Source organism: Pseudomonas sp. TCU-HL1 (assembly GCF_001708505.1).
In the GTDB taxonomy this organism is placed as follows: domain Bacteria; phylum Pseudomonadota; class Gammaproteobacteria; order Pseudomonadales; family Pseudomonadaceae; genus Metapseudomonas.
Map to the genome: position 1 here is coordinate 6,061,779 of NZ_CP015992.1, position 111,936 is coordinate 6,173,714.

A 111,936-nucleotide genomic window follows, 5' to 3' on the forward strand; every position below is an offset into this window, starting at 1 on the left:
GCGGCCTGCCTACTATCAGGCCTGCGCAGATGAGTATGGAAAGATCGCCCAAGAAGCGACAGATCTTGACGTTCGTGCAGAGTTGTTGCACCACCAGGGCAAAGCTCTTCGTCGTTGTGGGCAGCTCGAAGCGGCCATGGAGTGCTTCCAGCGCCTGCTAAGTGAAAAGCCGGAATGGCATGCCACTTATGGGCAAATTGCGCACATGGGAACCCAGCAAAACGCAAACAAGGCGATCAAGAGCGAAGGCGAAAACGCTATTGAAGCCCTGATGAAGGACATCCTCGAAAATCCTTATGCCGTGCCGCTTCGTGTTTCTCTAGCTGCATTGAGCCGACTTCGATCCTACGCAGATGTCAGCAAGAACTTGGCGAAGGATCCTGATACCGTCAAGAAGCTTGCAGAGGTGGTCGCTCTGTCCGCACTGGAAGGCTTTGACCAGTTCTATGAGGCATTTCTTGCGCTGACATCCGTGTTTGGCTACCACCACGCAGATGCTTGCCTGGCTGTAGCTGAAGCTTTTCCAGACATGCTCGCGATTCTTCCCGGCTCTGTGGATCGGCGGCAATGGGAGAACGCTTGCGAAGGTTTGACGAACATTGCAAGCGCTGCACGATTCGGCGGCAAAGAGGAGTTGGCAAAGAAGCTAAGTATCGCCGCAGTCGCATTTGCCAGGGAGCTAGGCAGTGTTTCAGGCGAAAGGCCTTACGTGGCGCGTTTGGTAGCAAAAACCTTTCACTCGGCAGGCAACCAGCCGGAGGCATTGGCCGCAATCACGAAGGTTCCAGAAGACTTGCGCGATCACTGGCTTCTTTGTAAGCGTACGCCGAACTCACCTTGCGTGATTCAGGCAGGTATCCACTGATGCGGCAGCAGTTGATCGATCTCACTTGCCCGCTGCGTCGGCAGTCGTGTCAGCACATCCTTGAGATAGGCATACGGATCATGTCCGTTCATGCGGGCCGACTGGATCAGGCTCATGATCGCCGCCGCTCGTTTTCCGCTGCGTAGCGATCCGGCAAACAACCAGTTCGAGCGGCCTAGCGCCCATGGCCGAATCTGGTTCTCGACCGGATTATTGTCGATGGGCACAGCACCATCCTCGACATAGCGAGTCAGTGCCAGCCAGCGTTTGAGGCTGTAATCCAAGGCTTTCGCCGTTGCTGATCCGTTGGGCACCCGATCACGCTGGGCCAGCATCCAGTCATGCAGCGCGTCGAGGATCGGCGAAGCTTTTTCCTGCCGTATTCGCCCGCGTTCTTCATCGCTCATGTCCCGTGCTTGCCGTTCGATTTCGTACAAGCCGCCAATCGCGTGCAGTGCCTGTTCGGCCAGTTGGCTTTTGTTCGCCGCGTGAAGATCGAAGAACTTGCGGCGGGCGTGGGCCATGCAGCCGATTTCGGTGATGCCTTGCTCGAAACCGGCCTTGTAGCCAGCGAAGTCGTCGCAGACCAGCTTGCCATTCCACTGGCCGAGGAAGTTGCGCGCATGCTCGCCGGCACGACTGGGGCTGAAGTCGTAGACCACGGCTTTCAGATCGGCGAAGGGCGTGGTGCTGTAGGCCCAGACGTAAGCCCGATGGGTTTTCTTCTCGCCCGGCGCGAGCATTTGCACCGGGGTTTCGTCAGCATGGATCACGCGTTGGCCCAGCACGGCTTCGCGCAGTGCATCGACCAGCGGCTGGAGCTGCACGCCGGTTTGCCCGACCCACTGCGCCAGCGTCGAACGAGCGATAGCCAGGCCGGCACGGCCGAAGATCTTTTCCTGCCGGTACAGCGGCAGGTGGTCGGCGAATTTGGCCACCATCACGTGAGCCAGGAGGCCGGCGGTGGGGATGCCCTTGTCGATCACCTGGGCCGGCACTGGTGCCTGGATCAGTGTTTCGCACTGGCGACAGGCCCATTTCCCACGTACGTGCTGTTCGACGGTGAACACGCCCGGCGTGTAATCCAGCTTTTCGCTGACGTCTTCACCGATGCGTTGCAGCTGGCAGCCGCAGGCGCACTGGGTGGTGTCCGGTTCGTGATGGATCACGGTGCGCGGGAATTGCGCTGGCAGCGGTGTGCGCTTGGGCTGTTGGCGTGGTTCGGCTGGGGCAACCGTAGGATTGACGGCTTTCAGCTCGGCTTCGATGGCCATGATGTCGGTGTCGAGCAGGTCTTCCAGCAGGCTGCCCTGGTCAGGGCTCAGTTGCTCGCTGCGCTTGGCGAACTTGTGCCGCTTGAGGATGGCGATTTCGTGGGTGAGGTTCTCGATAACCGTTTGGTCGCGGTGGATCTTCTTACCCATCATGTCGACCTGCGTGAGCAGCTGCGCGGCCAGTGCGCGCAGCTGTTCAGGTGTCAGTTGGTCGAGATTGGGCGAGGCAGTCATGCCGCTGATTGTGCCAGAGCAGGCGGTCAGCGGAGATAAACCGATGGGCTAATGGCAGGTGCTACAGCACTGTGATCGCGCCGGCTGCACCGACCCGCTGCCAGGGTAGACCCAGTACCAAAGCCTGAAGTTGCTCGGTGCCGAGTTCGACTTCCGAGCCGTGCCGGATGCCCGGCCAGTGAAACTTGCCCTGGTTCAAGCGCCGCGTAGCCAGCCAGATACCCACGCCGTCATGCACCAGGACTTTCATGCGGTTGGCGCGGCGGTTGGCGAAGAGATAGGCGCAGTGCGGCTTCGCCGCACCGAACACGGCCACCACACGCGCCAACGCGGTGTCGGTACCGGCGCGCATGTCCATCGGCTCGGTGGCGAGCCAGATGGTATCGATGCGGATCACGGGGTGAGCCCACGCACAAAGCAGGCGCAGCCTTCAGGATCGGAGGCTGGCCATTTCACTGTGACCGCTTGCTCGCCAAGGGACAACTCAATGATTGCGAACGCCTCAGTTGTTCGTTTAGGCATGGCCCTCAATGGAACGAACGCCGGCAACGCCGCTGGTGGCTGATCTCGGTAAAGCGGCAGCCACTTGCGAATGACGTTGGCGTTGATGCCGTGGCTGATGGCAACGCTGGAGACGGTCGCACCGGGTTGCAGGCACTCCTGAACAACCTGGGCCTTGAACGGTTTGGGGTAAGAGCTTCGTTGGCGCATGGAAATCCCGGCGATAAGGGCTATCGCGTCCGCTTAAAAATACGCGGACACCATCGCCCTTAATGCTGGAGTTCGGAAGGTGACTTGGCTGGACGCTTACGCTTCTTTATCAAAAGTCAAAGGTGGAGTTGGCGTCAGGGATGCATGAGGAGGCACGGGCTACCGCAGAGCAAGCTCTTGCTCTGGCGACTCAAGATGCTAAGGCCCAGAGACGGCTATCCATCTACCATGAGCAACTGAGTCAATGCTTCGAAGCTCTAGGCCGGTGGGAGGAAGCTATCGACAGTGCGAAGACGGCGTGTGAACTGGCGACTGATGCCAAGTACAAGCCGGTCCTGCAATCCAGACTTGAGAATTTGGCCCAGAAACTGGCTTAAGACTGGCATGGAGCACGTGGTCGGTCTTGCAGTCTGAGAGCGGACTGTCGAGTATCCTTCGTGGCGTTTGGTGGGAACCTGACTTCAGATCACTATCGACATTCACTGCACGGAATTGGTGATTGGTGGGTTCGAGGTGGGCATCCGTGCCCACGACTTCAAACGTTTCAACCTTTTTATCACTTACTGCACGCCAACCCGTTGCGTCTATTCAACGGGAGGAAGGGGGGTCAGACTCCTATGGGCGTGCCAGAGGTGAGCAATGGCGAGTGTTGCGTGGCGGCATCTTGCGGCGACAGCGCAATGTTGTCCGCCACGTAGTCATCCAGGCTCTTGGGCAGCAGTGTGCTTTGACCTCGATGTTCTTCCTGGATGAAACCCTTCATGGCTAACCCTGCTGAGATTGACTCCATCAAATCTCAGCAAGGTCGATGCCAACGTTTTTACACGGCCTGGGCCGACAGCAGCCGGCTCCGACGTCCATTTCAGAGGCCTGAGTTGTCAGTGCGAGTGGCGCGACTCGCCAGCTTCTGCAGGAGTTCGTCGCCGGTGAAGTGTCGGCCGCTCTCGATGTCTTTGTCACCCATGCTGAGCAGCTTTACCAGCGCGATGGCCTCTTGGGTTTGTTGATACTGCTCGAAGGACTGAACGACCATCGTGGGAAGACCGTTCTGGGTGATGCAAAGCGGTTCGTCGAGATCCAGCGTTGCTGCGTGCTGCTTGAGGTAGCTAATCGTTTGGATACGCATTGGAAGAACCCTCTCGAGAAAGCAAACAGAAGTCTGAAAATTAACGGGATTCCTATCCAGGGCACGCTCAACTGACAGCAGGATCATTTCCCTGGATGGCCCCCGTTGCTAGGGTCCATCGGCAACATGGCGATGACCGTTTTCATTAGCTGTTAAGTCTGATTTAGCTGGATAGCAAATCATGCGTTTTTCGCTAATGATTGGGCCGAACGACCGGATCTGCTGGTAGCGAATCGGTCGATTGGGCCTTATCGGCCAAAAGCGGAGCGGTGTGTAACGACCTTAGAGTCTTATAGTGGCGAGCTCGAGAGCATCGAAGAGCTGAACAGCGTTACCCGGCGTGCGCCCTGCAGCGTTGCAGCTTCTGCATCCCCATAGATGTACGTCCTATCGCCTTGGACCTGATAGGAGTACGCAACACCTGCAGCGGACTCAATCCGCTCAATCGATTCCAACGGTTCCATCAACCAGCGGCCTGATTGGTTGAGATGGTCAGGGGTGACCAACAGGACGCTGTCCATTCGCAGCCCATGCACTTGATCTGCCACGAGTGACTGTAGAAGGCGTTCGTTACTCAGCATCAGCATTGGATGGAGATCAAAGTCTTCTGCCAACTCAGTGGTGCCGACGTAGAACCAGGGGCGGTGAATGTTGTGTTCCACGCAGCTCCACGCCGTAGGGTCGTCTCCAAAGAGTTCGTATTGATCGATTTTCGAGTGCTGGTGAGTCAGAAACATGAGCCGATCTCTAAATATACTATTCATAGTATAGAACAAGATGCACCAAGACGGCTTCATCGTTCCTTTTGCGAGCAGTTGAAATGCGATCGGAACTCAAGCGTGCGCTTGGTGCGGCGCTCAAGTCGTATCGGCTCAAAAGGAACATTTCTCAAGAAAGCATGGGACCGAGCCAGCCCTACATCAGCAATCTCGAGGGTGGCCGATGGAGCGCATCACTCGACAAAATTGAGCAGATGGCTGATGTGCTGGGCGTGCATCCAGTCAGTGTCATTCTCGCGGGGTACCTCTCCTCCGACAGCATTGCAAACGCCGATGAAGTGCTGGAGAGAGTCCGCAGAGAACTGAAGGAGATTGGCCTCTAGCCCTAGCTGTGTCGTTCCTCTTTCATTCGTAACCTTTGCGAAAACAATCTACGAGCTCGCGCTCGTGAATACCTCACCCCAATCAGGTGCTTGCGCAAACTCGTAAAATTCAGAGGTTCCCCTTCTGTCGGTGCTGTTTCTCGACGAATTGCCCGAGTTCGATCGCAAGGTCCTGGAGGTCCTGCGCGAGCCCCTGGAGAGCGGCGAAATCGTCATCGCCCGGGCCCATGACAAGGTGCGCTTCCCGGCGCGCTTCCAACTGGTGGCGGCCATGAACCCCTGCCCCTGTGGATATCTCGGCGATCCCGGCGGGCGCTGCCGCTGCACCCCGGAACAGATCCAGCGCTATCGGGCCAAGCTGTCCGGGCCCCTGCTCGACCGGATCGACCTGCACCTGACCGTTGCCCGCGAGGCCACGGCCCTGGAGCCACCCACCCAGTCGGGCCCCGGCAGTGCGGAGGCCGCCGCCGAAGTGGCGCAAGCCCGCCACCTTCAGCTCCAGCGCCAGGGCTGCGCGAACGCCTTCCTCGACCTCAAGGGCCTGCGCCAGCACTGCGCGCTGGATAGCGCGGACCGAATCTGGCTGGAAGAGGCCTGTGAACGCCTCAATCTCTCCCTGCGCGCGGCCCACCGCATTCTCAAGGTGGCGCGTACCCTGGCCGACCTGGAACAGTCTGGAAAGATCGCCCGCCATCACCTCGGAGAGGCGCTGCAGTACCGCCCGGAAAGCCTGACCTGAAGCAATGAAAACTATTGAAAAAATAACACCAAGAGACTTTTTCTATCGATCTTGCTAGAATCCCGCGCCTTCCGCCCTTGGCGGCCATCCGATCAAAAGGAGAGCTAGCTCAATGGAGGCACGTTCGTCTTCGCAATCCACCCTCAACCCGCCGGTCTTTTTCGGCTCCGCCCTACTCATCCTCGCCCTGGTGCTCTACAGCACCCTCGCCCGCGACCAGGCCCAGCGCTTTTTCAGCCATCTCCAGGACTGGATCTTCGTCAATGCCAGCTGGTTCTACGTCCTGACTGTGGCGCTGATCCTGATCACCGTGGTGTTCCTCGCCATCAGCCGCTTTGGCGACATCAAGCTCGGCCCTGACCACAGCCGGCCCGATTACCGCAACAGCACCTGGTTCGCCATGTTGTTCTCAGCCGGCATGGGCATCGGCCTCATGTTCTTCGGCGTTGCCGAACCCCTGATGCACTACGCCAACCCGCCGGTGGGCGACCCCAACACGGTGGCCGCCGCCAAGGAGGCGATGAAGCTCACCTTCTTCCACTGGGGGCTGCATGCCTGGGCGATCTACGCCATCGTTGCGCTGATCCTCGCCTTCTTCTGCTTCCGCCACGACCTGCCGCTGACCCTGCGCTCGGCGCTCTACCCGCTGATTGGCGAGCGCATTCACGGCCCCATCGGCCACGCTGTGGATATCTTTGCGATTCTCGGCACCGTGTTCGGCGTAGCGACCTCTCTGGGCTACGGCGTCCTGCAGATCAACAGCGGCCTCAACCACCTGTTCGACGTCCCGGTCAGTGTGCCGGTGCAGATCCTGCTGATTGCCGTCACCTGCGCATTGGCCACCCTTTCCGTCGCCAGCGGCCTGAACAAAGGTATCCGCATCCTCTCCGAGCTGAACCTGGTCCTGGCGGTGCTCCTGCTGCTGGTCGTGCTGGTCCTGGGGCCGACGGTGTTCCTGCTCAAGACCTTCGTGCAGAACACCGGCGGTTACCTTTCGGAGATCGTCAGCAAGACCTTCAATCTCTACGCCTACGAGTCCAGTGACTGGATTGGCGGCTGGACCCTGCTCTACTGGGGCTGGTGGCTGTCCTGGTCGCCCTTCGTCGGCCTGTTCATTGCGCGCATTTCCCGTGGTCGCACCATCCGCGAATTCGTCTGCGGCGTGCTCTTCGTGCCGGCCGGCTTCACCCTGCTGTGGATGACGGTGTTTGGCGACACCGCTATCCACATGGTGCTCACCCAGGGCATCAGCAGCCTCGCCGAAACCGTGGCCCAGGACAGTTCGCTGGCGCTCTTCGCCTTCCTCGAACAGTTCCCCTTCTCCAGCTTCCTGTCGCTGGTGGCAGTGCTGATGGTGGTGGTGTTCTTCGTCACCTCGGCCGACTCCGGCGCCCTGGTGGTGGACATGCTGGCCTCCGGCGGGCGCGAAGTGACCCCACTGTGGCAGCGTCTGTTCTGGTCGATCCTGATGGGCGTGGTGGCCATGGCCCTGCTTCTGGCCGACGGCCTCAAGGCCCTGCAGACTGCCACCATCGCCAGCGCCCTGCCCTTCTCCGTGGTGTTGTTGGCCGCGACCTGGGGCCTGCTCAAGGCCCTGCGCCGGGACGCCACCAAACGCGGAATCCGCTACCAGGCGCTCAACCTCTCGCGCCCGGCCCCAATCCAGCACGGCGGCTGGCAGCGACGCCTGCGCAACAGCCTGATGTTCCCGCGCCGCGCTCATGTCACCCGCTTCATCGAAGAAGTGGTGCGTCCCGCCTGCCTGGACGTGTCGGAAGAGCTGCGCAAGCAAGGCTATGACGTGGACGTTCAGAACGGTGATGACGGCCGCTGCAAGCTGACTGTTGGTCACGGTGCCGAGGTGGACTTCAGCTACGAGGTACGTCCGCGCGCCCTGCTCCTGCCGCGCTTCGTCACCCGCGACGGTGGCGAGGAAAACGCCGACGCGCGCAAGTACTTCCGCGCCGAGGTATACCTGGGTGAAGGTGGCCAGGACTACGACGTCATGGGCTGGAGCCGCGAGGAAGTCATCGGCGATCTGCTCGACCAGTACGAAAAGCACCTGCACTTCCTGCATGTCGTGCGCTGAGCCTGCGGGAGTTGCTGGCGTCCGGTCCGTAGATACCGTCTTGTTTTTTACTTCGCAATAGCCAGTTTGGGATCAAACGGCTCGCCTGATTTAAGCACGCCATAAGCGATGCATAGCAGCTTGCGCATGGCTGCGCAGACGATCTGTTTGCCGGCCTTACCGGCGCTGCGCATGCGCTCGGCCAGCGCGCGGATAGCTGGGTTGTAGGTCAGGGATACGACGGCTGGCAGATAGAGTCCTGCGCGCAACCTGGCAGAGCCCATCCGCGAGATACGAACATGGCCCTTGAGCGTGCCTGAGTCTTGCAACTTCGGGTTCAGTCCTGCAAAGGCGGTGACCGCTCGACTGTCCTCAAAGCGCTGGATATCGCCAAGCTCGGCCAGCAAGAGTCCCGCGGTTCGGTCTGCAATGCCATCGATGCTCTTGAGCAGGTTCCGCTGCCCCTTGAGATCATCGTTGTCGTCGAAGTGTTTTTCGATCGCCGCCAGCGTGTCCTGGATCTGTTGGCGGATGTGCTTGAGCATCGACTGAATCAATTCAATAGCTTTGTCATCATGCGTCACATCCAGACGGTTTTGCTCCATCTGCTCCAGCTCCTGAAGATCTTTCAGGCGGTGCGTAAGTGCTCTGAGGCGGCGAATCTTCGGCTTTTCAGGCTCCCAGGCACGCAGCTTGTCCTGATGCCTGCGGCCGTACTCTGCAATCATCTTGGCATCGACCTTGTCGGTCTTCACGCGCTGCAACTGGCTACTGGCGTAACGCGCCGTCTGGCTAGGGTTTAGCACGCAGACCTTGTAACCCCGTTCGTACAGCCATTGGGCAAGGGCCTCGTGGTAAATACCTGTCGCTTCCATCACGACCCAGGCCTGCGGCTCTGCGTACTTACTCAACCACTGCTGCAAAACTTCGAAACCGCCCTGGTCATTGCCCAGCTTGGCCTTGGTGCGGTACTTGCCGTTGGCTTGCAAGGTGGCGATATCGAATGTGTGCTTGGCAATATCAATGCCGATAACAACTCCCATCATGTCCTCCTGTGAAGGGCTGATCGTCACTGCATCCGTCCTACCTTGTTGATGCGAGCTCAAAGCTCTGGATACCGTTCGGACTTACTGGATGAGTGCGGAGGAGCGCAGCGCAATCTACGTTACAAGCTCGAGGCTTTAGGGTGGACACGGCTTGCGGTTCCTCCCCCGATGATCAGTCGGGGACTATCGCCTCTGAGGAGGCTCAAGTCGAGATACAAGGGTGGGCTTCAGCCCACCAACAGCGGGGCTGCTGCACTGCCTTTCGCGAATGAATTCACCCCCACAGGCGGGGGGCCAGCTCTGGTAGGTTGGTGTAGAGCGCAGCGAAACCCAACGCTGCGGTGCCTGTGACTGGCCATGTTGGGCCTCGCTGCGCTCGGACCAACCTACGGGGGGCCGCTGCGCGGCCCTTTCGCGGTAGGGTGCGCCATGCGCACCGGTTCGGCGTCAGAAGCGGGACAGTCGTGAGCCCAACTATCGCTGGTGCGCGCGGCGCACCCTACAAACGCCCATCCTCCTTGCGTGCCGTCCACATCCGATCATGGTTTCCCAAGTTCAAATGTAACCCCACTTTCGCTGCAAGCCATTCCAATTAAAACCGTCCCACGCACGTCAAACTAGCAAACTTAAACAAACAACCTGACATACGCCCTTAACTCATCAGAAATTATTGCCAGAATCTACATACAAACCCTAACCAACAAGATCAATCATTAACTCGCATCGCCTGCCGTACAATCAGTCAAGACAGAAATTCAGTCAGAATCTTTCGCGAAAAAACCTACAGGAAGAAAAGGCCAATTCCTCCAGACAGACAGATCTTAACTAATTGCTGCACATTTCAACTTCCTTAAACTTTCCGAGGCTCTTACGGAGCACGATCACGAATCGCCTCAATCAGAAATAAGGAAGCTCAATTTTGACTATCTCCATGAAAGGTCTACTGGCCACGGCTGTAGCCGGCCTCCTGGCCAACTCCGCGATGGCTGCCGACGGCACCATCAACTTCTCCGGTGAACTCACCTCCGCCTCCTGCAAAGTCACCGGCGGCGCCGGCACCAGCGTTACCGGCAACAAGGGCAACCAAATCATCAACGTCAACCTGGGCAAGGTGCCCATCGACGCCTTGGGCGGCACTGCCGGCGGCGGTATCGCCGCCGGTACCGCGATCAACCTGGAACTGGATTGCGGCAACACCGGCGGCGGCCTGACCACCGTCATGCTGCGTTTCGACCCGAAATCCGGCTCCGGCATCGACGCCAAGAATTTCAACCTGCTGAAAACCACTGGTAGCGCCTCAGGTGTCGGCATCGGCCTCTATGACGATGACGGCAATCTGCTGAACCTCTCCGCCAACGAATCCATCGATACCCCTCTGGTCGCGAGTGGTACTACTCCGGTCAACTACAAAGCCTCGCTGTCCATGCGAGCGGGCTACGTGAAATCCAGCGCCGCTGCACCCACACCCGGCATCGCCAACGGCACCCTGCCGTTCACCCTGACTTACAAATAAGGATTGTACGAAAAGTCGTCGAGCGAAGGTCAGGCAAGGCGAGATCGGCCGAAGAAGCGCAGTTTACGCATTGTAAATGAGCATTCTGAGGCCGATTTCAACGCAGCATCACGCGCGAAGCCCGCAGGCACTTTTCGTACAGAGCCGAAGTCCAGCCTCAAGCGGCGGGGTACTTCCATACCCCCCCGCTTCCAGACGCGAGATCAACGTGAAACTACTGTCTTCCAGAACCCTCTGGGCCGGCCTGCTGTTGCTGTCTTCCGGCCTGGCCAACGCAGGCATCACATTGAGTGGCACCCGGGTCGTGCTGCAGGCACCCGCCAAGGAGACGTCGATCCTGGTGAGAAACCAGGCCCCGCAAGACGTCATGATCCAGTCCTGGATGGAAATCGAAGGCCCCGATGACGCCCAGGACTTGCCTTTCGCCATTACGCCCAACCTCAGCCGACTGGGTGCCAACAAGCAGCAGACCTTGCGCATCCTGTTCCAGGGCCAAGGCCTGCCGACTGACCGGGAATCCGTGTTCCGGCTGAGCGTCCAGGAAATTCCGCAGAAATCGGCGAACGACAACACTCTGCAGATCGCCCTGCGCCAGCGCATCAAGGTTTTCTACCGTCCGGCCGGGCTGCCGGGAACCGTTGCAGATGCCCCCAAGGAGCTGAAATGGCGCCTGATCCAGCAAGGCGGAAAACCCAGGATGGAAGTGACCAACAACTCGGCATTCCATGTGTCCTTCGCCAGCGTGAAGTTACATAACGGCAGCAAGTCCTACGACATACCCGCGGACATGCTCAGACCAAAATCGAGCCTTCAGCTCGATATCAAGGAACTGACCGGAGTCACTTCAACCAGTGGCATGAAAATAGAGTTCCAGAACGTGAACGATTTCGGTGGCCTCGATAAACACTCCAGCGCCTTGAGCAACTGATCACCCCTGAACCCAGATCAATCAGCCTCTTCGCAAATGCTGAAAGCTCATCTCCAGTCGACGCCTGGAAGTTATCCAGAGGAACAATCTCGTGTCCATCTCCCGGAAAAAGCCCAACTTCAAGATTTCATCTTATTCCGGGGCGCCCTGTTTCATGGCCCTGGGCTTGGCGCTGCCCACCATTTCCCCGGCGGTAGAGTTCAACCCCGATTTTCTCCAAGGCAGTGACGCCCCTGTCGAACTCAAGTACTTCGAGCAGGGCAGCACGGTACGCCCGGGCTCGTACGACGTCGACGTCTACCTGAACCAGACGATGTTCCGCCGTCAGGGCATCAACTTCAGCGCCAACCCCGAGAGCAGCGAAGTTCGCCCGGTGATCCGGGTCGGCCTGCTCAAGGAACTGGGCGTGGACGTTGCACGGCTGATGCGGGAGAACCTCATCCCGGCCGATGTGGACGACAGCACGCCACTGGATATCGCTACACTCATCCCGGGCGCATCGGTGGAGTTCGATGTCAACGAACTGGCCCTGCTGATAAGCATGCCCCAGGCATACGTGCAGCGGCACTCGCGGGGCTATGTCGACCCATCACTCTGGGACGACGGCATCACCGCACTTTTCACCAACTACCAGGCCAACTTCAGCCGCAACAGCAACCCGGGCCAGACCAGCGACTACCGCTACATCGGCCTGCGCAACGGCCTGAACCTGCTCGGCTGGCGCCTGCGCAACGAATCGTCCCTGAGTGGCGGCACCGGCATGCGCAACCGGTTTACCAGCAACCGCACCTTCCTCGAGCGCGATATCCGCCGGTTGAAGGGCACACTGTCCCTCGGTGAGCTGTATACCCAGGGCGATATCTTCGACAGCGTGCGCATGCGTGGCGTCCAGCTCAAATCCGATATCGGCATGCTGCCCGACAACGAGATCGGCTACTCGCCGGTGGTGCGCGGCATCGCCGAGACCAATGCCACGGTCGAAGTGAGTCAGAACGGCTACGTGGTCTACTCCACCAGCGTCTCGCCGGGCGCCTTCGAGATCACCGACATCTACCCCAGCGGCTCCAACGGCGACCTCCAGATCAAGATCATCGAGGCCGACGGGCGGGAACGAACCTACAGCCAGTCCTACTCCTACCTGCCGGTGATGACCCGCAAGGGCAGCCTGCGCTACGGCGTGGCAGCGGGCGAGTACCGTACCGACGGGCAGTCCTCGCCCACGTTCACCCAGGGCACGGCGGTGTATGGCGCCACCGATAACCTCACCGGTTACGGCGGCCTGCTCGCCGCGCAGAAGTACAACGCGGTGAACCTGGGCGTGGGCATCAACTCGGGCTACGGCGGGTTGTCCTTCGACGTCACCAACAGCCAGTCGAAGCCCCAGCGCGGCGGGCGGAAACAGGGCCAGAGCGCGCGTTTCCTCTATTCGAAGACGGTAAGCGCCACCGACACCACCTTCACCATGGTCGGCTACCGCTACTCCACCGATGGCTACCGCACCCTCAGCCAGCATGTGGAAGACATGGACTACATCAGCGGCGAGCGCGTCGGCCGGCAGAAGAGCCGTTTCGACCTGACCATCAACCAGTCGCTACGCGGGCGCAGCTCGCTGTTCGTCAGTGCGGGCGAAACCAACTACTGGAACCGCCAGGGCAACACCCGCCGCTGGCAGCTCGGCTACAGCGACAGCGTCCGCGCCGCCAGCTACAGCCTGGCCGTCTCCCGAACCCAGGAAGCAGGTTCCATGGGGCAGGCCGATACCCAGTTCACCGCATCCGTGAGCTTCCCCCTGGGCCGCACCAATTCGCATCGTGCCTATACCAGCGCCGTCTCCTCGCGCAACGGCGACTCCAGCCTGCGCAGCGGCGTATCCGGCTTCGTGGACGAACAGGACACAGTCAGCTATTCCGCCCAGGCCGGCTACAGCAAGGACAACAGCGGCTCAGGCAGCGTCGGCCTTGGCTGGGACACGTCCAGGGCCTCGCTCAGCGCCAACTACAGCCGGACGCGGGATAGCAAGCACATGGACCTGGGCGCCAGCGGCTCGGTGGTGCTGCACAGCGGCGGCGTCACCTTCGGCCAGTCGGTGGGCGAAACCTTCGCCCTGGTGGAGGTGCCGGACACCCGCGGCATCGGCCTCGACAGCCACAGCGCGATCCGCACCGACAGCCGGGGCTACGCCGTGGTGCCCTACGTCCAGCCCTACCGCTACAACTGGCTGAACCTGGATACCACCACCCTGGATAGCAGCACCGAAATCACCGAAAACGCCCAGATGGTCGTGCCCACCCGTGGCGCCGTGGTCAAAGGCCGCTTTGCTGCTGCCACCGGCCGCCGCCTGCAGTTCGAGCTGAGCCTGGACACCGGCAAAAAGATCCCCTTCGGCGCCCAGGCCTTCGACGAGGAAGGCAAAAGCCTGGGCATCGTCGACAACCGCTCGCGCCTGCTGGTGTTCGGCAGCAAGGACTCGGGGCGGCTGGACGTGCGCTGGGAAGGCGACAGTTGCTCGGTCAACTACGACCTGCCCCCCGTGAACAAGGAACTCTCCTACGAACGCTTCGCGGCGCTGTGTCAGAGCAATTGAGACACCCCGCTCGGCAGGGCCATGCGCTGCCCCACTTACCTATTCCGGAGTCGATCATGAGTAGATGTACTGACGCACTGTTGTGGGCCAGCCTTGCCATTTCCCTATGTGCCCTCCCCTCTACGGCCATGGCCATTTATTGTCCCAACGGACCTTACAAATTTGTCATGGAAGCCCCGTCGTTCACCTTCGACCCAACGGTCCCCGACAACACTACGCTCTGGTCCGGCAGTATTCGTGTTGTCGGCGGCGAGGGCGCAAAATGCGTGGACGGATACTCTTATATCCACCAAGAGGGCACGGTCCCGCTTGAAAGTTATCAGCGCTACGCTTCAGGTATCCCAGGTATCAGCTTCCGCATTAAAAGTATCGGCACTTGTTACACCGGCTATTGGCCGGGTGAGTGCGGCTTCAAAGACTGGGGCGGACATATCAATGGGCACTCCCTGGCACTGGAACTTGTCAAGACAGGTCCGATTACCGCTGGAGGAAAACTCTCAGGGCAATTTGGCCGTTGGCGCACTCGTAATATGGAGGACATTCTGCACTATTCATGGTCGAGCGCTGGCGGCGAAATCAAGCCCCAGACGCCAACCTGCAACGCCACGCAAAAGACACTCAACGTCTCACTCGGCAAGATCAACGCCTCTGTCTTCTCCGGGGTCAATTCAACGTCGCCGGAAAAATCCTTTGCCATCACGCTGGAATGCTCCGGCGGTGTCGTGGGCGCGACAACGAGCCTGTACATGACGATGACCGACCAGACCACCCCCGCCAATCGGACGGACCAGTTGAGCCTTGCCCCCAGTTCCTCGGCTTCTGGTGTCGCCATCCAGGTGCTCAATGGCTCCAACCTGATCAAGTACGGACCGGACTCGAGCGAGTTCGGCAACGAGAACCAGTGGCCAGTCCCCAATGGCCAGGGGATCGGCAATCAAACACTCACCATTCCCCTGACCGCACGCTTCATCCAGACGCAACCCACGATTGTGCCGGGGTTGGCCAAGGGCCACGCGACCTTCACCCTGAGCTACAAGTAACGGCCTTGCGGGTGAACGGGCTCGCGGTTGCGAGAAACCACGCCCCTAGCCCAGCAACTCCACCGCCGGCAGCGCCATGGCCGCCACTTCCGCCTGCAGGAAATCCCGCAAGCGCCGCAGGCGATCCTGGCCGCTGCGGGCCCGTGGCCAGACCAGGTAATAGCTCTCACCGCTGGCCACCGCCGTGGGCCAGGGCAGGCCGATGCGACCCTCGGCAACGTCTTCCGCGACCATCACCAGATCGCCGATGGACACGCCATAGCCGCGCGCGGCGGCGACTATGCCCAGCTCCAGGGTGTCGAACACCTGACCCCCCTTGAGGGAGACCTCTTCCCCCAGCTCCATGCGCTGCAGCCAGCGACGCCAGTCGCGGCGATCCGGCGTCGGGTGCAGCAGCTCGGTTCCTTTCAGCCGCGCCAAGTCCCAGGGTTCGGCCACCAGCGACGACTCGCAGACCGGAATCAGCCATTCGCTGAACAACAGGGTCACTTCCCAGTCCTGGCTGAAATGGCCGTCGCTCAGCAGCACCGCGCAATCGAAGGGCTCGTGCTGGAAATCCACCTTATCCACATCCATCCACGCGCTGGTCAGTTGCACCTCGATGTCGTCGTTGAGGTGGCGAAAGCGGCTGATCCGCGACAGCAACCAGCGCATGGTGAGCGTCGACGGCGCCTTCAAGCGCAGGGTGGCGTCATCGACGCGCAAGGTGGTGCAGGCCCGTTCCAGGGCATCGAAACCATCCCGCAGGCCAGGCAGCAGCATGCGCGCCGGCTCGGTGAGCTGCAGGGCCCGCCCCTGTCGCTCGAACAGCCGACAGGCGAAGTGGTCCTCCAGCGTGCGGATATGCCGGCTCACCGCGCTCTGGGTAATGGCCAGTTCCTCCGCCGCACGGGTGAAGGACGCATGGCGAGCGGCGGCCTCGAAGGCGCGCAGGGCGTAGAGCGGCGGTAGGCGGCGCGACATATGATTTCACTCATGAGTCAAAGTCATGGATGGCATCATTTTTTTCCTTTTGTGCTGCAGGTTCAAGGCTCGCAGAATTACTGAATCCCACGCTGGTCAATGGAGTTGGCCGGCCCTTCGAGACAGTGAGCCTTACTCATGCCACAGAGCATACGCAATGAACTGGTCGCCATCCTGCGCCTGGCCGGCCCGCTGATCGCGGCGCAGTTGGCCCATGTGATGATGGTCTTCACCGACACCGTGATGATGGGCCTGATCGGCCCCGAAGCCCTGGCCGGTGGTGGCCTGGGTGCAGCCAGCTATTCCTTCGTATCGATCTTCTGCGTCGGCGTGATCGCCGCCGTGGGCAACCTGGTCGCCATCCGCCACGGCGCCGACGACAAGGCCGGCGCCACCCGGCTGACCCAGAGCGGCCTCTGGCTGGCCTTCGCCATGGCTCTGGGCGCGGGCTTGCTGCTGTGGAATCTCAAGCCGGTGCTGCTCGCCTTTGGCCAGGCGCCGGAAAGCGTGGAAGGTGCCATGCAGTTCCTGTCCACGCTGGTCTTCGCCCTGCCCGGCTATCTCGGCTTCATGGCCCTGCGCGGCTTCACCAGCGCCATCGGGCGGCCTGGCCCGGTCATGGCCATCAGCATCGGCGGGGCGCTGGCCAACTTCCTGCTGAACTACGCGCTGATCCACGGGATGTTCGGCCTGCCGAAAATGGGCCTCGCGGGCATCGGCCTGGTGACCGCCGTGGTGATGAACGCGATGGCGCTGCTGCTCGCCTGGCACATCGTGTGCAATCCGGCCTACGCAGCCTATCCGCTCGGACGCGGCTTGCTGCGACCATCCCGCGAGGCGCTGGCGGAGCTGGTGCGCCTGGGCCTGCCTATTGGCGGCACCTATGCGGTGGAATCGGGCCTGTTCGCCTTCGCCGCCCTGTGCATGGGCGCCCTGGGCAGCGCCCCGCTGGCGGCGCACCAGATCGCCATCCAGTCGGTTTACGTCGCCTTCATGGTGCCGGTGGGCATTTCCTACGCGGTGACCTTCCGCATCGGCCAGCACTTTGGTGCCGGCCGACTGGAGGACGCCCGCCGCGCCGGTCGCCTGGGCATCGCCTTCGGTGCCGGCTGCATGCTCGCCTTCGCGGTGCTGTTCTGGACCGCGCCGGAGTGGGTGGTGGGCCTGTTCCTCGACCGCCACGCCCCGGAGTTCCAAGGCATCGTGCAACTGGCCGTGAGCCTGCTGGCGGTGGCGGCCTGGTTCGAGCTGTTCGACGGCATCCAGACCATCGCCATGGGCGCCATTCGCGGCCTCAAGGACGCCAAGACCACCTTCCTGGTCGGGCTCGGTTGCTACTGGCTGGTAGGGGCGCCAACGGCCTGGCTGCTCGCCTTCCCCCTGGGCTGGGGTGCCACAGGCGTCTGGTGGGGCCTGGCACTGGGGCTGGCCTGCGCGGCGCTGGGGCTGACCCTGGGCTTCGAGTGGAAGACCGCGCGGCTGTTGCGGTCTACAGAAGACACCATCGCGGCACGCAGCCTCAGTGTTCGCCTTTAACGCCGTCTGGTGGGTTACGCCGCTTCGCGGCTAACCCACCCCACAAGAGCGATGCCAGTCCCGTAGGTTGGCGCTGAGCGAAGCGAAGCCCAACGCGCAGCCCGACCGGGAGCTGTTGTTGGGGGTGGAGCGACCCTGCACCCAGTTCTTCAGGGTGTGCCAGTAGCAGTAGATGACTCGGATACCGCCGCGCTTGCCCTTGTTGCGTTTGGGATCACCACCACCCGCGAAACCCTGATCCAGATGGCCCTGGATCGTCAGTCCGCAATCAACGCCGAGGCAACTGCGAGCATCTGAACATCAAGCGATACGTCGCGCCTTTCTACCCTCAGCTTTATCCGCCTTTTTGCCCTTATGCTCGAACTCCCAGCCCTTGCAGGCCAAGGCCACATGTTTGGGAATCAGCGCCGTGCCGCTGCTGTAGGCGGTGATGGTGCGGCGGGTAAAGCCCAACTCGACGGCGGCAGTGGTCAACGACAGCTTGTTAGCGGCCATCCAGCGCTTGAATGCCTGAACGGGCATCACCTCACCGGCCTGCTCCAGCGCCAGCCGGTGCAGGGTGGTAGCCGCGAGTTCCAGGTCTTCGCCCCAGGTCAAATCGAAGCCCCACTCACCGACCTGGGCGGTGCTGAACAGCGCCAGGTCTTCCAGTGGCTTGAGGACTGGGAAGCTACGAATGTGCTCGCGCAGGTCAACGCGGTAGCGCTTACCGTTGGCGAACACCACCAGCAAGGCATGCTTGCCGGCAATGGGCTCCACACCGTTGATCTTAGCTTTGCTGGTCATGGGTCAGTTCCTCCGGTTTTGCTCATCCCACACGCGCTGCAGATCAGCCGTGTGGTCAGTCGCCCACGCCAGGGCGGCCTTCAGGGCCTTGGGCTCGGCACCTTTGCCGAAAACCTTGAGCCCGTCGATCTCCACCAGTGACTCTCCGTCGGGCGTTTGCTCATGGAAGTGCGGCGGCGCGTGGTCGTCCGGGTAGATTTTGATTTTCCAGTTACGGTCGCTGTGCACGGTGGCCATAGGCAGGATTGTAGGGAAAATTTTTCTCTAGGAACAGAACACCTATCGAGTACTGCCAGTCAGCCCCCTATAACGGGCCTTCCTCATACGCAGCACTCGGCTGATCTCCGCCACCGTGCCCAGCAGTAGGGTGCGCCATGCGCACCGAGACGGTGGTGGCGACACCGAGTCTGTCTCCCGGTGCGCGCGGTGCACCCTACGGGGCTGCTGCGCAGCCCTTCGCGAATGAATTCGCTCCCACAAGGGAGCGGAGGCTCAGGGTTCCTGGCTGGCAAACAGCGCCTGCCGGGCGCCGAACACCAGGAAGCGCGCCAGCTCCGCCAGTGGCAGCGGTCGGCTGATCCAGTAGCCTTGGGCCTGGTCACAGCCGAACTGGCGCAGCAGGGCGAGCTGCTCGGCGTTTTCCACGCCCTCGGCGACCACTTCGAGCTTGAGGTTCTGCGCCAGGTTGATCATGGCCTTCACCAACTGGCGGTTTTCCGGCCGATCCTGCATGCCCCCGACAAAGCTCTTGTCGATCTTCAACAGGGCAATCGGCAAGCTGTTGAGGTGAACGAAGGAGGAGAAGCCGGTGCCGAAGTCGTCCAGCGAGAAGCGCACCCCCAGGTGACCCAGGGCGTCCATGGTCTGACGGACCTGCTCGCTGCGGCGCATCACGGCGGTTTCGGTGAGTTCAAACTCCAGCCAGCGGGCATCGACGCCGCGCTCGTGGATCAGCCGGCTCAGGGTAGACAGCAACTGGCTGTCCTGGAACTGGCGGAACGACAGGTTCACCGCCATGTGCAGCGGCGGCAGGCCGCGTCCGCGCAGCCACTGCATGTCGCGAAATGCGCGGGATATGACCCAGTAGCCGAGCGGAACGATCAGCCCGCTTTCCTCGGCCAGTGGTACGAACTCATTGGGGGTCAGCAGGCCACGCTCGGCGTGGCGCCAGCGCACCAGCGCCTCCAGGCCAAGGATGTTGCCGGTTTTCAGACACAAGCGTGGCTGGTAGTGCAGCTCCAGCTCGTCACGACGCAGGGCACGGCGCAGCTCACTTTCGAGGTCTGCGCGGCTGCGGGCGCTGCGGTTGATTCGCTCGTCGAAGACATGGAAGGTGCACCCCTGGCTGGCCTTGGCCTGCTGCATGGCGATGTGTGCATGCCACATCAGTGGGTCGGCGCCCTCGCTGGTGCGGGAATAGGCCAGCCCCAGGCTGCAGCCCAGGAGCAGGCTCTCGCCGTCCACCTGATAGGGCTCGGCGAGGGCCTCGGCGATGCGCTCGGCGACCCGTTCGGCTCGTGCAGGATCACGACGGGTGTCCAGCAACAGGGCGAATTCGTCGCTGCCCAGGCGCGCGACCTGGTCGCCGGCTCGCAACTGCGCCTTGAGGCGCGCCACCACTTGCAGGATCAGGCGGTCACCGGCCTGGTAGCCAAGGGCATCATTGGCATGCCGGAAGTTATCCAGGTCCAGGTGGCCGAGGGCCAGACCGCGACCTTCGTACTCCACCAGGCGCGCCGCCAGCAGGGTCTGGAAGCCCTGCCGGTTGGCGATACCGGTGAGCGGGTCCTGTTCGGCAAGACGCTCCAGGGCGTACTGCAGGTTGCGCCGCTCGCGGATATGGCGAAGGGTGCGCCGAAGCACGTCAACACTCAGGTGCTCGCGCACCAGCCAGTCGCTGACTCCCGGAGGGGCATCCTCGGGCTCTTCTTCAAGCAGCAGGATGATCGGCAGCGGACAACGTCCCGCGGCGGGCAGGCGGCACGGCGTGCACAGCACCAGGGCGCAATCCAGCTCTTCCATCAGGCTGCTGGCGGCATCCCAGGACGCGGCGGTGATCAGGTGGGATGCGTTGCCCAGGGTGGCCAGGAGATCGCGAAGACGCTCAGCCCAGGCAGGCGTGTCTGCCAGCAGGAGCATGCGCATGGGCTCGACGAGCGCGGACAAATGACCTCCCAGGGGCCACGAATGCTTCGGCACATTTGCGCCAGACTGCGCCATTTTCGGCGTCGTTCTCTACACACATCCCTGCGTGACCTTCTGCGAAACGCTCGTGAAGACGGAACTATCGTACTGACTACAGGGAAATTTCCAAGCACCACCCATTTGCAACCGGGGTTGCGTCACAGTTGCCCAGAGGTACTTCGGTACAACCCGGCCAGCCTGCTAGAATGCGCGGCCATTCGCCTTGATCCAGCCCCAGCATGTCCCGACTCAACCCCCGGCAGCAGGAAGCCGTGAACTACGTCGGTGGTCCGCTCCTGGTGCTCGCCGGCGCCGGCTCCGGCAAGACCAGCGTGATCACCCGCAAGATCGCCTACCTGGTGCAGCAGTGCGGGATCCGCGCACAATACATCGTCGCGGTGACCTTCACCAACAAGGCGGCGCGCGAGATGAAGGAGCGCGTCGGCACCCTCCTGCGCGGCAGCGAGGGCAAGGGCCTGACGGTTTCCACCTTCCACAACCTCGGCCTCAACATCATCCGCAAGGAACACGCGCGCCTGGGCTACAAGCCGGGCTTCTCGATCTTCGACGAGTCGGATATCAAGGCGCTGCTGACCGACATCATGCAGAAGGAATATGCCGGGGATGATGGCGTCGACGAGATCAAGGGCTACATAGGCAACTGGAAGAACGACCTGATCCTGCCGGAGGAGGCGCTGGCCAAGGCGCGCAACCCGAAGGAACAGACCGCCGCCGTCGTCTACCTGCACTACCAGCGCACGCTCAAGGCGTACAACGCGGTGGACTTCGATGACCTGATCCTGCTGCCGGTGAAGCTGTTCCAGGACAACCCGGACATCCTCGAGAAGTGGCAGCACCGCGTACGCTACATGCTGGTGGACGAGTACCAGGACACCAACGCCAGCCAGTACCTGCTGGTGAAGCTGCTGGTGCAGCACCGCGCGCAGTTCACAGTGGTGGGCGATGATGACCAGTCGATCTATGCCTGGCGCGGCGCGCGCCCGGAAAACCTGATGCAGCTGAAGGAAGACTTTCCCTCGCTGAAGGTGGTGATGCTGGAGCAGAACTATCGCTCCACCAGCCGCATCCTGAAGTGCGCCAACATCCTCATCGCCAACAATCCCCACGTGTTCGAGAAACAGCTGTGGAGCGAAATGGGCGTGGGCGACCCGATCCGGGTGATCCGCTGCCGCAACGAGGACGCCGAGGCCGAGCGCATCGCCATGGAAATCCTCACGCTGCACCTACGCACCGAGCGCCCCTACAGCGAGTTCGCCATCCTCTATCGGGGCAACTACCAGGCCAAGCTGATGGAGCTCAAGCTCCAGCACCACCAGGTGCCCTACCGGCTTTCCGGCGGTACCAGCTTCTTCGGCCGCCAGGAAGTGAAGGACCTGATGTCCTATTTCCGCCTGCTGGTGAACCCGGACGACGACAACGCCTTCTTGCGGGTGATCAACGTGCCACGCCGGGAGATCGGCTCGACCACCCTGGAGAAGCTCGGCAACTACGCCACCGAGCGTGGTATCTCGATGTTCGCCGCCTGCGAAGAAATGGGGCTGACCGAGCACCTGGACAGCCGTTTCACCGACCGCCTGCAGCGTTTCAAACGCTTCATCGACAGGGTGCGCCAGCAATGCGCGCAGAACGATCCTATCGCCGCCCTGCGCAGCATGGTGATGGACATCGACTACGAGAACTGGGTTCGCCAGAACGCGTCCAGCGACAAGGTCGCCGACTTCCGCATGGGCAACGTCTGGTTCCTCATCGACGCCCTGAAGAACACGCTGGAGCGCGATGAGGACGGCGGCATGACGATTGAGGAAGCCATCGCCAAGCTGGTGCTGCGCGACATGCTCGAGCGCCAGCAGGAAGAAGAGGAAGGCGCCGACGGCGTGCAGATGATGACCCTGCACGCCTCTAAGGGCCTGGAGTTCCCGTATGTCTTCATCATGGGCGTTGAGGAGGACATCCTCCCCCACCGTTCCAGCATCGAAGCCGACACCATCGAAGAAGAACGCCGCCTGGCCTACGTGGGCATCACCCGCGCGCGGCAGAACCTGGCCATGACCTTCGCCGCCAAGCGCAAGCAGTATGGCGAAATCATTGATTGCTCCCCCAGCCGCTTCCTCGAGGAACTGCCTCAGGAAGACCTGGAATGGGAAGGCATGGACGACGCACCAGTGGAGGTGAAGGCCGCACGCGGCAATACGGCCCTGGCTGACATCCGTGCCATGCTCAAAAAATCTTAGAGCCTGCTTTTAACGCAGCAGGGCCCACGCGCAGCTGATCGTGAACTGGCTCTAAATCAAAGCACCCCGGCGAAGACCGGGCCATTTATGAGGGTAATGGCGTGGAAGCGCTGAAACAGAAGATTCGTGAAGAGGGCATCGTACTGTCCGACCAGGTACTGAAGGTCGACGCCTTCCTCAACCACCAGATCGATCCACGCCTGATGCAGCAGGTAGGCCATGAGTTCGCTGAGCGCTTCCGCGGCAAGGGCATCACCAAGATCGTCACTATCGAGGCCTCCGGCATCGCCCCGGCGGTGATGGCCGGCCTGGAACTGGGCGTGCCGGTGATCTTCGCCCGCAAGTTCCAGTCGCTGACCCTGAAGAACGACCTGCTGATCTCCAAGGTGTTCTCCTTCACCAAGCAGACCGAGAGCACCATCGCCATTTCGGCCAAGCATCTGACCTCCGCCGACAATGTGCTGGTAATCGATGACTTTCTGGCCAACGGCCACGCCGCCAAGGCGCTGATCGACCTGATCGGCCAGGCCGGCGCCAGCGTCGCCGGGCTCGGCATCGTCATCGAGAAGTCCTTCCAGGAAGGCCGTGCCCTGCTGGAAAGCGAAGGCTACCGGATCGAGTCCCTGGCGCGGGTCGCCTCCCTCGCCGACGGCAAGGTCACTTTCGTCGACTGACCCGTAAACGGCTCGCCATGCTATGGGAGACTCCATGTCAATCAGCCGTGCAGCGGCCCCGTAGGTTGGTCCGAGCCTGCGAGGCCCAACGTGGCCAGTCACAGGCGCCGCAGCGTTGGGTTTCGCTGCGCTCTAGCGGAACGCCGCCCGCACCCACCTACGAAAGGTTGTGGGAGCGATTTCAATCGCGAATGAATTCGCACACAGCAGCAGCTGCGACAACGGGTCGCAGCGAGCAGGCACGAAAAAGCCGCCCTCGGGCGGCTTTTTCGTCGATGGCGGCGCTATTACAGGCCGGACATCTTCTTGATGGCGCCTTTCAGCTCATCATCGGTGCAGTCGGCGCAGGTGCCTTTCGGCGGCATGCTGTTGATGCCGGTGATGGCCTTGGCCAGGATGCCGTCGAGGCCGCCCTGGTGGTCAGCACGCTCTTTCCAGGCAGCGGTATCGCCGATCTTCGGCGCGCCCAGCACGCCAGCGGTGTGGCAGGCGCCACAATGCTTGGCGATGATGTCGTCCGGCGTACGCGCACCGCCGCCCGCAGCGGCTGCTACGGCGCCAACGCCCTTGCATTCCTGACCCTGAACGCAGACCTCGCCCACCGGCTTGATGCGCTCGGCGATGGCGTCGTCGGTCGCGGCCTGGGCGCTAACAGCCCACAGGGCCAATACGGCAGCATGGGCCGCCAGCATTTTCTTGATTAGGTTCACCCTTACACCCTCATCGTGGCTAGTATCGCCCGCGGCCACGGTTTCGCGGGCGGGCGCAAGTATATACGGTTAGTCCGCCACGCTGAAACAACCCAACTTGTCGCAGGGAAATGAGCGTGGCCGTTATCGAATTCAGAAGTTCGCCGGCGTGGTCGCGCTGATGAGCCGCGCAGGGGCGTCGAACGGATTGCGGAAGCGGTGGGGCTTGCTGCTTTCGAAGTAGTAACTGTCACCCGGTTCGAGGATGTACACCTCGCTGCCGATGGTCAGCTCCAGGCGCCCCTCCACCAGCATGCCGGCCTCTTCACCGTCGTGGGCGTACATCTCGTCACCGGTATCGGAGCCTGGCGGATAGGTTTCATCGAGGAAGGCCAGGGCGCGGCTGGGATGGGCCTTGCCCACCAGCTTCATGGTGATGGCGCCGCTGCAGATATCGGTGAGTTCGGAAGCCCGATAAACCACCTGGACCTGGTTTTCCTGCTCGAGATCGAGGGAGAAAAATTCCACCAGCGACATGGGAATGCCCCCCAGCACCTTCTTCAGCGAACTGATGGAAGGGCTGACACTGTTTTTCTCGATCATGGAAATCGTGCTGTTGGTGACACCCGCGCGCTTGGCGAGTTCACGCTGGGACAGGCCTTTCAGCTTACGGATGGCTTGCAGTCGAACACCGACGTCCAATGGCGGGATCCTCCTTTGGGGATCAGGGGTAGTCACGGTCGCCGTATCATGGCAACAGCGTTCAGTATTTACAACACTTCGGCTGTCGATACTGCGCGAACGCTTCCCCGCCCCGCGGAAGATTTTGGCGTCATTTCGATTGGGTAGGAAACGTCGGTGAAATGGCTTGAATCATAGCCATTTCGCTGCGCTCTCAACGCATCAAACGTAAACGAGCGGAACCCGGCGCAGGTTGCAGAAAATCTGGTACGGAATGGTACCGGCGTGGGCCGCCACATCACTGGCCAGGACCTCCTTGCCCCACAGTTCGACACGACTGCCGAGACCGGCATTGGGCAAGTCGGTGAGATCAACGGTGAGCATGTCCATGGACACCCGACCGATCAGACGGCTGGGCTGGCCATCGATGCTCACCGGGGTACCGGTAGGCGCATGGCGCGGGTAGCCGTCGGCGTAGCCCATGGCGACCACGCCCACGCGGGTCGGGCGCTCGGTAACGAACTTCGCGCCGTAGCCGACTGGCTGGCCGGCGGGCAGTTCGCGGACGCTGATGATCTTCGATTCGAGGGTCATCACCGGCTTCAGGCGAGCAGCCAACGGATGGGCTACTTCGAACGGGGTTGCGCCATAGAGCATGATGCCGGGGCGCACCCAGTCGCTCGGAACCTGCGGCCAGCCAAGAAGCGCCGGCGAGTTGCGCAGGCTGACTTCGGCTTCGAGGCCGGCGCGGGCCTGTTCGAAGACGGCCACCTGCTCGGTGCTGCTGGCGCAGTCCAGCTCGTCGGCGCGGGCGAAGTGGCTCATCAGCACGACATTCTCAATCTTGCCGCTGGCTTGCAGGCGCTGCCAGGCGTCGCGGTACTCGGCCGGGTGCAAGCCAACGCGGTGCATACCGGAATCCAGCTTGAGCCAGACGGTCAGCGGCTTGCCCAGACTGGCGCGCTCGATGGCCTCGAGCTGCCAGCTGGAGTGCACCACGGTCCAGAAGTCGTGCTCCTGGATCAGTTCCAGTTCATCGGCCTCGAAGAATCCTTCCAGCAAGAGGATCGGCTTGCGAATACCTGCCGCACGCAGTTGCAGCGCCTCCTCGATGCAGGCCACGGCGAAGCCGTTGGCCTCCGACTCGAGCGCCTGGGCGCAGCGCACCGCGCCATGACCATAAGCGTCGGCCTTGACCACGGCGAGGGCCTTGGCACCGCTGACTTCGCGGGCGAGGCGGTAGTTGTGGCGCAGGGCTTCGAGATCGATCAGGGCACGGGCGGGACGCATGGCGAGGACTTCTTCTGATAATTGATCGGGCGGAAAAAACCCGGCACGAGTGCCGGGCTGAGCAAGAAACTTAGGGAAGCGCGGCGACGACCGTCATTTCCACCAGCACGTCGGGCGAGTACAGCTTCGCCTCGACGCAGGCACGGGCCGGAGCGGCGCCCTTCGGCACCCAGGCATCCCACACCGCGTTCATCGCGGCGTAATCAGCCTCCATGTCCTTCAGGTAGATGGTCACCGACAGGATGCGACTCTTGTCGGTACCCGCTTCGGCCAGCATCGCGTCGATGGCGGCCAGGGTCTCGCAAGTCTGCTGGCCGACACCCTCGCTGTGCTTCTCATCCAGTTGGCCGGCCAGGTAGACCGTGCCGTTGTGGATGACGATTTCGCTGTAACGGGTTTCAGTGCGCAGGCGCTGGATTGACATTGCTCGGGGTCTCCTTGGAATTGCCATAACGGAAGATGTCCAGGCCTTCGGCGCTGATCTGCGGATGCTTGCGCGCCATCAGATCGGCCAGCAGGCGGCCAGAGCCGCAGGCCATGGTCCAGCCAAGGGTACCGTGTCCGGTGTTGAGGAACAGATTGCGGAACGGTGTGGCGCCCACGATCGGGGTGCCGTCCGGAGTCGCCGGGCGCAGGCCGGTCCAGAAGCTTGCCTGGTTCAGGTCGCCACCTTCCGGGTAGAGATCAGCGGTGATCATTTCCAGGGTGTCGCGGCGAGCCGGATTCAGGTCCAGATTGAAGCCGGTGATCTCGGCCATGCCGCCCACGCGGATGCGGTTGTCGAAGCGAGTGATGGCGACCTTGTAGGTCTCGTCGAGAATGGTCGAGGTCGGAGCCATGGCCGGATTGGTGATCGGCACGGTCAGCGAATACCCCTTGAGCGGATAGACCGGAGCCTTGATGCCGAGCGGCTTGAGCATTTGCGGGGTATAGCTGCCGAGGGCGAGCACGTAGCGGTCTGCGGTTTCCAGCTTGCCGTCGATCCACACGCCGTTGATGCGGTCGCCGGCGAAGTCCAGGCGCTCGATGTTCTGACCGAAGCGGAATTCCACGCCCAGCTTCTCCGCCATCTCGGCGAGGCGGGTGGTGAACATCTGGCAGTCGCCGGTCTGGTCGTTGGGCAGGCGCAGGGCGCCGGCCAGCTTGTGCTTGACCCTGGCCAGGGCCGGTTCGACGCGGGCGATGCCATCGCGGTCGAGCAGCTCGTAGGGCACGCCGGAGGCTTCGAGGATGGCGATGTCCTTGGCTGCGGCGTCTACCTGGGCCTGCGTGCGGAACAACTGGGTTGTACCGAGGGCACGGCCTTCATAGCTGATGCCGGTTTCAGCGCGGAGCTCGTCGAGGCAATCGCGGCTGTACTCGGACAGACGCACCATGCGTTCCTTGTTCACCGCATAGCGGGCGGCGGTGCAGTTGCGCAGCATCTGCGTCATCCACAGGTACTGGTCGATGTCGCTGGTGGTGCGAATGGCCAGCGGCGCGTGCTGCTGCAGCATCCATTTGACGGCTTTCAGCGGCACGCCGGGCGCCGCCCAGGGCGATGCATAACCGGGGGAAACCTGGCCAGCGTTCGCGAAGCTGGTTTCCATGGCCACGGCGTTCTGGCGGTCGACTACGACCACCTCGAACCCTGCTTGGGCCAGGTAATAGGCGCTAGTCGTACCAATCACACCACTGCCAAGGACCATCACTCGCATGTCTGTCTCCATTCGCAGCGGGGAATTCGCTGCGTTTGTTATTTTGAGCGTCGTTGTCGCGCAGTATAAGGAGACAAACCCAGTGATATTCACTATATAGATAGCTATATTTGGCGATAATTCTCGGCAGAATGCGCTTCAACGGAGGGGCATCCACCATGCGCACCCAGCATCAATCCCGTCGTGAACTGGACAAGATAGACCGGAATATTTTACGAATCCTGCAGGAAGACGGCCGGATTTCCTTCACCGAACTGGGTGAGCGCGTGGGGCTTTCCACTACGCCCTGCACCGAGCGCGTCCGCCGCCTGGAGCGCGAGGGCATCATCCTCGGCTACAACGCACGGCTTAACCCGCAGCACCTGAAGGCCAGCCTGCTGGTATTCGTCGAGATCAGCCTGGACTACAAGTCCGGCGACACCTTCGAAGACTTCCGCCGCGCCGTGCTCAAGTTGCCCCACGTGCTGGAATGCCACCTGGTATCCGGCGACTTCGACTACCTGGTGAAGGCACGCATCAACGAAATGGCCTCCTACCGTAAGCTGCTCGGCGACATCCTGCTGAAGCTGCCCCATGTGCGCGAATCCAAGTCCTACATCGTCATGGAAGAAGTGAAGGAATCGCTGAATCTGCCGATTCCCGACTGATTTCGAGCGTTCCGAACCCCTTGGCACAGCCTGGGGGTTCGTCTTATCCTGCCCGGGCGTAAAATTTTCCAAACAACAAAATCAGGATTTCGCACATGAACGCCCGCGTTCGCATCCCGGTGCACACCGAACAGCACGCCCCCTCCTATTACGCCGCGACCGCCAATCGTCGCATCGAGTACCCGCCCCTGGCGGGAGAGGAGTTGGCCGATGTGTGCATTGTCGGTGGCGGTTTCTCCGGGCTGAACACGGCAATCGAACTGGCCCGGCGTGGCCGTTCGGTGGTGCTGCTGGAAGCCCGGCAGATCGGCTGGGGCGCCAGCGGGCGCAATGGCGGGCAACTGATCCGTGGCGTCGGCCACGGCGTCGAGCAGTTCGAATCGGTGATCGGTGCCGACGGCGTGCGCGCCCTCAAGCTCATGGGGCTTGAGGCGGTAGAGATCGTCCGTCGCCGCGTCGAGGAGTTTTCCATCGACTGCGACCTGACCTGGGGCTACTGCGACCTGGCCAATAAGCCTCGCGACCTCGCCGGATTCGCCAAAGATCTGGAGGAACTGAAAGGCCTCGGCTATCGCCACGAGCTGCGCCTTGTTCAACCACACGAAATGCGCAGCGTGGTGGGCTCGGACCAGTATGTCGGCGGCATGATCGACATGGGCTCCGGCCACCTGCATCCCCTGAACCTCGCCCTGGGCGAAGCCGCCGCTGCGCAATCTCTCGGTGTGCGCCTGTTCGAGCATTCAGCGGTAACCCGCATCGACTACGGCCCCGAGGTGAAGGTGCACACCGCTCGCGGCCAGGTCCGCGCCAAGACCCTGGTACTGGGCTGCAATGCCTACATGAACGACCTCAATACCAGCCTCGGGGGCAAGGTGCTGCCCGCCGGCAGCTACGTGGTCGCGACCGAGCCGCTGCCCGCCGATCTCGCCGGCGAGCTGCTGCCGCAGAACATGGCGGTGTGCGACCAGCGCGTGGCTCTGGACTACTACCGCCTCTCGGCCGACAACCGCCTGCTGTTCGGCGGCGCCTGCCACTACTCGGGACGTGACCCGGCGGACATCGGCGCGTACATGCGGCCGAAAATGCTCAGGGTGTTCCCGCAACTGGAAAACGTGCGCCTGGATTACCAATGGGGCGGCATGATCGGTATCGGCGCCAACCGCCTGCCGCAGATTGGCAAACTGCCGGATCAACCCAACGTCTACTTCGCCCAGGCCTATTCCGGCCACGGCGTGAACGCCACGCACCTCGCTGGCCAGTTGCTGGCCGAAGCCATCTGCGGCGAACAGAGCACCGGTTTCGACATTTTCGCCAAAGTGCCGCACATCACCTTCCCGGGCGGCCGCCACCTGCGCTCGCCACTGCTGGCGCTCGGCATGCTCTGGTATCGGATGAAGGAAGCGGTGGGGATCGCCTGATCCTTACCCTTTGGGAGATTCCATGCTAACGCCCTAGCCCCAAGGGTGGATGGCGCTTTTCCATCCACCAGCGGCGCTATGCCGGGCCTCGAATGGTGGACCGGTGAAGCGTGGTCCACACTACTACTGAAGCCCATCCTACGAAGAACCAATGAACGGTGGTTTTCAATCGGCTATCGCCTCGGCATCGTCGTCGAACAATTCGCGACTCCAGGCCAGCCAGACAAAGCCTGCCGCGCCCAAGGCCATCACCAGAGGCAGCGCATGGCCGCTCACCCATTGGCTCGCGGCGCCGGTCACCAGCGGCCCGATCAGGCAGCCGATTCCCCAGAGCTGGGCGATATGAGCATTGGCCCTCACCAGTTCGTCGTCGCGATAACGCTCGCCAATCAGGATCAACGCCAAGGTAAAAAGCCCGCCTGCGCTTGCGCCGAACAGCACCCAGACCGGCCAGATCAGCGGCGTGTGCAGGAGCAACGGAATGGCCAGACTGCTCAGCAGCAGCGTCACGCCGCAAGCACGGAACAAGGTGAGTCGGGACATCCGGTCGGCCAGCCAGCCGATGGGCAATTGCAGGGCGGCGTCGCCGACCACCACGACGCTGGCCATCATCAGCGCCACCTCTTGAGAGAAGCCCTGGCGCAGGCCGTAAATTGGCAGCAAGGTCAGCATCATGGCTTCGAAGGCTGCAAACAACACCACGGCCCAGGCAATGGTCGGCAGGCGCGCGCAGAAGGTCCAGAGCCCCCGACCGGAGGCGCTGTGGGCGTCGACGCTGGGTGCGCCGGTGCGGCCCAGCAACAGCAGCGAGCCACCGATCAGCAGGCCGGTGCCGGTCCAGAAGCCTAAGTCATTTCCGGTTCCCAGTGCACTCAGCAGCAACGGGCCCGACAGCTGGCTCAGTGCGTAGCCCGTACCATAGAGCGCCACCAGGCGTCCGCGCCATTCCTCGACCGCCAACTGGTTGATCCAGCTTTCGCCGAGGATGAACACGACCGTCAGGGCCACGCCGATCAACAGGCGCAGCACCAGCCAGACCGGATAGGCCTGCACCAGCGCCAACATCGCCACTGACACGGCGCCCACCAGCAAGCACAACTGCATCAGAGTGGTGGTGCCGAAGCGCGCAGCCAGGCGCCCGGCGATCACCGCGCCGAGCAGCACGCCCACCGCCGGGGTCGCAGCCATCACGCCGATGGCGAAGCTGTCGTAGCCCCAGCTCTCCAGCCGCAGCGACACCAGCGGCATGGTCACGCCAAGGGCGAGGCCGATGCTGATGACCGCGCCACAGACCGCGAAGTAGGTTCCCCAACGCATTGCCAATGTCCTCCCTTTCCGTGTGGCGCAAAGCAAAAAAGGCCGGGTTCCATCGCTGGAAACCCGGCCGCAGGCGTGGCTCGTAGAGCCGGCCCCCGATGACGGGGGCGGACCTCAATTGGGACTCAGAGCTTGATCCAGGTGGACTTCAGCTCGGTGTACTTGTCGAACGCGTGCAGCGACTTGTCGCGGCCGTTGCCGGACTGCTTGAAGCCGCCGAAGGGCGCGGTCATGTCGCCACCGTCGTACTGGTTGATCCAGACGCTGCCAGCGCGCAGGGCCTTGCCGACCAGGTGGGCGCGGGACAGGTTGTTGGTCCACACCGCTGCGGCCAGGCCGTAGATGGTGTCGTTGGCGATGGCGACTGCTTCTTCTTCGCTGTCGAAGGCGATGACCGAGAGCACCGGGCCGAAGATTTCTTCCTTGGCGATGCGCATGGCATTGCTCACGCCGTCGAAGATGGTCGGCTCGACATAGGTGCCGCCGGTTTCTTCCAGCACGCGCTTGCCACCTGCGACCAGTTTGGCGCCGTCATCATGGCCGGCCTGGATGTAGGACAGCACGTTGTTCATCTGGGTGGTGTCCACCAGGGCGCCGACGTTGGTGGCCGGGTCCAGCGGGTTGCCCGGTTTCCAGGCCTTGATGGCCTCGACCACCATGGGGACGAACTTGTCCTTGATGGAGCGCTCCACCAGCAGGCGCGAACCGGCGGTGCAGACTTCGCCCTGGTTGAAGGCAATGGCGCCGGCAGCGGCTTCGGCAGCAGCCTGCAGGTCAGGGGCGTCGGCGAAGACGATGTTCGGGCTCTTGCCGCCGGCTTCCAGCCAGACGCGCTTCATGTTGGATTCGCCGGCGTAGATCATCAGTTGCTTGGCGATCTTGGTGGAGCCGGTGAACACCAGGGTGTCGACATCCATGTGCAGGGCCAGGGCTTTGCCCACGGTGTGACCGAAGCCCGGCAGTACGTTCAGCACGCCGGCCGGAATACCGGCTTCGATGGCCAGTTGGGCCAGGCGGATCGCGGTCAGCGGCGACTTCTCGGACGGCTTGAGCACCAGCGAGTTGCCGGTGGACAGGGCCGGGCCGAGCTTCCAGCAGGTCATCAGCAGCGGGAAGTTCCAGGGCACGATAGCGGCGACAACGCCCACCGGCTCACGGGTCACCAGGCCCAGTTCGTTGTGCGGGGTGGCGGCGACTTCGTCGTAGATCTTGTCGATGGCCTCACCACTCCAGCGGATGGCGCGGGAGGCGGACGGTACGTCGACGCTCAGGGAGTCACCGATCGGCTTGCCCATGTCCAGGGTTTCCAACAGGGCCAGCTCTTCGGCGTGGGCGTCGATCAGGTCGGCGAAGCGGATCATCACTTCCTTGCGCTTGACCGGCGCCAGGCGCGACCACACACCGGACTCGAACACGGCGCGAGCGTCCTTCACCGCCAGCTCGGCGTCGGCCAGGTCACAGCTGGCAACCTTGCCCAGCAGGCGGCCATCGACCGGGCTGATGCAATCGAAGGTCGCGCCGGAAACGGCGTGGGTGTACTCGCCATGGATGAAGGCGCGGGTCTCGATCTGCACGGACTTGGCGCGTTGTTCCCAGTCTGCACGGGTCAGGGTGGTCATTGGAGCTTTCCTCTTATTAGAAGAGTGCCGCCAGCTCAGGCATGCACTGTCAAAAATTCTGCAAGGCCGACCTACGAATGGCCATCCTCGCAACCCTAAACCAGACGGGCTAGCCTTTTCAATATAATTGACAGAATTCCGTCAAACGCCCTTGTCATGTTCATTATATTAAACATAGACTCCGCAAAAATCACTACAACGCCTCTCCTTGCCTTCTCTGGTGGTCACAATGACAAACGCCTTCGCGCCGAAACCGGGCAGAATATCCAACAGTCTTGACGATTTCTGGATGCCCTTTACTGCCAACCGCCAGTTCAAGGCCAAGCCACGCCTGCTGGAAAGCGCCGAAGGGATGTACTTCACCAGCACCGATGGACGCCAGGTACTCGATGGCACCGCCGGCCTCTGGTGCTGTAACGCCGGCCATGGCCGCCGCGAGATCACCGAAGCCGTGAGCCGGCAAATTGCCAAGCTCGACTTCGCTCCCACCTTCCAGATGGGCCACCCGCTGCCGTTCGAACTGGCCGAGCGCCTGGCGGACGTTGCACCCAAGGGCCTGAACAAGGTGTTCTTCACCAACTCCGGCTCGGAGTCGGCCGATACCGCCCTGAAGATCGCCCTCGCCTACCAGCGCGCCATCGGCCAGGGCACCCGCACCCGCCTGATCGGCCGTGAGCTGGGCTACCACGGCGTCGGCTTCGGCGGCATCTCGGTGGGCGGCATGGTCAACAACCGCAAGGCCTTCCCCGCCCTGCTGCCGAACGTCGATCACCTGCCACATACGCTGGATATCCAGCGCAACGCATTCAGCCGTGGCCTGCCGGAATTCGGCATCGAGAAGGCCGACGAGCTGGAACGCCTGGTGACCCTGCACGGCGCCGAGAACATCGCCGCCGTGATCGTCGAACCCATGTCCGGCTCGGCCGGGGTGATCCTGCCGCCAGTGGGCTACCTACAGCGCCTGCGCGAGATCACTCGCAAGCACGGCATCCTGCTGATCTTCGATGAAGTCATCACCGGTTTCGGCCGCGTCGGCCAGGCCTTCGCCGCCCAGCGCTGGGGCGTCACCCCGGACATCATCACCTGCGCCAAGGGCCTGACCAACGGCGCCATCCCCATGGGCGCGGTACTCGTCGCCGAGGAAATCTACCAGGCCTTCATGCAGGGCCCGGAAAGCGCCATCGAGTTCTTCCACGGCTATACCTATTCCGGCCACCCGGTAGCGTGCGCCGCGGCGCTGGCGACCCTGGACATCTACCAGGGCGAACGCCTGTTCGAACGCGCCATCGAGCTGGAAGGCTACTGGCAGGATGCACTGCTCAGCCTGAAAGACCTGCCCAGCGTGATCGACGTTCGCGCCGTGGGCCTGGTCGGCGGCGTACAGCTGGCGCCAAGCGCCGAAGGCGTGGGCAAGCGTGGCTTCCAGGTTTTCGAGCAATGCTTCCATGACAGCGTGATGGTGCGTGTGACCGGCGACACCATCGCCATGTCGCCGCCGCTGATTGTGGAAAAGGACCAGATCGACACCCTCGTCGGCACGCTCGCCGACTCCATCCGCAAGGCCGTCTGAACAGGAACCGCACAATGAATATCCAGCAGATCGTCGACTTCGCCCAGGCCACCACTGCGCCGGAGCACTATCGCCCGGCGCCGGAGAAGATCCTCAAGGGCGACCCGGAACAAAGCGTGCGCAATCACTACGGGAGCCCATGCGGCCAGTTCAACGTGGGCATCTGGGAAGGCGCCGAGGGCCACTGGACCGTGAGCTATACCGAACACGAATACTGCGAGATCCTCCAGGGCGTCTCGGTAATTCGCGACCAGGACGGCAACGGCAAGACCGTTCGCGCCGGCGACCGCTTCGTCATCCCGGCCGGCTTCTCCGGCACCTGGGAAGTCCTGGAGCCCTGCCGCAAGGTCTACGTGATTTTCGAGCAGGCCGCCCGCTAAGCCTGCTTACACACCATGCTTGTCACCCTTCAGCCCGCCATTGGCGGGCTTTTTTATGGGGGCAGTAAAGGCTCCCGCCACAGGGTTCAAGGCCAATTGCAGGCATGAAAAAGCCCGCACTAGGCGGGCTTCTTCGACAAGGGCCGGATCAATTACTTGATCTTGGCTTCCTTGTACATCACGTGCTTACGCACGACCGGATCGAATTTCTTGATTTCGATCTTGTCGGGAGTAGTGCGCTTGTTCTTGTCGGTGGTGTAGAAGTGGCCGGTACCGGCACTGGACACCAAACGGATCAGTTCACGCATGATTAGCTCCTTAAACCTTTTCGCCGCGAGCACGCAGTTCGGACAGAACTGCGTCGATGCCGCGCTTGTCGATTACACGCATGCCCTTGGCGGAAACGCGCAGACGCACAAAGCGCTTCTCGGACTCGACCCAGAAGCGATGGTGCTGCAGGTTCGGCAGGAAACGACGACGGGTTTTGTTGTTTGCGTGGGAAATGTTGTTCCCAGTAACCGGACCCTTACCGGTTACTTGACAGACTCTCGACATGCCTCAGCCCTCTAAACCACATGCCCAACCCGGCATGGGTTGGCCGCTTGAACTCTCACATTTTGGGCGCTGAGCGCCCGTCTCGTCAGGGTCTTACCGGCCGCACATAGACTGCGAAAGACCGGGCCCCCAGAAAAGAGCGCTGCTTTATATCAGAAAGACCCTAGTGCAACAAGGGCCGTAGCGATTTACCCACAGGCTCGGGGAAGCCGCAATCATACCCGCGCCGCCGCACCAGGGGGGCTACTGCGAGGCGACCGCTCGTCGCCCCCGCGCATTGTCCGCTGACCTGGCTTGGTCTAGGGTAAGGCCTTTGGCCCGCTGCGGGCCCGCCCTCCAATGCAAAGGAGCTTGCCATGCGTTTCGCCGCCCTCCCGCTGCTGTTCGCCCCGCTGTTCGCCCAGGCCGCGACCCTAAGCGTCTGCACCGAGGCCAGTCCCGAGGGCTTCGACGTCGTGCAGTACAACTCCCTGACCACCACCAACGCATCGGCCGATGTCCTGATGAATCGCCTGGTGGAGTTCGACGCCCAGCAGGGCAAGCTGGTACCGAGCCTGGCTGAACGCTGGGAGGTATCCGCCGACGGCCTGACCTATACCGTCCACCTGCGCCAGGGCGTGGCGTTCCACAACACTGACTACTTCAAGCCGAGCCGGACGCTGAATGCCGAGGACGTCGTCTTCAGCTTCCAGCGCATGCTCGATCCGGCCAACCCCTGGCACAAGGTCGCCCAGAGCGGCTTTCCCCATGCCCAGTCCATGCAGCTGCCAAGCCTGATCAAAAGCATCGACAAGGTCGACGACCAACAGGTGCGCTTCTCCCTGAACAAACCGGATGCCACATTCCTCGCTACCCTCAGCATGGGCTTCGCGTCCATCTATTCGGCCGAGTACGCCGGCCAGTTGATGCAAGCCGGCACCCCTTCGATGCTCAACGCCCAGCCCATCGGCACCGGCCCCTTCATCTTCAGGCGCTTCCAGAAGGATGCCGCCGTGCGTTACGCCGCCAACCCCGACTATTTCGGCGGCAAGCCCGGCGTCGATGACCTGGTGTTCGCCATTACCCCCGACGCCAATGTACGCCTGCAGAAACTGCGTCGTGGCGAGTGCCAGATCGCGCTCTCGCCCAAACCGCTGGATGTGCAGTCCGCCGCCGGTGACAAGAACATCCGCGTGATCCAGACGCCAGCGTTCATGACCGCCTTCGTCGGCATCAACAGCCAGCACCCGCCCCTGGACAAACCGCAGGTTCGCCAGGCGATCAACCTGGCCTTCGACAAGGCGAGCTACCTGAAAGCCGTCTTCGAGGGGAGCGCCAGCGCCGCCGACGGCCCGTACCCGCCAAACACCTGGAGCTACGCCAAGGACCTGCCGGCCTACTCCCATGACCCGCAGAAGGCGAAGGCGCTGCTGGCCGAAGCAGGCTTCAAGGACGGCTTCAAGACCACCATCTGGACCCGCCCTTCCGGCAGTCTGCTCAACCCGAACCCCAGCCTCGGCGCGCAACTGCTGCAGGCCGACCTGGCCAAGGTGGGCATCCAGGCGGAAATCCGCGTGATCGAATGGGGCGAGCTGATCCGTCGCGCCAAGGCCGGTGAACACGACCTGCTGTTCATGGGCTGGGCCGGTGACAACGGCGATCCGGATAACTTCCTCACCCCGCAGTTTTCCTGCGCCTCGGTGCAATCCGGGCTCAACTTCGCGCGCTACTGCAATGCCGATCTCGACAAGCTGATCGCCGACGGCAAGACCCACGCCGATCCGGCTGAGCGCACCACTCTCTATACGAAGGCCCAGCAGATCGTCCGCGAGCAGGCGCTCTGGCTGCCGCTCGCCCACCCCACCGCCTTCGCCCTGACCCGCGCCAATGTCGAGGGCTACCAGGTCAACCCCTTCGGCCGGCAGGACTTTGCCAAGGTAAGGCTGGATTAGATCCAGCCTCGCTCCGCCATCGACAACGGCTCACCCGCACCCACGATGAAATGGTCGAGCACCCGCACGTCGATCAGCGCCAGTGCTTCCTGGAGACGACGAGTCAGCTGGCGATCGGCTTCGCTGGGCTCGGCGACGCCCGAAGGATGGTTGTGACTGAGGATAAGCGCCGCCGCGTTGTGCGCCAGGGCGCGCTTCACCACCTGGCGCGGGTAGACGCTGGCGCCGTCGATGGTGCCGTGGAACAGCACCTCGAAGGCCAGCACCCGGTGCTTGGCATCGAGGAACAGGCAAGCGAACTGTTCGTGATGGGAATGGCGCAGTTGCGCCTTGAGAAAATCACGCACGGCCTGCGGGTTTTCCAGCGCGGAGTCGCGGCGCAACCCTTCAGCCAGGTGGCGACGGGCCATTTCCAGAACGGCCTGAAGCTGGGCGAACTTGGCCGGGCCGAGGCCGAGGTGCTGGCTGAAGTCCTGCAGTTCGGCCTCCAGCAGCGCGCGCAGGCTGCCGAAATCGTTGAGCAAGTGACGAGCCAGGTCCACGGCGCTACGGCCGGCCACACCTGTGCGCAAGAATATGGCGAGCAGCTCGGCGTCGCTCAGGGCCGCCGCGCCCAGTTCAAGAAGCTTCTCCCGCGGACGCTCTGCCGCAGGCCAATTACGGATGCTCATGACACCTCCATGGTTGAGCCGCGCCGCTGTTCCAGTGCGGTCGCTGTGCTATCTTAACCCACCTTTTTTGCGCGGCGATCGGCCTGGGGAGGCGCCTTCGCCGCAGCGCACCGTCAACCTCCATAAAAGGCAGGCCTATGCAGCGGCTCTATCGGAAACGCATCCTCTTGGGCGTGGGCGGCGGCATTGCTGCCTACAAGAGCGCTGAGCTGGTTCGCCGGCTCCGCGACCAGGGTGCGGAGGTCCGCGTGGTAATGACCCAGGGCGGCCGCGAGTTCATCACCCCCCTGACCCTCCAGGCCCTTTCCGGGCACCCCGTCCACCTCGAACTGCTCGACTCTGCCGCCGAAGCGGCGATGGGCCATATCGAACTGGCCCGCTGGGCAGACCTGGTTCTGATCGCACCGGCCACCGCCGACCTGATGGCGCGCCTGGCCCAAGGTATGGCGGACGACCTGCTGACGACCCTGGTGCTGGCCACCGACGCCCCCGTGGCGCTGGCCCCGGCCATGAACCAGGCCATGTGGCGCGACCCGGCCACCCAGGCCAACCTGGAAATCCTCGCCAAGCGCGGCTTGCGCCTGTTCGGCCCGGCAGCGGGCAGCCAGGCCTGCGGCGACGTCGGCCTCGGCCGCATGCTGGAGGCCGAGGAACTGGCCCAACGCGCCGCCGACTGCTTCGAGCACCGCGCCCTCACCGGCCGCCACGTGCTGATTACCGCAGGACCGACCCAGGAAAACATCGACCCGGTGCGCTACATCACGAACCACAGCTCAGGGAAGATGGGCTTCGCCCTGGCCGAAGCCGCGGTGGAGGCTGGCGCCAAAGTCACTCTGATCACCGGCCCGGTGCATCTGCCCACGCCGGATCGGGTCAACCGCATCGACGTCGTCAGTGCCCGCGACATGCTTGCCGCCTGCGAAGCCGCCATGCCCTGCGACCTGCTCATCGCCGCCGCCGCCGTAGCCGACTACCGCCCGGAAGTGGTCGCACAGCACAAGATGAAGAAAGACCCGACCAGCGGCGAAGGGCTGCTGCTGCAGCTGGTACGCAACCCCGATATCCTCGCGACGCTCGCCAGCCGACCCGATCGCCCGTTCAGCGTGGGCTTCGCCGCCGAAACCGAGAACCTGCTCGAGTACGCCTCGCGCAAACTCAAGGACAAGAACCTCGACCTGATCGTTGCCAATGACGTGGCCAACCCCACCATCGGCTTCAACAGCGAGGAAAACGCCATCACGGTCATCGACCGGGAACTGGCGCAGACCAGCTTCGCCCAGACCAGCAAAGGCAAGATCGCCCGCCAGCTGATCACCTTCATCGCCGACCGCCTCAACCAGGCCTGAGACTCCATGCACTCATTGCAAGCCAAGATCCTCGACTCCCGCATCGGCAGCGAATTCCCGCTGCCGCAGTACGCCACCCCGGGCTCCGCCGGCCTCGACCTGCGCGCCATGCTCAAGGAAGAAGTCGTCCTGGAGCCGGGCCAGACCATTCTCATCCCCACCGGCCTGTCGATCTACATCGCCGATCCCGGCCTGGCGGCGCTGATTCTGCCGCGCTCGGGGCTCGGCCATAAGCACGGCGTGGTACTCGGGAACCTGGTCGGCCTGATCGACTCCGACTATCAGGGTGAACTGATGGTGTCCTGCTGGAACCGCGGCCAGACCGCCTTCCGCATCGCCATTGGCGAGCGCATCGCCCAGCTGGTCCTGGTGCCCGTGGTCCAGGCGCACTTCGAGCTGGTTGAGGAGTTCCACGAAAGCGAGCGTGGCGCAGGCGGTTTCGGTCACACCGGCAGCCACTGACAGCCCAACACCAGGACGAATCGCCCAGGAGACGTTGAGTGAAACTCTTCAAGCGCAGCAGCAAGGACGCCGCCAACGGATCGACCAGCAAGCGGACCGATGCCACGTCCGCTCGCAAAGGCTCTGACGACCTGATCCCCGGCGCGCTCGCCGCCCTGGCTGGCGTAGCCGCTGCCGGCGCCCTGCTTTGGTTCGGGACCCTCGGCCCCGCCGAGCAGAGCCGCATCGACCAGCTCAGCCAGGCCTGGGGCGGCAGCCAGGCGGCAACCCTGCGCCAGGCCATCACTCAACTTCAGGCCGATACCACGGCCGCCGCCCACGATCCAGGCCTGATCGACGCCCTCAACAGCGGCGACGCCAGCCAGTTGATGGCCGCCGAGCGGGGTCTGGGCTATCGCGACGGCGTGATCGACGCGCACCTCAACCTGCCCGGCCAGGCCCAGCAGAACACCCAGCGCGCCGCGCCCATGAACTTTGCGGCCCTGGACATGCTGCGTCGCCTGGAAAACGGCCAGCAACCCAGCCCGGAAGCCTACAAGGTGGGCCAACGCTGGCTGGTGTATAGCGCCGCGCCGCTACGCCTGAACGGACAGAGCGCGCCCCAGGGCACCCTGCTGCTGGTCTTCGATCTGGAACGCCTGTTGCGCAGCCTACCGTCGCTGCCGGCAGACATCGGACAGCTGCAACTGGCCCAGCAGTTCACCAATGCTCCGGTCCAGGTGCTAGCCCAGCGCGGCGCGGCCGCCAATGCCACTCCGCTGGCCCTGGACAGCGGCAACCCGAACTGGACGCTCAGTTTCACTCCAGGCCAGTCCCTGACCGCATCGCACCTGTCCCCCCTGATGCTGGCATTGGCCGCGCTGCTCGCCCTTGGTGGTGCGATAGCCGGCCTGAAGCTCAGCCAGGGCGTGTTGCAGCGCAAGCTGCGCGATGACACCCAGCAGCTGAATCAACTGCTGCAAGAACTCTCGAACGGCAAGAGCGTCAAAGCCTTCAGTCTGCGCCTGCCGGCGCTGGACAGCCTGGCCCAGGCGCTCGCCCGCCAACCCAGGCGCAAACCCGAGCCGGCGCCGAACAACGGCCTGACCCAGGCGGTCGCCAGCAACCCCGTTGCCCAGGCACCTGCCCGACCGGCCGAACTGGCCGACCCAGTATTCCAAGATACCGACATTCTCGATATCGACATCCTCGACGAAGACCAGGACCTCCTGGGATTGGAGCAAGCCCCCGCCATGACCAGCATCGAACAGATCGCCCCCACCCTGCCCGCCAGCATTTTCCGCGCGTATGACATCCGCGGCGTGGTCGGCGATACCCTCACCACCGAGACCGCCTACTGGGTCGGCCGCGCCATCGGCTCGGAGAGCCTGGCTCGCGGCGAGCCCTGCGTCTCGGTCGGCCGCGATGGCCGCCTGTCCGGCCCCGAACTGGTCCAGGCACTGATCCAGGGCCTGCTGGACTGCGGCTGCCAGGTCACTGACGTCGGCATGGTACCGACCCCCGCGCTCTACTACGCCGCCAACGTGCTCGCCGGAAAATCCGGCGTGATGCTCACCGGCAGCCACAACCCGCCGGACTACAACGGCTTCAAGATCATGGTGGCAGGCGAAACCCTGGCCAACGAACAGATCACCGCCCTGCACACCCGCATCCAGAACAATGACCTGGCCAGCGGCGCGGGCAGCGTCGAAGCGGTCGACGTGCTGGACCGCTACTTCCGCGAAATTCGCGACGACATCGCCCTGGCCAAGCCCATGAAAGTGGTCGTGGACTGCGGCAACGGCGTGGCCGGCGTGATCGCTCCGCAACTGATCGAAGCCCTGGGCTGCACCGTGATCCCGCTGTTCTGCGACGTCGACGGCACCTTCCCCAACCACCATCCGGACCCGGGCAAGCCCGAGAACCTGGAAGACCTGATCGCCAAGGTGAAGGAAGAAAAGGCCGACCTGGGCCTGGCCTTCGACGGCGACGGCGACCGCGTCGGCGTGGTGACCAACGAAGGCACCATCATCTACCCCGACCGCCTGCTGATGCTGTTCGCCAAGGACGTTGTATCGCGCAACCCGGGCGCCGACATCATCTTCGACGTGAAGTGCACCCGCCGCCTGACCTCGCTCATCAGCGGCTACGGCGGCCGCCCGGTGATGTGGAAGACCGGCCACTCGCTGATCAAGAAAAAAATGAAGGAAACCGGCGCGCTGCTGGCCGGCGAGATGAGCGGTCACATCTTCTTCAAGGAACGCTGGTACGGCTTCGACGACGGCATCTACAGCGCCGCCCGCCTGCTGGAAATCCTCAGCCAGGATAAGCGTGACGCCGAACATGTGTTCTCGGCCTTCCCCAAGGACGTCTCCACTCCGGAAATCAACATCACCGTCACCGACGAGAGCAAGTTCCGCCTGATCGAGCGCCTGCAGCGCGAAGCCAGCTGGGGCGAAGCCAATCTCACCACCCTCGATGGCGTGCGTGTCGATTATCCGAAGGGCTGGGGCCTGGTCCGCGCCTCCAACACGACGCCTGTGCTGGTGCTGCGTTTCGAGGCCGACACCGAGGAAGAGCTGGAGCGCATCAAGCAGGTGTTCCGCAGCCAGCTCACCCTCATCGCCCCTGAACTCAACTTGCCGTTCTGATCCGTGTCACTGGAGCCCAGCATGACCCTCAGCCTTGACGCTGCTTCCCACGTCGCCCAGGTCCTGTCCGAAGCGCTGCCCTATATCCGCCGCTTCGTCGGCAAGACCCTGGTGGTCAAGTACGGCGGCAACGCCATGGAAAGCGACGAACTGAAGGCCAGCTTCGCTCGCGATGTGGTGCTGATGAAGGCCGTCGGCATCAATCCGGTGGTGGTGCATGGCGGCGGCCCGCAGATCGGCGACCTGCTCAAGCGCCTGTCCATCGAAAGCCACTTCATCGACGGCATGCGCGTCACCGACGCGCAGACCATGGATGTGGTGGAGATGGTCCTGGGCGGCCAGGTGAACAAGGACATCGTCAACCTGATCAACCGCCACGGCGGCAGCGCCATCGGCCTGACCGGCAAGGATGCCGAGCTGATCCGCGCGAAGAAGCTCACCGTCACCCGCCAGACCCCGGAGATGACTCAGCCGGAGATCATCGACATCGGCCATGTGGGCGAGGTCGCCAGCGTCAACACCGACCTGCTGAACATGCTGGTAAAGGGCGACTTCATCCCGGTGATCGCCCCCATCGGCGTCGGCGCCAACGGCGAGTCCTACAACATCAACGCTGACCTGGTGGCCGGCAAGGTGGCCGAGGCGCTCAAGGCCGAGAAGCTGATGCTGCTGACCAACATCGCCGGCCTGATGGACAAGCAGGGCCAGGTGCTCACCGGCCTGTCCACCGAGCAGGTCAACGACCTGATCGCCGACGGCACCATCTACGGCGGCATGCTGCCGAAGATCCGCTGCGCACTGGACGCGGTGCAGGGTGGCGTGAACGCCGCGCACATCATCGATGGCCGCGTACCTCACGCCGTGCTGCTGGAGATCTTCACCGACAGCGGCGTCGGTACCCTGATCACCAACCGCAAGCGTCACTGAGCGGAGCGACACCCAGACAGGCCGGAGCGATCCGGCCTGTTCCATTTGAGGAGCCGGAAATGGCCACGCTGTCCCGCGATGCGTTCAGTTTCTTCCACCCCTTGCGCGTGCGCTGGGCCGAAGTGGACCCGCAGGGCATTGTCTTCAACGGTAACTACCTGACGTACGCAGACGTTGCCATCACCGAATATTTCCGCGCCCTGGACGTCGCCTATCCGGCCGACCTGCTCAAGGATGGCGGTGACTTCTTCGCGGTGAAGACCCTGCTGGAATACCTGGCGCCGGCACGCTTCGACGACGCACTCGACATTGGCGTGCGCGTCAGCCGCCTGGGTGGCGCCAGCCTGGCGTTCGAACTGGGCATCTGGCGCGGCGGCGAGCAGCTGACCTCAGGCGAAGTGATCTACGTGCATGCCGATGCCGCCAGCCGCAAGAGTCTGCGACTGCCGGAATGGCTGAGAGAGAGGGTCCGGGGCTTCGAGCGTTTAGTCCCGTCTGGCTGACGATCTGGCAGGCCGCCTCGAACAGGGCGGCCAGCTAGCGGGTGCCGCCGAGAAGTTCGGCCAACCGCGCGCGGTCGGCGGCATAGCTCGCCTTCGCCGCCGCGCGGTCCTTTTCGTACCGGGCGATGTCCTTGTCGAGGCCCTTCTGCTGGTCGCGCAGGTTGTCGATCTGCTCTACCAGGTGGGTCGGAACCTCGCGTCCCGCCCGCTCACTTTCCGCCGCCTGGCTCTGCAGGTTGGACTGCTGGGTACGCAGCGACTGCTGATTGCCACGGGCAACGCCGATCAGGCCATCCAGCTCGGCCATCTTGCGCTCCAGGGCACGGTCGATATCCTCGACACTGGTGTAGAGCCGCAACAATTGTGCATCAGAGCTGGCGCGGGCCTTTTCATCCAACTGGCGCTGCATCGCCTCACGGCTGGGTGCAGGCGGGATCACACGCATGACCCGCCCTTGCTCGTTGAGCACCTCATAACCCTTGCCGATGTACTCCGGCGGCACGCCCTGGCGGTCCAGTACGGTCACGCCCTTGTCGTCGACATAGCGATACAGCTCCGCCGCCCCGGCCAACGCGGGCAACAGTGACCCCAGCAGGCCAAGGAAGAGTGCGGGGGGCTTGAGCATTAGGACTCCCAGTCCGGACAGTCAGATACCAAAGTTGGCGCGATAGGTTTCCACGGCGGGCAGGTGCTTCTTCAGCTCGGCGTCACCCGCCAGGTACTCCAGTACCTGTTCAAGCGACACGATGCTGACCACCGGCATGCCGAAGTCACGCTCCACTTCCTGTATAGCCGAAAGTTCGCCCTGGCCGCGTTCCTGACGGTTCAGCGCGATCAGTACGCCGGCTGCCTGGGCCTTCTGCGCCTCGATGATCTGCATCACTTCGCGGATGGCTGTGCCAGCGGTGATCACGTCATCAATGATCAGTACGCGACCGGCAAGCGCCGCACCGACCAGGGTGCCGCCTTCGCCGTGATCCTTGGCTTCCTTGCGATTGAAGCACCACGGAATGTCGATCTGATGATGCTCGGCCAGCGCCACAGCGGTAGCGGCTGCCAGGGGAATGCCCTTGTAGGCCGGGCCGAACAGCACATCAAAAGGAATGCCGCTGTCGACTACGGCGGCGGCATAGAATCGACCGAGCTGGGCGAGCGCCAGGCCACTGTTGAACAGGCCGGCGTTGAAGAAATAGGGGCTGGTACGCCCGGACTTGAGAGTGAACTCACCGAAACGCAGTACTCCGCGCTCAATGGCAAAGCGAATGAAATCGCGTTGGTACGCCTGCATGAAAAGCCTCGGACGGCACGGATTTAGCTAAAAAGAAAGAGCTCGGGTATCATACACGCACGTGTTTTTGGGGGCCATTTATGCGGATCATCAGCGTGAACGTGAATGGTATTCAAGCGGCAGCCGAGCGGGGACTCCTCAGCTGGCTGCAAGCGCAGAATGCCGACGTGATCTGCCTGCAAGACACACGTGCCTCCGCCTTCGACCTGGACGACCCTGCCTTCCAACTGGATGGTTATTTCCTCTATGCCGGCGATGCCGAAGTGCCTGCCCAAGGTGGCGTGGCGCTCTATTCGCGGTTGCAACCCAAGGCGGTTATCTGGGGACTCGGATTCGAGTCCTGCGATCGGTACGGACGCTACTTGCAGGCAGATTTCGACAAAGTGAGCATCGCCACCCTGCTGCTGCCTTCCGGGCAAGGCGGGGACGAGAACCTGAACCACAAGTTCAAGTTCATGGACGACCTCACCCATTATCTGAACAAGCAGCGCCGCAAGCGCCGCGAGTACATCTATTGCGGCTCGCTCTACGTCGCCCACCAGAAGCTGGACGTGAAGAACTGGCGCGACTGCCAGCAGATCCCTGGCTTCCTGGCGCCTGAGCGCGCCTGGATGGACGAGGTGTTCGGCAACATGGGTTATGTGGACGCCCTGCGCGAAGTCAGCCGCGAAGGTGACCAGTTCAGTTGGTGGCCGGATAGCGAACAGGCCGAGATGCTCAACCTCGGCTGGCGCTTCGACTACCAGGTGCTCACGCCGGGCCTGCGCCGCTTCGTGCGCAGCGCCAAGCTGCCGCGTCAGCCGCGCTTCTCCCAGCATGCGCCGCTGATCGTCGACTACGACTGGTTGCTCAGCGTGTGATCCAGGCAAGAAAAAGCCGGCTCGAAAGCCGGCTTTTTCTTGTCCGCGATTCGAGCTACTTCACCAGCCGCCAGCAGAAGGGGTAGCGATAGGCCTGCCCCTCATTGGCCTTGATCCCGGCGATGATGGTCAGCACTAGCGCACCGATGCTAACCAGTCCAAGCAGCGGGAAGCCAATCACCACCAGCATCAGCAGGAAGCACAGCACCACGGCCAGCGCCACGGTGATCTGGAAGTTCAGCGCTTCCTTGCCCTGGGCATCGACGAAGGGGTCGAGGTCCTTCTTGATCTGCCAGACGATCAACGGACCGAGCAGATTGCCGAAGGGGAACACCAGGCCGAGGAAGGCGGAGAAATGGCAGAACATCGCCCATTGCCGTACTTCCCGGTTCGGCTCCTGATACTGAGTTGGTTCGTCCATACCCGCTTCCTCGTGGCTTTGGTGTCAGTCGGCCAGGGCGGCGCGCTGCAGTTCGAACAGGTCGTTCAGGCCCTTGCGCGCCAGGTCCAGCATGGCGGTCAGCTCTTCCGGCTGGAAAGGCACGCCTTCGGCAGTGCCCTGGACTTCGATAAAGCCGCCAGCATCGGTCATGACCACGTTCAGGTCGGTTTCAGCGGCGGCGTCTTCCAGATAGTCCAGGTCCAGCACCGCCTCGCCCTGGTAAATGCCCACGGAGACCGCGGCAACCATCTGTTTCAACGGCTCGCCTTTCAGGGCGCCGCGCTTCTTCAGCACCTTCAGCGCATCGACCAGGGCCACCATGGCGCCGGTAATGGATGCGGTGCGGGTACCGCCGTCGGCCTGGATCACATCGCAATCCAGGTAAATGGTGTTCTCGCCCAGCTTGGTCATGTCCAGCGCGGCGCGCAGCGAACGACCGATCAGGCGCTGGATTTCCAGGGTACGACCGCCCTGCTTGCCACGGCTGGCCTCGCGCTGGTTACGCTCACCGGTGGCGCGCGGCAGCATGCCGTACTCGGCGGTCAACCAACCCTGGCCCTGGCCCTTGAGAAAGCGTGGCACGCCGGATTCGACACTGGCCGTGCAGATCACTTTGGTATCCCCGAACTCAACCAGCACCGAACCTTCGGCATGTTTGGTGTAGTTGCGGGTGATGCGGATCGGGCGCAGCTGATCGGCCGAGCGGCCACTGGGACGTTTCATCGGGGCTTACCTGTTCGGGAGAAATCTGCCCGCCATTATAGAGGCCCGGCGCCGAGGGGGACATCGCCGCGTTGGGAGGCGAAAGCCGCCTGGGCTACAATCGCCTCCTTTGATCGCCGAAACCGAGAGGACACCCCATGGTGCACAGCATGACCGCCTTCGCCCGCGTGGAGCGGGCCGGCCCCCACGGCACCCTGAGCTGGGAACTGCGCTCGGTCAACCATCGCTATCTCGAACCCCACCTGCGTCTGCCGGAAGCCTTCCGCGACCTCGAAGGCCCGGTTCGCGACGCCCTGCGCCAGGGGTTGTCGCGCGGCAAGGTGGAATGCACCCTGCGCCTGGCCGAAGAGACCGCCGGCAAGCCGCTGCAAGTGGATCGCGAACGCGCCAGCCAGCTGATCCAGGCCGCCGAGAGCGTCGCCGCGCTGATCCAGCAGCCAGCCCCGCTCAATCCCCTGGAGGTCCTTGCCTGGCCCGGCGTACTGGTAGCCGACGCCGCCGACCCGCAAGCCCTGAATGCCGCTGCCCTGGAAGCCTTCGCCCAGGCCCTGGACGAACTGAAGAACGGCCGTGCCCGTGAAGGTGCCGAACTGGCCCGCCTGCTCAATGACCGCCTGGACGCCATGCAGGAAGAAGTCGTCGCCCTGCGCGCACTGGTTCCGCAGATGCTCGCCGCCCAGCGGCAGAAGATCGTCGACCGCTTCGCCGAAATGAAGGCCGAGTTCGACCCGCAACGGCTGGAACAGGAAATGGTCCTGCTGGCACAGAAAAGCGACGTGGCCGAAGAACTGGACCGCCTCGGCACCCACATCGGTGAAGTCCGCCGCGTGCTCAAGGCCGGCGGCGCCGCCGGTCGCCGCCTCGACTTCCTGATGCAGGAGCTCAATCGCGAAGCCAATACACTGGGCTCCAAGGCCTTTGACCCGCGCAGCACCCAGGCTGCGGTCAACCTCAAGGTGTTGATCGAGCAGATGCGCGAACAAGTCCAGAACATCGAGTAAGAGACTGCCTCCATGACCGCCACTCCCGGCACCCTGTACATCGTTTCCGCGCCCTCCGGCGCCGGCAAGACCAGCCTGGTCAAGGCGTTGATCGATGCCGAGCCCAACATTCGCGTTTCCGTATCCCACACCACCCGTGGCATGCGTCCGGGCGAGGTGGACAGCGTCAACTACAACTTCGTGAGCCGCGAAGAGTTCGTGCAGATGCTCGAGCACGGCGACTTCCTCGAACATGCCGAAGTCTTCGGCAACCTCTACGGCACCTCTCAGCGCTGGGTGCAGCAGACCCTGGCCGAAGGCCACGACCTGATCCTCGAGATCGACTGGCAGGGCGCCCAGCAGGTGCGCCACCTGATGCCCCAGGCCAAATCCATCTTCATCCTGCCGCCGAGCCAGCAAGCCCTGCGCCAGCGCCTGGACAACCGTGGCCAGGACAGCGAAGAGATCATCGAACGGCGCATGCGCGAGGCCGTCAGCGAAATGAGTCACTACGTCGAGTACGACTACCTGGTGATCAACGACGATTTCGCCACGGCCCTGGACGATCTCAAGTCCATCTTCCGCGCCAACCAGCTGCGTCAGGCGCCCCAGCAGGTTCGCCACGGCGCGTTGCTGGCCCGACTGCTGGATTGACCTTCGGCAGCCTCTATCGCCGCCATAGCTGGCTTCCGGTCCCGCCTTGGCCCAGACTCCATCCCGAGGGGCGCCGAAAATCGGCGCTTCCCTAATTGGTGGCGATTTTTTAGACTATTCAGTCCGCTCGCCCATTTGGGCAAAGCATCAGCCATTCATTTCGTGCTACGAGGAACACCATGGCCCGCGTTACCGTTGAAGACTGCCTGGACAACGTCGATAACCGCTTCGAGCTGGTCATGCTCGCTACCAAGCGTTCCCGTCAGCTGGCCACCGGCGGCAAGGAGCCGAAGGTAGCCTGGGAAAACGACAAGCCGACCGTAGTCGCCCTGCGCGAGATCGCTGCCGGCCTGGTCGACTACGACGTCATCGCCCAGGAAGACATCGTTGAAGAAGAGCCGCTGTTCGCCGCATTCGATGACGAGGCCAACGAGGCCCTCTGAATCCATGCCTGGTCGACGTCGCACGGCGCAGGGTCATGAAGGTCGGCAAGGAGAGACATCTTGCCGAGCATAGACGTCCTTGCCGATCGACTTTCGGCCTACCTCGGCGCCGACCAGGTCAACCTGGTGCGCCGAGCCTACTTCTATGCCGAGCAGGCCCATGACGGCCAGCGTCGACGCAGCGGCGAAGCGTACGTCACCCACCCGCTCGCCGTAGCCAACATCCTCGCCGACATGCACATGGACCATCAAAGCCTGATGGCCGCGATGCTGCATGACGTGATCGAGGACACCGGCATCGCCAAGGAAGCCCTCAGCGCGCAGTTCGGCGAAACCGTCGCCGAGCTGGTGGACGGGGTCAGCAAACTGACCCAGATGAACTTCGAGTCCAAGGCCGAGGCCCAGGCGGAAAACTTCCAGAAGATGGCCATGGCCATGGCGCGCGACATCCGCGTGATCCTGGTCAAGCTGGCCGATCGCCTGCACAACATGCGCACCCTGGAAGTGCTGTCCGGCGAAAAGCGCCGGCGCATCGCCAAGGAAACCCTGGAAATCTACGCACCCATCGCCAACCGACTGGGCATGCACAGCATGCGCGTGGAGTTCGAGGACCTCGGCTTCAAGGCCATGCACCCGATGCGTTCCGAGCGCATCCGCGCCGCAGTCAGACGCGCCCGCGGCAACCGCAAGGAAATCGTCAACAAGATCGAGGAATCGCTGACCAACTGCCTGCGACGCGAAGGCATGGAAGGCGAGGTCATCGGCCGCGAAAAGCACCTCTACAGCATCTACAAGAAGATGCGCGGCAAGCGCCGGGCGTTCAACGAAATCATGGACGTCTACGCCTTCCGCATCATCGTCGACAAGGTCGACACCTGTTACCGCGTGCTCGGCGCCGTGCACAACCTGTACAAACCGCTGCCCGGCCGCTTCAAGGATTACATCGCGATCCCCAAGGCCAACGGCTACCAGTCGCTGCACACCACGCTGTTCGGCATGCACGGCGTGCCCATCGAGATCCAGATCCGCACCCGTGAGATGGAAGAGATGGCCAACAACGGCATCGCGGCCCACTGGCTGTACAAGTCCACCGAGGACGACCAGCCCAAGGGCACTCACGCCCGCGCTCGCCAGTGGGTCAAGGGCATCCTCGAGCTGCAGCAGCGCGCCGGCAACTCGCTGGAATTCATCGAAAGCGTGAAGATCGACCTCTTCCCCGACGAGGTCTACGTGTTCACGCCCAAGGGCCGCATCATGGAGCTGCCCAAAGGTTCCACTGCGGTCGACTTCGCCTATGCGGTGCACACCGACGTCGGCAACACCTGCATCGCGTGCCGTATCAACCGCCGCCTGGCACCGCTGTCCGAACCGCTGCAGAGCGGCGAGACCGTGGAAATCGTCACCGCGCCGGGTGCCCGGCCAAACCCGGCCTGGCTCAATTTCGTGGTGACCGGAAAAGCCCGTACCCACATCCGCCATGCGCTCAAGCAGCAGCGCCGCTCCGAGTCCATCAACCTCGGCGAACGCCTGCTGAACAAGGCGCTCGCAGGCTTCGAGAGCCATCTGGACAAGATCAGCCCCGAGCGCATCCAGGCCGTCCTCGGCGAATACCGCCTGGACGTGATCGAAGACCTGCTGGAAGACATCGGCCTCGGCAACCGCATGGCCTATGTGGTCGCACGCCGCCTGCTGGCCAGTGACGGCGAGCAGTTGCCGAGCCCCGAAGGCCCACTGGCCATCCGCGGCACCGAGGGTCTGGTGCTCAGCTACGCCAAGTGTTGCACCCCGATTCCGGGCGACCCCATCGTCGGCCACCTCTCCGCCGGCAAGGGCATGGTGGTGCACCTGGAAAGCTGCAAGAACATCGGCGAGATCCGGCACAACCCGGAGAAGTGCATCCAGCTCTCCTGGGCCAAGGATGTCGCTGGCGAGTTCAACGTCGAGCTGCGCGTCGAGCTGGAACACCAGCGCGGCCTGATCGCCCTGCTGGCCAGCAGTGTCAATGCCGCCGACGGCAACATCGAGAAGATCAGCATGGACGAGCGCGATGGCCGCATCAGCGTGGTCCAACTGGTCGTCAGCGTGCACGACCGCGTGCACCTGGCCCGCGTGATCAAGAAGCTGCGTGCGCTCAAAGGGGTGATTCGCATCACCCGTGTGCGGGCGTAGCCGATCCTAAAGACCCAAGGAGTTCTCATGAGCAAGACCGTTATCAGCAGTGACAAGGCCCCTGCCGCCATCGGCACTTACTCCCAGGCCATCAAGGCCGGCAACACTGTCTACATGTCCGGCCAGATCCCCCTTGATCCCAAGACTATGGAACTGGTGGAAGGCTTCGAAGCCCAGACCATTCAGGTGTTCGAGAACCTGAAAGCCGTAGCCGAGGCTGCTGGTGGTTCCTTCAAGGACATCGTCAAGCTGAACATCTTCCTGACCGACCTGTCCCACTTCGCCAAGGTGAACGAAGTCATGGGTCGCTATTTCGAGCAGCCCTACCCGGCTCGCGCCGCCATCGGCGTTGCCGCCCTGCCGCGCGGTTCCCAGGTGGAAATGGACGCCATCCTGGTCCTCGAATAAGCCACTCCCGCCACGGGCCGTCCGGCCCGTGGCATCGTTCCGGAAGGAATCCGTCATGCGTGTCGCGCTCCCCCTGCTGCTCTGTGCGGCCATTCTCGGCGGCTGTTCCAGCACGCCCTCCGACCCCAGCGGTATCTGGATCAACCAGGCGGCGATCAACGCCGCAGCCAAAGAAGGCAAGCTGCGCGAGTCCCTGCTCGCCTATGGCCCGAACCTGGAATGGCAGATCGACCAGAAGACCGGCGAAGCCCACTACAGCAACGGCTTCGAACTGGGCGAGGGGCGCCTCGCCACCCAGGAGGACGGCAACTGGCGGGTGGACTTCTACGGTGACTACCACGAAGTCCTGGAAGTGAACGGCAAGGAGCTGGTCCAACAGGCCAGCGAGAACCTTCCCGAGCAGCGTTTCATCCACCCGGACAAGACACCTGCCGAAGGTGCACCGCCGGGCAGCGCGTTCGAGCACGCGCTCTACTCCGCTTATCTCGGTGGCGCCTGGAAAATCGTCGAAGGCCAGGGCGAGGGCGGATTGGTCAAATTCAATCCGGATGGCAGCCTGGAAGGCCTCCCGGGTGCTGATCGCTACGCACTCTGCCTGGCCGGCGACTGCGCAGCCATGAGTGGCGAGAATGACAGCATCTGGCTACAACAGGGCAACCAGGGCGCGGCCTGGATCTTCGTCCATAACGGCGATGAACTGGAAATTCTCGAAGCCCGCAACCGCGCGCAGATCGATGAGATGCCCGAATACTCCCCCGGCAAACGCGCCTGGCTGCTGGAGCGCGACTGAAGTTATTCCGCAGGACGTAGGAGCGAGCTCTGCTCGCGAAGCTTCGTGCCGACCGATCACAAGCGTTCGCTCCTACACGCTGACCACCAGCCACATCCCCAGCGCCAGCAACAACGCCCCGCAAAGCCTATCCAGCTCCCTCACCCGCAGCTGCAACCAACCGCGCCAGCGCGGATGCCCCAGTAAGCGCACCAGCGCCATATCCCAGAACAGCACCACCGCTGTCATCCAGCCCATGCTCATGGCCAGCCCCCAGCCGGGCATGGCCGCATTGCGCAGCACGCCGAACAGCCCGGCATAGAAGATCGGCAGCTTGGGATTAAGACTGCTGGCCAGCAGCCCCTCGGAAAATCCGAGCCGCCACGAACCGCGCTCGCCCGCCTCGGCCTGCGGCAGTTCCAGCTCGCGGGTCGTCAGCAGCGCCTGGGCGCCAATCCAGATGAAGTAGCCGCCTCCCACCAACTGCAGCAGTTTCCAGCCAGGCCCCTCCAAAACAGGCAGCAGGCTCAGGGCGAGCAGCACCAGCAGCATGCTCAGCAGATTGGCCAGCGCGATGCCCGCCGCAACACCGTCGGCATGGCGCAATCCTTTGACCAGCCCGGCGCGCAGCAGCAGGAAAAAATCCGGACCTGGTGACAGCAAGGCAGCGAAATGGGTGCTGGCGACCAGCAGGAACAACGCGAGCATGGCTTCGAGCCTCCGTGAAATACGGCGGCCAGTGTCGAGGCCTGGCAAGCGGGCGGTCTTGGAGAAAACTCAGGTGCGCGCGGCGCGGCGGAACTGCCCCGGCGTGACGCCGGTGAACCGCTTGAAAGTGCCGGAGAAGTGCGCCTGGTCGTAGAACCCGAGAGACAGCGCCACCTCCAGCGGCGGCTGGTCGCCCAGAAGCAGGCGCTTGGCTTCACGGACTCGACGCTGCAACAGGTAGGTGTGCGGCGGCACGCCATAGGCGCCGCGGAAGGCGTCGATCAGATAGCGCGGATGACGCTGCACCAGGCCGGCCAATTGCTCCAGGCTGACCGCCTCGGCGTAATGCGCTTCCAGGTAGTCGCGCAGAAAGGCCGTCACACCACCGTCCCGCGAAGCGGGCGCCGCCACGCGCAAACCGCCGTGACGCACGAAGACTCGTTCCAGTACATCCAGCAGTTCGCTTTCCAGCGCCAGCGCATCGCCCCGCTCGAATTCCGCCGCCAGGCGCGCCAACCCGGCCGCCACGAGGCCGTCATCGGCCGGATTCAATTCACGAAATCCGCTTGGCAGGCACTTGCGCCCGAGCAGGGCCGGCAAGCGCGCTTCCTCGACATAGAGCATGCGATAGACCAGCCGGTCGGACTCGGCGTGTCCGGTGTGGGGCTCTTCCGGATTCATCAGCGACAGGGTGCCGGCCGGCAAGGCATGTCGCGCACCCCGGCACTGATAGCCGCCAACACCCTGGAGGATGGCACCGATAGCAAAGGCATCGTGGCTGTGGCGGCCGAAGGGCTGCCCGGAAAAATCCGCGTGGAACAGCTCCACTCCCGGCAACCAGGGGCGCGCCAGCATGCGGTTGGCGACCATGGCGTCAGGCGTCGCCAAGGATCGCCGCGTAGCCTTCGCGGAAGCTGGGGTAGCGCGGCGCCCAGCCCAGTGCGCGAGCACGGGCATTGCTGCAGCGCTTGCTGCCCGAGCGGCGCACGGTAGATTCCTCGGCCCACTCGGTCACCCCCAGGCGCTCACGCAGCCAGCCCACCACTTCATGCAGCGGCGCCGGCGCATCATCGACGCCGATGTAGCAGTCCTCCAGCGCCGTCCCGGCGGCATCGGCCTCGAGCAGGTGGGCAAGCAGGCCGGCACAGTCGTCGACATGGATACGGTTCGCGTAGAGCGGCGGTTCGCTGACCACCCGGTAGCCCATGCGCACCTGCTTCAGCAGCCATTCACGACCTGGGCCGTAAATGCCGGTCAGGCGTACCCGCGTAGCCGGAATACCGCTGGCCAGGGCCAGGCGCTCGGCCTCCAGCATGACCCGGCCGGAGTAGCCCTCGGCCTCCGCCGGCGCGGTCTCGTCTATCCATTCGCCATCACGCTGGCCATACACACCGCTGCTGGACACGAACAGCAGGCGGCGCGGCTTCTGACCGTGCTGCGCCAACCAGGCGAGCACATGACGCAACCCATCGACATAGGCGGCCCGGTAGCCCGCCTCGTCGTGCTGGCTGGCGGCCACACAGTAAACGAGGTAATCCAGCGGACCGGTCGGCCAGTCTACCGGGCAGGCAGGCTGCTCCAGGTCGCCGGCCACCGGCAGGACACCGGCAGGCAGCGCTGCGACCTGACGCCGCAGGCCATGCACGGTCCAGCCGGTGTGCAGCATCCGCTGGGCGAGGCGACTGCCGACATCGCCGCAGCCGGCAATCAGGAGGGAAGCGGGAACGGACATCAGGAAAGCTCCGGAAAAGGCCTCAGCATAGGGGCTTGGCCGACTGTCGCCAAATAGACCATGCAGGAGATAAGCCGTCGGACAGCGCCACTACTGTTATAGAGTCACTTTTACAAACAAGAATTAATTGCAATAATGCAGACCCTTCGGTCCAGGCTGGCGCTTCAACGCCGATGGACGAAACCGCATTCCTTTCTTCAGGTCCGGCCAGCATGAATCCAAACGTCCGCAACGCCCAGCCCAACATCGCCTCGCGCCCGCCACGCCTGCTGGCAGCCCTGCTGATCAGCCTGATGCTGGCGCCCAACGCATCCTTCGCTGAAGAGCCGACCGCCCAGGCCGCACCGGCCGCCGCGACTCAGGCTGCCGCGCCCACCGACGCGGCTCCGGCCATCGAAGGCGCTGCGGCACCGGCCGATGGCGCGGTGCTGGACCCGAACGCCCTGCCGACCGATCCGCTGGCTGCCGAGGCCACAGGCGAACAGCTGCTGGCCCACGACCTGTCCCCCTGGGGCATGTACCAGAACGCCGACATCGTGGTGAAAGCCGTGATGATCGGCCTGGCCCTGGCTTCGGTACTGACCTGGACCGTGTGGATCGCCAAAGGCTTCGAACTGCTGGCCGCCAAGCGCCGTCTGCGCCGCGAACTGGCAACCCTGAAGGGCGCCCGCACCCTGGGCGAGGCCGGCGATAAGGTCAGCAACGGCGCCTGCGTGTCCCGCCAACTGGTGCAGGACGCCCAGGAAGAAATGCGCCTGTCCACCAATACCCGCGAGAAAGAAGGCATCAAGGAGCGCGTCAGCTTCCGCCTGGAACGTCTGGTCGCCGCCAGCGGTCGGCAGATGAGCCAGGGCACCGGCGTGCTCGCCACCATCGGTTCCACCGCGCCCTTCGTTGGCCTGTTCGGCACCGTCTGGGGCATCATGAACAGCTTCATCGGCATCGCCAAATCCCAGACCACCAACCTCGCCGTGGTGGCGCCCGGCATCGCCGAGGCCCTGCTGGCCACTGCCCTTGGCCTGGTCGCGGCGATCCCCGCCGTGGTCATCTACAACGTCTTCGCGCGCTCCATCGCCGGCTACAAGGCGCAGGTGTCCGACGCCTCCGCCCAGGTCCTGCTGCTGGTCAGCCGTGACCTCGACCACCAACCGGCCGATCGCGGCCAGTCTCCGCACATGGCGAAAGTGGGCTGAGCCATGGGAATCCATCTGAACGAAGGTGGCGATGACCTCCAGGAAACCCACGAGATCAACGTCACCCCCTTCATCGACGTGATGCTGGTGCTGCTGATCATCTTCATGGTCGCCGCTCCCCTGGCCACGGTCGACATCAAGGTCGACCTGCCCGCCTCCACTGCCAAGCCCGCAGCCAGACCGGACAAGCCGATCTACCTGAGCATCAAGGAAGACAAGAGCCTGTACCTGGACAACGAGCAGGTCAGCGAAGAGCAACTGGGCAGCGTGCTGGACAAACTGACCCATGCCGACAAGGAAAAGACCATCTTCGTCCGTGGCGACAAGGTCGTCGAATACGGTCGCCTGATGGAAGTCATGGACACCCTGCGCGGTGCCGGCTACCTGAAGATCGGCCTGGTAGGACTCGAGACGGTCGGAACCCAATGAGCCAAGGAAAACGCAAGCTGTCGCATTGGGGCGTCAGCCTGGTCGTCGTGCTCGGCCTGCACATCGGCCTCGGCCTCTGGGCACTCTACTGGCGCCCACACGCCGAGCCGATCGAGTTACCGCCCGCGGCCATGCTGGTGGAGCTGGAGCCGCTGCCGGCCCCCGCGCCCAAACCGGCACCTCCGCCGCCTCCGCAGGTCGAGCCCGAACCGCTGCCCAAGCTGGTCGAGGCGCCCAAGCCAAAGATCGCCATCGCGCCCAAGCCAAAACCCAAGCCCAAGCCGCCGAAGCCCAAGCCGCCCGAGCCGAAGCCTGAGAAGCCGCGCGAAACCGAAAGCGTGAAGGAAAGCGTTGCCGCGCCGACTACCGCGCCGAGCGATACCAAGCCCGCCGCCCAGCAGCAGGCTGCCGCCAGCGCCCCATCGGATGCCAAGCCAACCTGGCAGAGCAAGCTGCTCAGCCACCTGGCGCGCTACAAGCGCTACCCGGAAGACGCTCGCCGTCGTGGTTTCGAAGGCGTGAACCGCCTGCGCTTCGTGGTCGATGGCGAAGGCAAAGTCATCTCCTATTCCCTGGTCGGCAAATCCGGCAGTACCTCGCTGGATCGCGCCACCCTGGAAATGATCCGCCGCGCCCAGCCGCTGCCGCCACCGCCGCCGGAACTGCTGAACAACGGCTCCCTGGAAGTGGTCGCACCCTTCGTCTACTCGCTGGACCGCCGCTGACCTGCAAGCGCCTGTGCCGCCCCGGCGCAGGCGCTTGGTTCCATTGACTCCAGCCGCTATGCTTGCCGGACCTCAATGGAAAATCGCTATGACCCTCACCGAACTGCGCTACATCGTCACCCTCGCCCAGGAACAGCATTTTGGCCGTGCGGCCGAGCGTTGCCATGTGAGCCAGCCGACCCTCTCGGTCGGGGTGAAGAAACTGGAGGACGAGCTTGGCGTGCTCATCTTCGAGCGCAGCAAGAGCGCCGTGCGCCTGACCCCGGTCGGTGAGGGTATCGTCACCCAGGCGCAGAAGGTACTGGAGCAGGCCCAAGGCATCCGCGAGATGGCCCAGGCCGGCAAGAACCAGCTGACCGCGCCGCTCAAGGTGGGCGCCATCTACACCGTCGGCCCCTACCTCTTCCCGCACCTGATTCCGCAGCTGCACCGGGTCGCCCCGCAGATGCCGCTCTACATCGAAGAGAACTTCACCCACGTCCTGCGCGACAAACTGCGCACCGGCGAGCTGGACGCGATCATCATCGCCCTGCCCTTCGCAGAAGCCGACGTGCTGACCAAGCCGCTCTACGACGAACCCTTCTACGTACTGCTGCCGTCCAGCCACCCCTGGACCGCCCGCGAGTCCATCGACAGCGACATGCTCAACGACAAGAGCCTGCTGCTGCTGGGCGAAGGCCACTGCTTCCGCGACCAGGTGCTGGAAGCCTGCCCCAGCCTGCGTAAGGGTGGCGAAGACAGCGCCAAGCACACCACGGTGGAATCCAGCTCCCTGGAAACCATCCGCCACATGGTCGCCTCGGGCCTGGGCGTGTCGATCCTGCCGTTCTCCGCGGTAGACAGCCACCATTACGCTCCTGGCGTGATCGAAATCCGTCCGCTGACGCCTCCCGTGCCCTTCCGCACGGTGGCGATTGCCTGGCGCGCCAGCTTCCCGCGCCCGCGCGCCATTGAAGTGCTGGCGGATTCCATTCGCCTCTGCTCAGTGGCCCATCCGCAGACCCAGGGCGAACCGCAGCCGGCATGACCGAGCTGGCCCAAGTCCCGGTTACTGCGCTGAAAGGCGTGGGCGCCGCCCTGGCGGAAAAACTAGCCAAGGTCGGCCTGGAAAACCTGCAGGACATTCTTTTCCACCTGCCGACCCGCTATCAGGACCGCACCCGCATCACCCCCATCGGTGAACTGCGCCCGGGGCAGGATGCGGTGGTGGAAGGTATTGTCGGCGGCGCCGATGTGGTCATGGGCCGCCGGCGCAGCCTGCTGGTTCGCCTGCAGGACGGCAGCGGCACCCTCTCCTTGCGCTTCTTCCACTTCAGCCAGGCGCAGAAGGAGGGCCTCAAACGCGGCACCCAGCTGCGCTGCTACGGCGAAGTTCGCCCCGGCGCCACCGGCCTGGAGATCTACCACCCGGAGTACCGCGCCCTGTCGGGCGATGAAGCACCGCCGGTGGAACAGACCCTGACGCCCATCTACCCCACCACCGAAGGCCTCACCCAGCAGCGCCTGCGCTCCCTCAGCCAGCTCGCCCTGGCCCGCCTCGGTCCGCACAGCCTGCCGGACTGGCTCCCCAGGGAGCTGGCCCGCGACTACCACCTCGGCTCCCTGGACGACGCCATCCGCTACCTGCACCGCCCCCCGCCGGATGCCGATCTGGAAGAGCTTGCCGAAGGCCAGCACTGGGCCCAGCAGCGCCTGGCCTTCGAGGAGCTGCTGACCCACCAACTGTCGCTGCAGCGCCTGCGCGAAAGCCTGCGCGCCCAGCATGCGCCGCCGCTACCGCCCGCGCGCAAGCTGCCCGCAAAGTACCTGGCCAACCTCGGCTTCAAGCCCACCGGCGCACAACAGCGCGTCGGCGCCGAGATCGCCTACGACCTGGCCCAGCACGAACCCATGCTCCGCCTGGTGCAGGGCGACGTCGGCGCCGGCAAGACCGTGGTCGCCGCCCTCGCCGCCCTGCAGGCGCTGGAAGCTGGTTACCAGGTCGCCCTGATGGCCCCCACCGAAATCCTCGCCGAGCAGCACTTCCTTACCTTCAGCAAGTGGTTGCAGCCGCTGGGCATCGAAGTGGCCTGGCTGGCCGGCAAGCTCAAGGGCAAGGCCCGCGCCGCCGCGCTGGAACAGATTGCCGGCGGCACACCGATGGTGGTCGGCACGCATGCGCTGTTCCAGGAGGAAGTGACGTTCAAGCGCCTGGCCCTGGTGATCATCGACGAGCAGCACCGCTTTGGCGTCCAGCAGCGCCTGGCACTGCGCCAGAAGGGTGTGGACGGCCGCCTGTGCCCGCACCAGTTGATCATGACCGCCACCCCGATTCCGCGAACGCTGGCCATGAGCGCCTACGCCGACCTGGACACCTCCATCCTCGATGAGCTGCCCCCCGGCCGAACCCCGGTGAATACCGTGCTGGTGGCCGACAGCCGCCGCATCGAGGTGATCGAGCGGGTCCGCGCGGCCTGCCACGAAGGCCGCCAGGCCTATTGGGTCTGCACCCTGATCGAAGAGTCCGAGGAGCTGACCTGCCAGGCCGCGGAAACCACCTTCGAAGAACTCTCCTCGGCGCTGGGGGAACTGCATGTCGGCCTGATCCATGGGCGCATGAAGCCCGCCGAGAAGGCCGCGGTGATGGCTGAATTCAAGGCCGGTGCCCTGCAACTGCTGGTGGCCACCACCGTGATCGAAGTCGGTGTGGACGTGCCCAACGCCAGCCTGATGATCATCGAGAACCCCGAGCGCCTGGGCCTGGCCCAGCTGCACCAGCTGCGTGGCCGCGTCGGCCGGGGCAGCGCCGCCAGCCACTGTGTGCTGCTCTACCACGCGCCGCTGTCGCAGCTCGGCCGCGAACGCCTGGCGATCATGCGGGAGACCTGCGACGGCTTCGTCATCGCCGAAAAGGACCTGGAGCTACGTGGTCCCGGCGAAATGCTCGGCACCCGCCAGACGGGCCTGCTGCAGTTCAAGGTCGCCGACCTGATGCGCGACGCCGACCTACTGCCCGCCGTGCGCGACGCCGCGCAGGCCCTGCTGGCCCATTGGCCGCAGCATGTCAGTCCACTATTGGAGCGCTGGTTGCGTCACGGCCAACAGTACGGCCAAGTGTGATGCAGTTCACAGCTCAACCGTCGCCTCGCCCCGACCTCCTACAAGCTGCTCGTTATACTCCGGGCAGAAAAATTCAAAGCTGGATGCTGCCATGACTGAAGTCGCCCTCGCCCCGGATTCCTCGCCACAACCGCCCGAAGTGATCGTGCAGCTGCTCGAAAAACTCGGGCTGGCCTTCCAGGTCCGCCTGGAGCATCCGGGTCTGTCCGCCGCCCAGCGCGTCCAGGCAACGCTACTGGAGGACGCCGTTGGCGCCTTGCTGGTGCTCTTTCCGCGCAGCCAGCTGCTGGACCTCAACCGCCTCGCCGAACTCACCGGCCGCAAGCTGGTGGCGGTCAAGCCGGAACGGCTCGAGCGCATGCTCGGCAAGCACGAGCTGGGCACCCTGCCCGGCCTGCCGCCACTGACCAGTTCCCCTTGCCTGTATGACGAGCGCCTGCTGCAGGAACCCCGCCTGCTGGTGGAGTCCGGGCAACCCGGCGTACTGCTGGAGCTGGCCAGCGAGGACTATCGCAGCCTGTTGAACAAGGCCAGTGCCGCGCGCTTCGGCGAACCGCTGTCGACCATCCGCCCGAACCTTGACCGCCCGGCGGACGACCGCGCCGAGATCACTCAGGCCGTGCAGGCCTTTACCGCCCGGCGCATCCAGCAGCGCCTGGAAGAAACCATCGAGATCCCGCCGCTGGCCGAATCCGCGCAAAAGATCATCAAGCTGCGTGTCGACCCCAACGCCACCGTGGAAGACATCACCGGCGTGGTGGAAACCGACCCGGCCCTGGCCGCCCAGGTGGTGAGCTGGGCGGCTTCGCCCTACTACGCCGCCCCTGGCAAGATCCGCTCGGTGGAAGACGCCATCGTCCGCGTGCTGGGCTTCGACCTGGTCATCAACCTCGCCCTGGGCCTGGCCCTGGGCAAATCGCTGAGCCTGCCCAAGGACCAGCCGCAGCACGCCACGCCCTACTGGCAGCAGGCGATCTACACCGCCGCGGTGATCGAAGGCCTGACCCGCGCCATGCCGCGCGCCCAGCGCCCCGAAACCGGCCTGACCTACCTGGCCGGCCTGCTGCACAACTTCGGCTACCTGGTGCTGGCCCACGTCTTCCCGCCGCATTTCTCGCTGATCTGCCGGCACCTGGAGGTGAACCCGCACCTGTCCCACAGCTACATCGAGCAGCATCTGCTGGGCATCACCCGCGAGCAGATCGGCAGCTGGCTGATGCGTTTCTGGGACATGCCGGAAGAGCTGTACACCGCCCTGCGCTTCCAGCACGACCCGGACTACCAAGGCGACAACGCCGGCTACCCCAACCTCGTGTGCCTGGCGGTCAGCCTGCTGCGCAACCACGGCATCGGCTCTGGCCCGGAAGTGGCAATTCCCGACGACCTGTTCGAGGCCCTGGGCCTGACCCGCGAGAAGGCGGAGGAGGCTGTGAACAAGGTGCTGCAAGCCGAAGCGGCACTGCGCGAACTGGCCTCCCAGTTCAATGCGCCGCACTGATCGACAGGCATGAAAAAGGGGCGCCAGCAGCGCCCCTTTTCATTTGGTCGTGTCCCTGGGACTTGTAGGAGCGAATTTATTCGCGAAGCAGGTCGAAGACCTGTCCAGCTTCTACCAGACGGGCCGTTTCGCGGCCTTTCGCGAATGAATTCGCTCCCACAAAATCAGGCGGCTTTCTTCTCGACAGCCTTCTTCTTCGGCACCAGGTGCTTGGTCAGGCCCTGGAACCAAATCACCAGTGCCGGGTTGCCCTGGATCTGGATGTCCTTGTTCTGGATGCCCTGCATGAAAGCCAGTTGCTTGTTCTTCGCGCTCATGGTGGCAAAGCCGTAGGCACCGTCCTTGAAGCCGATGGCGAAGGCGGGTGCGCTGGCGGCGCCGCGCTTGCCGATTACGCGCAGGTCTTTGACGATGAAATGACGGGCGATCTTGCCGTCCAGGGTGTGCAGTTGGAACACCAGATCCTTGCCCGCCAGCTGCTGCTGGAACTCGGCATTGTCACGGCTGGCCTTGGCCATCAGGCGACCCAGCATCCAGAGAAGAAAGCGGAATTTCATGCGCGCACGGCCTCGAAGGGTTAAGAAAGCGGCGCATTGTAGCGGTTTGCCGAGAGGACTACAGCCAGCCAAAGGCGGGTTGGGCAAAAGGCGGGGTGAACTGCCCGGAACCTCCCCGGCTCCGGGCAGAAGAAGCTCAGTTCACAGCTTCTTTCAGGGACTTGCCCGGTTTGAAAGCAACGGTATTGCTGGCCTTGATCTTCACCGGCTGCCCCGTCTGCGGGTTCTTGCCGGTGCGGGCACCACGATGACGTTGCAGGAAGGTGCCGAAGCCCACCAGGGTCACGCTGTCCTTGCGGTTCAGCGCATTGGTGATTTCTTCGAGCACCGCATTGAGTACGCGATTGGCCTGATCCTTGGTGAGATCGGCCTTTTCGGCGATAGCGGCGGCGAGTTCCGGTTTACGCATAGATGCCTCTTTGACGGTTTGTTGTTTTTGTGTCCGTGCTGTCCTTCCAGAACAGCGCCCAAGGCGCCGCAACGGCTCTGCGCTGCGGCAGACCACGGGGAGGATGGCACGCCATTTGGCACCGCGCCAGTGTCCTCAGAGGGAATTCCGAAAGAACAGAAGGTTTTATCCGACAGAAGGGCTGACGTTTATGCCAGAAGCGGCGGCAGCTCACGGTTCAGGACCAGTTTCTCCTGCACCGCAGCCCCGGTCAGGGCGTAGCCGAGCAGACGGCCTGCGGCGTCGCGGTAGAGCGCCTTGATGTCGCTACCGGCGCCTTCCACGGTCCAGTCGCCGACCAGCCCGCGAGGTGGCGGCGAGACTACCAGCGGGCAGACCGGGGTCTTCACCGTCACCGGCATTGGGCCGTAGGCCACGGATGTTGGAGTGCCTGCCAGGGTTTGTGCCAGGGCGCGGGCGCAGGCCATCAGCGGCATCACATAAAGCAGGTTGAGGCCATCCACCTCGGCGCAATCGCCCAGTGCGTAGATGTTGGCGTGGCTGGTCCGCAGCTGACGGTCCACGGCAACGCCACGATTCACCGCCAGGCCGGCAGCGGCAGCCAGCTCGGTGCGTGGACGCAGACCCACGGCGGAAACCACCAGGTCGCAACGAATACGAGTGCCGTCGGAGAGCTGCGCGTCCAGGCCGTCGTCGGCACGATCCAGGCGCGCCAGCACCGGCCCCAGGTGGAAGCGCGCGCCCAGGCCTTCCAGCCCGGCTTGCACCGCCGCCGCAGCGGCCGGGTGCAGCAGGCCCGGCATCACCTGTTCGCAGGGCGCCACCAGTTCTACTTCCAGGCCGCCCAGGCTGAGGTCGTTGGCGAACTCGCAGCCGATCAGGCCAGCGCCAAGGAGCAGCACGCGGCGCTTGCCGGCGGCGGCCGTGCGGAAACGTGCGTAATCCTCCAGGTCGTTGATCGGGAAGATCGCGTCCTGGGCATCGCCCTCAACTGGTACGCGGATGGTGTCTGCGCCCCAGGCCAGCACCAGGTCGCGATAGGGCACGGCTTCCTCACCTATCCACAGGCGCTGGTGGCCCGGGTCGATGCCGGTGATGCGCGTGTGGGTGCGGATTTCCGCCTTGAGCTGATCGGCCATGGCGCCTGCCTCGGCCATGGCCAGGCCGTCGGCGTCCTTGTTCTTGCCAAAGCCGGTCGACAGCATCGGCTTGGAGTAGGAGCGGCCATCGTCGGCGCTGATCAGCAACAGCGGGGTCTCGCTGTCCAGCTTGCGGAACTCCTTGGCCAGGTTGTATCCGGCCAGGCCGGTGCCGACTATCACCACGGGTGCACTCATTGCTCACTCCTGCTCGTGCAACGACGCGACGGCCCATGGGCCGTCGCTTGAATGGGGTTGGATGGCGGGCAGATCAGGCGATTTCGATCATCTCGAAATCGATCTTGCCAACGCCGCAATCGGGGCAAACCCAATCCGGCGGGATGTCTTCCCAGCGCGTGCCAGGCGCAATGCCCTCCTCGGGCAGCCCTTCGGCTTCGTCATAAATGAACCCGCAGACGATGCATTGCCACTTGCGCATGACCACCTCCGCCGGCGCGCCAAGCCGTGCTGAACCTACTCCAATCGACCGTCGACCGCCAAGCACCCACGAGCCTGTCCAGACAGAGGATAGGCCCTTCCTGCGGACACGAAAAAGCCGGCCACGAAGACCACTGGCCGGCTTGTTCGAATCGGGGGATCAGTTGATCTCGATCATCTCGAAATCCAGCTTGCCCACGCCGCAATCGGGGCACAGCCAGTCTGCCGGAACGTCCTCCCAGCGGGTGCCGGCGGCGATGCCGTCATCCGGCCAACCCTGGGATTCGTCGTAGACCAGGCCACAGACTACGCATTGCCATTTCTTCATCGTGCTTACCTCAACGTTCTCGGCCGATCGCCTCGCGCGGGCCATTACAGACAGTTCAGGCCCGCTTTGTACTGGTTAGGCAGCCGCCGGGCAAGAGGCAGCCGACCGCCACGGGGCGTGCTAATCTGCGCCGTCTTCCACCGCCCAAGCCCCCCGCCCGTGCCCCACGCCGCCCTTGTCCATCCGCCGCGCTGGCTGACCGCCGCCCAGCTGCATCCCGCTCCTGCCGCCACGGTTCGCGACTGGCTGTTCGACCAGGGCTCGCTGACCCGCCGGCTGACGGCGCTTTCGGGCAATGCCTTCAGCGTCACACCGCTGGAAGAGGGCTGGCAGACGCTGCGTGCCGACGAATGCGCCGCGCTCGGTATTCCTGCCGGCAGCCAGGGTTGGGTGCGCGAGGTCTACCTGCGCGGCCATGGTGAAGTCTGGGTGTTCGCCCGCAGCGTGGCGGCTCGCCATGCACTGGAAGGTTCGGGGCTGGACCTGCATCAACTTGGCAGCCGCTCCCTCGGCGAGCTGCTGTTCAGCGACCGCGCCTTCGACCGTGGCGCCATTGAGGTCACCCGCTACCCCGCCCCGTTGCTGCCCGGCGAAGTGCGCGAAGAGCGCCTGTGGGGCCGTCGCTCGTGTTTCTCGCGAGGTGAACTGGGGGTGCTGGTGGCGGAGATCTTCCTCCCCGCGCTGTGGCACCAGGCCGGTATCGAAGCCGTATAATCCGCGCGCCGAGCCTGTTTACGATCTCGCGATCCTATACAGGCTCTTCCAAGGGAGAGCCGGAGAGCCGCCGATGTACCTGACCCTGCTGCAATCGCTGAACCGCCTGCATCCCCGTGCCATGGACTTCATCCAGCTGACCCGGCTGGACAAGCCCATCGGTATCTACCTGCTGCTCTGGCCCACGCTCTGGGCCCTGTGGATCGCCGGCGAAGGCAGCCCCAGCCTGGCCAACCTGGTGATCTTCGTCCTCGGGGTGAACCTGATGCGCGCCGCCGGCTGCGTGATCAACGACTACGCCGACCGCAACTTCGACGGCCACGTCAGCCGCACCCGCACCCGCCCCCTGGCCAGCGGCCGGGTCACGCCGCGCGAAGCGCTGGTGTTCTTCGCCGTGCTGGTGGCCATCAGCTTCGTGCTGGTGCTGTTCACCAACGCCACCACCATCTGGCTGTCCTTCGGCGGCCTGGCGCTCGCCGCCTGCTACCCCTTCATGAAGCGCTACACCTTCTACCCGCAGGTGGTGCTGGGTGCCGCGTTCTCCTGGGGCATGCCAATGGCCTTCACCGCCGAGACCGGCGAACTGCCGGCAGCGGCCTGGTTGCTGTACATCGCCAACTTGCTGTGGACGGTGGCCTACGACACCTACTACGCCATGACCGACCGTGAGGACGACCTGAAGATCGGGGTGAAATCCACCGCCATCCTCTTCGGCGACGCCGACCGCCTGATCATTGCCACGCTGCAGGGCCTGGCGCTGCTCTGCCTGCTGCTGGCGGGCAATCGCTTCGAACTGGGGGGTTGCTTCTACCTGGGCCTGGTGGCTGCGGCCGCGTGCTTCGCCTGGGAGTTCTACAGCACCCGCACGCGCGATCCGCAGGCCTGCTTCAAGGCCTTCCTGCACAACCACTGGGCGGGCCTGGCCATCTTCGCCGGCATCGTCGCCGACTACGCGCTGCGCTGATGCGCAGCGCGCAGATCACCCTCTCTCCTAGTCGGTTGGAAAACGCAGTATTGGCAACGCAGGTAGTTTTCCAGCCGGCTAGTAAGCTTCGGGCTTGGCGACGTGCCACACCCCCATCTTGCCGTCGCCAGTGACATCACCGGCCTTCTTGTCCATGACAAAGGTGTACAACGGCTTGCCGTCGTATGCCCACTGCATGGAGCCGTCGTCGCGCGTGACCACGCTCCACTCGCCATCGGCCTTGGCGCCCGCCTCGGCCATCAGCGGCGGCCAGTTCTGCGCGCACTGGCCGTTGCAGGCGGACTTGCCGCCGGCATCCTTGTCGTAGGTGTAGAGCGTCATACCCTTGGCGTCGACCAGCATGCCGTTCTTCTCCATTGCCGGCTCGGCCGCCAGGCCCAACAGGGGCCAGCTCAGCAATGCGCCGGCAAGCAGCGGAACGAATCGGGGGGAAATTCTTCTCATTTTCTATCCTCTCCTCGGAATGAACAGCAACAGCCTGGCGGCAGCTGAGATCACGGCTTGAGGTCGCAGCGGAGCAGGACGGAAAGAGCCACGAACGCCCATCGTGCCGATGGGGTCCTGTGCCAGGCTCCGGGCCGCCCACGGTTGGCGGCGGCCTCATTGAGCATAGACGCGCCTCGCCACGTCGAGTTCCGTGGCAAATGACAGAGCAATGTGGTTAACGCAGAATTCTCGAGAGCCCCTCGCATTCCCATGTCACATCCCTGCAATAATTCCGTTATCTAATGCGGCGCAATCAGTCATACACGCGACCTTTCCTGAGGCTTGAACATGGTTGGCAAGAACATCCTGATCGTTGACGACGAAGCGCCGATCCGCGAGATGATCGCCGTCGCTCTCGAGATGGCCGGCTACGACTGCCTGGAAGCTGAAAACACCCAGCAGGCCCATGCCATCATCGTCGATCGCAAACCCGATCTGATCCTCCTCGACTGGATGCTGCCCGGCACCTCCGGCATCGAGCTGGCCCGCCGCCTCAAGCGCGACGATCTCACCAGCGACATCCCGATCATCATGCTCACCGCCAAGGGTGAGGAGGACAACAAGATCCAGGGTCTGGAAGTCGGCGCCGACGACTACATCACCAAGCCCTTCTCCCCGCGCGAACTGGTGGCTCGCCTCAAGGCCGTGCTGCGCCGCGCGGGCCCCAGCGACAGCGAAGCACCGATCGCCATCGGCGGCCTGCTGCTGGACCCCATCAGCCATCGCGTGACCATCGACGGCAAACCCGCCGAGATGGGCCCCACCGAATACCGCCTGCTGCAATTCTTCATGACCCACCAGGAACGCGCCTACACCCGTGGTCAGTTGCTCGACCAGGTTTGGGGTGGCAACGTCTATGTCGAAGAGCGCACCGTCGACGTGCATATCCGCCGCTTGCGCAAGGCCCTCGGCGAGGTCTACGAAAATCTGGTTCAGACCGTTCGCGGCACCGGCTATCGTTTCTCCACCAAAAGCTGACCCGGGCCCGACGGGCCCACCCTATCGACGTTTCGCGCGCGGCCGCGCCGAAACGTCGACAGGACCTAGTACAAGGACGCGATAGGTGAATCAAGACTGGCGCGGCGTAGTCATCCGCCGCCTGCTCATGCTGATCGGTGCCTGCCTGCTGGCGGGGCTGGTCACGGGTCAATACGCCTGGGCCCTGGTGATCGGCCTGGGCGCCTACCTGGGCTGGACCCTGGCGCAGTTGCTGCGCCTGTACAAATGGCTCAAGGAACACCAGCCCGATGAAGCGCCGCCGGATGGCTACGGCCTCTGGGGCGAAGTGTTCGACAGCATCTATCACCTCCAGCGCCGCGACCAGCGCGTACGGGGCCGCCTGCAGGCGGTGATCGACCGGGTGCAGGAGTCCACCGCCGCTCTCAAGGACGCCGTGGTGATGCTCGACAACGACGGCAACCTCGACTGGTGGAACCGCGCCGCGGAAACCCTGCTGGGCCTGAAAACCCCGCAGGACAGCGGCCAGCCGGTGACCAACCTGATCCGTCACCCGCGCTTCAAGGAATATTTCGAGCAGGGCAACTACCAGGAACCCCTGGATCTGCCTTCGCCGGTCAACGACCGCCTGCGCCTGCAGTTCCACATCACCCAGTACGGCAACAGCGAGCACCTGATGCTGGTGCGCGACGTCACCCGCCTCCACCAGCTGGAGCAGATGCGCAAGGACTTCGTCGCCAACGTCTCCCACGAACTGCGCACGCCGCTGACGGTGATCGCCGGCTACCTGGAAACCCTGCTGGACAACGTCGAAGACGTGAACCCGCGCTGGACCCGCGCGCTGCAGCAGATGAGCCAGCAGGGCAAGCGCATGCAGAACCTGCTCAACGACCTGCTCCTGCTGGCCAAGCTGGAAGCCACCGACTACCCCTCCGACAGCCAGCCGGTGGCCGTGGACCTGATGCTGCTGCAGATCAAGGCCGACGCCATCGCCCTGTCCGGCAACCGCCACCACCGCATCAGCCTGGAAGCCGACCATAACTTCAAGCTGCGCGGCAGCGAGGCGGAAGTCCGCAGCGCCTTCTCCAACCTGGTGTTCAACGCGGTGAAATACACCCCGGACGAGGGCGAGATCCGCATCCGCTGGTGGGGCGACGAAACTGGGGCGCACCTCTCCGTGCAGGACAGCGGAATCGGTATCGAAGCCAAGCACCTGCCCCGTCTGACCGAGCGCTTCTACCGCGTCGACTCCAGCCGCAACAGCGGCACCGGCGGCACCGGCCTGGGCCTGGCCATCGTCAAGCACGTGCTAATCCGCCATCGGGGTCGTCTCGACATCAGCTCGGTGCTCAACCACGGCAGCACTTTCACCTGCCATTTCCCGGCCACGCAGGTGGTTCGGCGCAGCTGAAGGCCCACGTACCCCGACTTGCAAACTCGGGGTGCAGCCTTCACCCTTAGCCGGTCATTCGTCAGCAAAAACCATCCATGGACCCTTCCCCTAGTTCCAACTTTCTCTCCTATTTCGCCGATTTCGGCCTGATTCTCTTCGCCCTCTTCCTCGTGCTGCTCAACGGCTTCTTCGTGGCCGCCGAGTTCGCCATGGTCAAGCTGCGCTCCACCCGCGTCGAAGCCATCGCCGATCAGCACGGCTGGCGCGGCCGCATCCTGCGCACCGTACACAACCAGCTGGACGCCTACCTCTCGGCCTGCCAGCTGGGCATCACCCTGGCCTCGCTGGGCCTGGGCTGGGTGGGTGAACCGGCCTTCGCGCACCTGCTGCAGCCCCTGCTCGAATCCATCGGGATCGAGTCGGAGAAGCTGATCCATGGCATCGCCTTCTTCAGCGCCTTCTTCATCATTTCCTACCTGCACATCGTGGTCGGCGAACTGGCGCCCAAGTCCTGGGCCATCCGCAAGCCCGAGCTGCTCTCGCTGTGGACCGCCGCGCCGCTCTACGCCTTCTACTGGCTGATGTACCCGGCCATATGGCTGCTCAACGCCAGCGCCAACACCATCCTGCGCATCGCCGGGCAAGGCGAGCCCGGCCCGCACCACGAGCACCATTACAGCCGCGACGAACTCAAACTGATCCTCCATTCCAGCCGCGCCCGCGACCCCAGCGACCAGGACATGCGCGTACTGGCCTCGGCGGTGGAGATGGGTGAACTGGAAGTGGTCGACTGGGCCAACTCGCGGGAAGACTTGATCTACCTGGAGCACGACGCACCGCTGGCGGACATCCTCAGCGTGATCCGCCGCCACAAGTACAGCCGCTACCCGGTGCATGACGAGCAGAAAGGCGAGTTCATCGGTGTGCTGCACATCAAGGACCTGCTGCTGGCACTGTCCGCCCTGGACAGCCTGCCGGAATCCTTCGACCTGGTCGAACTCACCCATCCGCTGGAACGCGTGACCAAGCACATGCCGCTGTCGCGCCTGCTGGAACAGTTCCGCAAGGGCGGTGCGCACTTTGCCCTGGTGGAAGAAGCCGACGGCAAGGTGGTGGGCTTCCTGACCATGGAAGACATCCTGGAAGTGCTGGTGGGCGATATCCAGGACGAACACCGCAAGACCGAACGCGGCGTGCTGGCCTACCAGCCGGGCAAGCTGCTGGTACGCGGCGACACGCCGCTGTTCAAGGTGGAACGCCTGCTCGGCATCGACCTCGACCATGTGGAAGCCGATACCCTCGCCGGCCTCATCTACGAAACCCTCAACCGCGTGCCGGAAGAGGAAGAAGTGCTGGAAACCGATGGCCTGCGCATCATCGTGAAAAAGATGAAAGGCCCGAAGATCGTCCTCGCCAAGGTGCTCAAGCTCGACTGAGCAGCAGATCCTGTAGATACCGTCTTGTTTTTTACTTCGCAATAGCCAGTTTGGGATCAAACGGCTCGCCTGATTTAAGCACGCCATAAGCGATGCATAGCAGCTTGCGCATGGCTGCGCAGACGATCTGTTTGCCGGCCTTACCGGCGCTGCGCATGCGCTCGGCCAGCGCGCGGATAGCTGGGTTGTAGGTCAGGGATACGACGGCTGGCAGATAGAGTCCTGCGCGCAACCTGGCAGAGCCCATCCGCGAGATACGAACATGGCCCTTGAGCGTGCCTGAGTCTTGCAACTTCGGGTTCAGTCCTGCAAAGGCGGTGACCGCTCGACTGTCCTCAAAGCGCTGGATATCGCCAAGCTCGGCCAGCAAGAGTCCCGCGGTTCGGTCTGCAATGCCATCGATGCTCTTGAGCAGGTTCCGTTGCCCCTTGAGATCATCGTTGTCGTCGAAGTGTTTTTCGATCGCCGCCAGCGTGTCCTGGATCTGTTGGCGGATGTGCTTGAGCATCGACTGAATCAATTCAATAGCTTTGTCATCATGCGTCACATCCAGACGGTTTTGCTCCATCTGCTCCAGCTCCTGAAGATCTTTCAGGCGGTGCGTAAGTGCTCTGAGGCGGCGAATCTTCGGCTTTTCAGGCTCCCAGGCACGCAGCTTGTCCTGATGCCTGCGGCCGTACTCTGCAATCATCTTGGCATCGACCTTGTCGGTCTTCACGCGCTGCAACTGGCTACTGGCGTAACGCGCCGTCTGGCTAGGGTTTAGCACGCAGACCTTGTAACCCCGTTCGTACAGCCATTGGGCAAGGGCCTCGTGGTAAATACCTGTCGCTTCCATCACGACCCAGGCCTGCGGCTCTGCGTACTTGCTCAACCACTGCTGCAAAACTTCGAAGCCGCCCTGGTCATTGCCCAGCTTGGCCTTGGTGCGGTACTTGCCGTTGGCTTGCAAGGTGGCGATATCGAATGTGTGCTTGGCAATATCAATGCCGACAACAACTCCCATCATGTCCTCCTGTGAAGGGCTGATCGTCACTGCATCCGTCCTACCTTGTTGATGCGAGCTCAAAGCTCTGGATACCGTTCGGACTTACTGGATGAGTGCGGAGGAGCGCAGCGCAATCTACGTTACAAGCTCGAGGCTTTAGGGTGGACACGGCTTGCGGTTCCTCCCCCGATGATCAGTCGGGGACTATCGCCTCTGAGGAGGCTCAAGTCGAGATACAAGGGTGGACAGCGTTTTTCTGTCCACCAGGCGGAGTCCAGCCTGGCATCGATGGTGGATAAAAAGAGCGTTATCCACCCTTGCTGAACACCCTCTCCCCCAGTCCCTCTCCCGGGTGGAGAGGGGAGATATGGCCCCTATTCCCCGCCCACCGCGAAGTTCGGCAGGGTGTCCACCGGCTGGGCGAAGTCGAACGGGATGGATTCCAGCGCCAGGCCAACGTTGCGCTGGATGACGAAGTGCAGGTGCGGGCCGGTGCTGTTACCGGTGTTGCCGGAGCGCGCGATGCGTTCACCGATGGCCATCCTCTGGCCTTCGCGCACCTGCACCGAACCCCGCATCAGGTGCAGGTAGACGCCCATGGTGCCGTCGTCATGCAGGATGCGGACGAAGTTGCCGGAGGGGTTGTTGCCCCGACCGCTCTGGTCATTCTCGATCTTCACCACCATGCCCGGCCGCGCGGCGACGATGGGCGTGCCTTCAGGCATGGCGATATCCAGGGCGTAGCGACCTTTGGGGGTGAAATGGCTGTAGCGGCCGTTGGCGCCCTGGGTCAGGCGGAAGGGCCCGCCCATCCAGGGCAGCGGATAGCGGTAGAGCACCGGTTGCAGGCGCGGGTCGCCCATGGCGTAACGCAGCTTGGGCTTGTAGCGCATCGGGCGGTCGGGGTCGACCGGCGCCAGGGTGGCCATGCGCATGCTGCTGCGCGGCGCCAGCACCCAGCGAATGGGGTCGTCCGGGGCACCGGAGACGTTCTCGGCCTGGTCGATACGCAACTCCACCTCCACCGGCGCGAACAGTTCGTTGCGCAGCAGCAGGGTTTCGCCGGCTTCGTGTTTCCTGGTTTCCAGCTTCACCGACAGGTCGAGGCGCTCCACCATGCGGTCGCGGAAGACGAACACCTGGGCGCCGGACACAGCCTGGTCGGTGTAGGTCACCACACCGTTGGCGTCGGTGTACTTGTAGATGGTCAGCGCAGCCGCCGGCAGGCTTGCGCCGAGCAGCAGCACCAGAGAAAGGAATCGCCCCAACATGTCGGCCCGTTGTTCTTCTGTGCTCCGTATTGCCGAAGACTAGCAGCGCGCAGCGTGGCGGGCGAGACGTCGCCCGTCGGGCTGTGACGGGGTTGGCTGGACGGTCAGGCGCCGGGGACGAAATGCTTCTGCGCGGTACCGCGAGCGATCAGCCGGGACAGGTAATCGAGCTTCTGCGGGTCACGGTCGACGAAGCGGAACGTCAGCTGTAGCCACTCGCTGTCAGGCTTGGGCTCCAGTGCGGCGACCGCATGCAGGTAGCCGTTGAGCCGGGCTACTTCACCGCCCTCGCCCTGCTCCAGGTCGAGCACGGCACTTTCCAGCACCTGGGGCAGCGGCTCGCCACGGCGCACCACCAGCTGCGCATCCTTCAGGCTCAGGGCCTTGATCACGCAGGCCAGCACACCACCCGGCAAGCGCAACTGGGCCTGGCCACGGCCACCGGGGGCCTGGGACGCGGCCTTGGCCGACGGCGTCGGCGTCGGCGCGGCGGGCTTGGCGACCGGTGCAGCCGGCGCGGGTGCCGCCGCAGGGCGGATCACCTCGGCCTTGCCGCCGGTGAGCGCGGCGAGGGAATCGTTGGCGAAGCCGCCGGCATTGGGCAGCTTGACCGGTGCACTGGACATCAGGGCCTCGAGCTTGCCGCTGCGGGCCAGGGATTTCTTGACCTTGGTGACCAGTTGATCGTTGGAAAAGGGTTTGCCGATGTAGTCGGATACGCCGGCCTGGATGGCCTGGATGACGTTCTCCTTGTCGCCACGGCTGGTGACCATGATGAAAGGCGTGGTCTTCAGGTTGTCCTGCTCGCGACACCAGGTGAGCAGTTCCAGGCCAGACATCTCGGGCATTTCCCAGTCGCAGAGGATCAGGTCGATACTGGCGCGGGCGAGCAGCTGCTGGGCCTTGCGCCCATTGATCGCCTCTTCGATCTGGATGCCGGGGAAGTTGTCTCGCAGCCCCTTCTTCACCAGATCGCGAATAAAGGACGCATCGTCCACCACCAGCACATTGACCTTGCCCATCGACTGCTCCTCGGGAAACGGGGCTAAGGATAGCCTTGGCTGATAGCCAATTGCCAAGCCTGTTTTTGCACCACGACCAGGTAGTCACATCCGCCCCTGGTGCGGGCAGGGTCGCGGCCCTGCGTAGGGTGCGCTGCGCGCACCGGAAATCTGGTGCAGGCACTTTGGTGTGAACCCACCGTGCACCCTGCGGTCGCAAGCCAATACTCCAGAAACAAATCGCCCGGCACAGGGCCGGGCGCTTTATCTACAGGCTGGGGCTCAGCCTTCGGACGAATCCTTGTTGCTGCCCTTCACCTCTTCGGTCATCCGCGCCAGGCCCATGTGGCGAACGTCAGTGCCGCGCACCAGGTAGATCACCAGTTCGGAGATGTTGCGCGCGTGGTCGCCGATGCGCTCCAGGGAACGCAGGACCCAGATGACATTGAGCACACGGCTGATAGCGCGCGGGTCTTCCATCATGTAGGTGACCAGCTCACGCAGGGCGGTCTTGTACTCGCGGTCGATGGTCTTGTCGTACTGGGCCACGGACAGGGCCAGGTCGGCGTCGAAACGGGCGAAGGCGTCCAGGGCTTCCTGGACCATCCTGCGCACCTGGTCGCCGATGTGGCGCACCTCGACGTAGCCGCGCGGTGCCACGCCTTCCTCGCAGAGCTGGATGGCGCGGCGGGCGATCTTCGAGGCTTCGTCGCCGATACGCTCGAGGTCGATCACCGACTTTGAGATGCTGATGATCAGGCGCAGGTCGGAGGCCGCCGGCTGGCGACGGGCGAGGATGCGCACGCACTCTTCGTCGATGTTGCGCTCCATCTGATTGATCTGGTCGTCGATCTCGCGCACTTGCTGGGCCAGGCCCGAGTCGGCGTCGATCAGCGCGGTGACCGCGTCATTGACCTGCTTCTCGACCAGGCCGCCCATCGCCAGGAGGTGGCTGCGCACTTCCTCCAGTTCGGCGTTGAACTGCTGGGAGATGTGATGGGTGAGGCTGTCTTTGTCGATCATTGTGAAGAATCCTGTGGTGGCTGCAGTTCTCCCTCTCCATTCAGGGAGAGGGCCGGGGAGAGGGTGCTGCCCCTCGATCCCCTCACCCTAACCCTCTCCCAGGGGGAGAGGGGACGATCCGGAATTAACCATAGCGACCGGTGATGTAGTCCTCGGTCTGCTTCTTGGCCGGGTTGGTGAACAGCGTATCGGTGTCACCGAACTCGATCAGCTTGCCCATGTACATGAAGGCGGTGTAGTCGGAAACGCGCGCCGCCTGCTGCATGTTGTGGGTCACGATGACGATGGTGTACTTGCTCTTGAGCTCATAGATCAGCTCTTCCACCTTCAGGGTGGAGATTGGGTCCAGGGCCGAGCAGGGCTCGTCGAGCAGCAGCACTTCCGGCTCCACCGCGATGGTGCGGGCGATCACCAGACGCTGCTGCTGACCACCGGAGAGACCCAGCGCGGATTCGTGCAGGCGGTCCTTCACTTCATCCCACAGCGCGGCGCCCTTCAGCGCCCACTCCACGGCCTCGTCCAGCACGCGCTTCTTATTGATGCCCTGGATGCGCAGGCCATAGACGACGTTCTCGTAGATGCTCTTGGGGAAGGGGTTCGGCTTCTGGAACACCATGCCCACACGGCGACGCAGCTCAGCCACTTCCTCGCCCTTGCGGTAGATGTTCTTGCCGTCGAGGAGGATCTCACCTTCGACGCGGCAGCCATCCACCAGGTCGTTCATACGGTTGAAGCAGCGCAGCAGGGTCGACTTGCCGCAACCGGACGGCCCGATGAAAGCGGTCACGCGCTGCTTCGGGATGTTCAAGCTGACGTCGTGCAGCGCCTGCTTCTGGCCATAGAACAGGGACAGGCCGGGCACTTCGAGGGCAACGGTTTCCTCGGCCAGGCGCAGGTTCTGCTTGTCGCGGCCGAGGGCGGAAATGTTGACGCCGTGGCTGTGGGTTTCGTGTTGCATGTGTTCACTCCGTTCGTAGCGTCGAGCTACAAGCTGTAAGCCTCAGGCAATTCGGTTGGCGGTGGACGATCAGCTGTCCAGCGCCTTGTATTTCTCGCGCAGATGGTTGCGGATGGCGACGGCCGAGAAGTTCAGCAGCGCGATCACCAGCACCAGCAACAACGCGGTGGCGTACACCAGCGGCCGCGCGGCTTCGACGTTCGGGCTCTGGAAGCCGACGTCATAGATGTGGAAGCCCAGGTGCATGATCTTCTGGTCCAGGTGCAGGTACGGGTAGTTGCCATCCACCGGCAGGCTCGGCGCCAGCTTCACCACGCCCACCAGCATCAGCGGCGCCACTTCGCCGGCGGCGCGGGCCACGGCGAGGATCAGGCCGGTCATCATGGCCGGGCTGGCCATCGGCAGGACCACTTTCCACAGGGTTTCGGCCTTGGTTGCGCCGAGGGCCAGGGAGCCTTCACGCACGGCACGGGGAATGCGCGCCAAGCCTTCTTCGGTCGCCACGATCACCACCGGCACGGCGAGGATCGCCAGGGTCAGGGACGCCCAGAGCAGGCCCGGGGTGCCGAAGGTCGGCGCCGGGGCGGACTCGGGGAAGAACAGGCGGTCCAGCGAGCCGCCCAGCACGTAGACGAAGAAGCCCAGGCCGAACACGCCGTAGACGATGGCCGGAACGCCCGCCAGGTTGTTCACCGCGATGCGGATCACGCGGGTCAGCGCGCCCTGCTTGGCGTACTCGCGCAGATAGATGGCGGCGATCACGCCGAAGGGGGTGACGATCACGGCCATGATCAGGGTCATCATCACGGTACCGAAGATGGCCGGGAAGATACCGCCTTCGGTGTTGGCTTCACGCGGGTCGTCGGCGAGGAATTCCCACAGCTTGGCGAAGTAGAAGCCGACCTTGTCGAACAGGCCCATGGCGTTCGGCTGGTAGGCATGCACCACCTTGCCCAGGCTGATTTCCTGCTCCTGGCCACCGGTTTCGCGCACCACCACGCTGTCGCGGTTGAACTGTTGGTGCAGGCCCATCAGTTGCTCTTCCAGGCCCTTGTAGCGCTTGTCCAGCTCAGCGCGCTCAGCAGCGATGTCGGCCTGGGCCTCGGGGGTCAGGGTGTCGCTCAGTTCCAGCTTGCGGGTCTGCAGGCGCAGGCGCTCAAGGCCATGGTTGATGGCGCCGATGTCCTTCTTCTCCAGCTGGTAGAGCTGGGCGTAGAGCGCATTCACACGTTCCAGGCGCTTTTGCAGCTCGGCCATGGCGGCCTCGCCTTCGGCCACCACCTGGCCGTTTTCCTTCACGCTCACCAGACGGCCGTAGAAGTTGCCCCACTCGCGGCGCTCCAGCGCCACCAGTTCGGTCGGGTACTTCTGGTCCTGCAACCACTCGCCCACCACCCAGGTGAAGTCGCTGCCGTAGACATCACGATTGCCCACCTTGAGCAGTTCGCGAGTCATGAACTCCGGTCCGTCTGCCGGCACCGGCAGGCCGGCACCTTTCAGGCGCGCGCGGGACACTTCCTCGATCTGCACCGCTTCGCCGACCACTGGCTTGGCTGCCTGGCCGGGCACGGCGTACTGCGCTTCCACCAGGTCGGCCGGCCAGAAGTGGCCGAGACCGCGCACGGCAATCACCGAGAGCAGGCCGATGGTCATGATGACGGCGATGGATACCGCGCCGCCGCTCATCCAGACGCCCGGTGCGCCACTCTTGAACCAGTCTCTAAGGGAAACCTTTTTCACGGATTTCTCCACCGCTTTAGTCTTTCAGTTCCTCCTGCCAGGGGCCGGAGGTTTCGTGTTGGTTACTCCCTCTCCCTTCAGGGAGAGGGTTGGGGAGAGGGGCTACCCGAGGCGTCACCCTCTCCCGGTCCTGCGGACCACCCTCTCCCTGAAGGGAGAGGGTCATCAGATGCCCCGCGTTCCGAGGGGCGCTTTTAAAGTGAGGCGTACTTCTTGCGCAGGCGCTGACGGATCAGCTCTGCCAGGGTGTTCATGATGAAGGTGAAGGTCAGCAGCACCAGCGCCGAGAGGAACAGCACGCGGTAGTGGGTACCACCGACCTCGGATTCCGGCATTTCCACCGCCACGTTGGCGGCCAGGGTGCGCATGCCTTCGAAGATGTTCACTTCCATTACCGGGGTGTTGCCGGTGGCCATCAGCACGATCATGGTCTCGCCCACGGCGCGGCCGAGGCCGATCATCAGGGCCGAGAAGATGCCCGGACTGGCGGTGAGCAGGACCACGCGGGTCATGGTCTGCCAGGGCGTGGCGCCCAGGGCCAGCGAACCGTAGGTGAGGCTGCGGGGGACGCTGAACACGGCGTCTTCGGCGATGGAGAAAATGTTCGGGATCACCGCGAAGCCCATGGCCAGGCCGACGATCAGGGCGTTGCGCTGGTCGTAGGTGATGCCAAGGTCATTGCTGATCCACAGGCGCATGTCGCCGCCGAAGAACCAGCTTTCCAGCAGCGGGCTCATGCCCAGTGCGACCCACGCGGTGAGGCTCACGACCGGGATCAGGATGGCCGCTTCCCAACCGTCCGGCACGCGCAGGCGGATGGACTCGGGCAAGCGGCTCCAAATGAAGCCGGCCAGCAGGATGCCGATCGGGGTCAGCAACAGCAGGCTGAAGATGCCCGGCAGGTGGCCTTCCACATAGGGAGCCAGGAACAGACCGGCGAAGAAACCCAGGATCACGGTGGGCAGTGCTTCCATCAGCTCGATCACCGGCTTGACCTTGCGGCGCATGGCCGGGGCCATGAAGTAGGCGGTGTAGATGGCCGCCGCGATGGCCAGCGGAGCGGCCAGCAGCATGGCGTAGAAGGCCGCCTTCAGGGTGCCGAAGGTCAGCGGCGCCAGGCTCAGCTTGGGTTCGAAGTCGGTGTTGGCGGCGGTGGACTGCCAGACGTACTTGGGCTCTTCATAGCTCTCGTACCAGACCTTGCCCCACATCGCGCTCCAGGACACTTCCGGATGCGGATTGTGCAGGCGGAACGGCATCAGCTGGTTGCCTTCCTCGACCACCACGCGGTTGGCACGCGGCGACAGGGCCAGCAGGCCGGAACCGTCAGTCACCGGCTCGACCAGCAGGGTGCGGTTTGCCGTGCTGTGGAACACACCGAGATGACCGGTGGAATCCAGGGCAACGAAGCCCTTGCGGCGCTCTTCCGCGGTGATCTGCACCACCGCTGCGGTGTCCAGCTGGAAGTCACGGATGTGCTTCAGGCGCGAAGAGCCATCCGGGTCGCGCGCCATGAACCACTGGGCGATGCCGCCCTTGGAGTCGCCCACCATCAGGGAGATGCCGCCCAGCAGCATGGTGCTGGCAGTCACCTCGCGCTCGCCGTCTTCGAGCAGCTTGTAGCGGCCGTTCAGGGCGTGTTCGCGCAGGCTGAAGACGTCGGCATGGGCACGGCCATTGAGGACGTAGAGCCACTGGTGACGCGGGTCGACGTAGATGGCCTTGATCGGCTCGGCGATCTGCGGCAGCTCGACGCGGGTCTGCTCCTGGGTGATCTCGCCGGTCATCATGTTCTCTTCACTGACCACCTGCTGCACGTGCAGCTGGTTGCCGGTGGAACCGGCCAGCACCAGGGTTTCGTCATTGATGCTGAGGGCAATGTGTTCGATGGCCCGGCCCTGGGCGTCCAGCACCATGGGCGCCTCGCCGTAGGGGAAGCTGACCTGGGGCTTGATGGTTTTCTTGTTGTCCGGGTAGGTGACCTTGTAGCTGTGCTTGAAGATCAGCGCCTGGCCGTTGGACAGGCCCAGCACTACCAGCGGGCTGCCGGGTTGATCCTGTCCGATGGACACCACGCTGGCACCTGCCGGCAGCGGCAGTCGCTGGCGTTGCAGCAGGCTGCCGTCCTTCACTGCGAAGAACTGCACCTCACCCTTGTCGGCGACGCGCATGCCCACCATGTTCTGCTCTTCCAGGGCCAGCAGCAGCGGCTTGCCGGCGTCCTGCTGTTGCATCCAGGCCGGGCTCTGGGCTTTCTTCGCGGTCAGCTCGGCGCCTTTGAACAGCGGCACCACCACATAGGCCAGGTAGAAGAAGATCAGGGTAATGGCGCCAAGCACGGCGAGGCCGCCCACCAGCACGTACCAGCGGGTCAGGCGGTCCTTGAGCGCCCGCATCTTGCGCTTGCGCTGCAGCGCAGGCGTATTGAAGTCGATGCGCTCGGGAGGGTTCTTCGAAGTAGTCAGGGTGTTGGCCAGGTCAGTCATGGATTCGGGCTCTTGCCACAGTCAGCGCGCATAGGCTTTTACGATGGGGGCACAGCCTACGGGCTTCGTGTGACAGAAAGATTACAGCGAGTTGACGTGGCGAAGCCCACCCGGAGGAGGCCTCGGGTGGGCTCGCGCGACAGGGGTCTCCCGTCGCTCTCGCTTCCTTGCGGAGCGGCGAGCATGAGGCCGCCGCTCCCTTATCCGGCCTGGATTACAGACCCAGATCCTTCAGTGCTTTTTCGGCCACTTTGGCCGGTACCGGGATGTAACCGTCCTTGACGACGACTTCCTGGCCTTGCTTGGACAGCACCATCTTCACGAACTCGGCTTCCAGGGGAGCCAGCGGCTTGTTCGGCGCCTTGTTCACGTAGACGTAGAGGAAGCGGGACAGCGGGTAGCTGCCGTTCAGGGCGTTCTGCTCGTTGTCTTCAACGAACTCGCCGCCTTCCTTCTTGGCCAGGGCAACAGTCTTCACGCTGGAAGTCTTGTAGCCGATGCCGGAGTAACCGATGCCGTTGAGCGACTGACTGATGGACTGCACCACGGAAGCCGAACCCGGCTGCTCGTTGACGTTGCCCTTGAAGTCGCCTTTGCACAGGGCTTCTTCCTTGAAGTAACCGTAGGTGCCGGATACCGAGTTACGGCCGAACAGCTGGATCGGCTGGCTGGCCAGGTCGCCGGTCACGCCCAGCTCACCCCAGGTCTTGATGCTGCTGGTGCCACCGCACAGGCGGTTGGCGGAGAAGATCGCGTCAACCTGCTGCATGGTCAGACCTTTGATCGGGTTGTCCTTGTGCACGAAGATCGCCAGGGCGTCGACGGCCACCGGAACGGCGGTCGGCTTGTAGCCGTACTTCTCTTCGAAGGCCTGCAGCTCGACGTCCTTCATCTTGCGGCTCATCGGGCCCAGGTTGGCGGTGCCTTCGGTCAGAGCCGGCGGCGCGGTGGAGGAACCGGCGGCCTGGATCTGGATGTTCACGTTCGGGTACTCGCGCTTGTACGCCTCGGCCCACAAGGTCATCAGGTTAGCCAGGGTGTCCGAACCAACGCTGGAGAGGTTGCCGGAAACGCCAGTAGTTTTCTGGTAGGCCGGAATGGCCGGGTCGACAGCGGCGACCGCACTGGCGGTAGCGACACCGGCGGCGACGAAGGTCAGGGCCGCCATCAAACGCTTCAGTTTCATGCCTTGCTCCTAAGCAGGACGAGGGGGTTGAATGCAACGGGGGCCAGTATCGAGAGGCCGTATGACCACTCTATGAATTGATTGTGACAATTGGATGAATGGCCACCATCGCTTGTCCAACCGGGGTCATCGCCTGAAAAACCACCTGGAGATACCCCCATGACGCGTCATCCCCTGCTGCCCTTCGCCCTCCTGGCGCTCTGCACGGCGTGCAGCGAAATGGCCACCCTGACGGTCGAGGACGGCACCGGTCCTAACCCGCAACTGCCGCCGCCGAACCGCACCGTCATCCCCACTGTCAACATCGCCCCGGCCGTCGGCTGGGCACCGGGCAGCAAGCCCGTAGCCGCAGACGGCACCCGCGTCGAAGCCTTCGCCGAGGATCTGCAGCATCCGCGCTGGCTCTACGTGCTGCCCAATGGCGATGTGCTGGTGGCCGAAAGCGCCGCGCCGGACACCGGCAAGCCGGCTGGCCTCAAGAGCTGGGCGACGGGTTTGTTCATGAAGCGCGCCGGCGCCCAGGTACCGAGTGCCAACCGTATCTCCCTGCTGCGCGACATCAACGGCGACGGCGTGGCCGACCTGCGCAGTACCTTCCTCAGCGGCCTCAACTCGCCCTTCGGCATGGTGCTGGTGGGCAAGGACCTCTACGTCGCCAATGCCGACGCACTGATTAGCTTCCCCTATGTGAAGGGCGCCACCGAAATCAGCGAGCCGGGCACCCAGGTCACCGACCTGCCGGCCGGGCTCAACCACCACTGGACCAAGAACGTCATCGCCAGCCGCGATGGCCGCAAGCTCTATATAACGGTGGGCTCCAACAGCAACGTCGGCGAGAACGGCATGGAAATGGAAGAAGGCCGCGCCGCCATCTGGGAGCTGGACCGCGCCAGCGGCAACAAACGCCTCTTCGCCACCGGCCTGCGCAACCCCAACGGCCTGGCCTGGGAACCCCAGACCGGCAAGCTGTGGACAGCCGTGAACGAACGCGACGAACTGGGCAGCGACCTGGTGCCGGACTACATCACGTCGGTGAAGGATGGCGGCTTCTATGGCTGGCCCTACAGCTACTTCGGCCAGCACGTGGACGAGCGGGTCCAGCCGCAACGCCCGGACCTGGTGGCCAAGGCCCTGGTCCCCGACTACGCCCTGGGCCCGCACACGGCCTCACTCGGCATCGCCTTCGCCAAGGGCAGCAAACTGCCGAAATTCCAGAACGGCCTCTTCGTCGGCCAGCACGGCTCCTGGAATCGCAAGCCGCTCAGTGGCTACAAGGTGATCTACGTGCCCTTCAAGGCCGGCAAGCCCAACGGCCAGCCGGTGGACGTACTGACCGGGTTCCTGGACGCCAAGGGCAACGCCCAGGGCCGCCCGGTGGACGTCAAGCTCGACAGCAAGGGCGCCCTGCTGGTAACCGATGACGTGGGCAACAAGGTTTGGCGGGTGAGTGCGGCGAAGAAATGAAGCTCTCGTAGGATGGCGTAGAGCGGAGCGAAACCCATCATCGCGAATCGATGGGTTTCGCAGGCTCTACCCATCCTACGGACTAAGCGGGACGATCAGCGCTTCTTCGCGATCAGGAACAGCCCAATCAACATCGCCACACCACACAGGGCCGCCACGTAATAGGCCGGACCCAGGCTGTCCCACTTCATCAGCAGCGACACCACCATCGGGGTCAGGCCGCCGAAGATGGCGTAGGCCAGGTTGTAGGAGAACGACAGGCCGGAGAAGCGCACCACCGGCGGGAAGGCCTTGACCATCACATAGGGCACGGCGCCGATGGTGCCGACGAACAGGCCGGTCAGCGCGTAGAGCGGGAACAACCAGTCCGGATGCGCCTTGAGGCTGGTGTAGAAGGTCCAGGAGCTGATCGCCAGCAACAGGCCGCCCACCAGGAAGGTACGGCCCGCGCCGATGCGGTCGGCGATGGCCCCGGAAGCCACGCAGCCGATGGACAGCAGCACGATGGCCAGGCTGTTGGCCTTGAGCGCGGTCGCCGCGTCGAAGCCATAGACCGTCTGCAGCAGGGTCGGGGTCATCAGGATCACGACCACGATGCCGGCCGACAGCACCCAGGTCAGCAGCATCGACAGCACGATGGCGCCACGGTGCTCGCGCAGCACCGCCTTCAGCGGCACTTCGTCGGCCAGCGCCTTGCGCTGCTGCATCTCGGCGAATACCGGGGTTTCGTGCAGCCAGCGGCGCAGGTACACGGCAAACAGGCCGAACACACCACCGACCAGGAACGGCAGGCGCCAGGCCCAGTCCAGCACTTCGGCCGGGGTGTAGAGGCTGTTGATCAGGGTCGCCATCAACGAGCCCAGCAGGATGCCGGCGGTCAGGCCCGACGTCAGCGTGCCGCAGGCATAGCCGATGTAGCGCGACGGTACGTGCTCGGACACAAACACCCAGGCGCCCGGCACCTCACCACCGATGGCCGCCCCCTGCACCACGCGCATCGCCAGCAGCGCCAGCGGCGCCCAGATACCGATCTGCTCATAAGTCGGCAGCAGGCCCATCGCCAGGGTCGGGATGGCCATCAGGAAGATGCTCAGGGTGAACATGCGCTTGCGGCCCAGCAGGTCGCCGAAGTGCGCCATGACGATGCCACCCAGTGGGCGCGCGAGGTAGCCGGCGGCGAAGATGCCAAAGGTCTGCATCTGGCGCAGCCATTCCGGCATTTCGGCAGGGAAGAACAACTTGCCCACTACCGCGGCGAAGAACACGAAGATGATGAAGTCGTAGAACTCCAGGGCACCGCCCAGGGCGGACAGCGACAGGGTCTTGTAATCGCTGCGGGTCAGCGGACGCGAGGGGCGCACCTCGGAGGCAAGCACGGAAGACATGGGGTGGGATTCTCGTCTGGGGGAGCAGTACGTTCTCCGCTGCTTGGGCGGAAAAATCGCCTGGCAACATATCAAAAAGCGTCAAATGTACACAGTCTCAGCCACAAAACCGCCTCTGGCGCGCTACAGCGGTCGTCTGGTGCCACGCCGTGGCTATATACTGCGCGCTGTTCAGCGCAGGTCGGCATGCAGTGGGTCGGCTGGCGCACAGGGAAGGACGGGGCAGCGCCCCGCTCCAGGCATTGGCGCCACACACACGAAACAGGCAGTCCCGGCATGATCGAAATCGAAGAAGAAGAGAACCTCACCCCGCAAGGCGACCTCGCCCTGCAGATCACCGCGCTCCCGCGGGAAACCAATGGCTTTGGCGACATCTACGGCGGCTGGCTGGTCTCCCAGATGGACCTGGCCGGCACCGCCATGGCCAGCAAGGTCGCCGCGGGCCGCGTGGCCACGGTGGCCATCGACCGCATGGCCTTCCTGGTACCGGTGGCCGTGGGCGCCCAGCTCTCCTTCTATACCCAGACGCTGGAAATCGGCCGCAGCTCCATCCAGATGCTGGTGGAAGTCTGGAGCGACGACCCGCTCTCCAGTGAGTGGCGCAAGGTCACCGAAGCCGTATTCGTCTTCGTCGCCATCGACGGCAGCGGCCGCACCCGCCCGGTCCCGCCGCGTCGGGGCTGACCGCGAACGCAGAAAGGGCCGCACAGCGGCCCTTTTGTTTGCACGAGACTGGAGCGTAGGGTGCGCCGCGCGCACCAATAACTCTGATTCCGACGGCAACTCCGCCCGGTGCGCATGGCGCACCCTACAGTCCGGCCCTCATTCCAGGCGCAACGCATCCACCGGATGCAGCTTCGCCGCGCGCCGTGCCGGTGCCAGCCCCGCGCCAATGCCGACCATGGCCGACAACAGCAGCGCCAGCAGCACCAGCGGCAGGTCCAGGCTCAATGGAAGCCCGGGTACCGTCCAGCGCAGCAGCCCGACCAGCATGAAAACCACCGCCACCCCCAGCACGCCCCCCAACAGCGACAGCAGCGTCGCCTCGACGAGGAACAGCGCCAGCACCTGGCGCGGCGCGGCGCCAACCGCGCGGAGCAGGCCGATCTCGGCGGTACGCTCGCCCACGGTGGTGGTCATGATGGTGAGAATGCCCACCGCCCCCACCAGCAGCGAGATTCCACCCAGGGCGGCGATGCCCAGGGTCAGGGTCGCGAGGATGCGGTTGAGGCTGCCCAGCAGGTCGCTCTGGGACGTCAGGCGGAAGTCCTCACGGCCGTGGCGTTCCACCAGCAGCCGGCGCACTGCGGCAGCGAAGGCCTCGGCCGGGGCGCTGTCATCGAACAGCACATGGACCTTCACCAACCCCTCGCGGTTGAACAGGTTCTCCGCCCAGTCCACCGGGATGTAGGCGATGTCGTCCAGGTCGAACCCCAGCAAATTGCCCTTGCTCGCCATCACCCCGATCACCCGGAAGCTCATGCCACCCACTCGTACCCGCTGGCCTACCGGATTGGCGCTACCGAACAGTTCCTCACCCAGCTTCGAGCCCAGCACCACGTAAGGCGGCGTGCGGCCATCCCGCGAGGGCGGCAGGAACTGCCCCTGGGCCATGCGCACGCGCCAGGCGGCAGCCAGTTGCGAACCGCTGCCGAGGATATCCACCCGCCGTTGCCGCACGCCGGCCTGGATGTCGCCGTTACCCTGGATGATCGGCACCACCGCTTCGGCATGGGGCAGGCGCCCCAGGGCATCCGCGTCGGCGATGGTCAGCGGCCGCGCGCTGGCGAGAATCCCGCCAATGCCACCCGTGGGCAGGGTGCCGGGGCGTACCGTGACCACCCGCGTGCCGAACTGGGCGAAGCTATCCAGCACCCGGCTGCGCACGCCCTCGCCCATGGCGGTGAGCAGGGCCACGGCGGCGATGCCGATGGCCACGCCGAGCAGGGTCAACAGACTGCGCGTGGGCTGGCTGGACAGGGCCGAGCCACACAGACCCAGACAGTCGCGCCAGCGCATCAGCCGCTGCCTTGCGGACGCAGCGCCTGCACCGGGGCCTGGGCCGCGGCGTGGCTGGCCGGCAGCCAGGCGAACAGCAGTGCCGCGACCAACGCCAGGGACGGTGCACCGAGCCGCGCCCACCAGGGTGCGTGCAGCGGCAGGTCGCTGGCCAGGCGGCCGACCCAGAGCAACAGCTCGCCCAGGGCCAACCCGGCACCCGCACCCAGCAGTGCCAGCATCGCGGCCTCGCCGAGGAACAGCAGGCGAACCTGCATCGAGCTGGCGCCGATGGCCTTGAGCAGGCCGATTTCGGCGGTGCGCTGCATCACCGCGATCCAGGTGACATTCATGATCAGGATGCCCGCCACCAGCAGGCTGATTGCGGCGATGCCAGCAAGCGCCAGCGTCAGGCCACTGAGGATGCTGTCGAAGCCGGCGAGCATGGAGTCCTGGCTGAGCAGGGTGACGTCCTCCTCCCCCCGATGGCGGTCGACCAGGGTGGCCAACACCTGACGCCGGGCGCTGCTCATGTAGCTGGTCCCACGGGCTTCGACGAACACCCGGAACAGCCCTTCGCGGTTGAACAGGACCTCGGCGCTGGCCACCGGGACGATCAGCGCGTCAGAGAAATCCATGCCCAGCGACTCGCCGCGCTCATCCAGCACGCCGATCACCCGGAAGCGCCGGTCGCCCGCGCGCAGCCATTGGCCAAGCGCCGGCGCATCACCGAACAACTCACGGCGCAGGCCGCTGCCGATCACACAAACCTCCTCCGCCTGCCCCGGCTCCAGTTCCGGTAGCGGTTGGCCCTGGGCGAGGCGCAGTCGGCGGATGGCGAAGAAGGCACGGTTAGTGCCCAGGGCCAGGACCTCGCGATTGCGATTGTCGCGGCTGACCTCCAGTTGCCCAGCGTGCAACGGCGCGACCCGGCGCACCGCCGGCAGGCGTTCGAGCGCGGCCGCATCGGCCTGGGTCAGGGCACGCGGGGCCATGCCGGTAATGGGCGGCATGCCGCCGGTGGTTTCATTGCGGCCGGGAAGGACGATGAGGATGTCGCGCCCGAGCAGGGAGAACTCCCCCAGCACATAAGCGCGCGCGCCCTCCCCCAGGCCACCCAGCAGGGTGACGAAAAACACGCCAACGGCCATCGCCAGCAGCAGCATCGCGCTGCGCGAACGGTGCCCACGCAGCGCGCCAAGCCAGAAGCGACAGGCGTCGAGCGGGTCCATCAGGCCGCCCCCTGGCGCCGGTCGCTGAGGATGCAGCCATCGCGCATCTGCAACTGCCGGTGGGCGCGTGCGGCATGCTGGGCGTCGTGGGTCACCAGGATCAGGGTCAGGCCTTCGGCGTTCAGCTCCTCCAGCAGGCTCACCACTTCAGCGCCGGACTGGCTGTCGAGGTTGCCGGTGGGTTCATCGGCGAGCAACAGGCGAGGCCGCATGACCATGGCGCGGGCGATGGCGACTCGCTGCCGCTGGCCGCCAGACAGCTCCGCCGGGTGATGCCGCAAACGCTCGCCCAGCCCCAGGCGCTCGGCCAAGCGCTGGCTACGCCGGCGGCGCTCTGCAGGGTCGATGCCCGCCAGCAGCATGGGCAGCTCGATGTTCTCCAGGGCCGTCAGGCGCGGGATCAGGTGAAAGGACTGGAAAACGAAGCCGATCAAACGGCTGCGCAGGGCCGCACGGCGCTCTTCGCCGAGGCCGGCCGTAGGCTCCTCATCCAGCCAGAACTCGCCGCTGTCCGGCGCATCCAGCAGGCCGAGGATGTTCAGCAGGGTGGACTTGCCCGAGCCGGAAGTGCCGGTGATCGCCAGGTACTCGCCATCGGCCACGTCCAGGTCGAGGTGATCGAGGCCGCGCACGTGCTCCTCGCCCAACTGGAAGCAGCGGCTGACCTGGTGCATGAGGATCACGGCGCCGGCTCCTGAGGATCACCGCTTGGGCTAACCACACTGCCGTCAGCCAAGCCGTCGTGCTGCAGGCTAGGCAGGATACGGTCGCCCGCCACCAGCCCGCCCTTGACCTCGCTCCAGCGCCAGTTGGCCAAGCCAATTTCCACCTTCTGCTCACGCAGGTGGCCGTTGCTCGGGTCATAGCGCAGCACCTTGCCACCCTCCAGCAGGCTTTCTGTGGGCACGCGCAGGGTCTGCTTGCGTTGCGCCAGGAGGATTTCCACATCGGCGCTGTAGCCACTGAGCAGTAACAGGTCGGTCGGCACCCCCTCGAACTTCACTTCCACGTCGACGGTGCGCGCCTGTTTTTCCAGCTCGCGGACGAACGGCGCGATGCGGCTGACCCGGCCTTCGAAACTGCGCCCGCGAAACGCATCCAGGGTGATGCGCACCGGCATGCCGGGACGCACCAGCGCGGCATCCACTTCATCGATGGGCGCTTCGACGTACAGGCACTGGTCGTCGATCAGATCCACCGCCGGCGGGGTCGGGATGCCCGGCGGCGACGGGGTCACCACCTCGCCCAACTCGCCATTGATCTCGGCAACTATCCCGGCGAACGGCGCGCGCAGCGTGGCCTGGTCCAATTGCGCCAGTTGCAGGTCGAGGCTGGCCTCGGCCTCGCGGATCTTCGCCTCTCCACCGCTGCACAGCAACTGGGACAGCCGCGCGCGAGTGGCGCTCTGGTCCAGCACGTCCTGAGCGGCCAGCTTGCGTTCGGCCAGGCGGTCGAGGCGCTGCATGTCGCGCTGATCCTGGGCGGCCTGGCGGCAGCTCTGCTCACGCAGGTTGCGCTTGGCATCGAGGCGCGCGCGGGCTTCTTCCACCCGTGCCTGCAGGTCGTCCTGGCGCAGGCGCATCAGCACATCCCCAGCCTGAACCCGCTGCCCGGCATGGATCAGCAACTCACTGACCTGGCCACCGGACTTGAACGATAAATGCGCCCGCCGACAGGCTTTCACAGTCCCGGCACGGGTATTGGCCACCAGGTTTTCCACCGCGCCATTGGCCACTTCCAGCAACTGCACCGGCACGGGCTGCGGACGCGACCAGAAGCCCGCCAGCATCGCCAGACAGGCTGAAATAGGAATAATTATCAGTAGCTTGCGCATGGCATCGGCTCCACTTGCGAGCGGGTTAACAGAGTCTAGGTGCGCCGATGGCAGCCTCTGCCGGCACCAACGTGCCGACTTCACCCGGTTCCGGGGCAGGACCGCCCGGAAATGAAGACCTTAGCGACAGATCACGCCTAGCGCTCCAGCCGGGGCCCCTGACCACGCATGTCAAAATGCCGACAAGTGGCCCGAGAGTTGCGAAGGCAAAATGCGAACGCGTCAAAATCCGATCACTCGCAACCTGAAGGCCAGACCGCGGGTCGAATGCGGAGAAAGCACTTGCCGCCTCTGCCATGCTGGTTCGAAATAGCAGATGGCGACCCGACAGCACAGCAAGCGGAGATTGCGATGTACGACGACACCCTGCCCACCGTGGAACAGCTTGAGGTGGATGAACTGGTCTGCTGGCGGGTACATACCCGTCATGCGGAATTGCTGATGACCCAGCAAGGCGCACAGGTGCTCAGCTACCAACCCCATGGCGAGGAGCCGGTGATCTGGCTCAGCGGCCAGGCGGCCTACCAGAAGGGCAAGGCGGTACGTGGCGGCGTGCCGGTGTGCTGGCCCTGGTTCGGCGACCTGCGGCGCAACCCCGCCGAAGTACAGGGTATGCATCAGGGTGGCCCAATCTGCCCCGCCCATGGTCTGGTGCGCGAGCTCGACTGGGAGCTGCTGAACATCGACACCGACGGCCCCGCCGTCCACCTGGCCTTCACCCTCGACAGCCGCAGCCCGCTGCTGCCCGGCTGGCCCCATGCCGCGAAGCTGCGCCTGGACATTCGCCTGGGCGAGCAGCTGCAGCTGACGCTCTCCAGCCACAACACAGGCGACAGCCCTCTGGCGATCAGCCAGGCGCTGCACAGCTACTTCGCCGTCAGCGATATCCGCGAGGTTGAAGTGGAAGGCCTGGACGGCTGCCGCTACATCGAAACCCTGGAGAACTGGCAACAGCGCCAGCAGCAGGGCGCTATCGCGTTCCATGGCGAAACCGACCGTATCTACCTGCACACGCCCAAGCGCATGGCGATTCTCGACCGCGCCTGGAAGCGCCGCATCGAGCTGGAGGTCGAGGGCTCGTCCTCGGCTGTCGTCTGGAACCCGTGGATCGACAAGTCCAGGCGCCTGTCGCAGTTTTCCGAGGACGCCTGGCAAGGGATGCTCTGCATCGAAACCGCGCGGGTGATGGATGATTGGCTGGTCGTCAAGCCCGGCGAAACGCACCAGATGGTGCTCAACATCGCCAGCAAGCCGCTCTGATCCGCGGTGGCGAATTCATTCGCGATGCAGTCCCGTAGGGTGGATGGCGCTCTTCCATCCACCAGCGAAGTCCGGTCTAACTACGGTCTACAAAGGCAGTTTGTAGGATGGGTCGGGCGGCGTTCCGCGAGCTTGCGAAACCCATCAAATCCGCACCGCATGGGTATCGCTCCGCTCGACCCATCCTACAAAAGCACCACAACCTGCGGGATCAAAGGTCGCTCTCTTCCACCAGCCGCACGCTGCCGGCATCCATGGCGTAGGCGGCATCGGCCAGGTCGTTGCTGACCTGCTCGACCTTCAGGGTGCCGTCGACCCAGATGGGCGCGTAGATGTCATCGAGCTGGATGCCCTTGGGGTAACGCACCAGCACGATCTGGTTCGGCGGCGGCGGCGGGACGTGGATGCACGCGCCGGGATAAGGCACCAGGAAGAACAGCGTGCTGCGACCCCTGGCGTCGCTTTCCAGCGGCACCGGATAGCCGCCGATGTGAATCTGCTTGCCGTCCAGGGCCGCAACCGTCTTGGCCGAATACATCACCGCCGGCAGGTCTTTCTGCTGCTTGAGGCCGCCCTTCTGGACGAAATTGCCATCGGCCTCGGGGCTGTCGTGGCTGATTTCCGGCATGTCCTCCAGCGCCTTGCGGTCCTCTGGTGGCATCAGCTCCAGCCAATCGGATTCGGGAAGTTCGGCGCGGGCAAGGGTGCAGCAGAACAGCAGGACAAGGCAGGTAAGACGGCGCATGGGGGAAACTCGCGGACAACGGCGGGAAGCAGGCGCTAAGACTAGCGCCGACGCGCTCCGGTTCCCAGCCCCGCGAATGGCGCAGCTAGCTTTTTCGCACCAGGCCGTAGATCACCAGCAGCACCACCGCGCCTATCACCGCACCGATGAAGCCCGCGACCTGTCCGGCCTGGTAGATGCCCACGGCCTGGCCGCCGTAGGTGGCCAGCAGCGAACCACCGATGCCGAGCAGGACCGTCATGATCCAGCCCATGCTGTCGTCGCCGGGTTTGATGAAGCGTGCGATCAGGCCCACGATCAGGCCAATGATGATGGTGCTGACGATGCCCATGGCAGGTCCTCCGCAGGTTGGGACACGCCTGAGACTAGTTGTCACCTGGGCGGGCCGCCATCGACCGCCCCGGGCAGGGGCGGTCGCAGGAGGGTCAGGACTCGGCGATCAGCGCCTCGACAGCAGCGATCTGGCGCTCCAGGGTGGCGCGGTCTGCCGAAGCGTTTTGGTAATTGGCACACCATCTACACCCGCATGAGTCGCTGGTCTAAGGCAGGTGTGCTGGATCGGGTGTTTGCGCAGCTGCAGCAGTCCCAAATTGTGCGAATCAAGATCGAGGCCGTGTCATTGGATAGCACCAGCGTCAAGGTGCATCCAGATGGCACTGGCCCTCAATCTATCGGAAGGTCCCGAGGCGGTTGGAACACCAAGATTCATTTGGTTGCCGCAAATGATCCAACGGCCAGTGCACCTGCTGATAGATCGCGCCTACGAAGGCAATGAGACCAGGCAGCTTGCTCTGGACCTAGGCTTTATCCCCGTGGTTCCACCACTGAAAACCTGCATTGATCCCTGGGCATATGACCGAGAAATCTATAAGCGCCGAAACGAGGTGGAGCGCCTATTTCGGCGTCTGAAAGGATTTCGCCGATTTTTCTCCCGCTTTGAAAAGCTCGACGTAATGTTCATCGGCTTCGTTAACTTCGCCCCGATCGTCGACGGGCTGAAATTGTGTTAACAGGCCATGATCGATAACTCATACCGGTTCAATAAACCGTAAGCACGACGGCCCTGTCCACATGATTGATGGTGGCGAGGATCTGCTCCGGCTCAGCCAGCGCGGGCGCCATGGTCCAACGCTGGTAGGCATCGTTGCCGATGCGCAGAATGCCGGAATGGTTCGCCTTATTGCCGTCGACCAGCGGGTCGGGACTGTAGAAGCCGAGGCTAAAGCGCAGTTGCTCGATGTCGGCGGGCGCGCCGGTCAAGAACCACCAGCCGGGCTCGATGTGGTGTCTCTCGACGTACGCCTTCAGGATCTGCGGCGTATCCAACTCAGACTGCAGGCTGATCGAGTACATGAACACGTCGCGGCCGACGCGCTTGCCCAACAGCTGCTGCACCAGCCGCAGGTTCGCCGTCGTGGTTGGACAAATCCCGGTACACGAGGTGTACATCATGTTGATGGCGACCACCTTGCCGCGGATCAGCTCATCGTAGAACCTGACCGCCTGGCCTTCGTGGGTATACAGCGACGTGTTCGGGAAGTAGCCGCCGTCCGCAGCGCCGCGACGAGCGCGCTGCGGTTCTTCGCTGGCCCCGGACCAAGCGGCCACGCCGAGCGCGGCGGCGCCCATGCCGACTAAGAGATTTCTGCGAGTGTTCATCTGCAATCCTCCTGACCTGTGAGCGTTGCTGCCGCCTCACTTAGCCGCTGCCGCTGCTACCGCCGCCGCCGCCGCCGCCGCCGGGGCCCTGGTTGCCGCTTTGCACCACGATGTCAAAGCGCAGCATCATCGCGTGATCCTCGTGGATCAGGTTGTGGCAGTGCATGAGGTACTTGCCGAGGAAGTCGCGGAAGCGGATGAACACGCGTACGGTCTCATCCTCGCCGAGCAAGAAGACGTCCTTGCGGCCTCGCTCGTGCAGCGGCACCGCCACGTTTTTCCCCTCCCGGGTCCTGCTGAGGATGCGCCCCTCCTCGAAGTGGATGTGGATCGGGTGTTGCCAGCCGTCGTCGTCATTGCTCAGTTCCCACACCTCGGCGGCGCCTTGGGGGATCTGGGTGCGCTCGGATTGCACGTTGAACAGCCTGCCGTTAATCACCCACACCCCGCGGTCGTGGTCGAAATCCCAGCGGCGCACTCGCGCGGCGGCGATTTCGGCGAGACTGAGTGGCGGCAGCGGGCGCAGCGTCGCCGGTACCTGGCTCAGGTCCTGCTCCGGCGGGAAGCGGTCGACGATGAACTTGAGGATGCGCGGGCCATTACTCCTGAGGCCAGTGCCATCGGGGCCGCGGGTGCTGCCCTGACGGACCCGGTTGATCAGATAGAGTTCGGTACCGATCGGGTAGCGGGAAAAGTCCACCACTATGTCGGCGCGCTCCGCCACGGAAAAGCTGACCAGGGTCTGGTTCAGCAGCGGGGCCGGCAACAGGTTGCCGTCGTTGGCGATGTAGGTGAAGGTCTGCCGCACATTGCTCGGCGTGACCAGGGACAGGCCGTAGAAACGACTGGGCCCGACATTGAGCAGGCGGAAACGGTACTTCCGCGCCGCCACCTTGAGCACCGGCTCGATCTTGCCATTGACCACCACCTTGTCGCCGAGCACTCCGTCGGGGTTGATCTGGTCGTAGAACAGGATGCCGTTGGCGTCGAAGCGCAGATCGGCAAAGCTCAGCGGGTAGTCGTAGGGATGGCTCGGCAGCCGCAGGGCGCCGGGGGTGGGATCACGCTCGTTGCCCGAGTCCAGCGGGTCGAAAATAAAGTAGAAGCCGAACAAGCCGCGCACCAGGTTCGGTGCGGTGAAGTCCATGGTGTGGTCATGGTAGAACAGCGTGCCCAGGGCCTCGTTCGGATCGCCGATGTGGTTTTGCAGCTGGTCGTAGCCGGCATAGATGTTCGGGTAGAAGTGGTCTTTGAATGCCCCAGGCGCCGTCAGGGTCGGGCCCGCCTTGGTCGCACTGTAGTAGTCGCCCGCGAAGCCATCGCTCTCCGACGGCGTATGCAAGTTGTGCAGGTGGGTGGAGATCTCCGGGGTGCCGAAACCGACATGATTCTGCGGCAGTTGGTTGCGTATGCGGCAGAGGATCGGCCGGCCATAGCGCGCGAAGATCGTCGGGCCTGGGCTGGTCGCACCCGGCGTGGTGCCTTCGTAACCCCAGATCGGTTGCGGCGAATAGGCCGGGTTGAACACCCAATCGGGACGCTCCTTGGCCTTCAGCTCGTACAAGAGCGGCGCTACGCCGAGCGCACTGATTAGCTCGTTATAGCGTTGGTGCGGGGCGCGCCCCGCTTCACCGCCTGCAGTATTCGGCGCCACGGTGGGGGCGGGGTTGAGAGCGGCGACCGCTGGCAGCGGGGTGATCGCGGAGGGGAGCTGCTCCCGCCACGGAATCGTGGGCGGGCTCGGAGGGAATACCGGGGGCTCTGGATCATCATCGGCGACAGCGCGGCGCCCGTTCAGGAGTAGCGGCGTCAGCATGGCGGCAGCGCCGAGCTTAAGGAACGAGCGTCGCGCCTTGACATCGGCTGAGTCTTGCGGATTCGGCAGTAGACCTTTTCTGTGCCTCAAGCCTGTAGCTTTCATGGCGGTCCCTCTCTCAGGCGGTTTGCTCCTCGCTGATTACCGTCCCGCACCTGATATGGCGGCGCAGCTCCGTGTTCAAACCAGGAACGCGGCGACCGGGCATTGGGATTACGCCCGCAGCCGAGCGCCCCCGAACCGCTTTCGCGTATCAGCGCTCAGTCGTAAAGAAGCTGTGCGTTGACGACAAAGGACAAACGGCGGAGTGAAGTTGTTGTAAGGGGTCACCTTGACGGACCGAGAAAACGCCGCTTGGTGGGGGGCTCCATCAGGCGAGTGAGTCGCGCACGGTCCATGATTTTTCCCGTCCTTGTGCCGGCTCTAGCATGGGCATGCACCACCCTCTCCTCTGCATCACAACGCCCTGCAAAAAATCAAACACCTAGGCTGAATTGAAAAATGTTGCTAAAAATGTCGATAACTAGTTTAGATCAGAATCGTTCCTGATAAGTATGCAAATAGCTGTTCTGCAAGAAGTTCTATAGACCGTTATGGTGCGCTGATATTAATCAGGCAATCAAATAGGCATATTAGAAATATCTGCCTCCATGAAAAAAGATGCCCGCAAACTCAGATCTCAAGAACAGCGTGAAAAGCGCTTCACTGCCCTGCGCATGCGTGAGCATGGGTTACACCTGGCGTCCATCCCCGTACCGTCGCTCACTGGGTGCAGGTCGCAGAGCACAAAGGTACGACTGCTGCCATCAGCGGTGGCCAGCGTGGCGTGCGCCAGGGGGATCGGCGCAGCTTGAGCCCCAGCCAGGAAGTGCTGATTCGCACTCTGCTGACCGAAAAGATGCCCGATCAGCTCAAGCTCGGATTTGCGCTGTGGACGCGCCTGCAGGTCGCGATCTACTTCGTAAGCCAGGCGAACAAGAACGACCACTGCACCTGCTGATAGATCGCGCCTACGAAGGCAATGAGACCGGGCAGCTTGCTCTGGACCTGGGCTTTATCCCCGTGGTTCCACCGCTGAAAACCCGCATTGATCCCTAGGAATATGACCGAGAAATCTATAAGCGCCGAAACGAGGTGGAGCGCCTATTTCGGCGTCTGAAAGGATTTCGCCGAATTTTCTCCCGCTTTGAAAAGCTCGACGTAATGTTCATCGGCTTCGTTAACTTCGCCCCGATCGTCGACGGGCTGAAATTGTGTTAACAGGCCCTAGTTGTCACCTGGTCGGGCCGCCATCGACCGCCCCGGGCAGGGGCGGTAGCGGGAGGGTCAGGACTCGGCGATCAGCGCTTCCACCGCCGCGATCTGACGATCGAGGGTGGCGCGGTCAGCGCAGCGCAGGGTGGCGTGGCCCACCTTGCGGCCGGCCTTGAAGGCCTTGCCGTAATGGTGCAGGTGGCAGTCGGCAATGGAAATCACCTTATCCACAGCCGGCACTTCGCCAATGAAGTTGAGCATGGCGCTCTCGCCGACCTTGGCGGTGGAGCCCAGCGGCAGGCCGGCAACGGCGCGCAGGTGGTTCTCGAACTGGCTGCACTCGGCGCCTTCGATGGTCCAGTGGCCGGAGTTGTGCACGCGCGGGGCGATCTCGTTGGCCTTCAGGCCGCCATCCACTTCGAAGAACTCGAAGGCCAGCACGCCGACGTAGTCCAGCTTGGTCAGCACGCGGCCGACGTAGTCCTCGGCCAGGGCTTGCAGTGGATGCTCCGTGCTGGCGATGGACAGGCGCAGGATGCCGTTGTCGTGGGTGTTGTGCACCAACGGGTAGAAGCGGGTTTCACCATCACGGGCACGCACCGCCACCAGGGACACTTCGCCGGTGAAAGGCACGAAGCCTTCGAGGATGCAGGGCACGCTGCCCAGTTCGGCGAAGGCGCCGGTCACGTCCTCGGGCTTGCGCAGGACCTTCTGACCCTTGCCGTCGTAACCCAGGGTGCGGGTCTTGAGCACCGCCGGCAGGCCAATGCTGACAGCGGCGGCATCGAGGTCGGCCTGGGACTGGATGTCGGCGAAATCCGGGGTGGGGATGCCAAGATCCTTGAACATCGACTTTTCGAACCAGCGATCGCGGGCGATGCGCAGGGCCTCCGCGCTCGGGTACACCGGCACGAACTGCGAGAGGAAGGCCACGGTCTCGGCCGGCACGCTCTCGAACTCGAAGGTCACCAGGTCCACTTCATCGGCCAGTTGGCGCAGATGGTCCTGGTCGCCGTAGTCGGCACGGATGTGCTCGCCGAGGGCCTGGGCGCAGGCATCTGGCGCGGGGTCAAGGAAGGCGAAGTTCATGCCCAGCGGGGTGCCCGCCAGGGCCATCATGCGGCCCAACTGGCCGCCACCGATTACGCCGATCTTCATGACTCAGGCCTCACGCGGGTCCGGGTTGTCCAGGACCATGTCGGTCTGCTCGCGGCGGAAATCCTTCAGCGCGACATGGTATTTCGGGTACTTGCCACCGAGGATGCTGGCGGCCAGCAGGGCTGCGTTGATCGCGCCGGCCTTGCCGATAGCCAGGGTGGCGACCGGGATGCCAGCCGGCATCTGCACGATGGACAGCAGGGAGTCGACGCCCGAGAGCATGGACGACTGCACCGGCACACCCAGCACCGGCAGGTGGGTCTTGGCGGCGCACATGCCCGGCAGGTGGGCGGCACCGCCGGCACCGGCGATGATCACCTCAATGCCACGGCCTTCGGCCTCTTCGGCGTACTGGAACAGCAGGTCCGGCGTGCGGTGGGCGGATACCACCTGCACTTCATAGGGGATGCCCAGCTTGTCCAGCATCTCGGTGGTGTGGCTGAGGGTGCTCCAATCGGATTTGGAGCCCATGATCACGCCTACCAGTGCGCTCATCGTCGTGCCTCGTAATGGTCGAAAAACCAACAAGCCACGCAATGGCGTGGCTTGTTATGCAATGGGGGCCGAGCTGCGGGGCGCGCTGCCGGCCGAAGGCCGCGCAGTATAACGCAAAGCCGCGCCCGGCGTGCATTTGGCCTTACTGCTCGTCCAGAGCCCGGCGCGGCTTGGCGGGACGGGGCAAAACCTTGCTCCAGAGCAAGGCCCGCGTCGGGTAGCGGCGCAGAAAGGAACAGCGAGCGGCATTGGCCGCCCGCTGGTTTAGTGCAGGTCAAAAGATAAATTACGAAAAGGAAGAAACGGCCTACATTCAGCCCGGAATTAACTCATCGGATAAACAGGCTCCAGACTACTGAAACAACATAACGCCTCGACCAGAATTATCGCCCGACTGAAGTTTGCCGCTCAAAGCAATAGGCGCTGAACTTTTGGCAATAATCCAGAGGTAAAGAATGAACATGCGAAAGACAGGGGACAGAAAAAATAGAACAGGCAGCGACTTACTTTTGCGAATTATCGCAGGAACGATTCTGGTTTGTGCAGGGTTATTCTTCTGGTCCGCCAACGCCGTGGAGATAACGGTAGACCGCGCAGAACCTGAGCCCGGCGGAGTCAGATATTACTTCACCGTAAAGAACTGGACAGAGTTCGACCATGATGTACGAAGCTGGTGTGACATAGCTGCGTGGAAGGAAGCTCCCTGCGCGATTGAATTCGGCGCACTTCGCACCCCTCTTGATATCGAGGGAATAGTTCTCAGCGCGAGCGGCTGGGCAATCCAGCACAGATCGAGCGATACCATGGGTTCCCTACTGACGAAGCTGAGCAAGAGAGGCTTTTGGGTGCCCTACAGCAGTTCGGTATTGGTACCCAATGAGAAAATAACGAACAGCTTATGCATCGGCGTGAAGGCCACCACAATCATAGTGGCTGCCTCTCCATCCTGGGCCCCTTGTACACCGGTGGGTCAACATCAACTTGTAAGCTGTGAGCCAGCCCTGCAGCAGAAAACTGTCAGCATGGGTAACGTGAGCCCGGATACCCTTCGCCAGGGTAATGCACCCATCAAGACTTTCACGATCGACGTGAATTGCGTCGGCCACACAGGCTCGGGCGCCGGGAGCGTGCGCATGTACTTTCTGGGCGACTTCACATCGCCCGGATTCCTCAGCCTTGATCAATTGCCGGGCACTGCCAAAGGGGTCGCACTGCGCTTGAAGAACCAGGACAATTCGGACCTCAGGTTTGGCCGCAACTACATACAACCCATTCCGAAACAACATGGCGAAGGAAATTTTGAGGTGTACACCTACACCGGCAATGCCCAGTACCAGAAGACGACCAATGACATTTCGAGCGGAGTGGCCAACGCCTCGCTGACCTACGCCATCGAATACAACTGAACTACCGGGCGGCGCTCAGCCTTCGCCGCCCACCCCGGCTTCCAGCTTGCGCCAGAGCAGGCGGATCGCCGCCTTGCGCACCAGGGCGCAGCGGTACAGGCGGATTTCCAGCGGCACGTGCCACTGACTGCCGCCACAGACCACCAGGTCACCACGCGCCAGTTCGGCCTGGGCGCTGAAACGCGGCACCCAGGCCACGCCCAACCCTTGCAGCGCCATGCTCTTCAGGCTGTCGGCCATGGCGGTTTCGTACACCGTGGTCGAACGCAACGCACGCTGGCGCAGGAGGATGTTCACCGAACGGCCGAGAAAGGCGCCGGCGCTGTAGGCCAGCAGCGGCACGCTCTGGCCGCTGTCCAGCTCGAAGAGCGGCTTGCCGCTGGCGTCCACCGCGCACACCGGCAGCATCTCGGTACGTCCCAGGTGCATCGACGGGAAGATTTCCGGGTCCATCTGCAACGCCGCATCCGGATCGTAGAAGGCCAGGATCAGGTCGCACCCGCCCTCGCGCAGGGAATGCACGGCCTCACCGACGTTGGTGGCGATGAGGCGACTGGCAATGTTCAAGCCGTCGGCCCGCAGCCGCGCAATCCACTGCGGGAAGAAACCCAGCGCCAGGGAGTGCGCGGCGGCAAATTGCAGCACCTCGCCCTGCTGGCCCTCCAGGTGGTGCAGGTGGCGCACCACGTCCCCCAGTTGCTCCACCATGCTGCGCGCGGTGACCAGAAACAGTTGCCCGGACTCGGTCAGCTCGATGGGCGTACGCGAGCGATTTACCAGGGTCAGCCCCAATGCCGCCTCCAGGCTACGGATACGCCGGCTGAAGGCCGGCTGGGTGACGAAACGCCGCTCGGCGGCCTGGGAAAAACTGCGGGTATTGGCCAGGGCGACGAAGTCCTCCAGCCATTTGGTTTCCAGGTTCATCAGTGATTTCCAACATGCTCGATTTTGGTGCACACGTCCGCAGACCAACCCGCGTCACTCGTGCATTATGCCGATTGTGCATGACCCAGCGAATAACAGCATTGGCCGGACGAATGGCTGCAGGCCTAGATTATTAGGCATCGCGGCGCTAGCCGTGCTCCTTCAGAGATGAATGACATCATGTCCTCCGCTGCATCCTTCCGCATCGAAAAAGACCTGCTCGGCACCCTCGAAGTTTCCTCCGAGGCCTACTACGGCATCCAGACCCTGCGCGCGGTTCATAACTTCCGCCTGTCCGGCGTGCCGCTGTCGCACTACCCGAAGCTGGTCGTCGCCCTGGCCATGGTCAAGCAGGCCGCTGCCGATGCGAACAAGGAACTCGGCCACCTGCCGGCCGACAAGCACGCCGCCATCAGCGAAGCCTGCGCTCGCCTGATCCGTGGTGACTTCCACGACCAGTTCGTGGTGGACATGATCCAGGGTGGCGCCGGTACCTCGACCAACATGAACGCCAACGAGGTGATCGCCAACATCGGCCTGGAAGCCATGGGCAAGGCCAAGGGTGAGTACAAGTACCTGCACCCGAACAACGATGTGAACATGGCGCAGTCCACCAACGACGCCTACCCGACCGCGATCCGCCTTGGCCTGCTGCTCGGCCACGACGCCCTGCTGGCCAGCCTCGACAGCCTGATCCAGGCCTTCGCCGCCAAGGGTGAAGCCTTCGCCCACGTACTGAAAATGGGCCGCACCCAGCTGCAGGACGCGGTGCCCATGACCCTGGGCCAGGAGTTCAAGGCCTTCGCCACCACCCTGGGCGAAGACCTCGACCGCCTGCGCCGCCTGGCGCCCGAGCTGCTGACCGAAGTGAACCTGGGCGGTACCGCCATCGGCACCGGCATCAACGCCGACCCGCGCTACCAGAAGCTGGCCGTCGAGCGCCTGGCAGCCATCAGCGGCCATCCGGTGGTACCGGCCGCCGACCTGATCGAAGCCACGTCCGACATGGGCGCCTTCGTGCTGTTCTCCGGCATGCTCAAGCGCACCGCGGTCAAGCTGTCGAAGATCTGCAACGACCTTCGCCTGCTCTCCAGCGGTCCGCGTACCGCCATCAACGAGATCAACCTGCCGCCGCGCCAGCCGGGCAGCTCGATCATGCCGGGCAAGGTCAACCCGGTGATCCCGGAAGCCGTCAACCAGGTAGCCTTCGAAGTCATCGGTAACGACCTGGCCCTGACCCTGGCAGCCGAAGGCGGCCAACTGCAGCTAAACGTGATGGAGCCGCTGATCGCCTACAAGATCTTCGACTCGATCCGCCTGCTCCAGCGCGCCATGGACATGCTGCGCGAGCATTGCATCGTCGGTATCACCGCCAACGAAGAACACTGCCGCCGCCTGATGGAGAACTCCATCGGCCTGATCACCGCGCTGAACCCGTACATCGGTTACGAGAACGCCACCCGCATCGCCAAGCAGGCCCTGGAAAGTGGCCGCGGCGTGCTGGAACTGGTGCGTGAGGAGAAGCTGCTGGACGAGTCCATGCTGGCCGACATCCTCCGCCCGGAAAACATGATCGCCCCGCGCCTCGTGCCGCTGAAGGCCTGATCAGGCAAACGAACTCACTAGGAGGGGCCTCGCCCCTTCATCCTTCAAGGATGGCGCAAGCCATCCTTTTTTTTGTCTGTGGAAAAGTGCCGCCGCGCCGTAGATACCGTCTTGTTTTTTACTTCGCAATAGCCAGTTTGGGATCAAACGGCTCGCCTGATTTAAGCACGCCATAAGCGATGCATAGCAGCTTGCGCATGGCTGCGCAGACGATCTGTTTGCCGGCCTTACCGGCGCTGCGCATGCGCTCGGCCAGCGCGCGGATAGCTGGGTTGTAGGTCAGGGATACGACGGCTGGCAGATAGAGTCCTGCGCGCAACCTGGCAGAGCCCATCCGCGAGATACGAACATGGCCCTTGAGCGTGCCTGAGTCTTGCAACTTCGGGTTCAGTCCTGCAAAGGCGGTGACCGCTCGACTGTCCTCAAAGCGCTGGATATCGCCAAGCTCGGCCAGCAAGAGTCCCGCGGTTCGGTCTGCAATGCCATCGATGCTCTTGAGCAGGTTCCGTTGCCCCTTGAGATCATCGTTGTCGTCGAAGTGTTTTTCGATCGCCGCCAGCGTGTCCTGGATCTGTTGGCGGATGTGCTTGAGCATCGACTGAATCAATTCAATAGCTTTGTCATCATGCGTCACATCCAGACGGTTTTGCTCCATCTGCTCCAGCTCCTGAAGATCTTTCAGGCGGTGCGTAAGTGCTCTGAGGCGGCGAATCTTCGGCTTTTCAGGCTCCCAGGCACGCAGCTTGTCCTGATGCCTGCGGCCGTACTCTGCAATCATCTTGGCATCGACCTTGTCGGTCTTCACGCGCTGCAACTGGCTACTGGCGTAACGCGCCGTCTGGCTAGGGTTTAGCACGCAGACCTTGTAACCCCGTTCGTACAGCCATTGGGCAAGGGCCTCGTGGTAAATACCTGTCGCTTCCATCACGACCCAGGCCTGCGGCTCTGCGTACTTGCTCAACCACTGCTGCAAAACTTCGAAGCCGCCCTGGTCATTGCCCAGCTTGGCCTTGGTGCGGTACTTGCCGTTGGCTTGCAAGGTGGCGATATCGAATGTGTGCTTGGCAATATCAATGCCGACAACAACTCCCATCATGTCCTCCTGTGAAGGGCTGATCGTCACTGCATCCGTCCTACCTTGTTGATGCGAGCTCAAAGCTCTGGATACCGTTCGGACTTACTGGATGAGTGCGGAGGAGCGCAGCGCAATCTACGTTACAAGCTCGAGGCTTTAGGGTGGACACGGCTTGCGGTTCCTCCCCCGATGATCAGTCGGGGACTATCGCCTCTGAGGAGGCTCAAGTCGAGATACAAGGGTGGACAGCGCGCACCGATTCCAATCCCAAACCAGGCCTCATTGCCAATCCCACGCATTGCCTGGTGCGCATGGCGCACCCTACAAATGCCACGCTCGCCGGCACCTGAGTGGCAATCAGCAACGGGTCGTAGGGTGCGCCGCGCGCACCGATTCCAATCCCAAACCAAGCCTCATTACCAATCCCATGCATTGCCTGGTGCGCATGGCGCACCCTACAAATGCCACGCTCGCTGCAAGGTGTGGATCGCCTCGGCGATCTGCGCTTCCGGCACGGCGGCGAAGCCCAGCACCAGCCCCGCTCTGTTATCCACAGGCTCGGAACTGTTTTCCAGCCAGTATTCGCTGAGCCCGTTCATTTCCACGCCTGCGCCACGAGCGGCGGCCAGCAGTTCCCGCTCGCGGGCCAGGCTGTCGACCCTGATGCACAGGTGCAGCCCGGCCTCCACCGAGGGCATGGGCGCGCAGCCGGGAATCGTGTCCGGCCAGTCGCGCAACAGGGCATCGCGGCGGGCACGGGCGGCCTGGCGCATGCGCCGCACGTGGCGCTGGAAATGGCCGGCAGCAATGAACTCAGCCATCACCGCCTGGGTACCGACTTCCGAATGGCGCATATCCAGGGCCCGGCGCTGGGCGAAGGCCTCCGCCAGGGCCGGCGGCAGCACCAGGTAGCCCAGGCGCAGCGCGGGGAAGGCGATCTTGCAGAAGGTGCCGACGTAGATCACCCGCCCCTGCCGGTCCAGCGAGGCCAGGGGCGCCAGCGGGGTTCCGCTGTAGCGGTATTCGCCGTCGTAGTCGTCTTCGACTATCCAGCCATCGCGGCGCTCGGCCCACTCAAGCAGCTCCAGGCGCCGCGCCAGGGACAGGGTCACGCCGGTGGGGTACTGGTGCGAAGGGGTGACATAGACCAGCCGGCAATCTTCCACAGCGGCCAGTGCGGCGCTGTCCAGGCCGTCGTTATCCACAGGCACGCCACACAGCTCAGCCCCGGCCACGGCGAAGGCATGGCCGGCAGCGCGGTAGCCGGGGTTTTCCACAACCACGCGGTCACCGGGCTGCACCAGCAACTGGGCACAGAGGCTGATGGCTTGCTGGGCACCACAGGTGATCACCACCTGTGCCGGATCGCAGGCCAGTCCGCGACTGCTGCGCAGGTAGGCGGCCACCAGTTCGCGCAGGGCCCAATCCCCGGCCGGGTCGCCATAGCCAAGCCGTGCGGGCGACGGCTTGCGCCAGAACCTCGCGTGCAATCGCGCCCAGGTTTCAAAAGGGAACAGGTCAAACGCCGGGACACCGATGCGGAACGCCCGTGGTGCGCCGGTCACCGGCAGCGGCAGATGGTGGTTCTGCAATCGCGCCAGTGCCGGACCCGCCTCGGGGCCGGCGGGCGCGGGCTGAGACTCAGGCCGCGCTGTGGATAACTCTGCCACGTAAGTGCCGTCGCCCACCCGTCCTTCCACGTAGCCTTCGGCGTAGAGCTGGTCGAAGGCGCGGGTCACGGTATTGCGCGAAATGCCCAGTAGCGCCGCCAGGTCGCGGGTGGCCGGCAAGCGCGTACGGCTACCCAGCCGGCCATCGAGGATGCGCTCGCGCAGGGCCTGGTAAAGCTGGCGCGACAGCCCCTGTTGCGGGTCCAGGCGGATGCCGGAAAGGTCGACGGGAAGACGTGGTGTGGCTGACATGATTGGCCTTTTATTGGACCTATCGAACTGACAGGAAATGGATCTTACAACAGGCCAATATCCTGCCTAGCATGAAGCCATTCCGCCAGGAGAAGCCTCCATGTACGTCCCCACCGCCTTCCGCCAGGAAGACCTCACCCAACTCCATGCCCAGATGCAAGCCACTGGCCTCGCGGTGCTCACCAGTGCGGGCAGCAAGGGCTTGCAAGCCAGCCATCTGCCCCTGCTGCTGGAGCCGGGCGACGGAGAATTCGGCACGCTTTACGGCCACTTCGCGCGCGCCAATCCGCACTGGCGCGACCTGGCCGAGGGTGCCGAAGCGCTGGTGGTGTTCTCCGGCCCGGATGCCTACGTCACGCCCAGCTGGTACCCGGCCAAGGCCGAGCACGGCAAGGTGGTGCCCACCTGGAACTACATCGCCGTGCATGCCTGGGGCCAGGCCGAGGTGTTCGATGATCCCGAGCGTCTGCTGCAGCTGGTCAGCCGTCTCAGCGACCGCCACGAGAGCGGCCGCCAGCAGCCCTGGTCAGTAACGGAGGCGCCCCGCGAGTACCTCGACAGCATGCTCCGCGCCATCGTCGGCTTCGCCCTGCCGATCCGCCGCCTGGAGGGCAAATGGAAACTCGGCCAGAACCGCCCGGCCGCCGATCAGGCTGGCGTACGCAAGGGCCTGAACGCCTCGGCCAACCCGCGCGACCGCGAACTGGCCGCGCGCATGTCCCTTATCGACTGACCCCAGCAAGGAAGGAACCCATGTCCGCCGCATCGCTTGAAATACGCCCGGTCAGCGCCGCCGACCACGCCGCCTGGCTGCCGCTCTGGCAGGGCTATCAGCGCTTCTACAAGACCGAGATCGCCACTGAGACCACCGCCGTCACCTGGCAGCGCTTCCTCGACCCGGTCGAGCCGATGCACGCGGCCCTGGCCTGGCAGGACGGCAAGGCCGTGGGCATGGTGCATTTCATCTACCACCGCAGTTGCTGGACGGTGGGCGACTACTGCTACCTGCAGGACCTTTACGTAGCCGAAGGCCTGCGCGGCGGCGGCATCGGCCGCCTGCTGATCGAACACGTCTACGCCGAGGCACGGGCTGCAGGCGCTTCGCGGGTGCACTGGCTGACCCATGAAACCAACACCGACGCCATGCAGCTCTATGAGCGCATCGCCGACCGTTCCGGCTTCGTCCAGTACCGCAAGATCCTCTGACCGGAGAGCGCCATGAGCCAACACGACCTGAGTCACTGGCAACCCCGCCCTGCCCCCACCCAGGCCCCGCTGCCGGGCCGATTCGTGCGCCTGGAAGCGCTGGATACTGGGCGCCACTGCGATGATCTCTGGGAAGTCCTGCAAGGGCCCGACCCGGCACTGTGGGATTACCTGCCCTACGGCCCCTTCGCCAGCCGCGAGCCTTTCGATGTCTGGCTGGCCGGCAATGCCGAGAGCCGCGACCCACTGTTCTACACGGTGATCGACCTCGCCAGCGGCCGCGCGCTCGGCATCCTCAGTTATCTGCGCATCACCCCGAAAGACGGCTGTATCGAGATCGGCCACATCGCCTTCGGCAAGGCCATGCAACGCACGCCGGGCTCCACCGAAGCGGTCTGGCTGCTGGCCCGGCACGCCTTCGACGAACTCGGCTACCGCCGCCTGGAATGGAAATGCAACGCCGCCAACGCCCGCTCCATGCGCGCCGCTGAGCGGCTGGGTTTCAGCTACGAGGGGATGTTCCGCCAGCACATGATCGTCAAGGGCCAGAACCGCGACACCGCGTGGTTCTCCATCATCGACGGCGAATGGCCGAAGTGCCGCGAGGCCTTCGAGCGCTGGCTGGCTGTGGATAACTTCGATGGAGAGGGGCGGCAGAAGCGGCGGCTGGAGGATTGCCGGAGGTGAGTCTGGGGGACCGCTACGCGGTCCTTTCGCGACTGACGTCGCTCCTACAGTCCAAGGGTGGATGGCGCTCTTCCATCCACCAGCGCAGTCCAGCCGAACCCCGATGGTGGACCGGTGGAGCGTTGTCCACCCTTGTATCTCGACTTGAGCCTCCTCAGAGGCGATAGTCCCCGACTGATCATCGGGGGAGGAACCGCAAGCCGTGTCCACCCTAAAGCCTCGAGCTTGTAACGTAGATTGCGCTGCGCTCCTCCGCACTCATCCAGTAAGTCCGAACGGTATCCAGAGCTTTGAGCTCGCATCAACAAGGTAGGACGGATGCAGTGACGATCAGCCCTTCACAGGAGGACATGATGGGAGTTGTTGTCGGCATTGATATTGCCAAGCACACATTCGATATCGCCACCTTGCAAGCCAACGGCAAGTACCGCACCAAGGCCAAGCTGGGCAATGACCAGGGCGGCTTCGAAGTTTTGCAGCAGTGGTTGAGCAAGTACGCAGAGCCGCAGGCCTGGGTCGTGATGGAAGCGACAGGTATTTACCACGAGGCCCTTGCCCAATGGCTGTACGAACGGGGTTACAAGGTCTGCGTGCTAAACCCTAGCCAGACGGCGCGTTACGCCAGTAGCCAGTTGCAGCGCGTGAAGACCGACAAGGTCGATGCCAAGATGATTGCAGAGTACGGCCGCAGGCATCAGGACAAGCTGCGTGCCTGGGAGCCTGAAAAGCCGAAGATTCGCCGCCTCAGAGCACTTACGCACCGCCTGAAAGATCTTCAGGAGCTGGAGCAGATGGAGCAAAACCGTCTGGATGTGACGCATGATGACAAAGCTATTGAATTGATTCAGTCGATGCTCAAGCACATCCGCCAACAGATCCAGGACACGCTGGCGGCGATCGAAAAACACTTCGACGACAACGATGATCTCAAGGGGCAACGGAACCTGCTCAAGAGCATCGATGGCATTGCAGACCGAACCGCGGGACTCTTGCTGGCCGAGCTTGGCGATATCCAGCGCTTTGAGGACAGTCGAGCGGTCACCGCCTTTGCAGGACTGAACCCGAAGTTGCAAGACTCAGGCACGCTCAAGGGCCATGTTCGTATCTCGCGGATGGGCTCTGCCAGGTTGCGCGCAGGACTCTATCTGCCAGCCGTCGTATCCCTGACCTACAACCCAGCTATCCGCGCGCTGGCCGAGCGCATGCGCAGCGCCGGTAAGGCCGGCAAACAGATCGTCTGCGCAGCCATGCGCAAGCTGCTATGCATCGCTTATGGCGTGCTTAAATCAGGCGAGCCGTTTGATCCCAAACTGGCTATTGCGAAGTAAAAAACAAGACGGTATCTACAAAAGCGACTCCAGTGCGCACGGCGCACCTTACCTCTATCTTCACTCGATCTCGAACAGGCCATTCTTGAGCGGCGCCACATCCAGCCGCTGGCGCACGTCGTCGTCGATGCGCGGGTCGTCGGGGCGGTAGAGCTTCACCTGACGGTAGGCGGCGACGCGGTTGATCTCCGGGCCCAGGTATTCCCAGACCACGCGGGTACAGGCGGGGTTGCGCCGGTCGCCGCTGGAGACGCCGGTCTTCAAGCCGTTGAGGCGGGTGATGCGGCTCTTGTAGCTGGGGATGAGGATGGTCTGGCTCATCTCATTGAGGGTGAGCGATTCGTAGTCCATCAGGAACAGCCGATCCTGCAACTGGAAGGCCGCGCCCCGGTAGCAACAACGCACCCAATCCTCAGCCTCCACGTTGGTGCTGCTGGAGCGCTCCTGGCGTTCCTGGCGCTCGAAGAGGAAGTTGCCGTCGTCTTCCCACAGGCGCACGAGGGACAGCAGGACAGTGCCAGGCACCGACATGCAGTTGGAGTACTCGAAGTAGAAGCCGCAGTAGCGCGACAGGTTGCCCGACTGCTCACGTAACGGGGCGAGCAGTTCCAGCAACGGATCGGAGCGCCCTTCCCCTTCCTGGCCGACCGGACGGGTGCCCAGCAGGCGGGAGAACTGCTCCGGTGGCAGACCCAGTTCGTAATCCTCCACGCCGAAGAAATCGCAGATGCGCTTGAGGTTGTAGGGGGTCGGCCGGCTCTGGCCGTTGAGGTACTTGTTGAACTGGGCGCGATTGATCCCCAGCTTGCGGCAAACCTCCGCAATGGAGCGGTAATGGCCACAAAGCAGCTTGAGGTTATTGCCGAGATAGTCCGCCATGTCACTGGCCTGCCCTGATGCGAGTGGCGCGATTATAGCGCCAACTCGCGTCATATCGGTGCAACCCGCGAAATTGTTATCTACGTCGCGTTCCCCCACCCTGCGCGCCACGGCCGAGGCGTGCCCGCTCGAAGCCGTTTGTCCATCACGCGAACAATAAGAATCGAGGTCTCACTCATGCTTGAAGTGATCAACGATTTCCTCTCGGGGAAAGTGCTCATCGTGCTCATCGTTGGGCTTGGCACCTATTTCACCCTCCGCTCCCGCTTCGTCCAGTTCCGCCATTTCCGCCACATGTTCAGCGTGTTCAAGGAATCCATCCGTGGCCAGGCTGGCCAGCTGAGTTCCTTCCAGGCCCTGATGCTGAGCCTTGCCGGCCGAGTCGGCGCCGGCAACATCGCCGGTGTGGGCCTCGCCGTGACCCTCGGCGGCCCTGGTGCCGTGTTCTGGATGTGGGTGACCGCCCTGGTTGGCATGTCCAGCAGCTTCTTCGAGTGCACCCTGGCCCAGGTCTATAAGCGCGCCGATGGCGACGGCCTGTACCGTGGCGGCCCGTCCTACTACATCCAGCACGGCCTGAAACTGCGCTGGATGGCGGTGACCTTCGCGGTCCTGCTGCTGGTGACCTACGGTTTCGCCTTCAACGGTCTGCAGTCCTTCACCGTGACTCACTCGCTGGAGAACGCCTTCGGCCTGCCCGTGCAGTACACCGGCGTCGGCCTGGCCGTGCTCCTCGGCCTGGTGTTCATCGGCGGCATCAAGCGCATCGCATCGGTGTCCGACCTGCTGGTGCCGGTGAAGACCCTGGCCTACATCGCGGTCACCTGCTACGTGATCGTGTCCCAGATCGAACTGGTGCCTGACATGCTGGTGACCATCGTGAAGAGCGCCTTCGGCCTTGAGCCGGCCTTCGCCGGCCTGCTGGGCAGCGCCATCGTGATGGGTGTGAAGCGCGGCGTGTTCGCAAACGAAGCGGGCCTGGGCAGTGCGCCGAACGTCGCCGCCGTGGCCGCCGTGAAGCACCCGGCCTCCCAGGGTGTGGTGCAGGCGTTCAGCGTGTTCCTCGACACCTTCGTGATCTGCACCTGCACCGCGCTGCTGATCCTCCTGTCCGGCTTCTACACGCCGGGCTTCGAAGGCGATGGCATCGTGCTGACCCAGAACTCCCTGGCCGCCGTGGTCGGTGAGTGGGGCCGCGTGTTCATCAGCGTTGCGCTGAGCCTCTTCGTCTTCACCTGCATCCTCTACAACTACTACCTTGGCGAGAACGCCCTGCAGTTCCTGGCCGGCCGCAGCCGCGTCGCCCTGCTGACCTACCGTGGCCTGGTGCTGGCGCTGATCTGCTGGGGTTCGATGCAGAACCTGGGCACCGTGTTCGCCTTCGCCGACATCACCATGACTTGCCTGGCCTTCGTCAACCTGATGGCCTTGGCCATGCTGATCAAGGTCGGCCTGCGGGTAATGCGCGACTACGACGAGCAGCGCGAGGCCGGCATCAAGCAGCCCGTGTTCGACTCCGCCAAGTTCGCCGACCTGGACCTGGACCGCGACGCCTGGCCGGCCAATCCGGCGATTGACCTGCCCGCCACTGACCTCGGCCACGGACTGGCGCAAAGCCACCGCTGATCGCGCGTTCCGGTGATACCTGGTGCCGCTCCTCCGCTGACACGGGGAGCGGCACTGTCGTATCTGCACCTTTGCTTTCCGAGTTATCCACACCCATGAATGCTGTGAAGAACCTTTTCGTGCTCTACACCGGCGGCACCATCGGCATGCTGCAGACTCCCGAAGGCCTGGCCCCGGCCAGCGGCTTCGAGGTGCGCATGCGCGAGCAGCTGGACGACCAGGGAATGGCGCTGGATTGGCACTTTCAAGAACTGCTGCCGCTGATCGACAGCGCCAACATGCGCCAGGCCAATTGGCTGGCCATGCGCGATGCGATAGTCGAGGCGGTGCGCGGCCACGACGGCGTGCTGCTGCTGCATGGCACCGATACCCTGGCCTACAGCGCGGCGGCCCTCGCCTTCCTGATGCTCGGCCTGCCAGTGCCGGTGGTGCTGACCGGCGCCATGCTGCCGGCCGGCAGCGAAGGCAGCGATGCCTGGCCCAACTTGCTCGGCGCCGTCCGCTCACTGCAAGCGGGCGTCGCCCCGGGCGTGCACCTCTTCTTCAACGGCGAACTGCTACACGGCGCCCGTGCCAGCAAGCTGCGCTCGGAGGCCTTCGACGCCTTCGCCGTGCTGCCGCGCCCACGGGAGGGCGAGCGCGCCGGGCTGATTCCGGCAGGCCTCGATTACCGGACCCCGCGCAAACCGGTGAACCTCGCGGTGCTGCCCCTGTTCCCCGGCCTTGCAGCCAGCCATGTGGAGGCGCTGCTGGGTAGCGGCGTGCAAGGGCTGCTGCTGGAGTGCTACGGCAGCGGGACCGGCCCGTCGGATGACAAGGCCCTGCTCGACGTGCTGCGCGCCGCCCACCAGCGTGGCGTGGTGCTGGTCGCCATCAGCCAGTGCCCGGCCGGCCACATGCAGGCGGGGGTCTACGCCGCTGGCAGCCAGCTGCTCGCCACCGGCCTGGTATCCGCCGGCGGCATGACCCGCGAGGCGGCACTGGGCAAGCTGTTCGCCCTGCTCGGCGCCGGCTTGCGCCAGGAAGAGGTGGAGCAGTGGTTCGCCGTGGACCTGTGCGGAGAGATGGTGGACTGAGCGCTACCCGCGCGCTTCCTTGTGGGGGCGAATTCATTCGCCAAGGGCGGCGAAGCTGCCCCCTTGAGAGTCCGAAGGGCAGGCCTTCGGCCTGCTTGGCGAATGAATTCGCCCCCACAGGTGCAGTGCCCTGGGCTAACCTCGCAGTCATAAAAAAGGGAGCCTTGCGGCTCCCTACGGGGACTCTCTTCAGAGCAATCAGGCGATTTCGATCAGGACCTCGCCCGGATTGACGCGGTCGCCCTTGGCCACGTGGATAGCCTTGACGGTGCCGGCGATGGGGGCCTGGACCTCGGTTTCCATCTTCATCGCCTCGGTGATCAACACAG

At 63.7% G+C, this 111,936-nt stretch carries 107 protein-coding genes and 5 pseudogenes (2 of these 112 running past the window's edge); 54 read left to right on the plus strand and 58 right to left on the minus strand.

All coding sequences use genetic code 11. From position 1 onward, the window contains the following. A protein-coding gene (locus tag THL1_RS27640) for a hypothetical protein (protein WP_069086225.1) crosses the window boundary here: on the plus strand, window positions 1-865 show its final stretch. Its footprint begins 1,715 nt before the window's first position; the window shows 865 of its 2,580 coding nt (coding positions 1,716-2,580); its start codon lies off the left edge, out of view; it ends in the stop codon at window positions 863-865. Here the strand turns inward: THL1_RS27640 and tnpC are convergent. The 3 genes from tnpC to tnpA all read right to left on the minus strand — a co-directional run bounded on the left by tnpC (window position 847) and on the right by tnpA (window position 3,084). Next, entirely contained in the window at window positions 847-2,373 is a 1,527-nt protein-coding gene (tnpC, locus tag THL1_RS27645) for an IS66 family transposase (RefSeq protein WP_069081355.1), read from the minus strand. The genes THL1_RS27640 and tnpC overlap by 19 nt on opposite strands. Window positions 2,374-2,434: 61 nt before the next feature. Beyond that, window positions 2,435-2,770: an IS66 family insertion sequence element accessory protein TnpB gene (gene tnpB / locus THL1_RS30875; protein WP_069081356.1), complete on the minus strand. Its 336-nt coding sequence runs from the start codon at window positions 2,768-2,770 to the stop codon at window positions 2,435-2,437. Beyond that, on the minus strand, window positions 2,767-3,084 hold the full coding sequence (tnpA, locus tag THL1_RS27655; RefSeq protein ID WP_069081357.1) for an IS66-like element accessory protein TnpA: 318 nt from the start codon (window positions 3,082-3,084) through the stop codon (window positions 2,767-2,769). Before tnpA ends, tnpB begins: the two co-directional genes overlap by 4 nt. Before the next feature lie 104 nt (window positions 3,085-3,188). On the opposite strand from tnpA, the pseudogene THL1_RS31510 reads away from it, so the two are divergent. Beyond that, window positions 3,189-3,461 (plus strand): annotated as a pseudogene (locus tag THL1_RS31510) (tetratricopeptide repeat protein); the annotation flags it as partial. 230 nt (window positions 3,462-3,691) lie between these two features. On the opposite strand, the gene THL1_RS31515 reads toward THL1_RS31510, so the two are convergent. From THL1_RS31515 to THL1_RS27670, 3 genes are all read right to left on the minus strand, one after another. Continuing rightward, window positions 3,692-3,847: a hypothetical protein gene (locus THL1_RS31515; RefSeq protein WP_161490993.1), complete on the minus strand. Its 156-nt coding sequence runs from the start codon at window positions 3,845-3,847 to the stop codon at window positions 3,692-3,694. A 99-nt stretch (window positions 3,848-3,946) separates the two neighbouring features. Then, on the minus strand, window positions 3,947-4,210 hold the full coding sequence (locus THL1_RS27665; RefSeq protein ID WP_069086651.1) for a type II toxin-antitoxin system Phd/YefM family antitoxin: 264 nt from the start codon (window positions 4,208-4,210) through the stop codon (window positions 3,947-3,949). Window positions 4,211-4,500: 290 nt separating this feature from the next. Next, window positions 4,501-4,947, minus strand: coding sequence for a hypothetical protein (locus tag THL1_RS27670; RefSeq protein ID WP_145928403.1), 447 nt, complete (start codon window positions 4,945-4,947; stop codon window positions 4,501-4,503). Between the two features lie 83 nt (window positions 4,948-5,030). On the opposite strand from THL1_RS27670, the gene THL1_RS27675 reads away from it, so the two are divergent. From THL1_RS27675 to THL1_RS27685, 3 genes and pseudogenes are all read left to right on the plus strand, one after another. Further along, complete coding sequence (locus THL1_RS27675) at window positions 5,031-5,312, plus strand: helix-turn-helix domain-containing protein (RefSeq protein WP_069086228.1); 282 nt, start codon at window positions 5,031-5,033, stop codon at window positions 5,310-5,312. 130 nt (window positions 5,313-5,442) lie between these two features. Further along, window positions 5,443-6,051, plus strand: a pseudogene (locus THL1_RS27680) (ATP-binding protein); the annotation flags it as partial. A 112-nt stretch (window positions 6,052-6,163) separates the two neighbouring features. Further along, window positions 6,164-8,140: a BCCT family transporter gene (locus tag THL1_RS27685; RefSeq protein ID WP_069086229.1), complete on the plus strand. Its 1,977-nt coding sequence runs from the start codon at window positions 6,164-6,166 to the stop codon at window positions 8,138-8,140. Window positions 8,141-8,187: 47 nt separating this feature from the next. On the opposite strand, the gene THL1_RS27690 is transcribed toward THL1_RS27685, so the two are convergent. Next, window positions 8,188-9,192: an IS110 family transposase gene (locus THL1_RS27690; RefSeq protein WP_237234751.1), complete on the minus strand. Its 1,005-nt coding sequence runs from the start codon at window positions 9,190-9,192 to the stop codon at window positions 8,188-8,190. A gap of 904 nt (window positions 9,193-10,096) precedes the next feature. Here THL1_RS27690 and THL1_RS27695 point away from each other — a divergent pair. The 4 genes from THL1_RS27695 to THL1_RS29380 all read left to right on the plus strand — a co-directional run bounded on the left by THL1_RS27695 (window position 10,097) and on the right by THL1_RS29380 (window position 15,230). Continuing rightward, complete coding sequence (locus THL1_RS27695; RefSeq protein WP_069086231.1) at window positions 10,097-10,678, plus strand: fimbrial protein; 582 nt, start codon at window positions 10,097-10,099, stop codon at window positions 10,676-10,678. A gap of 208 nt (window positions 10,679-10,886) precedes the next feature. After that, entirely contained in the window at window positions 10,887-11,606 is a 720-nt protein-coding gene (locus THL1_RS27700; RefSeq protein ID WP_069086232.1) for a fimbrial biogenesis chaperone, read from the plus strand. A gap of 91 nt (window positions 11,607-11,697) precedes the next feature. Next, the gene (locus THL1_RS27705; protein ID WP_069086233.1) at window positions 11,698-14,190 is read left to right on the plus strand and encodes a fimbria/pilus outer membrane usher protein; all 2,493 of its coding nucleotides are present in this window, start codon (window positions 11,698-11,700) and stop codon (window positions 14,188-14,190) included. A 56-nt stretch (window positions 14,191-14,246) separates the two neighbouring features. After that, window positions 14,247-15,230, plus strand: a complete 984-nt coding sequence (locus THL1_RS29380) for a fimbrial protein (protein ID WP_083246030.1) — start codon at window positions 14,247-14,249, stop codon at window positions 15,228-15,230. 45 nt (window positions 15,231-15,275) lie between these two features. On the opposite strand, the gene THL1_RS27715 is transcribed toward THL1_RS29380, so the two are convergent. Then, on the minus strand, window positions 15,276-16,193 hold the full coding sequence (locus THL1_RS27715; RefSeq protein ID WP_069086234.1) for a LysR substrate-binding domain-containing protein: 918 nt from the start codon (window positions 16,191-16,193) through the stop codon (window positions 15,276-15,278). A gap of 138 nt (window positions 16,194-16,331) precedes the next feature. Here THL1_RS27715 and THL1_RS27720 point away from each other — a divergent pair, with 138 nt between their 5' ends. Beyond that, the gene (locus THL1_RS27720) at window positions 16,332-17,729 is read left to right on the plus strand and encodes a NorM family multidrug efflux MATE transporter (protein WP_069086235.1); all 1,398 of its coding nucleotides are present in this window, start codon (window positions 16,332-16,334) and stop codon (window positions 17,727-17,729) included. Between the two features lie 300 nt (window positions 17,730-18,029). Here THL1_RS27720 and THL1_RS27725 read toward each other — a convergent pair whose 3' ends face one another. From THL1_RS27725 to THL1_RS27735, 3 genes are all read right to left on the minus strand, one after another. Continuing rightward, entirely contained in the window at window positions 18,030-18,515 is a 486-nt protein-coding gene (locus tag THL1_RS27725) for a DUF2442 domain-containing protein (RefSeq protein ID WP_069086236.1), read from the minus strand. Between the two features lie 3 nt (window positions 18,516-18,518). After that, entirely contained in the window at window positions 18,519-18,752 is a 234-nt protein-coding gene (locus THL1_RS27730; protein ID WP_069086237.1) for a DUF4160 domain-containing protein, read from the minus strand. A gap of 255 nt (window positions 18,753-19,007) precedes the next feature. Next, on the minus strand, window positions 19,008-20,681 hold the full coding sequence (locus THL1_RS27735) for a putative bifunctional diguanylate cyclase/phosphodiesterase (protein ID WP_069086238.1): 1,674 nt from the start codon (window positions 20,679-20,681) through the stop codon (window positions 19,008-19,010). Window positions 20,682-20,938: 257 nt separating this feature from the next. Here THL1_RS27735 and rep point away from each other — a divergent pair, with 257 nt between their 5' ends. Continuing rightward, window positions 20,939-22,951, plus strand: a complete 2,013-nt coding sequence (gene rep / locus THL1_RS27740) for a DNA helicase Rep (protein WP_069086239.1) — start codon at window positions 20,939-20,941, stop codon at window positions 22,949-22,951. Between the two features lie 101 nt (window positions 22,952-23,052). Beyond that, window positions 23,053-23,625, plus strand: coding sequence for a xanthine phosphoribosyltransferase (locus tag THL1_RS27745; RefSeq protein ID WP_069086240.1), 573 nt, complete (start codon window positions 23,053-23,055; stop codon window positions 23,623-23,625). A gap of 287 nt (window positions 23,626-23,912) precedes the next feature. Here THL1_RS27745 and THL1_RS27750 read toward each other — a convergent pair whose 3' ends face one another. The 5 genes from THL1_RS27750 to dadA form a co-directional block, all read right to left on the minus strand. Beyond that, window positions 23,913-24,335, minus strand: coding sequence for a c-type cytochrome (locus tag THL1_RS27750; RefSeq protein ID WP_069086241.1), 423 nt, complete (start codon window positions 24,333-24,335; stop codon window positions 23,913-23,915). Window positions 24,336-24,467: 132 nt separating this feature from the next. Beyond that, a complete protein-coding gene (locus tag THL1_RS27755) occupies window positions 24,468-25,016 on the minus strand; it encodes a cupin domain-containing protein (RefSeq protein ID WP_044873211.1) in 549 nt (182 codons plus the stop codon). A gap of 201 nt (window positions 25,017-25,217) precedes the next feature. Then, window positions 25,218-26,285 carry an alanine racemase gene (gene alr / locus THL1_RS27760; RefSeq protein ID WP_069086242.1) on the minus strand — a complete coding sequence of 356 codons (1,068 nt, stop codon included), beginning with the start codon at window positions 26,283-26,285 and terminating at the stop codon, window positions 25,218-25,220. Window positions 26,286-26,355: 70 nt separating this feature from the next. After that, window positions 26,356-26,709 (minus strand): RidA family protein, encoded by a 354-nt coding sequence (locus tag THL1_RS27765; protein ID WP_069086243.1) that lies wholly within the window; start codon window positions 26,707-26,709, stop codon window positions 26,356-26,358. Beyond that, on the minus strand, window positions 26,684-27,982 hold the full coding sequence (gene dadA, locus THL1_RS27770) for a D-amino acid dehydrogenase (protein WP_069086244.1): 1,299 nt from the start codon (window positions 27,980-27,982) through the stop codon (window positions 26,684-26,686). The genes THL1_RS27765 and dadA overlap by 26 nt, the downstream gene beginning before the upstream one ends. A 158-nt stretch (window positions 27,983-28,140) precedes the next feature. Here dadA and THL1_RS27775 point away from each other — a divergent pair, with 158 nt between their 5' ends. Continuing rightward, window positions 28,141-28,629, plus strand: coding sequence for an Lrp/AsnC ligand binding domain-containing protein (locus THL1_RS27775; protein WP_016495366.1), 489 nt, complete (start codon window positions 28,141-28,143; stop codon window positions 28,627-28,629). 95 nt (window positions 28,630-28,724) lie between these two features. After that, window positions 28,725-30,047 carry an NAD(P)/FAD-dependent oxidoreductase gene (locus tag THL1_RS27780; protein WP_069086245.1) on the plus strand — a complete coding sequence of 441 codons (1,323 nt, stop codon included), beginning with the start codon at window positions 28,725-28,727 and terminating at the stop codon, window positions 30,045-30,047. 165 nt (window positions 30,048-30,212) lie between these two features. Here the strand turns inward: THL1_RS27780 and THL1_RS27785 are convergent, their stop codons facing one another. Beyond that, window positions 30,213-31,364: an MFS transporter gene (locus THL1_RS27785; protein ID WP_069086246.1), complete on the minus strand. Its 1,152-nt coding sequence runs from the start codon at window positions 31,362-31,364 to the stop codon at window positions 30,213-30,215. 125 nt (window positions 31,365-31,489) lie between these two features. Further along, on the minus strand, window positions 31,490-32,983 hold the full coding sequence (locus THL1_RS27790) for an aldehyde dehydrogenase (RefSeq protein ID WP_069086247.1): 1,494 nt from the start codon (window positions 32,981-32,983) through the stop codon (window positions 31,490-31,492). 229 nt (window positions 32,984-33,212) lie between these two features. Here THL1_RS27790 and THL1_RS27795 point away from each other — a divergent pair, with 229 nt between their 5' ends. Both THL1_RS27795 and THL1_RS27800 read left to right on the plus strand, forming a co-directional pair. Next, the gene (locus tag THL1_RS27795; protein ID WP_069086248.1) at window positions 33,213-34,553 is read left to right on the plus strand and encodes an aspartate aminotransferase family protein; all 1,341 of its coding nucleotides are present in this window, start codon (window positions 33,213-33,215) and stop codon (window positions 34,551-34,553) included. Between the two features lie 14 nt (window positions 34,554-34,567). Beyond that, window positions 34,568-34,933, plus strand: coding sequence for a cupin domain-containing protein (locus tag THL1_RS27800; protein ID WP_069086249.1), 366 nt, complete (start codon window positions 34,568-34,570; stop codon window positions 34,931-34,933). 152 nt (window positions 34,934-35,085) lie between these two features. On the opposite strand, the gene rpmG is transcribed toward THL1_RS27800, so the two are convergent. Together rpmG and rpmB are read right to left on the minus strand one after the other, a co-directional pair. Beyond that, a complete protein-coding gene (rpmG, locus tag THL1_RS27805; protein ID WP_003464575.1) occupies window positions 35,086-35,241 on the minus strand; it encodes a 50S ribosomal protein L33 in 156 nt (51 codons plus the stop codon). 10 nt (window positions 35,242-35,251) lie between these two features. Beyond that, the gene (rpmB, locus tag THL1_RS27810) at window positions 35,252-35,488 is read right to left on the minus strand and encodes a 50S ribosomal protein L28 (protein ID WP_028626887.1); all 237 of its coding nucleotides are present in this window, start codon (window positions 35,486-35,488) and stop codon (window positions 35,252-35,254) included. A gap of 356 nt (window positions 35,489-35,844) precedes the next feature. Between rpmB and THL1_RS27815 the strand changes: the two genes are divergently transcribed. Continuing rightward, a complete protein-coding gene (locus tag THL1_RS27815) occupies window positions 35,845-37,419 on the plus strand; it encodes an ABC transporter substrate-binding protein (protein WP_069086250.1) in 1,575 nt (524 codons plus the stop codon). Here the strand turns inward: THL1_RS27815 and radC are convergent. Next, complete coding sequence (gene radC / locus THL1_RS27820; RefSeq protein WP_069086251.1) at window positions 37,416-38,090, minus strand: RadC family protein; 675 nt, start codon at window positions 38,088-38,090, stop codon at window positions 37,416-37,418. The genes THL1_RS27815 and radC overlap by 4 nt on opposite strands. 137 nt (window positions 38,091-38,227) lie before the next feature. Between radC and coaBC the strand changes: the two genes are divergently transcribed. The 5 genes from coaBC (at window position 38,228) to THL1_RS27845 (ending at window position 43,958) form a co-directional block, all read left to right on the plus strand. Further along, the gene (gene coaBC / locus THL1_RS27825) at window positions 38,228-39,436 is read left to right on the plus strand and encodes a bifunctional phosphopantothenoylcysteine decarboxylase/phosphopantothenate--cysteine ligase CoaBC (RefSeq protein ID WP_069086252.1); all 1,209 of its coding nucleotides are present in this window, start codon (window positions 38,228-38,230) and stop codon (window positions 39,434-39,436) included. Between the two features lie 6 nt (window positions 39,437-39,442). Then, complete coding sequence (gene dut / locus THL1_RS27830) at window positions 39,443-39,898, plus strand: dUTP diphosphatase (protein ID WP_069086253.1); 456 nt, start codon at window positions 39,443-39,445, stop codon at window positions 39,896-39,898. 1,232 nt (window positions 39,899-41,130) lie between these two features. After that, on the plus strand, window positions 41,131-42,528 hold the full coding sequence (algC, locus tag THL1_RS31520; RefSeq protein WP_414703771.1) for a phosphomannomutase/phosphoglucomutase: 1,398 nt from the start codon (window positions 41,131-41,133) through the stop codon (window positions 42,526-42,528). A 21-nt stretch (window positions 42,529-42,549) separates the two neighbouring features. Beyond that, on the plus strand, window positions 42,550-43,455 hold the full coding sequence (gene argB / locus THL1_RS27840; RefSeq protein WP_069086255.1) for an acetylglutamate kinase: 906 nt from the start codon (window positions 42,550-42,552) through the stop codon (window positions 43,453-43,455). A 59-nt stretch (window positions 43,456-43,514) separates the two neighbouring features. Next, window positions 43,515-43,958, plus strand: coding sequence for an acyl-CoA thioesterase (locus THL1_RS27845; RefSeq protein ID WP_069086256.1), 444 nt, complete (start codon window positions 43,515-43,517; stop codon window positions 43,956-43,958). A 34-nt stretch (window positions 43,959-43,992) separates the two neighbouring features. Here the strand turns inward: THL1_RS27845 and THL1_RS27850 are convergent, their stop codons facing one another. After that, window positions 43,993-44,583, minus strand: a complete 591-nt coding sequence (locus THL1_RS27850) for a DUF4124 domain-containing protein (RefSeq protein ID WP_069086257.1) — start codon at window positions 44,581-44,583, stop codon at window positions 43,993-43,995. 21 nt (window positions 44,584-44,604) lie between these two features. Beyond that, entirely contained in the window at window positions 44,605-45,246 is a 642-nt protein-coding gene (gene pyrE, locus THL1_RS27855; RefSeq protein WP_069086258.1) for an orotate phosphoribosyltransferase, read from the minus strand. An 80-nt stretch (window positions 45,247-45,326) separates the two neighbouring features. On the opposite strand from pyrE, the gene THL1_RS27860 reads away from it, so the two are divergent. After that, the gene (locus THL1_RS27860; RefSeq protein ID WP_069086259.1) at window positions 45,327-46,106 is read left to right on the plus strand and encodes an exodeoxyribonuclease III; all 780 of its coding nucleotides are present in this window, start codon (window positions 45,327-45,329) and stop codon (window positions 46,104-46,106) included. Window positions 46,107-46,161: 55 nt separating this feature from the next. On the opposite strand, the gene THL1_RS27865 is transcribed toward THL1_RS27860, so the two are convergent. Together THL1_RS27865 and rph are read right to left on the minus strand one after the other, a co-directional pair. Continuing rightward, window positions 46,162-46,527 carry a DUF4870 domain-containing protein gene (locus THL1_RS27865; RefSeq protein ID WP_028626898.1) on the minus strand — a complete coding sequence of 122 codons (366 nt, stop codon included), beginning with the start codon at window positions 46,525-46,527 and terminating at the stop codon, window positions 46,162-46,164. 24 nt (window positions 46,528-46,551) lie between these two features. Continuing rightward, a complete protein-coding gene (rph, locus tag THL1_RS27870; protein ID WP_069086260.1) occupies window positions 46,552-47,271 on the minus strand; it encodes a ribonuclease PH in 720 nt (239 codons plus the stop codon). A 137-nt stretch (window positions 47,272-47,408) separates the two neighbouring features. Here rph and THL1_RS27875 point away from each other — a divergent pair, with 137 nt between their 5' ends. The 6 genes from THL1_RS27875 (at window position 47,409) to THL1_RS27900 (ending at window position 52,715) form a co-directional block, all read left to right on the plus strand. Further along, on the plus strand, window positions 47,409-48,272 hold the full coding sequence (locus THL1_RS27875) for a YicC/YloC family endoribonuclease (protein ID WP_069086261.1): 864 nt from the start codon (window positions 47,409-47,411) through the stop codon (window positions 48,270-48,272). 12 nt (window positions 48,273-48,284) lie between these two features. After that, window positions 48,285-48,905: a guanylate kinase gene (gmk, locus tag THL1_RS27880; RefSeq protein WP_069086262.1), complete on the plus strand. Its 621-nt coding sequence runs from the start codon at window positions 48,285-48,287 to the stop codon at window positions 48,903-48,905. A gap of 179 nt (window positions 48,906-49,084) precedes the next feature. Then, entirely contained in the window at window positions 49,085-49,348 is a 264-nt protein-coding gene (gene rpoZ, locus THL1_RS27885; protein ID WP_069086263.1) for a DNA-directed RNA polymerase subunit omega, read from the plus strand. A gap of 60 nt (window positions 49,349-49,408) precedes the next feature. Further along, on the plus strand, window positions 49,409-51,517 hold the full coding sequence (gene spoT / locus THL1_RS27890) for a bifunctional GTP diphosphokinase/guanosine-3',5'-bis pyrophosphate 3'-pyrophosphohydrolase (RefSeq protein ID WP_069086264.1): 2,109 nt from the start codon (window positions 49,409-49,411) through the stop codon (window positions 51,515-51,517). Window positions 51,518-51,544: 27 nt separating this feature from the next. Further along, the gene (locus tag THL1_RS27895; RefSeq protein ID WP_069086265.1) at window positions 51,545-51,925 is read left to right on the plus strand and encodes a RidA family protein; all 381 of its coding nucleotides are present in this window, start codon (window positions 51,545-51,547) and stop codon (window positions 51,923-51,925) included. A gap of 55 nt (window positions 51,926-51,980) precedes the next feature. Continuing rightward, window positions 51,981-52,715 carry a hypothetical protein gene (locus THL1_RS27900; RefSeq protein WP_069086266.1) on the plus strand — a complete coding sequence of 245 codons (735 nt, stop codon included), beginning with the start codon at window positions 51,981-51,983 and terminating at the stop codon, window positions 52,713-52,715. Window positions 52,716-52,787: 72 nt separating this feature from the next. Here THL1_RS27900 and THL1_RS27905 read toward each other — a convergent pair whose 3' ends face one another. The 3 genes from THL1_RS27905 to THL1_RS27915 form a co-directional block, all read right to left on the minus strand. Next, window positions 52,788-53,402, minus strand: a complete 615-nt coding sequence (locus tag THL1_RS27905; RefSeq protein ID WP_069086267.1) for a LysE family translocator — start codon at window positions 53,400-53,402, stop codon at window positions 52,788-52,790. A gap of 69 nt (window positions 53,403-53,471) precedes the next feature. After that, entirely contained in the window at window positions 53,472-54,272 is an 801-nt protein-coding gene (locus THL1_RS27910) for a helix-turn-helix transcriptional regulator (protein ID WP_069086268.1), read from the minus strand. Window positions 54,273-54,276: 4 nt separating this feature from the next. Continuing rightward, window positions 54,277-55,134, minus strand: coding sequence for an SDR family oxidoreductase (locus tag THL1_RS27915; protein ID WP_069086269.1), 858 nt, complete (start codon window positions 55,132-55,134; stop codon window positions 54,277-54,279). Between the two features lie 212 nt (window positions 55,135-55,346). On the opposite strand from THL1_RS27915, the gene exbB reads away from it, so the two are divergent. From exbB to THL1_RS27945, 6 genes are all read left to right on the plus strand, one after another. Continuing rightward, window positions 55,347-56,327, plus strand: a complete 981-nt coding sequence (gene exbB / locus THL1_RS27920; RefSeq protein ID WP_069086653.1) for a tonB-system energizer ExbB — start codon at window positions 55,347-55,349, stop codon at window positions 56,325-56,327. Between the two features lie 3 nt (window positions 56,328-56,330). Beyond that, window positions 56,331-56,756: a TonB system transport protein ExbD gene (gene exbD / locus THL1_RS27925; RefSeq protein ID WP_069086270.1), complete on the plus strand. Its 426-nt coding sequence runs from the start codon at window positions 56,331-56,333 to the stop codon at window positions 56,754-56,756. Next, window positions 56,753-57,481, plus strand: a complete 729-nt coding sequence (locus tag THL1_RS27930; protein WP_069086271.1) for an energy transducer TonB — start codon at window positions 56,753-56,755, stop codon at window positions 57,479-57,481. The genes exbD and THL1_RS27930 overlap by 4 nt, the downstream gene beginning before the upstream one ends. 88 nt (window positions 57,482-57,569) lie before the next feature. Further along, window positions 57,570-58,508: a hydrogen peroxide-inducible genes activator gene (locus THL1_RS27935; RefSeq protein ID WP_069086272.1), complete on the plus strand. Its 939-nt coding sequence runs from the start codon at window positions 57,570-57,572 to the stop codon at window positions 58,506-58,508. Continuing rightward, on the plus strand, window positions 58,505-60,580 hold the full coding sequence (gene recG, locus THL1_RS27940; RefSeq protein ID WP_069086273.1) for an ATP-dependent DNA helicase RecG: 2,076 nt from the start codon (window positions 58,505-58,507) through the stop codon (window positions 60,578-60,580). The genes THL1_RS27935 and recG overlap by 4 nt, the downstream gene beginning before the upstream one ends. Before the next feature lie 91 nt (window positions 60,581-60,671). Further along, on the plus strand, window positions 60,672-62,078 hold the full coding sequence (locus tag THL1_RS27945; RefSeq protein WP_069086274.1) for an HDOD domain-containing protein: 1,407 nt from the start codon (window positions 60,672-60,674) through the stop codon (window positions 62,076-62,078). A gap of 164 nt (window positions 62,079-62,242) precedes the next feature. Here the strand turns inward: THL1_RS27945 and THL1_RS27950 are convergent, their stop codons facing one another. From THL1_RS27950 to THL1_RS27970, 5 genes are all read right to left on the minus strand, one after another. After that, entirely contained in the window at window positions 62,243-62,635 is a 393-nt protein-coding gene (locus THL1_RS27950) for a helicase (protein ID WP_069086275.1), read from the minus strand. Window positions 62,636-62,771: 136 nt separating this feature from the next. Next, window positions 62,772-63,044, minus strand: coding sequence for an HU family DNA-binding protein (locus tag THL1_RS27955; protein ID WP_016495401.1), 273 nt, complete (start codon window positions 63,042-63,044; stop codon window positions 62,772-62,774). A gap of 188 nt (window positions 63,045-63,232) precedes the next feature. After that, the gene (locus tag THL1_RS27960) at window positions 63,233-64,381 is read right to left on the minus strand and encodes an NAD(P)/FAD-dependent oxidoreductase (RefSeq protein ID WP_069086276.1); all 1,149 of its coding nucleotides are present in this window, start codon (window positions 64,379-64,381) and stop codon (window positions 63,233-63,235) included. Between the two features lie 73 nt (window positions 64,382-64,454). After that, on the minus strand, window positions 64,455-64,622 hold the full coding sequence (locus THL1_RS27965) for a rubredoxin (protein ID WP_028626916.1): 168 nt from the start codon (window positions 64,620-64,622) through the stop codon (window positions 64,455-64,457). 159 nt (window positions 64,623-64,781) lie between these two features. Beyond that, complete coding sequence (locus THL1_RS27970) at window positions 64,782-64,949, minus strand: rubredoxin (RefSeq protein WP_069086277.1); 168 nt, start codon at window positions 64,947-64,949, stop codon at window positions 64,782-64,784. Window positions 64,950-65,108: 159 nt separating this feature from the next. On the opposite strand from THL1_RS27970, the gene THL1_RS27975 reads away from it, so the two are divergent. Together THL1_RS27975 and ubiA are read left to right on the plus strand one after the other, a co-directional pair. Then, entirely contained in the window at window positions 65,109-65,663 is a 555-nt protein-coding gene (locus THL1_RS27975) for a chorismate--pyruvate lyase family protein (RefSeq protein WP_069086654.1), read from the plus strand. A gap of 73 nt (window positions 65,664-65,736) precedes the next feature. Then, window positions 65,737-66,627 carry a 4-hydroxybenzoate octaprenyltransferase gene (ubiA, locus tag THL1_RS27980; RefSeq protein WP_069086278.1) on the plus strand — a complete coding sequence of 297 codons (891 nt, stop codon included), beginning with the start codon at window positions 65,737-65,739 and terminating at the stop codon, window positions 66,625-66,627. Window positions 66,628-66,705: 78 nt separating this feature from the next. On the opposite strand, the gene THL1_RS27985 is transcribed toward ubiA, so the two are convergent. Next, the gene (locus THL1_RS27985; protein WP_069086279.1) at window positions 66,706-67,092 is read right to left on the minus strand and encodes a hypothetical protein; all 387 of its coding nucleotides are present in this window, start codon (window positions 67,090-67,092) and stop codon (window positions 66,706-66,708) included. Window positions 67,093-67,422: 330 nt separating this feature from the next. Here THL1_RS27985 and phoB point away from each other — a divergent pair, with 330 nt between their 5' ends. The 3 genes from phoB to THL1_RS28000 all read left to right on the plus strand — a co-directional run bounded on the left by phoB (window position 67,423) and on the right by THL1_RS28000 (window position 70,920). Continuing rightward, the gene (gene phoB, locus THL1_RS27990) at window positions 67,423-68,112 is read left to right on the plus strand and encodes a phosphate regulon transcriptional regulator PhoB (protein WP_028626921.1); all 690 of its coding nucleotides are present in this window, start codon (window positions 67,423-67,425) and stop codon (window positions 68,110-68,112) included. A 127-nt stretch (window positions 68,113-68,239) separates the two neighbouring features. Then, on the plus strand, window positions 68,240-69,502 hold the full coding sequence (phoR, locus tag THL1_RS27995; protein WP_237234852.1) for a phosphate regulon sensor histidine kinase PhoR: 1,263 nt from the start codon (window positions 68,240-68,242) through the stop codon (window positions 69,500-69,502). 77 nt (window positions 69,503-69,579) lie between these two features. Further along, on the plus strand, window positions 69,580-70,920 hold the full coding sequence (locus THL1_RS28000; protein WP_069086281.1) for a hemolysin family protein: 1,341 nt from the start codon (window positions 69,580-69,582) through the stop codon (window positions 70,918-70,920). A gap of 31 nt (window positions 70,921-70,951) precedes the next feature. On the opposite strand, the gene THL1_RS28005 is transcribed toward THL1_RS28000, so the two are convergent. The 8 genes from THL1_RS28005 to THL1_RS28040 form a co-directional block, all read right to left on the minus strand. Next, a complete protein-coding gene (locus THL1_RS28005; protein WP_237234721.1) occupies window positions 70,952-71,956 on the minus strand; it encodes an IS110 family transposase in 1,005 nt (334 codons plus the stop codon). Window positions 71,957-72,282: 326 nt separating this feature from the next. Further along, complete coding sequence (locus THL1_RS28010) at window positions 72,283-73,179, minus strand: peptidoglycan DD-metalloendopeptidase family protein (protein ID WP_069086282.1); 897 nt, start codon at window positions 73,177-73,179, stop codon at window positions 72,283-72,285. 104 nt (window positions 73,180-73,283) lie between these two features. After that, window positions 73,284-74,201, minus strand: a complete 918-nt coding sequence (locus tag THL1_RS28015; protein WP_069086283.1) for a response regulator — start codon at window positions 74,199-74,201, stop codon at window positions 73,284-73,286. 261 nt (window positions 74,202-74,462) lie between these two features. Further along, window positions 74,463-75,203, minus strand: coding sequence for a phosphate signaling complex protein PhoU (gene phoU / locus THL1_RS28020; protein ID WP_069086284.1), 741 nt, complete (start codon window positions 75,201-75,203; stop codon window positions 74,463-74,465). Between the two features lie 124 nt (window positions 75,204-75,327). Further along, window positions 75,328-76,161: a phosphate ABC transporter ATP-binding protein PstB gene (gene pstB, locus THL1_RS28025; RefSeq protein ID WP_069086285.1), complete on the minus strand. Its 834-nt coding sequence runs from the start codon at window positions 76,159-76,161 to the stop codon at window positions 75,328-75,330. A 69-nt stretch (window positions 76,162-76,230) separates the two neighbouring features. Next, entirely contained in the window at window positions 76,231-77,847 is a 1,617-nt protein-coding gene (gene pstA / locus THL1_RS28030) for a phosphate ABC transporter permease PstA (RefSeq protein WP_145928448.1), read from the minus strand. Between the two features lie 248 nt (window positions 77,848-78,095). Beyond that, a complete protein-coding gene (locus THL1_RS28035) occupies window positions 78,096-80,135 on the minus strand; it encodes an ABC transporter permease subunit (protein ID WP_177343869.1) in 2,040 nt (679 codons plus the stop codon). 466 nt (window positions 80,136-80,601) lie between these two features. After that, a complete protein-coding gene (locus THL1_RS28040; protein WP_069086287.1) occupies window positions 80,602-81,573 on the minus strand; it encodes a phosphate ABC transporter substrate-binding protein PstS family protein in 972 nt (323 codons plus the stop codon). A 159-nt stretch (window positions 81,574-81,732) separates the two neighbouring features. Between THL1_RS28040 and THL1_RS28045 the strand changes: the two genes are divergently transcribed. Beyond that, window positions 81,733-83,037, plus strand: a complete 1,305-nt coding sequence (locus THL1_RS28045; RefSeq protein ID WP_069086288.1) for a PQQ-dependent sugar dehydrogenase — start codon at window positions 81,733-81,735, stop codon at window positions 83,035-83,037. A gap of 95 nt (window positions 83,038-83,132) precedes the next feature. Here the strand turns inward: THL1_RS28045 and THL1_RS28050 are convergent, their stop codons facing one another. After that, window positions 83,133-84,422, minus strand: a complete 1,290-nt coding sequence (locus THL1_RS28050; protein WP_069086289.1) for an MFS transporter — start codon at window positions 84,420-84,422, stop codon at window positions 83,133-83,135. A gap of 276 nt (window positions 84,423-84,698) precedes the next feature. Here THL1_RS28050 and THL1_RS28055 point away from each other — a divergent pair, with 276 nt between their 5' ends. Further along, complete coding sequence (locus THL1_RS28055; protein ID WP_003457836.1) at window positions 84,699-85,106, plus strand: acyl-CoA thioesterase; 408 nt, start codon at window positions 84,699-84,701, stop codon at window positions 85,104-85,106. Window positions 85,107-85,244: 138 nt separating this feature from the next. On the opposite strand, the gene THL1_RS28060 is transcribed toward THL1_RS28055, so the two are convergent. The 4 genes from THL1_RS28060 to THL1_RS28075 are packed head-to-tail and all read right to left on the minus strand — an operon-like array spanning window position 85,245 to window position 89,486. After that, window positions 85,245-86,441 carry an ABC transporter permease gene (locus tag THL1_RS28060; RefSeq protein WP_069086290.1) on the minus strand — a complete coding sequence of 399 codons (1,197 nt, stop codon included), beginning with the start codon at window positions 86,439-86,441 and terminating at the stop codon, window positions 85,245-85,247. Next, on the minus strand, window positions 86,441-87,652 hold the full coding sequence (locus tag THL1_RS28065; protein ID WP_069086291.1) for an ABC transporter permease: 1,212 nt from the start codon (window positions 87,650-87,652) through the stop codon (window positions 86,441-86,443). The genes THL1_RS28060 and THL1_RS28065 overlap by 1 nt, the downstream gene beginning before the upstream one ends. Next, a complete protein-coding gene (locus THL1_RS28070) occupies window positions 87,652-88,335 on the minus strand; it encodes an ABC transporter ATP-binding protein (RefSeq protein WP_069086292.1) in 684 nt (227 codons plus the stop codon). Before THL1_RS28070 ends, THL1_RS28065 begins: the two co-directional genes overlap by 1 nt. Further along, window positions 88,332-89,486, minus strand: a complete 1,155-nt coding sequence (locus tag THL1_RS28075; RefSeq protein WP_069086293.1) for an efflux RND transporter periplasmic adaptor subunit — start codon at window positions 89,484-89,486, stop codon at window positions 88,332-88,334. The genes THL1_RS28070 and THL1_RS28075 overlap by 4 nt, the downstream gene beginning before the upstream one ends. A 351-nt stretch (window positions 89,487-89,837) precedes the next feature. Between THL1_RS28075 and THL1_RS28080 the strand changes: the two genes are divergently transcribed. Then, window positions 89,838-90,746, plus strand: a complete 909-nt coding sequence (locus THL1_RS28080; RefSeq protein WP_069086294.1) for a D-hexose-6-phosphate mutarotase — start codon at window positions 89,838-89,840, stop codon at window positions 90,744-90,746. A 211-nt stretch (window positions 90,747-90,957) separates the two neighbouring features. Here THL1_RS28080 and THL1_RS28085 read toward each other — a convergent pair whose 3' ends face one another. Next, a complete protein-coding gene (locus THL1_RS28085) occupies window positions 90,958-91,491 on the minus strand; it encodes a DUF3299 domain-containing protein (RefSeq protein WP_069086295.1) in 534 nt (177 codons plus the stop codon). Window positions 91,492-91,576: 85 nt separating this feature from the next. Continuing rightward, the gene (locus THL1_RS28090; protein ID WP_069086296.1) at window positions 91,577-91,822 is read right to left on the minus strand and encodes a GlsB/YeaQ/YmgE family stress response membrane protein; all 246 of its coding nucleotides are present in this window, start codon (window positions 91,820-91,822) and stop codon (window positions 91,577-91,579) included. 144 nt (window positions 91,823-91,966) lie between these two features. Here THL1_RS28090 and THL1_RS30020 point away from each other — a divergent pair. Then, a pseudogene (locus THL1_RS30020) lies at window positions 91,967-92,501 on the plus strand (transposase); the annotation flags it as partial. 28 nt (window positions 92,502-92,529) lie between these two features. On the opposite strand, the gene THL1_RS28100 reads toward THL1_RS30020, so the two are convergent. Further along, window positions 92,530-93,150, minus strand: a complete 621-nt coding sequence (locus THL1_RS28100; protein WP_069086297.1) for an SCO family protein — start codon at window positions 93,148-93,150, stop codon at window positions 92,530-92,532. Window positions 93,151-93,190: 40 nt separating this feature from the next. Further along, window positions 93,191-94,966, minus strand: a complete 1,776-nt coding sequence (locus THL1_RS28105) for a multicopper oxidase family protein (RefSeq protein WP_083246031.1) — start codon at window positions 94,964-94,966, stop codon at window positions 93,191-93,193. Between the two features lie 650 nt (window positions 94,967-95,616). Between THL1_RS28105 and THL1_RS30025 the strand changes: the two are divergent. Continuing rightward, window positions 95,617-95,906 (plus strand): annotated as a pseudogene (locus THL1_RS30025) (IS630 family transposase); the annotation flags it as partial. Then, window positions 95,894-96,226, plus strand: a pseudogene (locus THL1_RS31525) (IS5/IS1182 family transposase); the annotation flags it as partial. The pseudogenes THL1_RS30025 and THL1_RS31525, both read left to right, overlap by 13 nt. A 66-nt stretch (window positions 96,227-96,292) precedes the next feature. On the opposite strand, the gene THL1_RS28115 reads toward THL1_RS31525, so the two are convergent. Next, complete coding sequence (locus THL1_RS28115) at window positions 96,293-97,378, minus strand: 5-(carboxyamino)imidazole ribonucleotide synthase (protein WP_069086300.1); 1,086 nt, start codon at window positions 97,376-97,378, stop codon at window positions 96,293-96,295. A gap of 3 nt (window positions 97,379-97,381) precedes the next feature. Further along, window positions 97,382-97,873 carry a 5-(carboxyamino)imidazole ribonucleotide mutase gene (gene purE / locus THL1_RS28120; RefSeq protein ID WP_069086301.1) on the minus strand — a complete coding sequence of 164 codons (492 nt, stop codon included), beginning with the start codon at window positions 97,871-97,873 and terminating at the stop codon, window positions 97,382-97,384. A gap of 455 nt (window positions 97,874-98,328) precedes the next feature. Between purE and THL1_RS28125 the strand changes: the two genes are divergently transcribed. After that, window positions 98,329-99,279, plus strand: coding sequence for a fimbrial protein (locus THL1_RS28125; RefSeq protein ID WP_145928406.1), 951 nt, complete (start codon window positions 98,329-98,331; stop codon window positions 99,277-99,279). A gap of 15 nt (window positions 99,280-99,294) precedes the next feature. On the opposite strand, the gene THL1_RS28130 is transcribed toward THL1_RS28125, so the two are convergent. Further along, entirely contained in the window at window positions 99,295-100,203 is a 909-nt protein-coding gene (locus THL1_RS28130) for a LysR substrate-binding domain-containing protein (RefSeq protein WP_069086303.1), read from the minus strand. A gap of 180 nt (window positions 100,204-100,383) precedes the next feature. Between THL1_RS28130 and THL1_RS28135 the strand changes: the two genes are divergently transcribed. Next, window positions 100,384-101,808: an aspartate ammonia-lyase gene (locus THL1_RS28135; protein WP_069086304.1), complete on the plus strand. Its 1,425-nt coding sequence runs from the start codon at window positions 100,384-100,386 to the stop codon at window positions 101,806-101,808. 118 nt (window positions 101,809-101,926) lie between these two features. Here THL1_RS28135 and THL1_RS28140 read toward each other — a convergent pair whose 3' ends face one another. Then, a complete protein-coding gene (locus THL1_RS28140; protein ID WP_237234721.1) occupies window positions 101,927-102,931 on the minus strand; it encodes an IS110 family transposase in 1,005 nt (334 codons plus the stop codon). Between the two features lie 407 nt (window positions 102,932-103,338). Next, window positions 103,339-104,805, minus strand: coding sequence for a PLP-dependent aminotransferase family protein (locus THL1_RS28145; RefSeq protein ID WP_069086305.1), 1,467 nt, complete (start codon window positions 104,803-104,805; stop codon window positions 103,339-103,341). 100 nt (window positions 104,806-104,905) lie between these two features. On the opposite strand from THL1_RS28145, the gene THL1_RS28150 reads away from it, so the two are divergent. From THL1_RS28150 to THL1_RS28165, 4 genes are all read left to right on the plus strand, one after another. Then, window positions 104,906-105,538: an FMN-binding negative transcriptional regulator gene (locus THL1_RS28150; RefSeq protein WP_069086306.1), complete on the plus strand. Its 633-nt coding sequence runs from the start codon at window positions 104,906-104,908 to the stop codon at window positions 105,536-105,538. A 20-nt stretch (window positions 105,539-105,558) separates the two neighbouring features. Continuing rightward, window positions 105,559-106,011 carry a GNAT family N-acetyltransferase gene (locus tag THL1_RS28155; protein WP_069086307.1) on the plus strand — a complete coding sequence of 151 codons (453 nt, stop codon included), beginning with the start codon at window positions 105,559-105,561 and terminating at the stop codon, window positions 106,009-106,011. A 12-nt stretch (window positions 106,012-106,023) separates the two neighbouring features. Beyond that, complete coding sequence (locus THL1_RS28160; protein WP_069086308.1) at window positions 106,024-106,698, plus strand: GNAT family N-acetyltransferase; 675 nt, start codon at window positions 106,024-106,026, stop codon at window positions 106,696-106,698. 323 nt (window positions 106,699-107,021) lie between these two features. After that, window positions 107,022-108,026, plus strand: coding sequence for an IS110 family transposase (locus tag THL1_RS28165; protein WP_237234721.1), 1,005 nt, complete (start codon window positions 107,022-107,024; stop codon window positions 108,024-108,026). A gap of 60 nt (window positions 108,027-108,086) precedes the next feature. Here the strand turns inward: THL1_RS28165 and THL1_RS28170 are convergent, their stop codons facing one another. After that, the gene (locus THL1_RS28170) at window positions 108,087-108,905 is read right to left on the minus strand and encodes a helix-turn-helix domain-containing protein (protein WP_069086309.1); all 819 of its coding nucleotides are present in this window, start codon (window positions 108,903-108,905) and stop codon (window positions 108,087-108,089) included. Between the two features lie 177 nt (window positions 108,906-109,082). Between THL1_RS28170 and THL1_RS28175 the strand changes: the two genes are divergently transcribed. Both THL1_RS28175 and THL1_RS28180 read left to right on the plus strand, forming a co-directional pair. Continuing rightward, complete coding sequence (locus tag THL1_RS28175) at window positions 109,083-110,531, plus strand: alanine/glycine:cation symporter family protein (protein ID WP_069086310.1); 1,449 nt, start codon at window positions 109,083-109,085, stop codon at window positions 110,529-110,531. A 95-nt stretch (window positions 110,532-110,626) separates the two neighbouring features. Next, a complete protein-coding gene (locus tag THL1_RS28180) occupies window positions 110,627-111,607 on the plus strand; it encodes an asparaginase (protein ID WP_069086311.1) in 981 nt (326 codons plus the stop codon). A gap of 198 nt (window positions 111,608-111,805) precedes the next feature. Here THL1_RS28180 and oadA read toward each other — a convergent pair whose 3' ends face one another. Further along, a protein-coding gene (gene oadA, locus THL1_RS28185) for a sodium-extruding oxaloacetate decarboxylase subunit alpha (RefSeq protein ID WP_069086312.1) crosses the window boundary here: on the minus strand, window positions 111,806-111,936 show its end. 1,675 nt of this gene lie beyond the right edge of the window; 131 of the gene's 1,806 nt are visible here — the last part of the coding sequence; its start codon lies off the right edge, out of view; it ends in the stop codon at window positions 111,806-111,808.

Bases quoted from the DNA above. Each gene is read 5' to 3' on its own strand.
- THL1_RS27945 (WP_069086274.1), top strand. From the start codon at position 60,672: ATGACTGAAGTCGCCCTCGCCCCGGATTCCTCGCCACAACCGCCCGAA.
- THL1_RS27865 (WP_028626898.1), bottom strand. From the start codon at position 46,527: ATGGACGAACCAACTCAGTATCAGGAGCCGAACCGGGAAGTACGGCAA.
- THL1_RS28000 (WP_069086281.1), top strand. From the start codon at position 69,580: ATGGACCCTTCCCCTAGTTCCAACTTTCTCTCCTATTTCGCCGATTTC.
- rep (WP_069086239.1), top strand. From the start codon at position 20,939: ATGTCCCGACTCAACCCCCGGCAGCAGGAAGCCGTGAACTACGTCGGT.
- pstB (WP_069086285.1), bottom strand. From the start codon at position 76,161: ATGCAACACGAAACCCACAGCCACGGCGTCAACATTTCCGCCCTCGGC.
- tnpC (WP_069081355.1), bottom strand. From the start codon at position 2,373: ATGACTGCCTCGCCCAATCTCGACCAACTGACACCTGAACAGCTGCGC.
- THL1_RS27785 (WP_069086246.1), bottom strand. From the start codon at position 31,364: ATGCGTTGGGGAACCTACTTCGCGGTCTGTGGCGCGGTCATCAGCATC.
- THL1_RS27845 (WP_069086256.1), top strand. From the start codon at position 43,515: ATGGCCACGCTGTCCCGCGATGCGTTCAGTTTCTTCCACCCCTTGCGC.
- rpmB (WP_028626887.1), bottom strand. From the start codon at position 35,488: ATGTCGAGAGTCTGTCAAGTAACCGGTAAGGGTCCGGTTACTGGGAAC.
- THL1_RS27720 (WP_069086235.1), top strand. From the start codon at position 16,332: ATGCCACAGAGCATACGCAATGAACTGGTCGCCATCCTGCGCCTGGCC.
- THL1_RS28060 (WP_069086290.1), bottom strand. From the start codon at position 86,441: ATGCGCTGGCGCGACTGTCTGGGTCTGTGTGGCTCGGCCCTGTCCAGC.
- THL1_RS27900 (WP_069086266.1), top strand. From the start codon at position 51,981: ATGCGTGTCGCGCTCCCCCTGCTGCTCTGTGCGGCCATTCTCGGCGGC.
- radC (WP_069086251.1), bottom strand. From the start codon at position 38,090: ATGAGCATCCGTAATTGGCCTGCGGCAGAGCGTCCGCGGGAGAAGCTT.
- THL1_RS28055 (WP_003457836.1), top strand. From the start codon at position 84,699: ATGATCGAAATCGAAGAAGAAGAGAACCTCACCCCGCAAGGCGACCTC.
- THL1_RS27715 (WP_069086234.1), bottom strand. From the start codon at position 16,193: ATGTCGCGCCGCCTACCGCCGCTCTACGCCCTGCGCGCCTTCGAGGCC.
- THL1_RS27850 (WP_069086257.1), bottom strand. From the start codon at position 44,583: ATGCTCAAGCCCCCCGCACTCTTCCTTGGCCTGCTGGGGTCACTGTTG.
- THL1_RS27895 (WP_069086265.1), top strand. From the start codon at position 51,545: ATGAGCAAGACCGTTATCAGCAGTGACAAGGCCCCTGCCGCCATCGGC.
- THL1_RS28135 (WP_069086304.1), top strand. From the start codon at position 100,384: ATGTCCTCCGCTGCATCCTTCCGCATCGAAAAAGACCTGCTCGGCACC.
- THL1_RS28115 (WP_069086300.1), bottom strand. From the start codon at position 97,378: ATGAAGATCGGCGTAATCGGTGGCGGCCAGTTGGGCCGCATGATGGCC.
- THL1_RS27960 (WP_069086276.1), bottom strand. From the start codon at position 64,381: ATGAGTGCACCCGTGGTGATAGTCGGCACCGGCCTGGCCGGATACAAC.
- phoR (WP_237234852.1), top strand. From the start codon at position 68,240: ATGCTGATCGGTGCCTGCCTGCTGGCGGGGCTGGTCACGGGTCAATAC.
- THL1_RS28065 (WP_069086291.1), bottom strand. From the start codon at position 87,652: ATGGACCCGCTCGACGCCTGTCGCTTCTGGCTTGGCGCGCTGCGTGGG.
- THL1_RS27860 (WP_069086259.1), top strand. From the start codon at position 45,327: ATGCGGATCATCAGCGTGAACGTGAATGGTATTCAAGCGGCAGCCGAG.
- THL1_RS27970 (WP_069086277.1), bottom strand. From the start codon at position 64,949: ATGAAGAAATGGCAATGCGTAGTCTGTGGCCTGGTCTACGACGAATCC.
- dadA (WP_069086244.1), bottom strand. From the start codon at position 27,982: ATGCGAGTGATGGTCCTTGGCAGTGGTGTGATTGGTACGACTAGCGCC.
- THL1_RS28130 (WP_069086303.1), bottom strand. From the start codon at position 100,203: ATGAACCTGGAAACCAAATGGCTGGAGGACTTCGTCGCCCTGGCCAAT.
- THL1_RS27675 (WP_069086228.1), top strand. From the start codon at position 5,031: ATGCGATCGGAACTCAAGCGTGCGCTTGGTGCGGCGCTCAAGTCGTAT.
- THL1_RS27950 (WP_069086275.1), bottom strand. From the start codon at position 62,635: ATGAAATTCCGCTTTCTTCTCTGGATGCTGGGTCGCCTGATGGCCAAG.
- recG (WP_069086273.1), top strand. From the start codon at position 58,505: ATGACCGAGCTGGCCCAAGTCCCGGTTACTGCGCTGAAAGGCGTGGGC.
- dut (WP_069086253.1), top strand. From the start codon at position 39,443: ATGCACTCATTGCAAGCCAAGATCCTCGACTCCCGCATCGGCAGCGAA.
- THL1_RS27955 (WP_016495401.1), bottom strand. From the start codon at position 63,044: ATGCGTAAACCGGAACTCGCCGCCGCTATCGCCGAAAAGGCCGATCTC.
- THL1_RS27985 (WP_069086279.1), bottom strand. From the start codon at position 67,092: ATGAGAAGAATTTCCCCCCGATTCGTTCCGCTGCTTGCCGGCGCATTG.
- THL1_RS28080 (WP_069086294.1), top strand. From the start codon at position 89,838: ATGTACGACGACACCCTGCCCACCGTGGAACAGCTTGAGGTGGATGAA.
- THL1_RS28035 (WP_177343869.1), bottom strand. From the start codon at position 80,135: ATGCAACAGCAGGACGCCGGCAAGCCGCTGCTGCTGGCCCTGGAAGAG.
- THL1_RS28075 (WP_069086293.1), bottom strand. From the start codon at position 89,486: ATGCGCAAGCTACTGATAATTATTCCTATTTCAGCCTGTCTGGCGATG.
- rpoZ (WP_069086263.1), top strand. From the start codon at position 49,085: ATGGCCCGCGTTACCGTTGAAGACTGCCTGGACAACGTCGATAACCGC.
- THL1_RS28085 (WP_069086295.1), bottom strand. From the start codon at position 91,491: ATGCGCCGTCTTACCTGCCTTGTCCTGCTGTTCTGCTGCACCCTTGCC.
- THL1_RS27905 (WP_069086267.1), bottom strand. From the start codon at position 53,402: ATGCTCGCGTTGTTCCTGCTGGTCGCCAGCACCCATTTCGCTGCCTTG.
- argB (WP_069086255.1), top strand. From the start codon at position 42,550: ATGACCCTCAGCCTTGACGCTGCTTCCCACGTCGCCCAGGTCCTGTCC.
- THL1_RS28180 (WP_069086311.1), top strand. From the start codon at position 110,627: ATGAATGCTGTGAAGAACCTTTTCGTGCTCTACACCGGCGGCACCATC.
- THL1_RS28090 (WP_069086296.1), bottom strand. From the start codon at position 91,822: ATGGGCATCGTCAGCACCATCATCATTGGCCTGATCGTGGGCCTGATC.
- THL1_RS27930 (WP_069086271.1), top strand. From the start codon at position 56,753: ATGAGCCAAGGAAAACGCAAGCTGTCGCATTGGGGCGTCAGCCTGGTC.
- gmk (WP_069086262.1), top strand. From the start codon at position 48,285: ATGACCGCCACTCCCGGCACCCTGTACATCGTTTCCGCGCCCTCCGGC.
- THL1_RS27790 (WP_069086247.1), bottom strand. From the start codon at position 32,983: ATGACCACCCTGACCCGTGCAGACTGGGAACAACGCGCCAAGTCCGTG.
- phoU (WP_069086284.1), bottom strand. From the start codon at position 75,203: ATGATCGACAAAGACAGCCTCACCCATCACATCTCCCAGCAGTTCAAC.
- THL1_RS27875 (WP_069086261.1), top strand. From the start codon at position 47,409: ATGGTGCACAGCATGACCGCCTTCGCCCGCGTGGAGCGGGCCGGCCCC.
- ubiA (WP_069086278.1), top strand. From the start codon at position 65,737: ATGTACCTGACCCTGCTGCAATCGCTGAACCGCCTGCATCCCCGTGCC.
- THL1_RS27765 (WP_069086243.1), bottom strand. From the start codon at position 26,709: ATGTCAATCCAGCGCCTGCGCACTGAAACCCGTTACAGCGAAATCGTC.
- THL1_RS28145 (WP_069086305.1), bottom strand. From the start codon at position 104,805: ATGTCAGCCACACCACGTCTTCCCGTCGACCTTTCCGGCATCCGCCTG.
- purE (WP_069086301.1), bottom strand. From the start codon at position 97,873: ATGAGCGCACTGGTAGGCGTGATCATGGGCTCCAAATCCGATTGGAGC.
- THL1_RS27730 (WP_069086237.1), bottom strand. From the start codon at position 18,752: ATGGCCACCGTGCACAGCGACCGTAACTGGAAAATCAAAATCTACCCG.
- THL1_RS28150 (WP_069086306.1), top strand. From the start codon at position 104,906: ATGTACGTCCCCACCGCCTTCCGCCAGGAAGACCTCACCCAACTCCAT.
- THL1_RS27685 (WP_069086229.1), top strand. From the start codon at position 6,164: ATGGAGGCACGTTCGTCTTCGCAATCCACCCTCAACCCGCCGGTCTTT.
- alr (WP_069086242.1), bottom strand. From the start codon at position 26,285: ATGCGTCCCGCCCGTGCCCTGATCGATCTCGAAGCCCTGCGCCACAAC.
- THL1_RS27670 (WP_145928403.1), bottom strand. From the start codon at position 4,947: ATGTTTCTGACTCACCAGCACTCGAAAATCGATCAATACGAACTCTTT.
- THL1_RS28040 (WP_069086287.1), bottom strand. From the start codon at position 81,573: ATGAAACTGAAGCGTTTGATGGCGGCCCTGACCTTCGTCGCCGCCGGT.
- coaBC (WP_069086252.1), top strand. From the start codon at position 38,228: ATGCAGCGGCTCTATCGGAAACGCATCCTCTTGGGCGTGGGCGGCGGC.
- THL1_RS27725 (WP_069086236.1), bottom strand. From the start codon at position 18,515: ATGACCAGCAAAGCTAAGATCAACGGTGTGGAGCCCATTGCCGGCAAG.
- THL1_RS31515 (WP_161490993.1), bottom strand. From the start codon at position 3,847: ATGAAGGGTTTCATCCAGGAAGAACATCGAGGTCAAAGCACACTGCTG.
- THL1_RS27665 (WP_069086651.1), bottom strand. From the start codon at position 4,210: ATGCGTATCCAAACGATTAGCTACCTCAAGCAGCACGCAGCAACGCTG.
- THL1_RS27695 (WP_069086231.1), top strand. From the start codon at position 10,097: ATGAAAGGTCTACTGGCCACGGCTGTAGCCGGCCTCCTGGCCAACTCC.
- THL1_RS27935 (WP_069086272.1), top strand. From the start codon at position 57,570: ATGACCCTCACCGAACTGCGCTACATCGTCACCCTCGCCCAGGAACAG.
- THL1_RS28015 (WP_069086283.1), bottom strand. From the start codon at position 74,201: ATGGGCAAGGTCAATGTGCTGGTGGTGGACGATGCGTCCTTTATTCGC.
- THL1_RS27910 (WP_069086268.1), bottom strand. From the start codon at position 54,272: ATGGTCGCCAACCGCATGCTGGCGCGCCCCTGGTTGCCGGGAGTGGAG.
- THL1_RS28175 (WP_069086310.1), top strand. From the start codon at position 109,083: ATGCTTGAAGTGATCAACGATTTCCTCTCGGGGAAAGTGCTCATCGTG.
- phoB (WP_028626921.1), top strand. From the start codon at position 67,423: ATGGTTGGCAAGAACATCCTGATCGTTGACGACGAAGCGCCGATCCGC.
- THL1_RS29380 (WP_083246030.1), top strand. From the start codon at position 14,247: ATGAGTAGATGTACTGACGCACTGTTGTGGGCCAGCCTTGCCATTTCC.
- rph (WP_069086260.1), bottom strand. From the start codon at position 47,271: ATGAAACGTCCCAGTGGCCGCTCGGCCGATCAGCTGCGCCCGATCCGC.
- rpmG (WP_003464575.1), bottom strand. From the start codon at position 35,241: ATGCGTGAACTGATCCGTTTGGTGTCCAGTGCCGGTACCGGCCACTTC.
- THL1_RS27780 (WP_069086245.1), top strand. From the start codon at position 28,725: ATGAACGCCCGCGTTCGCATCCCGGTGCACACCGAACAGCACGCCCCC.
- THL1_RS28125 (WP_145928406.1), top strand. From the start codon at position 98,329: ATGAACATGCGAAAGACAGGGGACAGAAAAAATAGAACAGGCAGCGAC.
- THL1_RS27800 (WP_069086249.1), top strand. From the start codon at position 34,568: ATGAATATCCAGCAGATCGTCGACTTCGCCCAGGCCACCACTGCGCCG.
- pyrE (WP_069086258.1), bottom strand. From the start codon at position 45,246: ATGCAGGCGTACCAACGCGATTTCATTCGCTTTGCCATTGAGCGCGGA.
- pstA (WP_145928448.1), bottom strand. From the start codon at position 77,847: ATGAGCGGCGGCGCGGTATCCATCGCCGTCATCATGACCATCGGCCTG.
- THL1_RS27815 (WP_069086250.1), top strand. From the start codon at position 35,845: ATGCGTTTCGCCGCCCTCCCGCTGCTGTTCGCCCCGCTGTTCGCCCAG.
- THL1_RS28170 (WP_069086309.1), bottom strand. From the start codon at position 108,905: ATGGCGGACTATCTCGGCAATAACCTCAAGCTGCTTTGTGGCCATTAC.
- THL1_RS28045 (WP_069086288.1), top strand. From the start codon at position 81,733: ATGACGCGTCATCCCCTGCTGCCCTTCGCCCTCCTGGCGCTCTGCACG.
- algC (WP_414703771.1), top strand. From the start codon at position 41,131: ATGACCAGCATCGAACAGATCGCCCCCACCCTGCCCGCCAGCATTTTC.
- THL1_RS27775 (WP_016495366.1), top strand. From the start codon at position 28,141: ATGCGCACCCAGCATCAATCCCGTCGTGAACTGGACAAGATAGACCGG.
- THL1_RS27965 (WP_028626916.1), bottom strand. From the start codon at position 64,622: ATGCGCAAGTGGCAATGCATCGTCTGCGGGTTCATTTATGACGAAGCC.
- exbD (WP_069086270.1), top strand. From the start codon at position 56,331: ATGGGAATCCATCTGAACGAAGGTGGCGATGACCTCCAGGAAACCCAC.
- THL1_RS28050 (WP_069086289.1), bottom strand. From the start codon at position 84,422: ATGTCTTCCGTGCTTGCCTCCGAGGTGCGCCCCTCGCGTCCGCTGACC.
- THL1_RS28155 (WP_069086307.1), top strand. From the start codon at position 105,559: ATGTCCGCCGCATCGCTTGAAATACGCCCGGTCAGCGCCGCCGACCAC.
- exbB (WP_069086653.1), top strand. From the start codon at position 55,347: ATGAATCCAAACGTCCGCAACGCCCAGCCCAACATCGCCTCGCGCCCG.
- THL1_RS27795 (WP_069086248.1), top strand. From the start codon at position 33,213: ATGACAAACGCCTTCGCGCCGAAACCGGGCAGAATATCCAACAGTCTT.
- THL1_RS27915 (WP_069086269.1), bottom strand. From the start codon at position 55,134: ATGTCCGTTCCCGCTTCCCTCCTGATTGCCGGCTGCGGCGATGTCGGC.
- THL1_RS28100 (WP_069086297.1), bottom strand. From the start codon at position 93,150: ATGAACACTCGCAGAAATCTCTTAGTCGGCATGGGCGCCGCCGCGCTC.
- THL1_RS28010 (WP_069086282.1), bottom strand. From the start codon at position 73,179: ATGTTGGGGCGATTCCTTTCTCTGGTGCTGCTGCTCGGCGCAAGCCTG.
- THL1_RS28160 (WP_069086308.1), top strand. From the start codon at position 106,024: ATGAGCCAACACGACCTGAGTCACTGGCAACCCCGCCCTGCCCCCACC.
- THL1_RS28105 (WP_083246031.1), bottom strand. From the start codon at position 94,966: ATGCTGACGCCGCTACTCCTGAACGGGCGCCGCGCTGTCGCCGATGAT.
- tnpA (WP_069081357.1), bottom strand. From the start codon at position 3,084: ATGCGCCAACGAAGCTCTTACCCCAAACCGTTCAAGGCCCAGGTTGTT.